Genomic DNA, 115,343 nt, shown 5'->3' on the forward strand with positions numbered 1-115,343 from the left:
GCAGCATGCGTAGTAGTGAATCACTATGGCCCAACGGAAACGACTATAGGAAAATTACTGCATATAGTAGAGACAGGTCGTTCTTATGAAGAGAACATCCCCATAGGCAAACCATTTTCTTCGGCACATATATACATACTCGACGCCGGCGGTAATCCTTGTCCGGTGGGTATTCCAGGAGAATTATACATAGGCGGTAAAGGCGTTGCGCAAGGTTATCTGAACAACGCGGCGCTGACAGCAGAGAAATTTATGCAGGATCCATTCAATGGCCAGGGGAAGTTGTACCGCACCGGTGATCGGGTGAAATACCAGGCCGATGGCAACGTCGTCTTCCTGGGACGTATAGACAACCAGGTGAAAATCCGTGGTTACCGTGTAGAGCCGGGAGAAATAGAAAACGTGATCATGCAGCATGCGGATATTCAACAGGCAGTGGTGCAGGTGCGCAAAGATAACAGCGGCAACAATCGGTTGGTAGGCTATGTGCAGGCGCACAGCCATGCAGATATCGCAAGCCTTGAAGCATATCTGAAAGAGCAATTGCCGGATTATATGGTACCCTCGTCATGGGTAGTGCTGGAGCAGTTCCCGCAGCTCCCGAACGGAAAGATAGACCGTCGTTCCCTGCCAGTGGAGGATTCAACCTTATTCATATCAGGTTATGTGGCGCCGGTAACAGGCATAGAGCGGGACCTGGCGGCTATCTGGTCAGATCTGCTTGAAGTGGAACAGGTAGGATTGTATGATGATTTTTTTGCGCTGGGAGGTCATTCCCTGCTGGCTATCCGGTTGATTTCCTCGATAAGGAAGAAGTTACAAACAGAAGTTACGATAGGAGACATTTTTGATTATCCAACCATCTCTTCATTGTCTGTCCAACTGCAATACCGTTCAGGAGCTGCGTTGGTACCGGTAATAGAGAGTGCTGCCCGGCCGGAGCATATCCCGCTTTCGTATAGCCAGGAACGTTTGTGGTTTATTGATCAGTTGGAAGGAAGCGTCCAGTATCACCGGCCGGCTGCCATCAGGTTGAAGGGAAACCTCGATGCCAGGGCGCTCAATGATGCACTCACGTCAATCGTGAACAGGCATGAAGCACTTAGAACAGTGATAAGACAGAAAGATGGAAAGCCTTACCAGTATATATTGGAGAAGGATAAGTGGCAGATGGATACAGTCAGGGATTTTTCATTGAAAGATGATCAGCAGGCATTGCAGGTATATCTGATGAAGTTAATTCATGCACCGTTCGATCTTTCGCAGGATCACATGATGCGTGCCCATCTGATCAGAATCGATGATGCACAGTATATTCTTGTTGTCAACCTGCACCACATCGCATCGGACGGATGGTCAATATCCGTTCTTGTAAATGAGCTGGTAGAGCTGTACAACGCTTATGCGGAGAAACGCACGCCCACGCTGGAGCCGTTGGCCATACAGTACGCTGATTATGCATTGTGGCAGCAGCAATACCTGGAAGGAGAACTTCTTGATCGCAAGATGGCATATTGGAAGAATAAACTGGATGGCGTACCGCTGCTAAAAATGCCCACTGATTATGAACGGCCTGCCGTACAAAGTAACAAAGGCGGCATCAGAGGAGCTGCCATAGACAAGGTGTTGACGGACCGGCTGCGGCTTCTCTCACAGCAGGAACGCACCACTTTGTTTATGACGCTGCTGGCAGCCTTTAAAGTATTATTGTACCGCTACAGCGATCAGGATGATATTTGCGTAGGAGCGGCTATTGCCGGCAGGTTACAAAAAGAAACCGAAGGGTTGATCGGTTTTTTTGTAAATACGCTGGTATTACGGGATGATCTGAAAGGAAATCCTTCATTCTCTGCACTATTACAGCGGGTAAAAGAAACAACGCTGGGAGCATTCGAAAACCAGGAAGTACCATTTGAACAAGTTGTAAAAGAAATTTCCGGAAACCGGGATGTCAGCAGGAATCCCTTGTTTCAGATCATGTTCGTGTTGCAGAATACTCCTGAAAGCAAAGATCTGAAGTTGGGAGATGTAACACTGTCGCAGGAAGAGTTTCAACACACTACCAGTACTTTTGATTTTGTATTCTCTATAGTCGAGAACCCACAAGGGCTATGGATACAGGCGGAGTACAATACAGACCTGTATAAAGAGGAAACCATCCTCCGCATGCTGGAGCACTATGAAAATATTCTGCGCGCTGTTGTCGCAATGCCTGGAAAAGAGATAGAGAGAATCGAGATGCTGAATATCATAGAAAAGAATCAGTTGTTAACCGACTTCAACAATACAGCCACAGGCAGCCTTGCAGATGCGTATCATACACTTGTTGAATTGTTTGAAGCGCAGGCAGATGCCTCACCGGATGCTGCTGCTCTGATATTTGAAGATGACGTAATGACCTACCGCATGTTGAATGATCGCGCTAATCAACTGGCGTGTCATTTAAGGAGTGAGGGGGTAGCGGAAGAAACATTGGTGCCTGTTTGTCTGGAACGGTCAGCTGAAATGATAATAAGTATTCTGGGAATCCTGAAAGCCGGTGGCGCCTATGTGCCGATAGACCCTGAGTATCCGCGTGAACGTATCGCATTTATCCTGGAAGATACAGGCGCTGAAATAATTGTCACCAGTGCCCTGAGCAGACCCGTATGGTTGTCGGATGAAAAGGTGAAGGTAATAGTAATAGATGAGCACGCGGAGCATATTGCAAATGAAGATACTACACCGGTAAATAACAGTTTACATGCAGACAACCTGGCTTATGTGATCTATACATCAGGTTCGACAGGCGAGCCCAAAGGCGTGCTGGTAGAGCATCATACAGTAGCTAATCTTATCCGTTACCAGAGCAGGGCTTATGGTATCAGGAATGATGACCGTATTTTATTGTTCTCTAATTACTGTTTTGATGCCTCCGTAGAGCAGATATTCTTTGCTCTCCTGAATGGCGCAGCCCTGGTACTAATGCCGAAAAGGCTGTTACTGGAAGCTCATTTGTTTGAACAGTTTTTAGATGAACAACAGATCAGCCACCTGGAAGCAACGCCGGGATTCCTCGCAAATATAACGCCTCGTCGCTACAGCGGACTTAAAAGAGTCATCGCCGGAGGTGAGTTATGCAAACGGGCATTGGCAGATAGCTGGAACGGACTGGTTGAATTTTACAATATATATGGTCCGACTGAAACAACCATTTCAGCGGTAGCCTATCATTATTCGCCGGAGAAGGAGCCATACAGCGATGCGTTGCCTATTGGCAAACCGCTGGCAAATGTGAAAGTCTATATAGCGGACCGCTTTGGAAACCCTGTACCTGTTGGCGCAATGGGTGAGTTGTATATTGGAGGGGCGGGAGTTACACGCGGTTACCTGAACCGTCCTGCACTTACAGCCGAAAAATTTATCGGCGACCACTTTAGTGAGATGCCGGGGGCCAGATTGTATAAAACAGGCGATAAGGCAAGATGGAGGCCTGATGGAAATATCGAATATGCGGGAAGAATAGATAACCAGGTAAAGATAAGAGGCTTCCGTATCGAGCTGGAAGAAATCGAACATATATTGAATGCAATGAACACCGTCACGGATAGCTGCGTTGCCATGAAGAAGGAGCCTGATGGTACAGACAGACTGATAGGATATTATGTGCCGGACCAGAAAGTCGTAAAGCAGCAGGAAGAGGATTTGTATAAGAAACGTGTGGAGAGCTGGAAAGAATTGTATGAAACAGAATATAGCAATGCAGTAGCAGAGGTGGTGGCGGACGAAGAATTTAATATTACAGGATGGAACGACAGCTTTACTGGCGGCCCTATCCCGGCAGAACAGATGAAAGAATGGTTGAACGACGTCGCTGCGGTTGTCCTGTCGGAGAAAACATCAGCTGTACTGGAGATAGGATGTGGCATAGGTCTGATATACTATGCGCTGGCGTCGCATATCGACAGGTATACAGGCACTGATTTTTCTGAAGTGTCCATCAATCAGATCAGAAAAAAAATAGACAAGGCAGAAAGGAATTATCCCAACACTACTTTGAAAGTTGGACCTGCGCATGAAATAGCGTTGCCGGAAGATGAGAGGGTGGATGTGGTATTGCTGAATTCTGTTATTCAGTATTTCCCGAGTGAGAGTTATCTATCCGATGTGCTGAAGAAAAGTCTCTCACTGCTAAACGGACATGGACGGATTATAATAGGTGATGTACGTGACAGCCGCCTCCTGTGGCTGTTTAAAAGCAGGTTGTCTTTAAACAGATTTCAGGGAAAAACAGGTATCAATGAATACCTCTGGAGAATAGACCAGGAAGTCTTAAAGGAGGAAGAGCTTTGTGTACCGCCTGCCTATTTTTATAACCTCAGAAAAAGTTTCCCGGAAATTACGCATGTGGAGATACAATGGAAACAGGGGAATTATGAAAATGAACTGACGTTGTATCGTTATACAGTGGTCCTGCATGTAGGGACCGCAAAAGAGCAGGTAGCACCGGAATGGCAATCCTGGAGCGATGTAGCAGCTAAAGAAAGTATTGTATCACAGTTGGATGCTAAAGAACCGGTGATATGTCTGACGGACGTTCCCAACCCTCGTTTGAGGAGGGAGGCACTGCTGACAAAAGGGTTAAACGATAAATATGTGACAACTGTCCGCGATCTGCAACATTACACAGAGAAAGCAGAAAACGAAAGTGTCGCATTCAATGAAATTATATCATTGGCTACTTCAGCAGGATACCAACCCCGCTTCCTGTTACATGAAGACCCACTGATGATTAACCTCGTATTGGAACAGACGGCGTTTTCCGGATTTATTACAGTACCACACAACAGTGATACAGCAAATCGTGCCCATCCAAACATTCCTTTGTTCGCAGATATCTGTGTTCTGCTGCAACAGGATATGCGGAAGCAGCTACAGGAGCGCTTGCCGGACTATATGGTACCTGCCGACTTCATTGCACTGCCGCGTCTTCCACTAACACGCAATGCTAAAGTAGACAGGAAATTTTTGGGAGAACTGGATAACAGACAATGGGAAAGCAGGAAGAACTCGCAGAAACCAGCTACCGAACTTGAACAGAAACTGGTCAACATCTGGCAACGATTACTGGGTGTAAATGAAATAGGTATCGCCGATAACTTCTTCGAGCTGGGGGGGCACTCCCTGCTGGCCACCAGGCTGGTTTCAGCTATTCGTAAAGAATTGCAGACAGAGCTGACAGTAAAAGACTTTTTTACACATGCAACGGTTTCGTTACTGGCCGGATATATTGAGCAGCAACATAAAAGCCTGTTGACGCCAGCCATCAGTTCAGGAGCGCGCCCCGCCTATATCCCTTTATCTTTCGGACAGGAAAGGTTATGGTTTATAGATCAGCTGGAGGGTAGCATCGCCTATCATATGCCGGTGGTGTTAAGGTTGAAGGGAGCGCTGGATGCAGACGCACTGGAATCTGGTTTGCGGAGCATTGTAGACCGTCATGAAGTACTCAGGACAGTGATTGTACAAGAGGGGGATCAACCATATCAACGTGTACTGGATGCCGGTCAATGGAAAATGGGAGTGCTGCAGCATCCTGCATATAAAGATCCGGCTGCATTGTTGCCTTTTGTGCGGTCAGTTATAGATCAGCCATTCGATCTCTCTGCGGATCATATGCTGAAAGCATGCCTGGTGTGGCTCAGCGAGGATGAAAGTGTGCTGGTGCTGACATTGCACCATATTGCTTCCGACGGTTGGTCAATTGGCATCATTGTACAGGAGCTGGCATCATTGTATAACGCCCGTGTCAGCGGACTCCCTGCTGTATTGCCTGCGCTCGATATACAATATGCTGATTACGCCATCTGGCAGCGGTCTTATCTGACCGGAGCGGTAATGGAAGGGAAACTGAACTACTGGAAAGAAAAACTGGAAGGAATCACACCGTTAAACCTGTCTGCGGATTATAAAAGACCCGCCGTGCAACGCATGGATGCGGGTCGTGCTTCTTTCCTGATAGAACAGTCGTTAATGCTGCAATTACAGCAGCTGGCGCTGAAGCAGGGCGTTACCATGTACATGTTGTTAATGTCTGCATTCAAAGTGTTATTGCACCGCTACAGCGGACAAACAGACATCTGTGTGGGCACTACTACTGCAGGGCGTCAGCACCTGGAGGTAGAAAGCCTGATTGGTTTCTTCATCAATACCCTCGCACTCCGCAGTGACCTGAGCAATAATCCTGATTTCATTTCTTTATTAAAACAGGTGAAGCAGGTTACACTGGATGCGTACGCTCACCAGGAAGTACCCTTTGAAAAAATAGTGGAAATGGTGGTGAAAGAACGGGATGTAAGCAGAAGTCCCCTGTTCCAGGTATTGTTCGGTTTGCAGAACATTCCTGATTCACCGGAACTTCAGCTGAATGGTTTGGAGTTGTCCGAAGAAGCTGTTGACCGCATTACTACCAAGTTTGATCTGACCGTTTTACTGGAAGAATCCCACGGAGGAATAAGAGGTAGTATCACCTATCGTACCGACCTGTTCAGCCAGGCAACCATCGAACGTATGGCCGTGCACTTCAGACAGTTGCTCACGTCGGTTGTCCGGCAGCCGGAAGGAAAAATAGGCAACTTATCTGTCCTGACAACTGAAGAGGAATACCAGTTACTGGTTACATTTAATGAAGTGCTGGTTGATTGTTCAGCGTCTGCTGTTAAAACCGTCGTGGATCTCTTCGTTGCACAGGCTGCCCTTACGCCGGATGCAATGGCGCTGGTATTTGAGGGCAATGTCTTAACCTATGGAGAGCTTGACCAGCACTCGAACCGTCTGGCAGGTTACCTGCGAAGTAAGGGAATAGGGGAAAATACGCTGGTGCCGCTTTGTATTGAGCGTTCACTGGAAATGATAGTAAGCATCTGGGGGATACTGAAGGCAGGCGGAGCATATGTGCCGCTTGATCCGGATCATCTGTCGCAGACGGACAGGGTCTTATATATGCTGGAGCAGACAGACGCAAAAATAATGATCAGCAGCAGCCAGTATGCACCCACCTTACAGACAATCAAAGCAGACATCGATATTATCGCGATCGATAGCGACAGCCATATTATCAACAGCTTCGATGCAGAACGGTCTGCGGTTCATAGGCTGCCGGAACAAGCAGCATATGTGATCTATACGTCAGGTAGTACAGGCACGCCGAAAGGTGTTGTGGTATCAGATGCCAACCTCGCTGATTATGTATCCGGCTTGTGTGCAACGCTTCCCATTACCAGTTGCCGCTCATTTGGGTTGCTATCCAGTATTGCAACTGATCTGGGAAACACCGTGTTGTTTGGCGCATTTGCTTCCGGTGGGTGCTTACACCTTTTCTCCAAAGCTGTCACTAATGACAAGGAACTGATGCTGGATTATTTTTCAGCGCATGAAATAGACTGTGTGAAAATTGTACCCGCTCACTGGAAGGCACTATCAGAGCCAGGACGGTTACTCCTTCCTGCGAAGTTGCTGATATTCGGAGGCGAAGCCCTGGATACGGAAGTCATTAATGCTATCAGGTTGTCCGGGAGTGCCTGCATGGTAGTTAACCATTACGGACCAACGGAAACGACTATAGGAAAACTGATGCATATTGTCAGAGATGATATGACGTATGATAGGACCATTCCTATCGGCAGGCCTTTTTCCGATACACATGTTTATGTGCTGGATGATTACATGAATCCTTGCCCGGTAGGGGTTCCCGGAGAATTATATATTGGTGGAAAGGGAGTAGCCACAGGTTATCTGAATAATGAGGCATTGACGGAAAGGCGGTTTATACAGGATCCGTTTTTGTCAGGCCATGGTAACACAGTTTACCATACCGGTGATGTTGTGAAATATTTGCCGGATGGAAATATTGTTTTTCTGAGACGTGCTGACGATCAGGTAAAAGTCCGCGGTTATCGTGTAGAGCTGGGAGAGGTGGAAAGCATACTGCTGAAGCACCCATCTGTAGCACAGGCAGTGGTAACAGCGCCTGTAGACAGCTCCGGTAACAGGAGGCTGGTGGCGTATATAATACCTGGCAGTGATCTGGACCAGGATGAGGTTCTTGCTTACCTTGCTACCCGTCTTCCGGATTATATGTTGCCATCCGCACTGGTAGTGCTGGATTATCTTCCTTTAATGCCCAATGGCAAAGTAGATAAAAAGAGATTACCGGATCCTGTTGTCAGCAGAAGCCCTGCCGGGCTGGATGGAGCGCCTTCTTCAGCAATGGAACAATGCCTGGTAGAGATATGGAGTGTGATACTGGAAGTAGACAAGGTAGGTGTACATGATGACTTTTTTACATTGGGTGGACATTCATTGCTGGCTATCCGCCTGATCTCAGCAATCAGGAAAGAACTAAGAATGCAGATATCGCTCGGTGATATATTTGATCATCCGACAATCGCTTCATTATGCCCTGTGCTGAGTTTGCGTGGACGGGTAAAGCCGGGCAACAGGGATATACTGCAGCTGAATAAAGGCGTACATCCATCACCGTTATTCATGCTTCCCGGATCTGAAGGTATCTGCGAAGGCTATAGTGATTTTGCAGCTGCCCTGGAGAACAAAGGAACTGTTTATGGTTTGCAGATGCAGGGTGTATTCGAAAATGAAGCGCCGTTGACCAGCATTAAAACGATTGTCAGTCGGAATTTAGCGTTGATCAGGGAAATACAGCCACATGGCCCGTATCGATTCCTGGCACATTCTTTTGGCGGCCTCGTTGCCTATGAAATGGTGAAACAGCTGGAGGAACAGGGTGAATTAGTGGAAAGTATATTTATGCTGGATGCTTATGCTGTGCAGGCGCGCGATTTGCCTGCGGGAGAACACCTGGTAGATCTGTTGCTCGATGAGCTGGCCGGTATTTTTGAAGAATATGGCAGCGTTCCTGAACTGGGGTCGGAGTGGAGGCTTACCTTGAAGTCAGCCATATCCCACCTTTCAAGGGAGGAGATGTTGTCTTTTATTGTTACCTGGGTAGCAGACAGGATAAGTCACAAAAGAGCGGATGTGTTAATGGGGATAAGGCTGCTTTGCCTAAAAATTACTAACATGTACATGCATTACACCGTTGAAGGGAAAATAAAAGTACCACTGTTAGTTGCTAAAGCAACTACTGACGCTGAAACAGGTACTACTGCCGACCTGGGCTGGACTTCACATACCACAGCCATTAATACATTCGCTGTACCGGGTGATCACTACTCAATGGTTAAGAACGAAAATGCAATCGTACTGGCTGGATATTATTTATGATCATCATCATTCAAATGCATAAAGTGGCCGTCTATCTGTCGGCGGCTGCTTTTGTAATAGCAGGCTAGTTCAACCGCAATGGGTATGGAAAAAGAAAGTAAAAAAACAGCTAGGATGAATTAGAGATAAAGGTGCTGTAAGTTTAATATTACGGACCATTTGGAGGGAGTGTCAAAACTACTCGGCAAATCGTTAGGTGGTGGTTCCGGATCAAGTTGAAAAGTTGGGGGATAGCCATAAATTTTAAGCATAGAGTTTGGTTAATCTGTAAAGAAAGAATTCTACATCCCGTACCCCTCTCAGCGCGTTTCTAAAGGACTTTATTTTTGCATTAAAAGATTCTGCAGCGGCATTTGATAATTGGTAGGATTTATGAATAAGAGGATAGTGATTAAATAAAAGTTCCGCTCTCTGTCGCTGTTCTCTTGTCCATAGTCCGGGATGTTTAAATAGTAAATATCGGCTTCTGGCCAGCAGTTGCTTGGCTGTGTCCCCATTGGGAAGTTTGATGGGCTCCCATTTTACCGCATTCCGTTTTGCTTGCTCATATTCCAGATTCTCTTGTTCCAGGGCTTCCCACCGATGTTTTATTCTTATTTCCTGCACCGCTTCAAAAGCCAGGTGTTGTACATGGAAGCGATCTATTACCCGATGAGCATTAGGAAAACAGGCTTTTACTGCCTTATTCAGACTGCCGGACATATCAACAGTAACTTCATGTACTTTCCCTCGAAGGCGCTTAGGAATTTTAAACAGTATTTCTTTCAGAAAATCGGACTGAGTACCCTTAATCATGGCCACTATTGAGCCTTTACGCCCTCTAGCCAGCTTATTAGTGACGATTGTATACAGCTCTCCACTGGAAAAAGCCGTTTCGTCTATACTTAAGCTGGAACTGATATTTTGTTCAAATAACATCCATTCGCAGGCATGCTCTTTTTGATTCCAGGTAGTGAAATCACTCAAATGATGCTTGTAGTGTTGACCGAGCTGCTTACCGTCTATCTGAAAGAAATGGCCTAATTGTACTGGGCTTACAGGGTATTTATCTAAGTAATCCTTTTAAAAAAGCACCGAATTCCGGGGTCATTCGTGTGCCTTTTTTTACTATCTCCCAATCTCTTGTTATTATCTCTCCATCATCCAAAACCTCCCACCGACGGCGCTTGGCGTGTAGTGTGACCTTTTGGCCACGTATAGGAAAATCTTGAATGGCAACTTCTGAGAAGAATCCTTTGGAGTGTGCTTTTTTATGCTGATGCTCTACCGGAATTTTATTCTTTTCTTCCAGGTATATATCAATACCCTCTTGGTTCTGACTCGAATCTATTAAGTCAAAATACTCTAAAACTCCTGCTGGTAACAGCATCTCTACTAGTTTGCGAAAATTCTGATCCACGTGCTTCTTTGGCTAATCTGATGCAAAGCAACTATTTTTTATACTATCCCCCAACTTTTCAACTTGATCCGTGGTTCCGTCATTGGTGGAACGTTATAAATCGGAATGTCCATAAAAGAAAAAAGCCCTACAGTTTTAACTGTAAGGCTTTTTCTTATTCGTCGGGACGACTAGATTCGAACTAGCGACCTCTTGCACCCCATGCAAGCGCGCTACCGGGCTGCGCTTAGCACTTGAATTTAACTTAAAGCCTTGTCCAGTAAAGGTATGAGTTGTCAAGAGTGTCATTTATTTATTCTTCTTAAGATTTTTTCTGGCCAAAACCTGACCACTTTTTAAAATATTTCAGTCAAACTGTCAGTTATTTTTAAATAGTTAATGGCATATTGCCAGCTTTTTACCTTCTCCAAGAGAAGGTATTTTTTTTATTTTTTATTTTTCACAAATATAGATTCTTATTAAATCTTAAATATGATCAAATGATGAGATCTGCTAAATTCCTTGTTGAATTAAATTTTTCAGATGAAATAACCGCGCCTGCAGATGACCTAATAATCCCAAATATAATCGATGGATTGGTAAATACCATCCACTATTCAGGTCTATTACCTGATAATTGCGCCGGAATTACAGAAATTATTTCTGTGAAAAATATCAGAACCGGAAGACAACTTGCTATTGATACATTAACAAAGGAAAGTATTTGAATCGATTGTATTTAAATCGGTTTTCTTTCCTTACTTTAGTTACAAGATAATTTACTCCTCTCCATTCGATATAAGAACACAAGTATTTTAAAAGTTTTCTAAAAACTTCGAACAAGAAGTATAACTTCTTGTAACTTACCAAGTTATGAAACTGTCCTTTTTTTCAATATTCTCTAAATTTTATTGGAAACTCACAAAATGATAGACTTTCTTTTACTTTTGTCGAAGACAGTAACCAAATGATATTTTGATATGGATAACTGCAATCCAAGCAGTTTAACTAACCAAATCTCAACTTTTGTTTAGCTGTCAACCATTACTTAGACACGATGGTCTACCATGTTTACCTATGGGCGTGGATAATGATCATAGTAACCCAGATTCGATCATTCTACAGCATGATCAGAATCTTTGATTTAAATCCAGCTGTAAAAAATCACTATTAGCAGAATTTCCAGTTGTATCTGATTTTAATAAATCGGCTTGGGCAACCTATGTCAATAATTTCTTTTGTCATGTATCAAGTACGACTTCATTTTTAGTATTCTATTGTATATAACGGCTATCGGGAAACCATAATATTTTAATTTAATCTCCTTATGAAAAAGTCCGAAATCTCTCAGCATTTCATGAAGTATCTGCCAGTTGAAGATGGTGAAATTGTAATTGGCGATCATTTTATGGTTACCCAGCCTTTTAGGAAGGATTACGAAGTAATATATAGATGTACTGGATATGATTGCGAGAATAGAATCTGTAAAAATGATGAACATACAGGTTTAAGTCATCAACTGATAGCCAAAGTGGATCTATTTAAGTGTACGAAGCTGGTCGGTATTGATGATCAGGTTATAGTTAACTACAATATTTATTTGCACGGCCTCGTAGTGAGGGTATATGAGCATGGTTTCATTACAGCAGATGCGGACAGGAAGTACTGGCTTATTGTAAATAATAATGGTCAGAAATGTATGGCCCCTAAGCAACATACTTTTAAAATTTCTGAAATAACAATCCAAAACAATGGGAACAGACGAGCTTTTAGTGGAGGTGTACGAACACCAGCACCATCATGAACTTGAATATTTAAAGCAATTGGAGGAAGATTGGCATTTTGAAGAAGAAGCCAAAAAAAATAAAAAAAAAGTATTTTGTCATGGAAAATATCCAAGAATTATCAGAAGAAAGCGCATCACCAACTATGGGAGATACAACCTTCCATTTTAAAATACCGGTTGAAGCTTTATCTATTATCCTGGATCAGAAAGCCGACCTCAACTCAGTATTTCTTCTTCATTTACTTGTCAATCAAATTCCATTTGATGAAAATAATATCCATCTGAGTTCATGGATACAGGGCCTTAAGAGAAAAGGATTATTAACAGAAGACCGAATAGTAACTCTCAAAGGAAAACAATTGCTCAATGCTGCTATGACGGCGCAATTCAATCCAACACAAATTCCGGACAAAAAAAATGATCCTTTCGAAAAATGGTGGAAAGATGCTTATCCTTCTACTGACTACTTCGAATTAAATGGAAGAGTATTTAACGGCACCCAACAAAAGAAAATAAATAAGGAAGGGTCCCGTAAGTTATTTTATGAAATTATTAATGAAGGGTTATATACCCAAGACGATATATTCGATGGTACAGTATTCTGTATTGAGAATGCGAAGGAACTTTCATTAAAATCCGGAAAAAGCGAAATTCAATATATATCCAATAGTGAAAAGTTCCTTAGGATAAGACAGTTTGCACCTTTTGTGGAGGCTGCCAGGAAAAAGAAAGCAGGAAAACATTTATCCACGACATCAGATTTCGATTTCAATATATAAACAAAGTTCTTTGAAAATATTGCCGCTTTATTGAATACGGGCAGCCCGGTTAATTCATGTATTAAAAGTAATTCATGAGCATTATAAACACGGGTACCCGAATTACCGGTGAACAAAGGCCGGAGTTCGAAAATTTCCTCAAAGTAGTTGACTACGGGCGTAGTGGCACAAATGAAGGTATCAGTTTTGGACTTCCAAAGCTTGATAACTATCTCTCCTTGAGAGGTGGGATGCTCTATGCGTTGGGAGGATTTACAGGAAGTGGAAAAACAAGCTATGCTGATGAAGTTTTCGTACTCCGACCCCTTTATCACCTGGCCAGAGAGGGTAATCTTGGTAAACTCCGGATTGTTTACTGGTCGATGGAAAGAAAGAAAGCGATTAAAATAGCCAGATGGGTTAGCAGGCATATCTTTCTTACTGAAGGGATTATTATTCCAATGAAGAAAATACTCGGATGGGTGAAGCGAACGGAGAGATTGACACATGATGAGCATGATCTGATTGTAGGTTGCACTAGCTACTTCAACGAACTTTTCGAGTACGTGACGATCATTGATGGAAGACAAAATCCTACCGGTATTCGAAAGTATACAGAACAGCTTGCCGGGAAACATGGTATAATCGAAGAGATTGACAAGTATAATAAGATATATATTCCTAATGATCCCAGCATTATTTGGCTTCATTTGTTTGATCATGTGGGAAAGCTGAAAAAAGAACAGAACAAAAATCTTAAAGAAGTAATAGATGATTTTTGCGATGATGTGTCGGACATAACCAGAGATTTTTACGGTCATTCAGCTCTTATTCTTTCTCAGCTCAATAGAGATATTACCAACCCTATGCGATTAAAAGCCGGGGATGTTGAGCCAAGACTTGAAGATTTTAAAAATACTGGAGATCTTACCGAAGATGCAGATTGTGTATTATCCTTATTTGACCCATATAGATATAAGGTGCCTGATCCCGCTGGGTATGATTTATCTAAGTTCAGGGATGTCGAAGGCGCCAAAAAATATCGGAATATAAAAATATTAAAAAATACATATGGTCCGGAAGATATTCGAATGGGACTTGGCTATCAACCTCAAACCGGTATATTTCGTGAACTTCCTAAAAAAGATGATATGACTGATGATGTGTATGATTCCGTAATTGATAATAGCTTTTTCCAGGACTAGCTGGTGTTAATTGAAAAAACTGTGACATATGGAAATTAGAATAGGAGAACCGATACAGGGATTACGCCGCAATAAATTCAAATTGCTTTTTACTGTCTGGTATCAGGACGGAACAAGCATTACCCGAACATATTTGATCGATAAATTAGATATGGAAAAGTATAAGGATTTTATTGAACTTATATTTTGGTATAGATCATCCAAGCCTTCACCTTCAAAAATAAGTGAAAGACTCTCCCAGATTGAAGATAAGCATAATTTTAATTTTGGAGCTTTGCATTGTATTGTCACAAACACTGGAAAAATACTGTTTCCTTTTATTGATCAAATCACATTCTTTGACAATTCCGGTATCGAAAGAACAGTGAAAATGGTCCCGGAAAATAATAACAAATCTGAGTATAAAACAAGTAGATCTCTCTCCAGTCAATAAATGATATCAGATAAATCTAAAAAACCAAGATATCATGGTCCCCATTCAAATACCTCTCTCCAAATATAGAGATGATCTAATAACAGAATGCGAACAGATGCTTATGCAAGGCGAAACAGATCTTGATAAAATACAGGATACGCTTACACTTGCAATACCTACTTGCTATCGCAGCAACTTTTCAAGATTACTCAAACTTATGTGTACCCAGGCAATTAACCTTGGTTCAATAAAAAAAACGATGGAATATCTTTCAACAATTGAAATTAATACCCATGAGAAAGAAAAAGATCAGATCAGGTTTAAAAAAGAAAGCTCGGGTTCCGTCACCTAAATTATTAAACGCTGGTCCTGGCTATTTTTTAAATACCCCAAGAAAGAAAGGCTCTTACAATCTTCTGTACATGCTTGATTCTCTTATCGACGTAACTTAATTTATACCTCAATATTAATTTTTTTCAGATAATCATTGTATTATCCACTATCATTATAATACACACACCTTTTCCAATACGAATTCCTCAAGCTTCTCCCTGACAATTACGGATAGTATGATATAAAAATTTTTGAATTTTATGTCAGAAGAAAGCACTGCGCCTTATAAAAAAATTCCTATCGACAATTCGGGTAGAATTAATCGGCAGCAGGTAAGAATAAAATCGCCATCATCTCTTATCATAATAAGTTTTCCCAAAATGGGCAAAACTGTTTCGATGATAAATGTCAAAGGGATTCTTATTGGCGATACACATTTTGAGGTAGATGATTATCCTCATTGCTATAATTACGCTAAGTTATGGGATTATGGTCCCCCAAAATTTTATATGACCAGTAATGGAGCATATATACCCTCTGGTATCTTCGAAACTGTAAGGGATTTGGATCGGGCAAATAGGATGACAGAATACAAAAATCTCAAAAGTAAACTCGATGATAATATTCCCTTTAGTGACAAATTAAAAGTTTATGAAGATTTGAAGGCTCATTTAAATAGCATGCCATTTCCCATTTTTGCTGTCGAAACAGTTACTCATCTTCAGGAACTTAACCTTCGTGCTGCTTTAAAGGATTATAATAGTCAAGTTGCTGCTGACAAGCAGCGAACGGATATCCGTAAGGTTGATAAGTACGGTGGCGCCAAATATATCAGAAACAACTTTGCCGGTATCAAAAGTTTCATAGAGAATAATGCTGCTCCATTCCTTATTTGGACCTCTCACATAAAGGAAAGGAAAAAGATTTATGAAAAAAGCTATGAAGATGTTGGAGCTGTTGATATGGCACTGGAAGGTATTATGTCAACAACCTTTACTGCTGCTGCTTCTGCAGTAGGCATACTATACAGGAAAAACGATGGAGTTTATCTTGATTTCAAAAAAAGAGATGAAACAGATCTAGGTTCTCGCTGCACTCATCTTGCTGAAAAAATTATACGTATTGCTGAACCGCAAATTGACTCGGAAACTCCTCCTGTCACCCACTGGGGGGAAATTTATCCGGAACTGTCATTCTAAATACAATTATTCACATTAAAATTAATTACAATGGCTATCTCAGGTAATAAAAGGACACCGCTGCCGGATTTTGTTAAACGTATGGTTGGCCTGGCAGTCTGCGAAGTAGTTTTAATTAATCCTTCAAAAGTAGAACTGGAAGAGCTTTTGGGAAAAGAACTTGAAAAGGATCCGGTTTACTTTAAAAAAGATGATGAGGGTAACCCTGCTTTAACACTTGAAATATGGATTAAGGAAATAAAAACATCTCAGTTATTTAAACTAAGGATGCGGACATTAACAGATAAAGTTCTCCAGATTCCAGATGGCAAAGTAAGATTTGTTGATTCAAAAGGTAACACCTCATATTTCCTGGATAATGAAACGAATCTGGTTGATTGGATGCAGGCAAATAGCCCGAGGAGAGCTCGTGAAGGTGAGGTTGAGTTATATAAATTCCTACGTGCACATCAGGGAGAACTCAAACCTAAAGAAATTGAGGATTTCACCATCGACTGGTCAAAGCTGATGTCAGGGGACGTAACGGAAATAAGGGAGATGAAAAACAGCGGTTTTGCATCAAACATTCTGGCTGTTCTATGCGTGCGTATTGATAAAAAGGATGGTAGCATCAAACAATACCAGAATGTTTTTAATCAAACATTCCTGCCCGGTGATTACATGCGGTATTTCCGTGTAGCCGGTAAGAATATGCCTCCACCAGCAACACATTTTATCAATGAGGTCACAAATCCCAAGCACGGGTGCCTCGATTTCTTCGGCATCGGAAGGAAACTGCGAGAGATGCACGAATACGTTCCATCAGAAAATCCGTTAGAATCAGATGATGCTGTACTACCGGCAGGTGACCAAACTACTCCAGTCGCAGAATTTGAAGATGCGGTCGAAATGAGTACCGATTATTAGTAAAATGAAAGTTAGTCCCGCTTATTTGGCGGGACCAGCTTTAAATCCTCTTCCGAGATGATTTCTGGCAGTAGAAGGCAGGAGCTGACTCTTGAAAATATTCTGGACAAAACGAGTGAATATGAAATTTATCGGCACTACCTATCTCATGATTTTAAGTTAGGAGAACCATTTCCTTCACCATTTCATGATGACAGAACGCCGAGTATGTCGATTATTCCGACGAAAACTGGAAGGCTTCATTTCACAGACTTCGGTGGAGATCATTATAGCGGGAAAGTGATAGATTTTGTGAGACACCTCTTTCCATGGAAAAACTATAATGAACTGCTTCAGATGATTGACAGTGATCTGATGCTGGGTATTACAAACAGGAAAATAGATTCTTCAATAAAGAAAACTAAAGAGCCCGTAATATATCAACAGCATGAACCTAAATTATTCCAGGTTAAGCCACGTTCATTCGATTCTTTAAGCCTGGCGTATTGGAATCAATACCATCTTGATATTGCTGATCTCAAAAAATGGGAGTGTTATGTTCCGGAGTCATTGTATATAGACAAGAAAAAAATACAGCTAAATAATAATGAATTGATTTTTGCTTATTTGTATGAAGGCAGATATTGGAAAATATACCGCCCTTATGCACCCAAAGCAAACAAATGGCTCTCGAATGTTCCGCATGATTTACTGAATGGAATTAAAAGTCTGAAACCAGGCTTACCGGCTATTCCTACGAAGGCTAGAAAGGATTTCATGATTCTTAAAAAATTATATCATAACATCTGTGAAACCCAGTACGAAGGAAATAATGTCATTAGTAATGATGATCTGAAATTTCTTCAGGAAAATTTCCCCGCAGTTTATATCAATTTCGACCCTGATCCAGCTGGAAAAGCTGCCATGCTTTACTATATCAGAAACCATGGATTCAGGCACCTAATGGTTGAGCAAAATGTGTATAAGCTTGGAATAAAAGATCTCGCTGAAAAAGCGCGTCATATGGGACTTGATTCTGTTGAAGATATTTTGAAACGCAAACGAATATTAATATCATGAAAATTTTCGCTATCAGACACAAAGGTACGGGTAAGTACATCAGAATCGGCAATGCAAAAAGATATACCTGGAATCAGTTTCCTACAAATGTAATAAGACAGAACATTCCTTTTGAGAGAAGATGCGAATATGAGGTTGATGAATTCAATCTACAGAAGATGGAACCCTTTAAAACTTTTACTATTGATAAAACTTTAATAGCTGATATATCATGGAATTTGAAAAAGTAAAAACCAAATTTGGCTCATGGGCTGATGTATTTCGCGATTTCATTGAATCAGCAGAGTTCGATGCTATTTTTGCTGAACTTATTGCTTTAAAAAGACGCAATAGAGTAAGCTGCCCTGCGAGCAACCAGACATTTAAAGCATTTGAGCTTACGCCATACGAAAAACTCAAAACGGTATTTATTATCGATGGCCCACCAGCCATAGTGAATAACTCAGTATACCTGGCCGATGGCATTGCACTCAGCTGCAGTAATACTGACAGGATAGATACGCCATTGTTTCAGTTCTACAGGTCGATGGAGAGTGACTTAAATTCTGGCCTTAACCTTGAAATGGTTGACTGCCCTGATTTATCTTATTTATGCCGGCAAGGAGTATTGTTATTATATTCAGCACTCACATGTGAACAAAATAAACCTGGTTCCCATCAGCAGCTGTGGAAACCTTTTTATCAATATCTTTTCAACGAGGTAATTAATAACTATGATGCCAATTTACCCATAGTATTTGCTGGACCATTGTCCAGGGCTTATAGTAACCTCGCAGTCCCATTTCATCATATTGTATTTGAACTCGATAAGCCTGGTGTTACACCAGGCACGGGTTCATGGGATAGTAAGAATGTTTTTAAAATAATAGATGAAATTTTATCCTCAAATGAACTTGAGAAAATAAAATGGTACAATGAACGCCAGGAAAATTAACAGGATTAAAAAGAAAATTGAGCTCCTGAATGATCCTGCAGTAAAAGAACTCCTGAAAGAAATAAACCAAGAACTCTCCTCTTTCTCCGGTAATACAAACCATCTACGTAATTCCTATCTACAAGAACTTACTCTTTTAACCGCTCATACTAACAGCTCTTCTTACAGGCAACTGGATTTGGAAGAAGCTATTAGTGCAGTCCTTGCGCAAAATGGTGCGGTTAATCATTAATTATTAACAAATTTTATTTTATGTCAAGGTTAGTAACTATTTATAACACCTTAGGATCAAATCGAATTCCAATTGAATCTGATGCCACAACTTGGGGCCAGTTAAAAGTCAATCTGGTAGACTATGCAGTGCCATATCTGGATATGAAGGCCATAGTCGGAGATACGCAGGTAACCCTGGAAAGCTCAGAGGCCTTACTTCCTCTCGGAGACTGCACTATTATGCTATTTCCTCAGAAAGTTAAAAGCGGCGTCGAAGAAGAAGGTATTGATGGCGATGGTAATGATAACGATGATGATGACATGCCTGGTGGGGATGAAGACGATAATAACGACGAATCTCCAGTTCAATTATCTGAACTTCCAGCCGATAATCCTTCAGCTTCATTATCGACATATGAAAATATGTTAAATGACATAAGCATTGTCGAAGGAAAACTTGCCAATATTAAAGCTGGGCTTAAGAACATGAAAGCTGAGTGGTCTGATCCTGAAACATATGCCCTGGAACAGCAGGCCAACGACATTCGGAAAAATCTTTGTTAGAATGTGCTAAATATTAATTGCAGGTGGGGGCTTTCTAGCCCCCATATATTTTATAAACAATACTTAAGGCAATGGCTACTAATATCGAAAACATTAGACTTGAACTAAAATGCTATGCTAAAAAAGCTCGATTGACCAACAGTACGGGGTCATTTCTACATGCAATTAAACGATGCCTAAACCTCGTCTATGGGCCTGAGAGAAACCATATCGTAAATATCGATGAAGAATACGCTTTGATCCAAACTCTTAATTCACTGCAGGTATCAATTGAGTCGATAAATGAAGGAGATGATGAACTTTATAGAAAGGTGTTGAAAGCGGCGAAAAAAATGCTCACCTATCAGGCAATCATTCATTTTCCATTAATTACGCTCACCAATAGTGGTAATATTTCTCATATTATTCGTGACCTGTACGTTCGGTTAAATTTTAGCATTGATGGAAAACTCAAAAATACTCCGGAAGGAGTTAGAGCAACAGGTACTGTTGCAGAAATCTTAACTGGTTATGTTCACTCACATCTTCGCCGGTTAGAATGGGATTATATGGCATTCCAGGAATTTTGCACAGGGTCGGGTCCTATTAATGCAACAATAATTGATTTGAAAGAAAATTTTGATCCGATTCAGTTGCAAATGCTATGCAATCACATCAATGAAATGGTATGCTGGGAGTCTATCGAAGGAGTTCCTTATGTATACATCTCAGAAGTTAAAGATAAAGAAGGTGTGCGGGCGGGTATTATACCAAGAGCAAATCCGGAAATAACTAACGGTTTTATTAATTCTTTTACAATCTTATCTGCTGAACAAGTCGCTGAGTTATTTCATTTCTCTTATGGTAACCGCCTTAATATTACCGCCAGCGAAAAACTGGAAGAAGATCTAGTAAGATTTCTTGAGCAAAGAAATGACTGCGTTCCCGCAGATATTGTGTTCAAGGATGATTCAGGGTACTATCGTATTTCCAGCCTGGATTCCTCCTCTAATTCCTCAGGGCCTTCGCTAGATACAAATCGAGTGATTTTTAAGTTTAAAAACATTTCCAAACGGATAAAAATTATAGAAAATGACGACGTATTCCAAAAAAGGAAATATCCCAACCCAGGATACACAAATGACATATGCATGCAATTCTCAAAAATGTTCCGAACCGCTCTGGGAAGAAAAAATAGAGATGAAGCAGAACGTACCCATAATTATTCCCGACAAAGTTTGGCAGCAGATACAGCACCTGCTACGTGAAATTCCTAAACAGGAATGGTCCGGTATTTTATTTTACCGTACAGAAGGTTCATTTGGAAAAGAGAGTTTCAAATGTGTCCTTGAGTATATTTTCCTGATGGACATTGGAGACGCTACATTTACAAACTATGATTATGACGTGAATGTAGCAAAGTTGATGATGGATAGGCCTGGGTTATTCGATTGTAAGATCGGTCATATTCATTCTCATCATAGTATGGATGTTTTCTTTTCTCCTACTGATCAGGATGAGCTAAAAGTAAACTCGGCTTATCATAATTTTTATCTCTCCGTAATCGTAAATAATCCAGGTGATGTTGTAGGGAAGATAGTCTTCCGTGCTACTGATGTAAAGGAATCATCCCATAAAATCTCCTTCAGAGATGAAAGAGGGCAGTGGTCTGAAACAGTTATAGACGAAGATGTAAGGTCAAAAGATATATTTTGTTTTCATGAATGTTGTATCATTGCTCCAGACAGAGAATTAGAACCTCTATTTAAAGAGAGACTTAATGAAATCCAAAAGAATTCACCTAATTACCGGGGAACAGGCCAGGAAGTATATCCCAAAGGGAACAAAACTATTGTTCCAAATGAAAATTTAATTCAGAATACCCTTTTTCCGAATTACGACCTTGCGGAAAGCCACTTCCATTTTACGGTAGAAGAATTCATTTCAACATTAATTTTGCAGGATCTCAATCCCAAAGTGGCTGTCTCTACCGCACTTGAAAAAGTAAAAACAACTTCCGATATTGAGTTGCTAGGCAATTATATTGTAGGTAATGCCATAGCGCATTATGAGCACTGTTTTCCCAATGACCCACAGCTTTTGGCATTTACTGCTACTATGAATGAATGTGTTGAAATATTATCAGAGTTATCTTCCTTTCATTTGGTGGCAGAAGTACTGATGCCATATTTTGATCTTGAACTTGTTAATTAATTTATATTATGGATAATTTAATTGAGCGGGAACAGATTGTTCCCGCTATATATGGGCGTTGTAAAGGCGCAGAATGGTTTGATACGATGTATAAGAAAGACGTTATTATAATTGGACAAGGGGGTATAGGCTCATGGCTTACTTTGATTATTTCCCGAATTGGTGTAAACCTTTTTACCTATGATTTTGATAGGTTTGAAAGTCACAATGGTGGGCAGTTTATGAATAAACATGACGTAGGGGAACTAAAGACAGAGGCTTTAAAAAAATCTATTGCCCTTTACAGTCCAGATTGTCAGATTCATACAAGTGGAGCCTACGGATGGGAATCGGAAACTGGTAATATAGTTTTGTGTGGTTTGGATAAGATGACACCCAGAAAGCAAGCTTTTAAAAACTGGCGAAGATACGTGAGCAGTTTGCCGGAAGAAATACGAAAAACCTGCTTTTTCCAGGATGGCAGATTACTCGCAGAACAGTTACAGATTTTCAGTATTGCCGGCAACCGGGAAGATAAAATGCAGGAGTATGAACAATACCATCTACATGATGATGAAGACGTTCCTGATGCAAGCTGCACTAATTCCCAAACCACCTATTGCGCATCTATGATCGCATCTCATATGGTAGAATTTCTTTGCAATTGGGCTGCAAATCTGGAGTCAAAATCTGCCTGCAGAGCTGTACCATTCATGTATGAATACCTGGCTCCTGTCCATGTGGCAACATCTGTGTATTGACCTTGAATAGATTAAAAATATAAATCAAATGATTAACCATGAATGGAATACCACCATACCTTACATGGGGCATCCATTTGCCCTTGACCTGGCTTCATTAAATCCAGATCCAGATTTTATTATACAAAAAACTGATAGAATACCATTTATCAACTGTTTTGTGCCCAGGGAAATGTTGGAGTTTAGAATGTGGTATAGGCAATTTAAGCGAATGGTAGGTGTATCAACTCTCATTGAAATATTTAAAAATGGTAGTGAAATTGTTTGGGTTCATACCCGGGGAAGATATTATTTCGCCGGCAAGGGAATAATCCTCGATGATACGAAGCAGATCATCGCCCTCGTGGTGGTTTCCAACGATTATTTTGAAAATTTTGACCGCTCTCTTTCTCCAACTGACGACGAGATCAAACGTCATTTCTCCCTCATACTTAATCTCGATCTTTTAAAAAAGGATGAACACAGACAACTATATAGTCAATTGCGCCATCTTTTTACCCAGTGTAACATGGATATAATCCAGACTTCCAACCCGGGTAAGGATTCCTTTGCACGACTTCGTATTCCCAGATTCAGATCTATTTCTGAACGACAAAACTTCCTACATGAACTACAAATCGGGATTATAAATACCATATTAACTTCAGAAGTTACCTAAAGTAATCTCCTGCTGGAGGCATGTTCTAATTTTATATGCTCTAAAAGCATATAGCATCCATGATTGTAACTCCTGAGGAGCTTCCTACTCCTATTAATAAAAAAAAGAGAATCAATTCAAAACAAAAAGGCAATAATTACGAAAGATATCTTGCTCAGTTTTTCAGAAAGGAACTAAATCACCCGCTTTGTAAAACATCCCGGATGGCGTCTAGGCTGATGGACGATTGTGGAATTGATCTGGTGATGATACCGTACCTGGTATCAGCAAAGAAAGGCTATATGAAAAACCGTCCAAAGCCAGACGAGATTTTTAGAAATATAAGGAAAAAATTGTTGGAGAGTTTCCCATCGGATGATTCCATTCACCGGATGCCAATGTTTTTGTTCCACATGATTGACGGTTATAGCAAAGAAAATCACATCGTATCTATGCCATTTGAGCATTTCGCCGAAATAATCAAGGTATATGAAAAGTATAGAGTTAAAGCGTAAGATGGTTCCGCTAAACCAACTCCCGATCGAAGTCAGGCAGGCAATTATTACCTCATCCTCAAATATTTCAATGGGACTTGATCTTATTAAGAGAGGAGTGTGGCAGCTGGACCGATTCCAGGAAAGTAAAGAGGATGTATTTGTATATCAGGGTAATTATTGGAAACATATTAAAAAGCGGCAAAGAGCAGATGATGGGGATGATTATATATGTGATCAGTACCTATGGCAGGTTTTTGCTAAACAAACTATAGTATATGAATAAGCCGAAAATACTTCTCTCCATAAGTAACGGTAATCTAATTGTTGAAGCAGCTTCAACCGATGTAGAAGTTTACGTCATTGATTTGTATGACTTGCCAATAGAAGCAAAGGAGGGTGAAAATGAAGAGATTTTCGATCAGGTTAATAAAGACATGAGAAATCCAATTGAAACGGTAAGAGGTGACTTCTCTACCTACATAAAAGATTTCATTGAAAACGAAAAGAATATTTAAAGGACCTATTAGATGATGACAGAAATAGAATACAGACAGCTTCACCGGCTTTCTTATAGCTGGATTAAAAAATTTATTGAGGACCGAATGAAGTACGTGGATGAATTTGAAAAACAATCGGTGCTGATTACCAGCACCGATACCACGGCTACGAAGTTCGGTACATTAACAGAGACCCTTTTATGGAATACGGATAATTACGATCTGTTATTTGAGGACGCAAGGTTTATCAAACCAACCGGACATATGGGATTATTTGTGGATAAACTCTATTCTCTTACGAAAGAAAACCTTGATGAACTTGGGCGGGTGACAAGAACCATGGAGTCTCTTATGGAAGAAGCATATAATTTTGTCAAGTTCGATGCAAATGGGAATAAAGTCGCATTCAAAAACCTCACATTAGATGCCGTTATTTCTAAGTTCCGGGGATCGGATGCAGAGAACTATTATCAACAGCAACGTTCTGCTACAGGGAAGCATCTTGTAGATGTAACAGAAAAGTCAATGGCCAGATCAGTATGTTCCAAGCTTAAAAATCATTGGATAACAAAGGATCTGGTTAACCGGGAAACAGATAGTAGGTATACCGTTTTCTATCAGCTGATAGTGCTTTTTGATTTATTTGGGCTAGAATTTAAGTCCATGTTGGATAAGGTAGTAGTTGACCATGAACTTAAACTGATTTCTCCAATCGATTTGAAAACAACCTATGATATTGAAGATTTCAACTACAATTACCGTAAATATATGTACTACCTGCAGGCGCTGATCTACTATTATGCTATCATTTCCTGGAAGAATAATAACGGTCTTGCAGACTATAGAGTTGAGCTCATGCAGTTTATTGCTGCTGATTCTTCAAATCAACTCGATCCCCTTATCTATCCGGTAAAAAGGCAGCATATGAAAGAAGCCCTTGAGGGATTTGAAGATCATAAAGGTATTTACTATATGGGGCTTAGAGAAGCCACTGATGCAATTAAATGGCACAGAGAAAACAATCTCTGGTCAATTAGTAGAAAGAATTTCGAAAATAAGGGTTATTGCAGCCTGCAAACTTATACAAAATATGAAACAGCAGTTTAATGACACATCGTTATTTCTGTTACCGTGCCTGCAAAAGGATGCTGATGATTTGGTAACCAGGTATGGATTTATAAATGGGTATCTTAAAGATGATGTGGCCACTCATGATTTTGAAAACTGTATCTACCTTTTATTTAAGCCGTCTTCTATGGAAATCATGCAGGCATATATAGACCAGGAGTATTTAAAAAAATGCGGGATTATCTCTGATTATGACCATTCAGGAGGATTTGTAGTCCTGGTATATAAAATTCCCGATTTGTTTAAAAAGGACCATGATAGATTCCTTAAGGGTAAGTACTCTAAATTCAGCGTTGCTTTTAAAAATCTGTTACCTGCTATTAGTTATGAAAAAGATGGTAGTTCAGGCGTTAATATTCCAGTAGCTTCCATTCAATACCTGGTAGTAAATAAAGTTGAGTCTATTAGAAAATACTGGCAGGAAAGACTTGAAATCGAGCTAGGGCCTGAAGATGAGTACTGGTCTAAGCCTAAAATGAGTAGAGAAACAATTACTTTAAAAAAGCTATCATCAATAATTGCATAAGACATGGAACTACACCTGGTAAATACTATAATTAAAAGTTATCCCAATGCCTGGTCGCATTTTCTATCCTGTTATGACATTATTTTTAACAAACCTGATCCGCAAACTCCTACTGGAAAAGAAACAATTGGTAAAAATGACCTGGAGAAGATAGCTAAAACCCTCCTTATTAAGACCAATCCCAGGTTTCTTTATGATTTCTTTGATGATTTGAAGCTTTTCCTGTTCATTTTACCAGAAGACAATACCTTTAAAATACTGGTTCATGGTATAACTGGCCTTGAAACAGGGGAGAGGTTTTTCAATCGGCAAACAGCAGAGCAACAGGGCTTCGTATATTGTTTTGAATTGTTAGAAGATCTGTTATTGAGCCAGGAAGGATAATCAAAGCATATGACAGAATCCGAACTTGTAGAAAGCTATATGGTAGATTTTTTGTCTAAAACCGGAAGATGCCTGAAAGTTCAAATCTGCAGCAGGTGGGAGACCTTATGCACTCTTCCAATGAAAATGGATTTACCAGTTGCAGTGCAGATAATACTGGATGCCACTAACTGGAAATTTAAGGAAGTTTTTAATAAAAAGCGCGACACAGATTCACTTTATAAACGTGGTTTGATTTACTTTATCCTTGTTACAAATAAATATTCTCTGTTAAAAATAGGTGCCTATACCCGAAAAGATCATTCTACCGTAATTAATTCCTATAACAGATTCTCCGATTTACTCTCGACAGAACCGCTTTCTTTATCCATCCTCCGGGAGGTGATAGAATACATAAATGCCAATTATACCTTCTATAAACATTCTTCTGAGTAATATTCACTCTCTCTCCTTTTACTCCACAGAAAGACTGTAAATGAGCTGATACGCCTTACAGATACGTTCACGGCCCTTATTGCGCCCAAAGGAAACCCTATGATTAATGAAAATGAACTGGTCATTGAAGAGTTGAAAGCCAGTCTAAACAAGCAATACGGAAAAGGAACCCTGATTACAGGAAATGAAAAACCCGAAAAAATACCTGTCGTTAGCACAGGAAGTCTGCTACTTGATATTGCCACGGGAATAGGAGGTTTCCCGCTGGGTAGAATTATTGAAATTATAGGCCCTGAATCGTGCGGAAAGACGACCATATGTTTACAAACTATTGCTGAAGCCCAGAAAAAGGGATTAAAGTCGGTATTCATTGATATGGAACATGCTCTGGATATGGGTTATGCCAAAAGTCTTGGTGTTGATACCGATAATATGCTGATTAGCCAGCCACCCTATGGGGAACAGGCATTAAATATAGCTAAAACACTTACTGAATCTGGAAAAGTAGGAGTAATCATTATTGATTCAGTAGCAGCTCTTATCCCTAAGAAGGAACTTGACGGTGAGGTAGGCGATGCCAATATTGGCAGACTTGCCTGGATGATGAGCCAGGCTCTTAGAATGCTTTGTCCGATTGCTGAAAAGAATAATACCCTTATAATCTTTACAAACCAAATCCGTATTAAGATAGGTGTTATGTACGGTTCTCCGGAGACTGGCGCCGGCGGTGAAGCGTTAAAGTTTTATTCATCTATGAGAATTGACGTGCGCAAAACAGTGGATAAAGAAAATGAAGGGAATAAAACGCGCATCAAAATCATCAAAAACAAGCTGGCATCTCCGTATCGGGAAGCCAATGTATTTATCGAATGGGGTAAAGGAATAAACCGTTTTGCTGAAGTAATAACACTTGCCAGTGAATTAAATATTGTTGATAAGGCAGGTAGTTGGTATAGCTATAATGCCACACGGCTCGGACAAGGAGTGGAAAGCGTTCAGAAAGTCCTTAGTGATAATGAAGGCTTATACCAGGAGATTGAATCCAAAGTCCTTCAGCGAGTAACATCACTACCCTAATAATTTATTTATAATATGGAAAGCAGATCATGTAAAAATATGACGCTTAAAAACCTGGAAACCTATAGAAATAAGCTTCTTTCAGAGCGGGCTATCCTGGTGATGAAACATGAATCATTAACCGAGGAACTTCGAACTAGTAAAAGAAAGATAGCTGATGTTGAAAAGCAGATCAGGCATTTCACTTCCATAGATATCATAGTAAGTGAACATGCTATTGTCCGTTATCTGGAAAGAGTTGAAAATATTAATATATCTGAGGTAAAGGAGAAAATACTTACTCCTAAGCTTATTGAAATGGTTACTACCCTTGGAAATGGGATCTTTCCTTTAGAGGGTTTTCGGGTCAAAGTTGTTAACAGAGTAGTGGTCACTGTTTTAATTTAGTTGAAATGATAAATCGTTTAAAAAGGTACAAACCTTTTAAAAAAATTAGTGATAAAAGACTGCTAAATAAAAATTCCCAATCTGATCTGAATAGATCGGATTGGGATTTCTATTTGGAAATTTGGGAGCTTAGAGGAAGCATTTGCCAGGTAACAGAAAGACCACTGGGAGAGCCACTGAGATCAATGTTCCATCATATTCTTCCTAAGTCAAAATATCCCCAGTATAGGTACTCACAATGGAATATAATTATCTTACATCCGGACGTTCATGCGACTGTAGAGCAGGATCTGGATAAGGTCCCTAAAGTAAAAATGATGTACGAGAAGCTTTTAAAGAAACATTTAAATGGCAATCTGCCTGAACAGGCAATAGCCTTTATTTCCGATAAATAGTTATAACCGGTATCTGCACGCTGATAGCTGGGACTATTTTTCCGCTTAAAGGATCCCAACCAAATGAAGGTCCAATTGTGATCATAGGTTTGGGAGAGGTGATCTTAAGTACATTTCCGGCTACTATTTTAGAGTATGGGTTTGCGTTGGTAAGATAGATTTGTGAATATGGTGTTCTAAAAATTGGGGTATGGCGATTTTCCACTCGAAATATGGTATCTGTTAACTTGAGTTCTATCCAATTTTTTTCGCTGGATGCAAATCCTGTAAGATCCAGATAATTATCCTTTTTGTGAAAGATGACAGTATCCTCAAACCTGGTAACTATCACACTATCTTTTATAATTGTATCTGTTCGAATGATGTATCTGTCTACTGCCTGGATGTTTCTGGTTTTTAACCTTAAAGCGCGAGCCAGGGAGTCTACCATTTTGTTTTGAGAGATAATCTGTAACTCCTGGGCGTTTATTACAGCTATTAGTTTTCCGTTTTTATCCGTTTCCTGCCTAAAGCTGGAATCCATATTTGTATCTGGAATAACACTTTGAGATTTTTGTGAGAGAAAAGAGATTGTTATGTAAATAACAAAAGCGGCAATAATTATTCGGATTAATACTTTAAACCATTTATTACCTGTTATTTGTGCCAATATGTCTACTATTTTTAATATCATCGGTTATATTTCTGGATTTTTCCTCAATGATTTCAAGGCGCCGGGTATTTATTTGTCTTAATTCAATTATGATGGAATCCTTTGAAAGAGTCTTATCGGGCAGCTGCTGCTGAAGTTTCTGGGAAGTATCTCCTCCTGGAGTGGAAAGACTTGTTACAATTAATAGGCAGGTAAGAATGATAGTTATAGCAAAAAGCTTCTTCATTGGGGGATAGTATTTTGTCTGTGAATAATTTCCCTTTTGACTTCTTCCAGCAGTATCTGGTCTAATTTCTCACCGCGAAGTCGTTCATATTCAATTGTGCGGTTTTTAAAATCATCGCATGCGCTACTTACTTTGATCATTTCCTTTATTAAATAAATGTTTGCTGTAACAGATGCACAAAGCAGCGCAAGTAAGAGTACCTGCATGTTTTTTGTCAGGAAAAGTAGAAATTTCTGAATAGCAGGTAATTTATCAATCATTAGCAACAGAGTTTATAGGGAACTATATACCAACTACCATCCTTTGGGTGATTTTTTCTAATTACCAGGGATCCTGGGATTGCATTGCCACTACCATCTATACGAATGTAACCACAAAGGCCATTATGTGAATTAGAAGTAACAGCACCATCACAGCATACATTAGCTTGAACCTGACTCCATCCGGATCCATCGGGCTTTTTGTATGCTTTTACTGCAGTCCCGGCAACCAAAATGCCTGTAGCATCATATCTGACAAAGATTTTAAGTTTTTTAGGCATAGTATTTATCCTTTATTTTTTGTATAATTTTTACATAGTTATAGCTACAGAATTCACTACTCAAATTTTGTGGAAGAACTTCAAAAGGCGTGGTGCCTGATAAATACAGGCTGTCTCTTTTATTGAATAGATATGGAGTTTGCGAACATGCACCCGCGTCATGGTAAATGCTAACCTTATCCCATTGGGTGATATCGTCTGTGGCCCAGGCAAAATCCATTTCAGGAGGAGTGATTGTTTTCAGATTTTTTTTCCAAAGATTCCAAAGCAGCGACCACATATCGGCGCACCAGCTCTGTATGCCTTTAGCTTCTGAAGGAAAAAATCTTGAGTTGATACCTCCTAGTTCATAGCTTAAGTATTTACGGATAGAGATACATCCATTTTCCACTTCTTGCCAAAAATTAGCATCAATGTTTTTGAGTAAATACTGAGCTCCTCCACAGCTTTTATTATTTTCCCTGCATACCTTCCCATTTATACCAACAAGCCTGCAGGCATGATCAATTACATCTTCTTCTTTATAAGCATCTTCAAGTCCAGGAGTTACATTTACAACAGCCCTGTCAAAATACTCGCTATCCATATAAGATCCTGTATAGGAGAGATAACATATTTCGTCATTTAAAAAGGGACCAAATTCCATTGGCCTGGTAAAAACAATATCGCTGTCATGGTAGAATATTGTCTTCTGGGTAAGCTCAGGATGTAGTTCGAAATGCTTTTTTAGTACTCTGGGTCTTAATAGCGGAATGTATCCAATTTCAGCAATTCCATTTTCTACCAGATTTTCGTAATCTGGATAATAGAAGAATGATACATTATCTTTTTTGTATCGATCGGCAAGCATCACAAATCGCTTATTTATCCCGTCTTTTATCCGGTCGAAGGGAATAAATACCAGGATATGTATTGGGAAAAGGATAGAATTTGACCGGCAGCTTTCGATAAATATTTCAATTTGCCAGCTAAATACCGTGTCATCCGGACAGGCGCTGACAAATACCAGATCTTTCATGGTAGTTGCAAAGTAATGCCGGCAGCATTGCGGCATGGGTTATTAAATAGTCTGGGAGATGTTAAATAGCAGGAAAGAGAGAGAGATAATTGATTAATTGATCAGTTTTTAAAGGATTAATTATCTGATCACCGTGGTCTTGGGAGTATTTCTGAAAATTTTGAAAGTTATCTGGGTTTAAAAAATCTCCGGAAGTTTTAAAGATCTGATCCTCTGATGACCAGTTATACATGAGTGTTGGCCGGCCATTTTCTTCTATTGAAATATCATGCTCCTGTACCAATGGCGAAACCCATTGAAGATGCTGATCGCCTGTGCTAAGAGCAAATTTCCATTTTCTTAAGTGCCTTGCTGTAACAAAGATGGAAGGCTCCAGCACATTTTTTGCAAGCTCTATTCCAGCGTCAGATCTGTAGTAGGAATATGCCGGCTTATAAGCGCTTTTCCCACCTCTTAGAAGACCGGAAATTCCGCTGGACAAATGTTCAGCATTGAACAGATCATCATCATCCCAAAAGGTAACAGCCGTATCTTCATTTTCGATATAGTCCAGACACGCATTGTATATCGCTCCTAGATTGGTAAAAGGAGCATTTGTTATTGGGTCAATATGGTTATTTACTAATATAATTTCAGGGCTATCCTTGAATAAACGCTGCTGGACTGGAGAGTTTTGATAGATAAGCAGCTTTTTATCCTGGTAATCCTGGTTAAGAAACAAACCTAATGATCTTTCCAGTTGGGTATGTCTTCCGTGGGTAGCACAAAATGCCAGTAATTTCATCTTATTTATTTCGCTAGTTCAAAAATAGTGATAATTATCAGCGATTGGCCATGTCTGAATTTGCAGCTTAACATCTGGTGTTAATGTAAAAAAAACTCCTTAGCACGCTTTATGGCTTTCAAATAGTCATGGAGACTAAATGCTGGGTCAATTTTTATTTCTTCGATATCATCAAGACGTTGGTATTTCCTTTTCTTAAAAGCTCTGCTGGACAGTTGATGATATAGAGTAGCTCCATTTTTCCTGAGACCGTGACCATCATTAAAGAGAAGTTGAGGATGAATGATATTATTAAAATGCTGCCAGGCATTCCACATCCAGGCTCTCATTTCACATATCCAAATGTTTGCATCAGTATTGCCTGTGGCCATTTTAAAGTAGAGCTCCTGGCTGTCTTTTTCTACCTGATACCAGAATTCAGGTGTAGCCCCTTTTCCATAGCAATGAAAACCAAAAGATCTTCCACTAACTACCGGCTTATCTAGCAAAATCTCAAATCTGCCGGTTTCAAGGTAATTTTCTGCATCACTCCAGTACCAGATTTCATTTTTAGGTAGATCTGGAATAGCATAGATAAGCATATCAGATTCAACAAAGAGATAATGCCGGTCTTTAATTTCCGGAAACCTCTCCCAATGTTTGGCAAACAGATAAGGTTTTGAGCTGGGGGGATAAAATCTTCCTTCAGTTCTTTCACGGTAATAATAAATACTGGCATATTTCTCCAAAGATCTGATTTCCGGGCTAGGTGGGTTGCCATTTTCAAGTAGTACCAGAAAATGAATATTTTGCCGGTTTACACCAAGATCAAGAAATGATGTGAGTAACGTCTGAAGTTGCCAAATGAAAAGGGGAGTATCTGGTTGGGCGCATATAAAATCCATCATTTAATACGAGTAAAGAGTATTCTAAAATCATTTTCATTGGCCTGATCAACATTCATATTTACGGTTTTTAAAAAATTAGTTCCCGGATCAACTATGGCGGAATAGGAGAGGTTCCCATCTTTCGATGCGATAAATTCAATTTTAATACCATAACTCTCTTTATTTGTTCCACTAATTTCTATAGCCATAGCCGTAGCATGAGCCGAATACCGAATTGTTGAAAAATCAGTAAAAGTGAAATCGTCATCATCCATATCTTCTGCTGGAAAAAACAATTCTGGGATAGTAACGGCGCCGCCTTCCTCAAGAGTCGTTCGTATCTTAAACACTGAATCAGAGAATTTGTCACCGCCAATGGCAATAATACCTATTCCAGGGTTTGGATTCGTATCAAAGCTGGACGATATTAAATAAAAAGAGATAGTTCCTGTAGGTAAGACCGCTGGTAGGTCGTCAAAAACATTTATTCCCGTTGAAGGTACAGGGATTGAACGGGCATATCTTGGAAAACCGTTAACAGCAATAATCAGATCAAGTCCTTTGGCATAATTATGTAGCTCTGCATTAACTTCAATTTTTGGATATATTGCCTGATATTCCAAAGCTCCACGAAATTCCTTTACTATAGACGATTCCGGTCCTTTACTCACCTCTGTTAGTAAATCGGTGTGCTGTGCGTCTTTATAAGCTCTTACCGTAAGGGTAGTATCTGGGCCAAACATGAAACTGTTAACTACATTGAATAGCTCTAACTTCATGCAGATGCAATTGCTACATCCCCCAGAAGGTGGTTTTGTAGTTGTAGTGGTCAAACTGCCTGTAGAGCAGACAAGCAAATTGATCAAATCCTCAATTCTGTACCATTGACCATAGAGTAATCCGCAGGCTGGATTTGCAGGCCCGGTATATTTTATACATTCATCTCCTTTTATATGCTGACAATCTTTGCAAATCTTCATCTGGTAAAGGTTTTATCTTTTGCGTGCGTTTGTAGTGATACTTATTCCATATTCTTTGGCAATTTCCTCATTGAAAATAGCGGTATACATCAAGAGCTCCTTTGATACCGGAAAAGTCTTGTACAGGTACTTGAGTACTTTATTATTCTCTGCTGCTTTTTCATCACCAATAGCAACGTAATAGCCTTCAAAGGACAGATTGCGCATGAGAACAACAATATCGGTAAGCACCTGTACAGAAGGAAATACGCTGCCGTTGGCGATCGCCGTGAAGCTTAGAGGGTTCATAAAAAAGGAAAGCTCATCAGTAAGCTTATCAATCATTCTCACCAGCCATTTAAAGAAACCTTTGGTTCTATCATCATCATCCGGCACTTCTGCCTTCGCAAACATCAGCGTACCTACCATTCCTAACATAATACCTACTTCTTTTAACTGTGTACGTATACCTTTAACGTACATATCGATAAAATCCGCTTCGCTCATATTAAAAACTTCTCCTGTAGCCATCACCTGCGCTTTTTTCTGCTGATATACCCTTCGTGCGATTTCAACAAGACCATCGTTACTTCCCACCAGTGTTTTCAATGATGCCGTTGCCCCGGTTAGTATGCCGTGTTTCAGTGCATTAAAGAGCATCGAAATTCTACCCCATTCATAGCTTTCTGTTCCATGCTGGTAGCGAAATTCGCCAAATCTGACATCAGCCATTCTTGGGATCCAATTTTTGAACATCATAAATGATTGTCCCAATAGTGTCATTCTGTACTGAGATATATCATCCTCACTCATGTTTCCCAGTGCATCTTTCGCGAACTGACCTATACGATTTCGTAAAGCAGCTACAGTAGCACTACTTCTGTCGATGCCCTCAATGGTAATCTTATCTGCTTGGATCTTTGCAATTTTTGGGAGTGAACGAGATTTTTTAAGATTATCTATTTCATCTTCTATGGCTGTTCTTAAAGCTTTTTGCTCAGTTACACCTAATTGATAAATATTGCTGTAACCTTTTTGGGCTTTTACATACTCGCGGATATTTACCAGTTTACCATTCTCTATCATAGTGTTATCAAAAAAAGAAATTGCAGCAGGATATTGAACCATTTTATCGGAAGTCCTCATAAGATAGAACAGGTGATCTGAAGAAAGGAATCGCACAGCTGCGGAAACAGATTGATCCCGAACAATTTCTCTGGTCCTATCTTCCGTCAAGGGCAAAAAGTAATTTAAAAGTCCGGCGTATACTTTTCCTTCTTCAGTGTGGAATTTAGATGCGGCCAGTTGCATGGAGGCTCTCGTGAAATCTGCTTTTGTAAAATGTTTGCCTGCAAGCATATAAGCATTGGTCTTTCCACCGAGATAGTTGGTAACTGCAGTTGCCAGATTTACTCCAAGCACTTTCATCTGAAAGAATCGGTTAACAGCAGAAATTGTTTTTTTTCCGGAAATAACAATTTCTTCTTCACTGGACGCTGGCATTATGTCAGCTTTGAAAAAGCCATTAACCTTTTGTGCGAGTTTATTATAATGGAGGGTAAAAGTAACATCCTGGCTTTCAGATAATTTCCTACCATAAAAGTAGAAGTCCATATAATTTTTGAAATAAGCTGAATTTTCCACATTGTCGATTAAAACAGGCTCACCATCAGCTCTGTAGGAAATTCCACCAGTTTTTTTAGACCTGGCAATTGCCTTACGGTTTTGCTCCGTGTAGTGGATCAACCTTACGATATCAACTACTTCTGATTTATGCTGATACTTTATCATTTCCGCATTCCATAGCGCCATCACTTTAAAGATGTCTGTACTTTTTTGGGAATAATCTGTTATATCATCGCCAGTACCGGTAGTAACCTTCTGGCCTAGATCATAAACATACCAGGCGCTGAGTTTATCTTGTGGATTGCCATTAATATCAGTGTAACCGTATACCTGGTCGTTGGCATCAACACGAATATCATTGAGGAAATTAAGGTTTGCGGTTTTGAAAGTGGCATCTCGGCTGCCGAAAACCATTTTATCAAGAAAATCTTTCCTTACGTTAGGGAAGAATGTTTTTTTCTCCCAGGCGCTAATAATGCCCAGGTTATAAGACTTCTCAAGCCTAGTCTCCCAATACCGGTACATTTTTAACACCGGTTCATTGCCCGACTTATTTAACTCTGTATAAGCCTCTGAGCTCCAGATTGCCAGATTCGGAAAACTGTTCAACCGCAAATTTGCCTGTGATATAGCCGAATCAGTGTGATTTTGGATATCAAACTGTTTTTCAAAAAGTTCAAGCCTTTTAGCCTTTATTTCTTTATCCTTATCATCATTTTCATTTAACCGGGATATAGCAAAGCTGTTAACCCTATCCATATAAGCCTGCTTGTACCATTCCATGTAGGCAGCAGTATCCACATTGATAGTAATCCAGTCCTTGTTCTTAGCAATTTTTGCTTTCTCAAGCTCAGCATAGTATTTCTGAGAGGTACGTGAAATCACCTTGCCATTCCAGTTTCCCTTGGAATCAATTCCCAGAAACATTCGCTGCAAATCTTTAATGGTCTTTCCATTTTTTTTCATCCATCCTTCTACATCTTTTTTCACTTCCTCAAGCCTTTCCATTTCATCTGAGAAATCGATTCGGTACCGGCTGTTTATATTATTTATAATACTTGATAGTATTTGCACAGCTTTGGTGGCTCCTTGAGATAATGAGCGGACCCATTTCTGGTACCAGGTAACGGCTTTTTCAGCCTGCAGTAAGTCCACTACATTGGCACCTAAGGCGATAGGGTTGGTTCTTAGTTTTCCAGCCAGTTCAAGTAATTTGTCCCTTACAATTTCAGCCCCATCGGATATATCCTCCGCCTCCCGGAGAAGGGGTTTATTGGCGTCCTGGAAAGGATCAAATATTTTACGATAAATTTTACCAAAATCCTTATAGAAGCTTAAAACATCTTCAGCATCGAGGATTTTCGCAGATAACCGGTTTAACTCGGCAGTAGATAAGTTTGAAAAAGAGGTTTCATCAAAAAGTTTGAGATTATCTTTTGAAAATTCGTTAAAGCTTTTTATATCTGCTTTCGCAAAGTCAAATAAATCCTTGGTAGACATTTTTAACTGAAGTCGTCTGATGGCAGTTACCAGATCGTTAAGCCTTTCTATTTTCTGATATTCTTTACCTGGTTCGCTTCGGGTATCATATATTTTATAAACCATGCTATTTAACGAGGTGAGCAAATTATCCAGTTGATTGTTGCCAGTACTTTCTGTTGAAGACGGTACAGGTAATAGAGTATCATCGTTGATTAAACGGGTGTTATTGTTGCCAATCTGAATGGACTTAAGTTTTAGTTTGTCGTTTGTACCTTGTGCGTAGGCATAAGTCGCTTTTATGGGAATCGCTCTTGTCTGTCCGAATCCTGATTTGCTTGCGCCATAATCAGGCGTAGAAAGAATTCTTCTATATTCCGATAATTGAATATTCCAGGCTTCCTTTTTATACCAGGGAATATCAGTAGCATCACTTTTAAGGGAGATGAACTTCCAGTCCAAAATATGGATCTTCCCGGAGGTGCCGTCAGTGTTATCCGGTTCAATAGCTAGAAAATCTATGGTGCCTGCTTCATCTTTGGCCCGATCATAAATCATCACCTCAGAAAAAAATCGGGTGCCGGCAGGAAAATCATGGAGTCGCTCCTTAAGGTTCTGTTCAAGAGTAAGGTAAAAGCTGTTGTCATCGCTGTCTAGCCTTGACGGTAGGCGCTGAGCAAGTGGGATATCACGTAAGTATCCATCATCATCCACCAGGTTATGAAAAATATCTTCCAGATCAGCATGTCCGTCAGTTCCTTTATCTCTCTTTTGCTCATTGAGAGCTTTCTGCAATTCAGTTTCAGACAACTGCTTATGCCTGAATTTCTCAGTGTAGAATTTATTGGTCAAATTTGTTACCCTGTACTCAATTTTTTTGCCTGCTATCTCATAGTGGCTTTCTGACGGATTGTTGGGGTTTGTTATTTTCGTAATCTGATTATGAAGGTTCAATATTTTATCCGATAGTAGATCCTGATTACCTCCCAGTTGATAATAGAATTCACCTAAATCCCTGTTTTCTTCAATTTTTAATTGATTCCAGGTATTGCCATGTTCGTCCGTAACCTGTTGAACGCTTTCTTTACCATATACTTTAACTAAAGTGTTTTTGATACGTTCCCCGTAAAATAAATCGACTGGATGAAGGCCTTCTTCGACTGGTATACCTTCGACTAAAAGTGCAGTTTTACCAGCAGGAAATCTTACTGTAGTAAATCCTTTAGCTGCAGAATCCTGGACAACTGCTTGGATAAAAAATTTGATCCAGTTTCCATTTTGATGGAATTGATTCAAAAAGTCATTTTGTCCTTCCTGAATTGGTGTTAACGATCCATTAACCAGCGGTGCGTTATTAGCCGTTCTCTGAAATAAATCTGATTGTAACTCAATAATACGTCTGGTTTTCTCATTTATCTGATCTGTTCGAAACCAACCTATTCCATTTACAGTCGAAAAAGCAGCATGTCCTTTTATGGCAGGTGTAATTTCAGGGGTTTTTATCTCATATTCCAAATAATTGCTCCCGCCTGGTACTGTAACATCTTTATAATACACAGATTCCCTGCGATACTCTTCCATTATTCGATCACCAAAATGACGAACAATTTCCTGCCTGGTTAATCCGCTTGCTCCGACATATTCATTATTGTCAGGATCTATTAAAATGACATCAAACAAACCATTTTCCAATGCAACAACGTGTTCTCGCGGTGGCCTCTGACCTACTTTGATCTGTACAGCATATGAAAGTTTTGATATTACAGCTGTAATCATATCGTCAATGTCCTCATGCGTATTGGTTAAAGCCCACTTTCTAAGCAAATTAACCTGTGCCTTAGAGGCTTCGCGTTGTAATTCCGAATAGAATTTCTCTGGATTGGTAGAATAAAACTTTCCATATAGTTTCCGAAATTTATCGGAAGATAACGCCAATGCAAGTTTCATACTTGCATTTACAGTATTTACACGTGAGGCAGCGTATGAAATAGAATTTGATTTGTTATGTAGTTCCGGTTTTTCTACAAATTCAGAGGCCAGTTGAAATGTATCAATTTTAGCTTTTGAAAACAAATGCTTCAACCAATCCAATATACTTTTCCACCAACTTTTGGTCTGAGCAAGTAGATGAGGTTTTTCGATATACCCTTCGTTATTTTTAATAATGGTTTCCACCAGAATTCTTGCCACTGCCTCTTTCTTTATTTTTCTTACATCTGGCCTGCCATCTTCTGTAGTATAGATATCCCTGTATTGACTAAAGATTTCTTTATATAAATCATAGCTTCCTACATCCTTTATCAGTCTGTTAAAGAGTTGAGGGTTTGTCTGTTCGATTAATTCAACAACAAAGTGCATAGCTTCCTCTGGAAGTGCAGTTTCAGTCTGACCATAAACAACCTGTATCAGCTTACCAGTAATATCTGCTACGGCATTAACATCCAGTTTTTTGCCGTTTACAACAACTTTTCCGACCTTTTTTACATCTACACCAATATTTTCCAAAAATCTCTCTATCTTTTTTATCGTTTTGGCGGAAGCTTTGGATGGCAGGAATTTCTCGTTGCTAATTGTCTGCCTAAATACCTGGGAGGAATCCCTGAAGGCGGAGATAACATCTTGGTCGCTAAATTCTGTTACTTTTAAATTCGTTTCTAAAATCGAAGGCTTAGGCAGCGCATGAAATTCCTGTATGCTCCCTGGCTTACCCCACGCATTGATCTGTTTATAAATTGTATAATAGGATCCCGGAATTCTTTGTTCCGGATCCATATATGTTAAAGGCGCCATTTTATTATCAGGACCTACTTCCAGTACCTTTTGAAAAAGCTTAAACCTATAAAAGGAGTAATCCCCGTTTTTGCGCATTTCCGTTTGCCTTTCTCTTGAAAATACCTCACCAGTTGTAGGGTCAATACCCACGAAGCGTATTTTAACCACTGGAAAATTTAATTCTCTGGCCTGATACCAGGAATGTAACTGGATAAAATCGGAAGATGAGCGGGAAGCAATTTTCAGATTTTCAAATAACATAGATGGTACCGCAAATAAAGGGTACCAGGATCCTTCCCGGCTTTCCAGAAGTTTAGGCTCAATGAGGGGGACGACGTTATCTTCGGACCAGTTGGTTCTCTGGAAAACATAATTGTCCTTAAAGTTGTGCAAGTCAGATTTATGTTCCAACTTTCCGAGGATATCTGAAAGCAGTGGCGCATAATCCTCAATTGGTAATATTTCGGTAAATGAGCCTTGAGCCCTGCGGGTTCCTGTCTGTAGAAGTGTGAGAGGCAAAAGGTTCTGATAAAGCGAGGCAGTATGAATATTATCACGCAGCTCTCTGAAAGCCTCTGTATATCTGTTATAGCTATAGCCGTCAAAGGGTTTTTCTTTAAAAACCAGGTTTTTGGGGCCATTGGGATTCACGGAATCAAATACAGGTGCTAAACTTTGCAATACTGCATTGTTAGCTAAATCACTACTTGCCGGAAGTGTTTTCTTTATGCCATTGAGCTGATCAGCAACTGCATTTGATCCATAAAAAAGGGAATGAATCTTTCCACCAATGCTCTCTTTCCCATAAATCTGAATGAGATAGTCTGTAAATGTTGCCTGTAGTCTGGAAGCAATAGAAATGTAATCCTTCTCGCTTAAATATATACCGGAAGATGCATAGTCTTTTAGTACAGATTCCAGTACAGCAGAAACATTTGGCTTATCATATACGAAAATATTACCCAGCGCTTCTTTCAGGGTGGTAAGACGATTAGCCATTGTGCCAATAAAGGAACCATTTAATATTTTATCGATACCCTGGAAGAGGTTATTCTCCCGGACATCGTTTGTTTGCTGAACTTTTCTGAAAATTAGGGCGGGATCAGAAAAATTGGCGGTGTCATAATTGGATCCTTGTGCGAGTTTAAATAGATGGTCAGCAAAAACACTGTACTTAAGGAATTCATCCAGGATAAGCTGTTGCTCCCGGTTTTGTTCGTTTGTTAATTTCTCGCCTGCGCTATACCTTTCAATATTGGATTTTAAGCCATCAATATTTATAGTGGTAAAATTACCGGTAGAAGTTGGGAAGGATCCTTTTACCTGGGCGATAATTTTCCCTGCTCTGGCAGATATCGGTGATGCAAAGCCGTTAATCTCAAGGGTAGTAAGATACTGCCTGATTATCGGCTGGTTCATGAAAAATATTACATTCCGGGTGGCTACACCTGCTTTTTCTAAAAAAAGGTACGTAGATGCGACATTTAAACTCGCGCCAAGTTCTACTATAAAAGCATCTTTAGCAACGTCTACGTAGCCATTTATATACGCGGATATCTTATCAGAAATGTATTTTCCTATGATATCGGTAATTGATGAAAGAGAAATAAACTTTTGTCCGGATATATTTACCGAATTATGGGGCAGCATTATTTCCATATCCTGAACATAGGGAAGCTGATCGGCAGATAGCTTTTTAATGAAGTCTCTGTGGTCAAGGACTACGCCGGTTAATTGGTTCAGTGCGTTATTAGTCTGCTGTAGTGCGGCGATACCAACACCATCTTTACCCGCAAGGAAGTTATGCCTTACCTCAGAAAGGTGCATTGGGTCCAGTAATTTGGCGAAATCGCCACTGGCAGTAACGCTTTCTTTATTTAACGCCTGATTTAACTCATCTCTGAGATCTTTTAAAACGTCTGCAGAATTGGGCTGAATCAATCTTTCGAAATTTGAAGGAAGGGAAATTAGTTCTTCCAGCGTTGAGATATAAGCATTTTCGAGTGCCGCCGGCTGATACCTGCCGTAAATATCAAAAATACTTTTGCCTCTGTTTAAGATCATGAAATCTTCCAGGTTGTCGGCGGGCTGCTCAGCTTCCAGCTCTGTGCCAAATAGCTGATTAATCAGCTTCGTAGCTGTCTGGTCGATACCATATTGCTGACTTGATACAGTAACCCCTCTGTTTAAATTGAAAATTTCAAAAAGGTCCGATAAACCCTGATCTGTAGAGGTGTCCTTAAAGACAATTTCGTAGCTCTGTGGAAATCCGTCCTTGCCAATAAAGAAATTTCTTAAGTAGGTGTTAAGCTTGTCAATATCAAAGTCAGAGCCCGCTTTTACCGTAATTTCTGATGGAACCATAATGGTGTTTCCCATTTCAGCCGGTAAAAAGCCTTTGACTATAAATCTTTCTACCGAACTAAGTGCCTGAGTAGGGATCCTGAAGCCAATGCCTGAAAGTAAGGGTGACTTTTTGCTCTTGAGATATTTTAGTATCTGTTCATCGGTTTTATTTGCGCCCAGCTTCGGTTTAAACCATGCAGGTAGCATGACCTCCATGAATGGACTATCCTTTGAATAGAATTTAAGATCACTCGAAGATAGCCTGACGGTAATTTTTTCAGCCTCGGAGAGGCTTTCATAACTTTTTACCTCTGTCCATGAAGCATTTTTATCTCCTTCTGGTTTGTAGACAGCCTTTCTGCCATTTTTTTCAAATATAGCAGAACTTACCTGTACCTTTGGACCACCATTTAGCTTGGGACTAAGGAGGTATTTATCTACTACAGAATATATAATTGACCTTAACGATCTATAGTTTGTAAGGGCCTCAAGAGGAACCTTTAATTCTCCAGTAGCAGTATCGGTATCCAACGCCTGTCGTAGATCGGAAGGAAGATCTCGTGATAATACCTGGTCTTTTAAAAGCTTAACTACTTTTGAGAAATCTTTAATATTAAAATCACCATTTTCTTCCTTAATATCAAGTGCAGATAGCACTTTCCTGTAACCCGCATCGGTGAGAGCATCAAGAATTTTTCTGTTTTTATTTACCAAAGCATAAACGGGAGACTTTTCAACCTTTTCATCATCAGAAAGGAAATGCCACTGGTCATAGGAATATGATTCTGCTACATCTATCGGCACGGAGTCTTGAAGCAGATCCATAGTGGCAATTTTTGTGAGCTGGGTACCACGCGGTTGTCCCTGGCTATGACTAGCTGTTTCCTGCTGGATACCGAAATATTTAAATGGTATGTTTATCCTGTTATTATATGGAGATTCATTTATTCGGCCCTTCTCATCGTATAGATCAAACTGGGATTCAGCTCCTACTTTTCTACCAGACTCCGTGATTATGTATCCGACATCAGATTTTTCTGCTTGTAAATAAATTTTTTCGGCTCCCATACTTTCTACCATCCGGTAAAATAGGGGAACAGTAGAAGTCTTATCCAGGAACATATCGGCGAACGTGGCGCCGTACTTAACACCAGAACCAATTGGCTTTATTATTTCAAATGTTGCGCTGGAGGGGTTACCGGCTCTAATTGTTAAAAGATCAGCTGCTTTTAATGATCTGTTCGTATACTTATAGGTACCCGACTTTTCCCTTTGTACTCGCTCATACGCCATTTCATACTGAAATTGTTTTTCCATCGCATCCGTCCATCTGCCACCAGCTTTATGTAAAAGCTCCCTATAGGTAGTAAGTCTCATCCAGCTTTGGGCATCGGCCTCATTAGTATTAGCGTATGCCTGCCGTATTTTAGGATCAATATTCTCATCCATGGCAAGCGATCCTATTACCATAATATCGCTGGTAGTGACTGAGGGCATATAATCCCTGAAATGATGATAACCTGGATCCGATGGCTGTAATGCAATATCCTTTATTTCGGTATGAACACTATTTAGATGTGAGTTTGCAAAAGTGTCAAACTCACGATCCGTATGATAGGTGATCTCACGTCCACTTAAGAATGATTTTATTCGTTTGGTAGGATCAGAATAAAGGGCTGGATCGCCGAAAAAGACTTTATGCAATTCAATATTGTGAATGGCATAATTGACCGTTCTGAACTTTATTATATCCAGCAGTTGCTCTCTCGATAAAATAGAGGGTATACCGTGTTTAGCTGTAAAGTCACTATCCAAGCCAGGGAAACGATATTTATCATTTTGATCATTTAAGACAAGCCTTCTGGACAGGAAATATTCAACTTGAGAGTTTGTAAGCTTATCGATCCAATAGTTAACTTCACTTAAGAATGCAGTCTGGTTAACACTGATCCATTTACCGGCAGTATTTTTCCCGGAAATTACCTCTCCTGCTGATTTTTGTAAGCTTTCAGATAATATTCCTTTGAAAAATCGTAGAGTTGAACTTTTTTTACCCACAGCCTTGATATGGCTTCTATCCGCTGCCGCCAGTGATATTTCTGTAGTAAGATAAGAGGTAAAGATCCTGGATATCTTTGCTGCCAGTGCATCTTTATTTGCGAAATCTCCAAAGCCAATGTAGTTATACCCACCGAGATTCAGTCCCCATTCTGTTCTTGAATCAGCTGGTACGAGGGTGTAATATATTCCACTTAAGTTCTGATTAAATTCTACCATTCTTCGGGCAGATAGTGACAAAGCAGTTACCGGCGTTGCTTTCCGCTGCGCAGAATCGGTTAACCCCTCAATAATAGATACTGAAATCGGGAATTCACGGCGATTACCAGTTTCATCAAAGAGAGGGCCTCCATTTTCCAGAAGTAATGAATCTTTGGAGAAAACGTCGGACAAATGTGGGAGTTTTTCCAGTAGTTCAACTTTTGACGCAGTATTATTCAGATCCCCTGTTATAATGGAAACATAGTTGTGTAGAATTAGGTTTTGAACCGTTTCTCCGGAGATATTCAAATGTTGGGGCTCCGTGGTGCTACCTGCCATGGCTACATAGGCCTCAGCGAGTTTATTCAGTGGCCCTGAAATCCCAAGCCACCGACCAGAAAGTGTTGCAATGTCTCCTGTCTTTTTAAGTTGGGAATATATGGCAGAAGCACCTTCATTGAATTTCTTTTTGTTTACCGCAGATAAATCATTGTAGCCAGCCTGGTTAAATTTTATGCCAAGAGATTCAAGAAATGAAATTTTATCTTCCAGTGTCCTTATCGGCATATTTTCAAGTATCTGGCTATTGATACTGTATTTATTATTTTGTACAGTAACCATCTTACTTAATCTCAAGGCACTGATCCATTCCCTTGCTACAAGTCTCGTTTGTCTGTTCTGATTGGCGCCTATAAAATAATTTTTCCCGGTTTCATCCCGTTGTCCTATCAAAAAGTCAGGTTGCTGTTTTGAGGTGGTGGCATAGAGCTTTAAAAGCAACTTCCAGTCATCAAGCCCAAGGTTTTCATATCCAGCCGGGAGTTTTAAACGGTTATATAACCTTACGTAGGTACCGTCTTTGCTGGCGATTGCTTTTATATTTTGAACCAACCCTTTCATCTGATGATTACCGGCTACCTGGTATAGTAGACGGTTAAAGTAGCTGGCATAGTTTACCAGTAGTGGAAGCTTTAAAGAAGAGAGTTTCCTTATCGGGGTAGAAAGAGTTGCCTGTGCAATAGGGTTATTACTATCCTGCTCTACAGCGGAAAGGGTAGCAAAAAGTAATTTTACTGCAGTGGAAGCATTTTTCCTGGCGCTGATCTTTAATATATCCCGCTCATACTCGCGGTTGTTTGAATCAGGGGTAATCTCGGATAATACATCCCCGGTTTCGATATCATCAGATTCAAATTCAATATTTAGCGTTCGCAGGAATTCTTTATTTAATGCCACCAGAGCTCTCCAGTTCTTTTTTAGAGGTATCCAGCTGTTATTTATAAATCCGGCATAGACTTGCTTTGCTTTTAAAGATTCCTCGTCAGATATTTTGTTTAACTGCAAATCATACAGAAGCTGCTCGGGTAAAGACTTCATAAAATAGGTCTGAAGTCTTTCAAATACTTTATCGTACAATGATTCCAGCGAGATTTTCTGTTCCTCCAGATTCACCAGACTGCCATTGGTTGTAAAAAGTTCTTCAATGACAATAGCAGTTATGCCCTGCATTGCCTGGTGTATAAAAGTACTGTTTAAACCGGTGACCGTGATGCTATAATAAGGTACTGAAGGAATTTGAGCGGGTACCGGAATGTTTGCATAATAGCCGGCTGAAATCTTTTTAAATAATGAGGAAATCGAATCAGGACTTATGCCAATAATCCTTTTTATATAATCCCATAAACGCTGAAAGAAGTTTTTGCGGATTCGAGCAACCGGTAGTGTACCTGACAGTACATATTGTCTGAACTCTTCGGCTATTTGTTCTTTGGCCTGATGGTCACTGGCATTCTCGTAGGACAAGTCACTACCGGTAGTATTATCATAGAATGAACCACTTGTATTTTTAAATTCACTGATAATGGCTTTTTGCTGCCTTTTATCCAGGAACATATTGTAAATGGCCTCAAATACTTCGTGATAGCCCGTTCCCAAGGCAGCATTTTCATATAAATAGATGGCTCCTTTTAAAAACATTCCCCATGCGTAACCCCCATCAGAAGTACGTATTAGATCTTTCAGGTAATGGCGGGGTATTTGCGGAAGTACTCTTTCAGCATATTTTTCAAATTCTTCAATATTTTCAATTTGCTCGCTTGCCTCCGAAACCTTTCTAAACTGACCACCGCTTATATCGCTCTGGTTACCGGGTTTTAGATTGGCAAAAATCTGATCTGCGGTCAGTTCCTCATTACTGGCGCCAGCAGGTTGTATGGGGGTACTTTCTACCTGAGGGGGAGGGGTAAATTCTGGCTGACTTGAAACACCAGTTGTTAACTGCTGCTGCCTTTTTGTAATTTCTTCTGTTAAGGCCTGCGCTATTTGAAATGTCGCAATTTCAAGGACGGCAGCCTTCTTGTCTGCTGAATGTTCTTTTTTACTTAAATGTTGATACTGCCCAAACATTATTTGTCTGCCATTGAAGGATGCTGCAACTTTTGCCAGTTTTTTACCTTCATATTCTATCGTGTTTAGTGTTGTTCCATCTAAGACAAAATCACCTGCCTGCGTAATTGAAAGGAGTGATTGGTCCATAGAGGTAGATGTACTTTCTCCAGGAGAGGGGGTAGCAGAGCTGCGATTATATAAATCATTTATGATAGTGTTGATATCAGCCGTTTTTGCGGCTAAAATCGCCTCTTCTCTGGGGGAAAGCTCTACTTTTTCTACTACTTTCAGGGCAATAGATGTTAGCAGGGTTTTACTGACCTGATTTTTATCAACAAATGAATTGTAGTCGGCATCGGAAATTACGTCCATAACATTGCTACTACTTGCAACATGAGGAAAGAGATCAAAATCATTCAAGATTGCATATCGCTGTTCAAAAGGGCTGCTGTATTTATCAGCATTTTCATCCGGGATTATAATGTCTGTGGTCAAAGGAATATTATCTACAGAGCGGCTTTTGCCGGAAAGATTGCTTGTGTCATCTGCAGTAGTAGTATAATTATTATCCAGTAAAAAATGCTGGTAACTTTTCCATTGAAGCAGCTTAACCTGTCCCTGGTCATCGATATCAGTTATTTCATTGAATGGCTCTGAACTGCGATGTGTTAACAGGTAATTATTCACGCTGATATAAGCCTGATCTAAAAAATCGCTTAATAGCGGCGATTCGTTTATCAATTCGGTAATCAGAGGTACGGCTCTGTCACGACTACCCAAATAGAGGTAACCACCTGAAGTCCAGATCTGATTTGATGATACTGTTGCATCAGCTGCAGGTTTTTTCCAGAAGAGTATGGACTGGAGATAGTTTACAGCATCACGGTCCCAGGTGCCTGTTTCCAGTTTTTGAGCAACCCGGGTTAAAACACCGGTAACAATCCGTTTTTCATTACCGGTTAGTTTTCTGTTATTTAAAGCAAGCAGCGTGGCGCCCTTTTGTAAAACGGGCCTACCAAGTGGCATAGAAATAGTTTCTTCGTTGTGGATAATATTACCATATCCACGACCATTAGTTTCACCTGTCTTTTGGGTAGGGATGTTGATAATATTAGAATTCAAGTCATCACTGGAGATTAAGGTACCGACAACAGTACTTGCTTTTGCCGGTTCAGAATAAGTTGGTATTCCTCTGGAGACAGAGAAAGGAAAACTATCATAGTTGTCAGTCTTTGATAGGAGAGTGGTACGTTTTATCCTCCAGGCCTGTTGGTAACTTTTTGCGGTTTGCTCTGTTGCGGCCCTTGGGCCAGAAGAAATATACCTTGTTTGCCCATTTCTCCAAAGCAAAGAGGTATTGGGAAGTGTTGAATATACGAGATTATCAAATGACACCGGAGTGCCTACTTTACCCAGGTTTTTGCCCGCGGAGTCAATAAAATGATCTCCAGTTTTATCGCTACGGATAAAGATAAGGCGGATTACACCTTCATCGATATTATCGGCGCTAATATCGGTGCCTGGAACATAGTCCCCAATTAGGCCATCAAGTCCGGCTGCCTTCTGGTTTTTACGGGTAATAGCAATTATTCTGATGTTTTCTCTATCTGGAAGCTGATCAATAATAGATAAGAACCTGTTTGCGCGCCGATGGAAATCATCATTTTCACCTGTCCCTCTGATATCTGTAGCTTCGCTTGTAGATGACCGAAATACTATCCCGATATGCTTCTTGGCACTCTCATCAACCGACCTTATAATCTCATTATCATATAAGGGGCTTTCAGTGGCATGCTGACCAGAGGATTTTTCAGATTCTGCAATGCCGGATTCTATTGTTTCAGATTTTTCTTTTTCAGCTATTTCATTAATTTTCCTTCGAATATTCTCAAAATCACCAATGGCCTTTTTTAACGCTGCTTCCATTTTATCGGTCAGCACAGCATTATCCGCTGAGTTAGATAATGCGATCTTTTCTTCAAATGACTCCGGAATACCAGTCTGGATCTGTTCAAGGCCTGACTGCTCCAATATTTTACCGGCAGCTTTGTTAAAAAGATCTGTGAGACTTACCTTTTCGGCATCTGTATAGGGGGACGTTAGATTATAGCGGTTAAGCACCATTGGATCAACAAAAGTTGTTTTACCAGTAGGGGTGGTAATTCTCAGTTCACCTAAAATATTTCTGTCGTGAATAGTAAGGGAAGAAAAGGGATGTAGTGTATTTTTATCCCGAATGATATTTTCTGCAAGCGGATAGGATACTTCTGGATCGACAGGCATGGAATAAAGGTTACCATTCTGGTCACGCTGGGAAATTTCCAAATTTTCCGGCGCCGTTGTATCAGGCTTACCGAACCTTTGAGTAATGTAGTCTTCTGGCCGGTTTTTTAACTGCTCATATTCTTTTAACATATGACGACGGCGACTGGTGAGTTCGGCCAGATCACTTACATTATTTTTAAGCTGATCTTTTTGATCTTCAAGGACATCAAGCTGTCTGATTTGTTCGAATACGGCATCAATCACCGCTTTACCGGGCTTATCAGACTTTACCATGCTGTCCAGCAATGGCTGGATATTAATGCCGGTAGACAGCACCAAAGAGCTAAGTGCAGGGATTCGGTTATCGTAGTCGGCAACCTTTCCAGCAGCGTAAACCATTTTGTCGATTATCTGTTCATCAAATACAGGCTTTCCTTCATCATTTTTCAGACCGGCATACCTGATATTTAACGATTGATAAAGCTGGCTTACATTGTCGGCATGCCGGCTAAAATTATCAAGACGAGAGATAAATTGTTCGGATGTGGTATCGGGGGCAATAATCCCCTGATCTTTAAGCTGCTGTAAACCTTGCTCCGTAAGCCCCAGAGTTCGGTATTGCTCTATATCATCTTTAACGAGATCGAACCTTCCATACTTAACCCTTGGCGCCAGATAATTATGGGTATAATCATACTCCAGGTCGCGGGATTCCAGAATTTCACCCCGACTGATAGCTTCAGCGCGTTCCTGGCCAATTACAGCTGCTCTTTTCTGACTCTGCAGACTATCCCAGACAAAACCTGAGAACAAATGGTTGTTAAATGCTTCTACAGCAGCATTTGAGTTTACACCTATTGTTCCGCCATTACCGGTTATACCATTAGCCTTGATTTTATTGCGTATCTCAAAGATTCCTCCAGAAAGCCCACCGATGAGCATACTTTCAAGTCCCTCTTTAGTTGTGAGTGTTTTATAATAGCCATGAGTCAAAGCATCATCAATAAAATCAGTATCCTGGCCCTTTCTGGCTTTATCATAATAGTTTTCGACTCCGAAATTAAAGCTGGTCTGACTTAACTCTTCAAACGCTTCGCTGGGAGAAAATGCCAGAGAACCGAAATGTCTTGCTCCAGCAGCAATCTTTCCAAGCCTGGTTTTGGGCAGATCTCTTACATAACGGCCAATACCACGATCAAGGAAGATACCTTCAGTTTCTCTTATCGCTTCAGTATATAAAGCGCGTTCAGCACGGAAAGAGGAGCCCAGAATTTTAGGCATCTGTACATAGTTGGTACCAGTGAGCAATACCGTATTTAAGCCAAAAAGCATATTACCGGCACGCTCAGTGATATCATTGATCTGCTCAAGATCATTGCCGGAAGGTTCATAGCCATGCGTGGTTACATATTCGGAGATAAGTTTTCCCCGATAACTGTTTACTTCCTGTAGTGCCTCAAATCCGGCTTCCCCGATTGTGCCAAGGCCACTGGCAATGAGCCTTTGGGTAGTATTGAGTGTACTAAAACCACTCAGGAATTCACTGGCTGCCTTTTTTATGCCAGAATTTACGGCGGCTGCTCTTTGCATATTAGGAACGGTTTCAATCGCGCTTTCAGTTAGTTCTGCTGTACGGGCAAGCCCACCAGCAGAAGCAATCTTTGAGAACAGGCCAATGGAACGTAATGCAGCAGAGTAGGTCATACCCGCACCAATAGCACCTATGGAGAAACCAAGGTTTTTAATAACCTTGTCGAAAAGAAAATTGGCTGTCAGGATGTTTTTCGGTGAATACCAGGATGCGTCTTTTTCACTTTCAGTGTAATAGTTTGGGAATTTATTTTCCATACTATCATTGAAGCTATCAAGAGCTCGCGAGAAGTCATTGTCATAAAAAGAAGAAAATTTTCCGGTGTCGATAGCGCTTCCTACTCCTGCGATAAGACCAATGGTTCCGTTTAAAAAGGTGGTTGAAGCAAGTCCTGCACTTTTGAGGATGCCATGGCCAGCCTTTGAATACCAGGACTGATAACCTGCATAAAGCTCTTCATTGGAAGAAACAAAGGGAGAATAATAGGGATACTTTTCGGCACTATCACCTGTTGGAACGGTAAATGCAGGTGTTACTCCTCCTGAAAAAGGAGATAACTGTTCTGCCTTTGAGCCAGTGGCTCCATATTTTTGCAATACTGACTGCGCATAGTTGCCTGAAGGGCCTCCATTAACAAATTCAGCCTGAGATCCGATTAATTTATCGCTAATAGAAGTATTCAGTTGTTCAGCCATGGTTTTTATATTACCTGCCACCGGAAGCGGCACTATTTATCAGAGGATTATTTGGGAATGGATTCGGGGAAGCAATTCCAGTAGGAGTAGCGGAAACACCTGTTAAAGAGAGTAGGAATTTTTCTGTTACATCTTGAAGCAAAAAATTGCTCAGCTCATTCCATCCAGAAAAAAGAGTAGTGTTAATAGGAACCTCCAAAGGTTTTTTTTCCGCCTTCGAAGTATTGGTGACATAAAGTTTTACTTTATATCGACCACCAAAGTTTTCCACTTCATGACGGACGGAAAATCTCCCGGTTTTTCCATTATTTGTAGGAATTGAATTTTCAAATGAATTGCCTGTTCTTATTCCTTCGCCAAGATCAAGTAGGGTCCTGGTGGTAGCCAGGTAATCGGGCATACCAATTTTGTTGATTTTTGCCGTTTGAGAATCCAAATCGATATATTCTGGCTGTCCTTTATTTACGTCCACGTTGGAAATGCGAATCCGCACTTTTCCATCTCGGGACTGAACATAGGAGTAAGCCGTATTTTTACCGTTTTCCTCGCCGATCATTTTACGGACAATTGGCCAGTCAGTATGCCCACCCATTTCGGTTTCACGGGCGTTAGCTGCAAGGGTCTGGACAAAATTTATGATAGGTCTTGATTCCTCCGGCTTTGAAGTTGGGACAGTAATAGCAACTTCATTGAAAATTCCTTTGTATTTAGTTACACTCTGATTAATATATTTCTGTTTCTCTTTTACTAAAGCATTAGTCTCCGCTGTGATCGAAACATTAGCTTTATAGAGATTTTCAAGGTGCTGCCTGGCAATTTTATCCCCGGGTAGACCGCTTCTTAGTAAATTGTATTTATCCCTATCAAGGCCGTAGGAGGCCAGTTCAAAGTCACTTAGTTCAGGCATGTATGCACCACCTGGACTGCCTACGCCGAGAGACGGCGTGCTGACTAGCTTTTCATCTATGAGCTGTCGATATTTACGCACTTGGTCAGGAGATATTTCAATACCACCGACATTTACGGAAGGTAGCGCGTTAAAGGCTTTGAGGGCCTGCTGGGATTTCTGATAGGAGGGTAGTGACGATATATGCCTGTCTGCTTCCTTTTCAACGCCGGAAATTACTTCTGCCAGTCTGTTAGTGACAAGTTTTTTTTCATCAATATCGGCAAGTGTTTGCCGGATGGTAATATCAAGATTGGGATCTCCTTTACGAAAAGAATCCCACCAGGAGCCAATCGTAAGAGCAGCTTCCTTTTCCATACCTGGCTTTAATACATATACTTGTTCCTGAATTCCATCGCCATTTAAATCTTTGATAGTTTTGGAAACAAACCTATCCCCGAAATTGCGATATAGTAGATCATTGGTTTGCTGTACCGTTGCTGAAGAAGCATCCAGTAATTGCCGCTTGAAATTATCCAGAGTAATATTTTGTCGCTCAATTTCAGGTTGAGCAAGCACGGTTCCTGTAAGCGGTGTAAACAATCCCTCATCCTCATCCTCACCCTTTTCAGATTTTTTGGATTTTGAGCTTTTTGAACTTTCATTAAGTGATTTCTGAAGACTTGCCCAAATCTTGTATTCCTCCAGTTGTACTTTATAGGCCGGATTATCGACGATTTTAGTAGATGTCTCCTGAAAGCCAATACGGCTACCAATGCTGTTTAGCCAGTTTTCATAGTATATTGAACTTTTGATTGCATCGGGATTTTCCCGGGCGCCGGATCTGTACTGCTTTTCACTATCAGAAAGATCTGAGAGTTTTTTTTCAACCACTTTTATTCGCTCCCGCGTAGCATCAATGGCCTTTGGGTTACTGGCAGTGGTAGTGAGATTCAACTGTTCCTGGGCAAGGATAGACTGGTAATATTTTTTGGTGTCTGAAAAATGATTACCAATAATTTTTGAAATGCCGGCTGTATCCTCCTCGTTACGGAAATGATATAAACCAGAAATTGCCAGCTGCTCTCTTTGAGCCGGAGTAAGGAGGTTATTGATCTCAGTAGCTATTTCATCGGGCCGAAGCTCTTTAACACTAGTTTCAATGAGTGTTTTACCGTCTTTTCCCTGTACCTGGTTATCTACTTTTTCAATAGCATAAAAATCTCCATTAGGTCTTTGTACCAGTGTGGAGTTAGGTTTAGCATCCTTCCATGCTTTAATAACGTCTGCAGTTACGTCCTGATAGGGTTTATAGCCACTGGTCGAATAAACAGCTCCCAGCTCGGGACTCCCCAGCCATGAACTCATCTGCTTTCTAAGTATCCATTCATTTTCCGGCGCCCATTTACCAGCTTTACCAGTTTTAGCATCGGCAATATCCTTTTCATCTTTTAGGTATTTCCTGCTACCACTAATAGCCTGCTGAATGTTTGCATCATTTTCAATGATACCAGCCATACTTCCTACCTGGTTAACAAGTGACTGTGAAGACCAATCAGCGGCGGCAGCATTATTTACCTTTGATCTGATATCGGTTATCCTGGTATTTAAATATTCCTTATCTACATCGCGCACCAACTCAGCTCCGAGGCCTGAGAGTTGCTGCAGATAGGAATTAACTTTTGTGATACCAGAATTGTAATCAAGCTGTTTTTGCAGACCAACGGAAGAATATATATCTATGGGAATTTGCTGAATATAAGGGTTGAATTGCCGTGGCTGCTCAAGGAAATTTGCCATTGTACAAAAATACAACGGCTATATTCCGGGTTATAGGTATTGTTAATTTGAGGAATTAAAGTGTTTTCAAAGCTAAATGGAATTCATTGTACTTTCATATTTGTTATAAAAATTCCTTATTGAAACCGCATATACATCATTTTCGTTAATAAATTTATCAACAAGCATTTTTAGAGAGGGTTCCAATTTCAAGTTAAAAAAGACCTGCATCTTTTGGTTTAATATGGTTTTTGCGTTTGTCTCCAAAGTAGAATCTGCAATTCTATTTGATATTATCTCGAATGATTTAATTAAATACAAAATATCATCTCCAGTTCCTTGATCTCTGAAATATCCATATGCATTATGTTTTTGAAATGCAACTTCTCTGCAAAACTTGATTACTGCGCCAGTAGATTTTTTTTCTTGAATATATATTACTTCACCATTTTTTTCCGGTTTTATGGTAATGGTAATATTATCAAAATCAACCATCATTTGCTGTATAAGTAGTAAAATTAAATCTTGTTCATTTTTGGCATATTGCTCATCATTTGTTTTTTTCTGTGCTTTGAATGTTTGCCAAACAAAAAATATAGTCACAGCATTTAATACAGGAGCTGTAAATCCGCTGATGGCCGTTGCTATTGATACAGACTTGGGATCTGTCAAATTCAAAATTGGTAAAAGGGCCGGCAACTGAAATAGAACTACAGCAATAACCGAAATAACACTTATAGCTGCTATTGTTATGGACAGATCCTTTAAATTCATAGTATGAAATAATATTATCTATGAATATACGATGGTTTTGCCAGCATTGCATTTTTTTTCTTCATCATTTGATTCCAAAGGTAGTAATCCATTTTTGCTTGTTCGGCGCCGGATGGAGTGTTTTCTACCATCTTCTTTAAATTTCCATTGCCATCATATTCCATCCGTTGACGCTGATAATAATCTATGTTTGCAGATTCATTATTACCGCCAAAGGAAAGATTGTTATCAGGTAGAAAATTAAGTGAGCCCCGATCATTAAATTCATACTGAGGATACAAACTGGAAACGGCATTGTAGCTTTTTGTTTCAAGACGGTTCTGACCAATTTTTGCTGCCAGGGAAGAAACGGCGTTGTAAATATTTTGGCGAGTATTAGCTACAGCCTGCGTTTGCCTTGTAAATTGGGTATCTGCCAGCTGGAGGTTTTTCAGCTGCGCATCATTAAGTAATGCGATGTTTTTATTGGTGATATCATTTGTTGTACCCTGATTGGTGCGAAACTGATCAGCTAACACACCGGAATCAGCCAGGTATTTTTGACCGGCAAGTACTGAAGCAGCAGCCGAATTATTATCGGCTGACATGGATGCCCGGTTAAAGGAAGCCTGGTTTTCATTGAGCCTATCCTGAAAACTTACCTGGTAAGGGCTGAATAAATCAGGCTCATATCGCTGTCCAGGCACAAAGTCAGGCCTGTCAATTAAGGCCAGGAGTTCGGGGCCTATCTGAGATATACCTAAAGGATTTCTTACTGGTGGTTTGCTTCCATTAGGGGGGTAAAGTTCAGGTAAGTCTGGTATAGGAACTGTCTTTTTCCCTGGTGGATTAATGCCAGGCCCTGGATCATTGGTGTATTTACCAGGAATTGTAGGTTGTCCCGCAACTGGCATCTGTGGAGGATGGATAGAAGCATCGATTACTGGATCTTTTGGCCTACCAGTAAATAGAAAGTCAAGATCATATAATTTGGAGTCTTCACCGGTCGTGATATGATTAATGAGATTTTTTAAATCCGCATCGTTTAACTCCCCAACTTTTCTACCTTTCAATGTGCCTGCATCCTGTTTATATCCTTCTGAGTTTGTCCACCGTTTAATTGCATCTTCTACAGTTCTGGATTTATACCCAGGGCCTTTTAACAGCGTTTTCATGGCTGTTAACCCGGTTTCCTTATTGGGGAAAACAGCAAAGTTCCCACCATCGGTTGCCCTATCACCTTGTTTAGCACCAAATTTTTTGGCAAGCCAGGGAGCATATTTAATATTTCCGGGATTGTTGTGCCGCTCTGCCATACTAGGTTTACGAACCTTTTTCCCATCCTGTGCTTTATCAGATTGATAATTGCCGGAAGAAAGCAGCTCCCTCTCCTGGAGAGCGGATAATCTATCTTTTAAGTAGGATAGCTGGGCTAAATCATTGCTGGCAGCTACTGACTGAAGATTTGCTGAGTTGTATTTTAGCATTTCAAATTTATCTTGTTGGTCATTGCTGCCCATGGCAATGGCCGATTTCTCAAGCTTTTTAATAGCACTAGCCTCATGTTTACCGATCAGTTTTGCAATCTGTTTAAATTTTTTTCCTGTACCAGGTACATTCAAATTACCGAAGATGTTGAGGTCACCTTGTTTGTCAATATATGCAGGCTCACCACCTTCTACTTCTACCCGGGTACCATCGTAACTAATGGGAATACCTCCCTCTTCATGGCTGGGGCCTTTGAATTCTACCATGGATGAGGGACCATTATTTGAAAGTGGCGTTACCCGTCCTCCATTTTTCATAATTGCCTGAGATCCGGTACCATGCATGTACGGGTTATATCCGGTTGTCTGGAGTTGTTTTCTTTTCAACCGGTTAAATTCATTTTGACCTGCCTGCCTGTCATAGAGGTTATTTATGGCGCCGGCAATTCCGGTAATAAGCGGTGCAGTATTTAAATTCAACTGTGGTATCTGAAAACCGGCTTTTACATGCGTTGCTTTAGAGCCATTATCAGGAAAAGATGGATCGGCGCTAATTTGACCGTTTTCGGTATTTAACAAGTACTGAGGATTTCCAGGTTCAGGTCCCTGCAGTGTTGCATTCGCCGGAATGTATTTTTTGTTTTCGGGATTATTAAAATATGCGCTTATCGCCGGATCAATTGTCTGATAAGGGCGAGAGGGTATATTCTCCAATTCAGAAGATATGTTTCTCTTCCTGCCAATTGGAATAATTTCACCGTACTGGGCTTTCCTGATTATTTTGCCACCGTTTTTAATTGCTGGTAAAATCTTACCGGTACTATCTGTTTTGATTGCAGATATTTTATTCTCCGGAAGGTATACCCCTGCAGGATATCCTTTTACTGGGCCATAATCTATCTTCTGATTGGTGACAGCGTTGTTCTTTAGCGTAAAATATGTTATCTGGTCAGGTGTTGCAGTTGCCGGACTATATCCCCATTTTGACTGGGAGAATATCGCTGATGTAGGTACTCCCCACTCCCGGGACAACTGTAAGATCCTACCGGCGCGGTTTTTCATAAATTCTTCTTTTCTCCGGGCTTCGACTATGGGATCGGGCATAACAATGGTTATTTATAGGATTGCTGAATTTCAGGTTTAACAAATTTTGAAATCAGTCGGTACTGATTGCCGGCATTATATATTAACCGGATTCGGGCTTCTTTTGCTCTGATTTTTGTCTTTTGGAAAGTATGACTGCCGTAATCCAGGCCAGTAAATATTTTGTCCAGGCTATTTTTATTACAAGGGCGGTGATAGAAAGGCTGACCCTTATCTTTTACGATATCAAAGAATGAATTAAATGAATACAGATGGTCAGACCTGCTATAAAGTATTTGCCTTGAAGTCAGGGTGTTTCTGGGATAAGATAGATATGCTTTCAAATTTCCTCTGGGCTTGGGAGTAAGCTCCAACAATCCCGAGCACTGGCTATCGGTATAAATAATTGCGTTGTTAAAGTAAATGTCTTCTACCGGTTCGGAAAACACGTCCCTCCCGGTATACTTTAAAACAGTAGTATAATCGGAAAAGGCGCCGATAATACCATCAAATGGATAGTTTAAAATCGGGTATTCCAGTATATAATCCTGCTGATGGCCATAAAAGTTTCCAAATCTGTAGGGGTGATTGTGGTCATAAAGACCGCTCATTATTCCTGACTGAAATAGGGTAGGGTGAGCCACATAATAATTTGGAGCATAACTATGAAATGACACCCAACCACGAACTTGAAAATTAAAAGAAATCGTCCAGGAAAGATTACAGAATTGTTCCGAGTCTTGTGTAGATACTTCAATCCCACCGTTTACGAAGCGTTTGCCATCAAATTTAATTTCGGCGTTTAAAGGCTTAAAGTCTGTTTTTGTGATGATAAGTCTTTGTAGGAAAGCATCATAAACTCCGCAGATTCCAATACCGGCAAAATTGTTATCTATATCCACACCAGGAAAATATCTGCTGATCTCAAATGGAAGGCTATTTTTAAACCACTGACTCATTCCATTATCGGTAAGTTCTGTCAGGCTATTACCTTTTAGCAACAATACCTGTCCGCGCATTGCATCTACCCATATATGGCCGGCAGGCGTACTTAGGAAAAAATTATGAGATGAACCGGCGAAACCTGTATCATTTTGCAAAAAATCCAGAGGAGGTTGGGAAAACATAGCAGGATTTCCGAGATATGCGGTGGTAGTTCCAGTATTTAGTGTAGCCATCACATTATACACCAGGCTTTTATTTGCAAACCTGGCCAGGATACGGGTATCTTCGATGCCGTTTATCCCACATAGTGGGCCAAAGCTTTTGGGTAGATCGAAATAATTAACCGGCCTGTAAATTAACCAGTTATTTTTTGTTTCCTCCAGATGCGCCTTCTCAGAGTAAATAATGCGGTTTTCAAATATATGCTGGCACTTTTTGAAAGGATCATAATCCTGTCTCAGGGATGCAAAAAAGGTTTCCTTATTCTGTTTTGAGTAACTACTATTATACACATACTGGTTGTCATTGGCGATCGATACGTTTGTTTCCTGAAGCCAGTGATCGGGAATAGAGGTAGATACACGAGGGAAATAATCACCTTCCCCGGAATTTGTAGCCTGCCTCATATCAACGTTGACTTCAGATTCGGTAAAAAAATACGGGATCCCGTAAGCAAAAAGATAAGCCCTACCGATTTCATTCATATTTTTTGTGCCTGGACAATCCAGGTTGACATTGGTAACGCCAAGCACCTGCAGGTAAGCCTGAAATAGTTTATTTAAAATGGTAAATCCTGCCCTCAACGGTTTGGTACCACCAGAAACAAGATTTCCAACGATGGTCCAAAAGCCCAAATCAGTCAACGTGTGGATTTCATCCTCCAAACCATTTAAATCCGCATCGATATCAACTGGTTTTGTAGAATACCAAAACATTGGGTATGCAACATTACCAAGATCATCCAAGTTAATATCTGTAGAATCAGCCTTCCCAACTGTTTCATCGATAAAAAAGGGGAATTTCCGTTTTAATCCGAACCTGTTAATAAAAATGTCTCCGCCAAAAATGGTTCCCAGGTCATCATGTTTTTTCCCATCAGGGGCATATAAATGGTGATAATATCCTGTATCAATGCTTTCATAGCTGTACATTCTGCCGTACTGGTCAGGCATCTCTTTTTTTATAGCCCCATAATAGGCGCAGATGTTTCTTTGTGTTAGGGCGCCCGGATTAGCGGTACATCCGCTTTCAGAAATTAAATACCGGGAGTTATCCTCAGGTATATCTGGCGCAACCTGGTGTGGAAAAGGAAATCTACCACCTGTTTTAAGATAAACAGAACTTTCTCGACGCAGGTTATTAATAGGGGCAGTATCGCCGATATTCTGTATACCAGCGGTCAGATAAGCGCCGGTAACAATAGATCGAATTTTATTCCCATCATCGCCAACAGGGTAGCTGTTACAATAATCACCTACTCCGTTTAATTGCCAACCGTAATTAATGGCTGGGGTAATGTTCCTGATAACTGAAAGTGTTGCCTCAAAAGAGGGGATGACTCCACCTAGTTCAAGTCCTGCTTGCGCCTGAAAGGCCTGGAGCCCAAAGCCACCGCCTACAGACAGGGTAATTACAGATGACATACCGGCAGAAAAAGCAAGGCGGGTTGCGTCTTTTGTAAGAAATTTATATTTAGCGTTGTCCTTTACCTGAACATAATGTGACAGAGATTTACCGAATTCTACCGTTTCCATCTTTACGTACCCCGAGTCTATACCAAACGGCTGGTAAAAATGGGTATCCGGTGAATGAAACGTAAACCTGGATTTGGAGTCAGACCCGGAAAAACCGTTAAGTTTTGAAGCGTGATTAAGTCCTGTTTTGGGTTTGGGCTTAGCCGACGACAAAAATGGATCAGGTCTTAAATCATTGAATGGATAATTTGGGTAAAAATAATCTGATCCTTCAAAGCTGTATTTACCCACGTTGAAAAATAGCCCTTTGGCAACAACGCTTTTGGAGTTTGCTCTGTTTGCCCGCAAGATCTTGAAGCCTACGATCTGACTTTTTTGGAAATCATTTAGGTCCGATTGCTCGATGGCCTTATATAAAGATTCAGCATCGATTCTTACGCCTTTAACAAATATTGAATGGGCGAAGTCAGCAGAATAATCTGTATTATTATCATGTATGGGGCAAATGGTGCTATCCGGAAACTTGTGATGACGAATATGTTTACCTGCGAGATCTCCCCAGATAAAAGTATTGTCCGGATAGGTTTCAAGAGACTGCCAGTAACCAAAATCACCATATTGATAAGGCCCCTTGTAGCAAAGGTCCTTCTCATGTCCGGCATACTGTTTACAATATCCAGTTATCTTCGCGGTATTATACCGCTGCCATCGCATTAACTGCCTGGGAGGCTTACATCCATCCAGGTCACCGGCTGCAGCATCGTCACCGGTAATGATCTCCAGGTCTGAAGGTAGTGGTTGCCTTCCGGGTATATGGCACTTTTCGGTAATTTTTCCATTCTTTAAAATAAAACACCCTTCAAAAGCATAGACCTCATCTCCCATATGGCCTCTGTAAAGTGCCGTATTGATGGCGTTAAAATACCCTTCACTTTTTATATAAGGGATTTTCCAGGTTTGAAATTGTAATTTAACCTTTGACCATATCTGCTGATAGTTAGTGGCTGCAGCGTTTTTTAACTTCGCCCACAATAAAACGTTATCACTCGTAGTCACATCACCTGCAATATCGTAATAGGGAAACCGCTCGAAGATCTCCTCCATGCTAATACGAATAGTGGTTTTTGTGGCGCCGGTAAAAGTCAGTTTATTCTCATTGCCATCTATATGATAGGTGCCAATAAGCTCGGCGCTGGTTATACCGTTAATCGTTTTGATAACTACAACATTGTAATAGTCGTACACTCCGCTGGTATCAAGCCCGGAAAATGTCAGATTTATTGCTGAAGTACTTTTGAGGTTAAAATCCTGACTGAATTTGTGCTCCCAGATATCAACCGGATTGGTGATGCCATAAAAAGATGTATAACCCTCACCCTTGAAATTGGAATATTGAATTGCAAACTGGTAGGCGCCCATGTTAAGGTCTCCTCCAACAGTAATTTCAGTAGGGGTAATCACCGGGATACTAAAATTTGGCTGGACAAGTAACTGATTACAGTCCAATGTGCCATTCTGTAATATTGGTGGGTTGTCAATATCTAGCCACCTTCTGGGATTTAGCCCATCAGTCCAGTAGATCTGACTGGAGCAGTTGGTCGTTTTAACTACTACTGAATGTATAGGATAACTTAGAGAAAACGCAAGACATTTATCATTTGCCACTGTATGATATATACCACTATCGTTTATTTTATAACCAATCTCAGAATCATTCGATAATGGGTTTACCAGGAAAAATACAGTTCTGTTTAATTCCGGAATGTTTTTTACACCTAAAACAATGTACCCTTCTTTAAACTGCAAGGACAACGAATTGGATCCTTCATTTTGATAGGTAAAGCTTTTGCCATCTGAACCTTCTATTACTGCATTTAGCGCATAGATTAGCTGACCGGCCTTAAGTTGAGAAAGGACCGAATCGGAATTGATTCCTGAATAGTAATTTTGAATATCTCCTTCTCTTTCAGCCATCACCTTATTATATAGGGATACAGTGCCCTACGTTGTCTGTTTATGGAGTTAATTTTCTGAAATATGGTTTGTTTCTTTATTTCTGCATCAGCCATGATATAAGCGTCCAGATACTCTTGCTTATAGTTTTGATACTTTCTTTCAATCTGATTGAAAGTTTCATCAGTGACTTCATTGTAGAGTTGTTCATAGATTTTAAATTTTATGAAGGCTTTGATGTATTCTGATATCCGGTAGTTATCAGGAATAAGCTGATACTGGTTTTCATCAGTATCTTTCACATAGTATTGCAAAAGAAGAAGTCCATCTGAAAACAGCGTATGTATGTGACATCCTTCTATATGGTAGCTGCCGGAATCATTTCTCCTTCCAGGAAATAGCTGTTGTGATAAAGTGAAGCTGTACATTAGGCTACCAGTAATTTTATGGTAACGATAATAAGTAGTTTCACATGTGGGTGAATTACAGTTATTGGGATTATCTGTATGGGTAACGGTGCAATGGTCTTCCATATAAGTTGCAGATGGTAACGAAATGTTGTAGATGACATTTGCACAGGCCCATACTCCTCGTTCACTAAAAAAATCATTTGGCAAGGTGCCCTGATAACCGGAAACTTCCACCACAGTTTCAACGATTTTATAGCCACTTCTCCCGAGCTTAGAAAGAGCCTTTTCAGTATAAAGTGGGAACATGGTGTCATCAACTACGCCGGTAGAGAAGTAACTTTTCATTTCCTCCTTTATTTCGGCGTAGAGTCCTTCTGCTGAAATAAAATCGTAGTTATAGTAGTAGGTTCCTGCTTTATTTATGGGGCCACTGCCTGATCTGCTCTGCATGCCTGGGTTGATTCTTTATAAGTTTAGCCAGCCTTCTTGACTGTTTTCTGGATGCACGAAAAGTAAATAGGGATGCCTGTTCAAGGCGTGAGGTATTTGAAAACCATTTCCATCTAAACCTATATCCATCTGTGTGTGCATTGAGATGATAAATCAGTTTTCCGTGGATTTTTGTCTGTACCCAGTTGACTGGCAGGTTAACAATAGTGCATCGCCGTCCTTCTTTAGTAACGATGTCTTTATATTTTCGTGGCCTGTATTTGGTAACCGTAATGTATCCAATACCAGATGGAAGTTTCACCTTCTCACCAGTAGTTATTAAGTGCTCCATAAGAAGATTTCCGAACTCATAGATAACTTTTCGAAATAAATCTTTAGAAATATCCACTTTCGGATACAACGTTCGGAACTCTTTGTAGGCATCGTTTCCGGCGGTTCGGTAATCTATCACGGGTCTCATCGGCTATCATCTTTTTCATCGCTTACACCGTCAACAGAACTGCTTTTGTAAATCCTTGCAAGTTTATCAAGTACCATCTGGGAGGCATTTTCGATTAAATAAGCAGGGCATCTGAATTCCAGGTCAAGCGGGTTTATACAGTTGGACTTTTCTGCTGCATTTGTGCAACTACAATTTTCCCCTTCCAGTTGCAAATCGCTTTCAAAGTAAGCCACCAGGTTTATTGCTTCAATATCAGGATCAGTTATATAGAGATAGCCATCCATAAACCAGAAGAAGCTTTTCTTATCCGGTATTTTTAGCCGCAAAATGTTTTCATACCGGGAAGGATTTGCTTCTTTGAATTTTTTGGTTCCATCAACGCTAAACACGCCCTGAATAGCCATTCCAAACGTTCCGAGGTCAGCAAGACCCTTAATTCTGCAACTGGATTTTCTGATGGTACATGCAGAGCTATAGCTGCAACATTCTGCCAGTGGTACTTCGCAGAGAGTGAGGCATTTTATCTGCTCAAAAATGGAGGCACTACTCCATAACCTTCTTAAGAGTAATTCCCTTCTGATAAGCAGAGCTGCGGCATTTTTAAGTTCAGAGGCGATGGTTCTATCATTAATAACAGAATCAGCACTCACCTGCTTTATTAGCTGGCGCAGGTTAGAAACAACCTGTCTTATTTTCATGACCTGGGGTTAACAATGGAGGTATTAATTAGAAAGAGAGATTGCAGAAGAGAGATAGTAAAGTTAAGAAAGGATATTTTCAAAAAGCTCCCCTTGAGCATCATACTTTAATGCCATGAGTTAAAAAAATATCATTTTGAAAATATAATATTTCTTATTATATTTCATTCTAAGTACACAATCAAATTCCTGATTCTTCCAATTTTAGCGGAAAACTTAAATGTTTACTGACCCAAACAATATTGGTGTGGAAGAAAATATAGATATCCAGCAGCTTCTAAAGCTTATAAATGCGAATGATGCCGAGTCCAAAGTACTTCTCTATGATAAATATTGTAATGCCTTATATGGAATGATCTGCAGAATGGTTACTTCTCAACAGATGAGAGAGCACCTTCTTGAGCAAGTATTTATAACTATATTCGGTAATCTTTATCAGTATAATCCAAAGGTTTGCAGCTTTTTTACCTGGATAAGCAATATTACGAGGAAGACATGCCTGGATTACAGGAACCAGTTCCCGGAGCAACAGAATTTTTCCAATGAAGAAATTTCAATTCCACCTGTCGGACTCACAAAGCTAATAGCAGGATTATCCTTTCCCTACAGAAACATTCTTGAACTGTCATATTTTGAAGGGATGAGTAAGGATCAGATTTCTGAAAGGCTTTCCATACCGGTTAATGAAGTTCCCGATCTTATGAATGAGGCGCTGGTTAGGTTAAGAAAGCTTTTAAAATAGTCTTAGCGGCTTCTCATACCGTAACTATTACCAGTATTGCATCAGAATAAATACCTCCTGAGCAGTTGGGGCAAATTTCTGTATACTCCACCTCCCAGGTTCCGGACGTGGGTACCTCAAAAGATAATGGTAGCTGGTCCGCACTTTTGACAGGCAGGTATGTAAAAGAGCCTGAAGAGCCAAGGGCTCTAAAACCAATACGAATATTGCTGGCAAATCCGATGGCAGTGCTGCCGGTCGAAATCTTAGGCATTGTAATTATTATTTAAAAATTGAGTTAACAGAAAGTAGTCGGGACACTCGTTATTTTACGGCATACATAATTTCCAGAGCCTCCAGATGTGTCGAGCACCCATCCATCAGGGCAGGTAGCGATATCAATAGTGCTGCCTTTGTAATCTCCGGTTCTAAAAATGATATCCAGATCACTATCGCTTGTTGCATTGGCAATCTGGGAGGCCGTATTGTTGTAGATCACTGCTGCTAATGCGTCATTAACGCTACCATCTCCTGTTGCACGGAAATTTATATAGTTAGGACCTGCACTTAAATCGACAGGGATAATATGCCAAATATTGAAGTTGACATTTGTAAAAGGTTGTCCGTTTGCCGCTGGAGCAGTGGCGCAAGGTGGGTTGCCAATACCAGTGGCGCCGGCTTCACACTGAACAAGAGTTTGGTTATTTACATCTATCCGAAACGTGTTATCGCCGCCAATGCCGATATGTACTCTCCTGGAGGAGGGGAGATTTAGAAGATATGTAAATTGTAATACGGAGCAGCGAGCAAGGGAATCTTTGACATTATTACAATCCGAATCTACCCAGACAGAATCCCTGTTCATAACACTTTCATCCGGATTTCGACCAGGCTTTGTTAAATCAGCGTAGCCTGCAGGATTTCCAGTCCAGTAAGCCGATCTGAGTGGGGTGAATGTATCTGAGGCCGGAAGATTGATCCCTACCGGATGGTTATATAGCTGCGCTCCCATCCAGCCATATGCACCATCCTCTTTACTCGAAGCAAGGCATATTCCGGAAGTAATTATTTCTGGCTGCATGGTCTCTTCCCTGTAACAGAAACTACGGTCAGGTGATAGAGTAAACCCTGGAGGGCAACAAGGAAGGGTTGTAGTGGTAGTAGTCGTGGTACTGGTAGTTGAGGTTGTGGTCGTGGTTGTACTGGAAGTCGTTGTAGTTGTAGTAGTTGTGGTAGGTGGTACGGCCACAGTAATTATTTTCCTTTTAGGACTGCAACTACTCCCTATGGAAGATATAGCAATATAGTAGGTCTTTCCGGGGGTGAAGGCCAGCGGGTACTCACTTAAAGTGGTAGGATTTGCTGGCGCCGATGGTGTTATCCAAATGGCAGATGACGCCTCCCGATATTCAATCAGAGAGCCGGTAGATCCTTGGGTAGGAGTAAATTTTATCAGAAAATCGCCATACATTATTTTAGAGAATTGGTATTGCCTGAACATTTGTTGGAGCTGAGCATGGAGATGGGCATTTTGTCAGGATTGAACACAACCTGTTTCGTAGCGTGACATCAGTTTCGAGCATTTCAAATATTGCTTCCAGGACTCCTTCTACATCTATCTGGGAGGAAACCTTCGCCTGCCCGTTATCTTCGGTAACAGTAACACTGCAAAGAGTGTTTGATGCACCTTTCATTTTTGAAAGCAGGTAACCGGCATTAGCGTCATTTCCATTGACTTTGACCTTGTAATCCTGGCCTTGAGCACTGGCGGAAGAAATTACCAGTTTGCCAGGTACTGTATCGGTGCTTATTGTGATTCCGGTGCCGGAAGCTATTTTTTCAGATAAAGTGCCAGGCGTAGTATCACTTGGACTTGCTGCTACATGGCGGTCGGTAAGGCTTCCATTAAGGGAAAGTACCTTACCAGAGCAGTTCTGAGTTGGGTCTACAGCCGAAATGGTAAACTGAGAGGTATTTACGGCAACAATAGCATTTCGCTTCAGTTCTGTTAAGACGGAAACCGTTTTACCCATTGCAAGCTCCAGAGTATCTGCCGGTGCGATACCAATACATCCGGCAACTAAATTAGCAGCATTAAATATGGGGCTTTGACATAACCGACTTTTAATTTTGGTAATGGTAGAGACAAGTGAATCGCTGCTACCCGGCGCAGGCAGGCAGCTACCAGTATTATCGAAAGTAACATCTGCATCTGGGTTGGTTGAAAGTAATGATTCTATAACACAAACCTTGTCCGCTATAGTTTTCAATCCCTGCTTAATATCGGCTGGAGGCTGACTAAAAATAAAGCAGTCAGGCCATTTTAAGGTGGAGATATCCAGATCCTCCTGCACTATAGTACAATAGGCACTGGATAATTTGGTCAGAATAGTTTTGATATTATCTCCTGTGGTGATCCCCAGCTTATTACAAGATGAGAGTTCCGGTTTGTTAAGCCTATCAATATTTTGATTTATAGCCGCTATGGCTGAAGGGAAAGTAGAATTCTTAAATAGCGTTAATTCGGTACTGAGCGTACAATACTTCTCCGATATCGCGGATACCCACTCATCGAAGTTGTCGAGAGGACTAAGGCAGAAAATATTTCCAAGCTCTATACCACCGGAAGAAATACAAAGCTGCTCATCAATTTTTTGAAAAATAACAGATAGCCTGTCCTCATCTTTTACCTGCAAGCAAGCAAGATCAGGTCCCTTATAATAAAGGCAGTCAGTGCTATGAAGGCCACTTGCGCATTCTTTGTTATCACAATTATTGCATGGCCCTGTTTCAGGGACCGGGAAAGAGACAACTGGGCCATTAGGTTTGCAATCTGTACACATACTCTGGACTATAAATTTTAGGGGAGGCGCACAATCCATCCTGTAATAGCAAGGGAAGGCTGTCTGTTTTCATGGACACCATTACCTCCGGCTTCAGCAATTGTAATGTCAGTGTAACTTCTTGAAGTCTGTTTTTCTGTGGCGCTGGTTTCCCGATCGCATTTGCTTCCGCAGGGTCTTCTTTCCTCATTATATCCCCGATATCCATGGCTATGACCAGGATCGTTTAAAGGATGAGAATGTGAAGGCATCTCACTGATAGTAAGCTGGTGAAAACTTTCACCAAACTTATCACCAGGATTATAGTTAGTACCAGCATTTCCAGGCTTAGAAGGATCGATACCCACATCAAGAGGCGCCCCTGGAACATTGTTTATTGCGCCTACCAGGGTTCTTCCTCTGGCATCGGGAAGTCCGTTAAGACCAGTTACCAGGAACCAGCCTTCATAAGGAGTTCCGACAAGACCTTTGCCAGCAGTATCGAAGTTTGTAACCGGCCCCAGGTATGGAATTGCTCCCAAGGGAGGTACAAATGCTTCCAGACTGTATTTAACTGTTTGGCCGGATCCGGATTTCTTTATTCCCCATCCTCCCGGAGAAGTGATCATCTGGGAAAGGAGGTCACCAAGAACATCACGGATAATGGTTTCAACACTGGGGACAATGGATGCAATGCGTCCTTCCAGTTCGCAGACCTTATTGATAATACCCTGAACATAAGCATCAGTATCTACTTTTCCGGTAAGCGGAACAGCAGTTATACATTTAGAGCTGAAGGGATAAGCCGGTTTTGAGATCTCATTATCTATTTTATTTTCTACCTGCCTGATAAGATCACGGAGTGTACAGCCGTTGGTCCATAGTATCTGGATAAGATTAGATAGACTCGGATCTTTTCCAGCCAGCAGGTCACGTAGTGCTGGGCAGGTAGCTATATTAAAATCAGCAAGTGTAGCTTCGCTATCTGCAATAAGCTTATTAATTTTCTCAATGATAGCCAATATGGTAAAAGTGATCGCGTCTCCTCGACAAATACCAAAAAGAGGTATAGGTTCCCCCTGCCAGATAACACAGTTACTGGAAAGAGAAGTTCCAGGGCAGAGATAATTTTCACTATTACATTCGCAGGCCATGGGGCTAAAACATTTTGATTTTTCCTATCAGCTCCTCAGCGCTAACTTCGGGCAGATAACCAGGGTTAACAATTTTTGCATTTAAAATTCTTCGGTAGATAATGGCTGCATTAAGTCTGGGTTTATCAGGCTGATTGCCGGCTTTAAATCTTGATCTACTTAGCATCAAAAGGGCCTGCTTTTCGATGAAACTGGTAAGTAAGGGTAGAAGTGACTTAAGCTCCAGGCACCCCGGACAACTTACCAGAACAGATGAAGAAAGCATTAGGTAGAAGGTTTTACAGTGGTGGTAGCCGTTTCAGTAGCGCAGGCATCGCATACTGTTTTGCAATCACAAATCTGGGTTCCGCAGTAGATACAATTTGCCATGGGGTTTGAATTTTATCAGATATTACAGTCAATATTTTTAAGCATTTTTTCTGCTCTTAAATAAAAAGAAAGCGCAAGCTTTTCATTACAATTCTCTGCTGCCGCAACCGCTCCCTGAATATATAATTGGATATCGCCCAGAAGCTTTCTAAGTTTTCCGTCGTTATCGCAAAAGCTGCATAACAAATCCAATTTTAGAAAGGCACGATCAAATTTTTCCTGTAGCAGAAAAATGCGCATAAATGTCCGCTCGGTATACCTTTCGTAATTTGGACGTACAGAATATTTTATGTGCCACAACCCATCTGGCAATGGACTATTACATACATCAGGTGCTGTAAGTCCCAGAGTCGCAGAGTTGTAAACGTTGATTTGCCTCGGTGCAAAAGAGAGGAATTTCCTTTCAAAGCCTGGAACAGTGATTTCCAGGGTAGCATTTTCAATTTTCATCCCGACTGGATAATCGCTTACGTCAGCCACGGAAAGAATGTGACTATTATAGTTTTCGATTATATCTATATCAAGGGTTACTTTCATATCCTGATAAAATGAGTACCAGGGATAAAATCACCGGCATTATACTTTTTAAGCATGGCTTTAAAATCCAAACTGAACGTTTTTTCCAGGTGGGGGTAATCTTTAAAAGATTTCCAGTCGCCACCCCACTCAAATCCTTTTGATTTAAAAGTAGTTGCAACCTTTTTCCAGTCGGCATCAACCTCCCATGAAATTTTTCCATTTTTAAATAGCACATAATCGAAAGCAAGGCCGTAGTTATGTATAGATTGGCCACCGCTGGCATTGGTGACCTTTGATCCTGGTTTGGTACGCCCCTGACTATAAAGTGTGTTTTGCTCTTCAAAGGTTCGAAATCCTTGTGTAATCCGTACTTCGGTTCCAGGGTTTAGAGGCAGTGAATTAAGTATGGATTCAACTTCTGTAGCAATAGCTGGGTGTAACCCGCGAATGCGGGAAAGGGTTATGGGATCCATTTACTATCGTTTTTAAAGTAGGCTGATCTTTATGGGATCAGTGTCGTTGTTGTTGTGGTAGTGGAACTGGTGCCAGTAGATGTTGTTGTGGAAGAAGTAGTAGATGAACTAACCGATGGTGATCTGTCGGCAGCAGAATAATCTTCAGGTGCTCCCAGATATACGGAAAGTAATGATTCAACGGGAGCGCTCTGACCTGTCGGAATAGCCAGTATCACTGCTTCATCCTGCTGCAAAGAATTATCCCAGGTATGATGCTCGTCAACAGACCCAAACTTGAGGTAGTAGAAATCATAAAACCTGCCCGGTACAATATAGCTTTCATAAGCACCGTTATAATCGCTTTTGTCTGAAAGCGTTTTTAAAATTGGGCTTTGGTTTGCGTAGTAATATTTTTCCAGGTGATACATTTCATCGGCACTGCCACGAGTAAACAGTGCTCTTGAATTTACCGTTATAGTTGCAACCTGGTCGCATCTATCATAAGTAATCGGATCCTGAGTAGTAGGAGCTCCTTTGGTAACGAAAACCTCATACCAAAGTCTGTCATACTCAAAGGGATTGGCACTCACGTCGCATAGTCTACCATCTCTGTCGAGGGGTTTTCCTTCAATCACCAGTTTGGTGGTATCCGCACTACCAGTTTTAAAAATGTTCAGATAGTGAGTGAGTACCCCACCCATAAATGGACCGGATACCCTGAACTTTGCAATCAGGTCATCGACCATCTTTTCAATATCGGCGGCATCCACCTGGGCGCAAGGATCGGCGCCACAGTTGCAACACGGTGCTTCAACCGTAACCGACTGGGTATAACCGTTGGCAAAACCAATATCGATATAGTTGCTATGCGCGCGGATTGTAACAGTTAACTGCTCTCCGCATTTTACCTGGAAACCGGATACTACCGTTGCCTGATTAACTACATCAGGTTCGGCAGTGACTTTATACCAGGAATAAATTCTGTTTTTGGATATTTTATTAGATCGTTTCGAACCTACATAAGGAGCATTTTCATATCTGCCTTGAGCCAGATAGATGTAGCGCTGGTTAACGATATTTGCAGCTGTTGCCGGCAGATAGTCGGCGGTAAATATTCCAAACTGCTTTGCTTCAAGATTTTCCGTGGATCCGGCAACAGGAAGCAGATTACCAACAGGTAAAACAAACATGGTAGTAAGAGAGTAATCCATCTATTACAATATTTTTATGGGGTTTGCTGATTTCGTGGGATAACATAACCGGCTGCCGGAGAATTTTCAGTGCTGACTGCCAGTTGCTCAACAGCCAGATTTACAACTTCATCTTTTAAATAATAGGGAAGTTCACAGTCCGAAGTTATACTGGGAGCACCATCAAAATCGATGAAGCCTTCTATATTGATTTTTCGGGGGTATCTTAAATATGAGAGAAAAGCACGGTCTACCTGAAACGTACCATCACTATAGCATTCAAGCGAGTTATTAGAAACAGTTACCGGCATTTCCTGATAAGAAAAACTGGGGCATGTATTAGCACCCGTTAGTATCACCTGAAGATCAGCATGCTTCACTCTAAAACCTTTAACATGGTGACCGCTGCAATACTGATTTGAACACAAAAAATAGCTGTCAATATAAAACAGGTAGTCTGTAAATGTTACGGTGATGGGAGCTACATACCTGTTTAGAAAAGATTTCGCATCTTTTTTTATGGCCAATTCTTTATGTGGTACAAATAGTAGCTGCAAATCTTCATATCTCTTTTTATAACTGTCAAGTCCATAGGCGCCAGGATGAAAGGAAACTACCTTACTTTTAATTAGAGCTATCTGAGCGTCATTTAAAGCAATGAGCTTATCTTCGATGGCTATTGCCTGATGTCCGAAGGTCGCCACCTTATTGAGCTTTAGATCAATATCATAAATAAGCTCTTCGACGCCGATCATAACATTACCGATTTCTTCGCTTTCAGTTTATCTTCCAAAAGCAGTAGATCGGATTGATTTTTTTCATCCAGTAATAAATCTGTCAGCTCTGCTTCTGTTTTAGCTACTTCCACCTGGCCCTCATAAATTTTCCCAAGCTTGTCCCTTCGATAAATTGAGTGGGTAATGGCCTGCTTCACCAGATCTTTTACGTGCAATACTTCATCTGTCATGGTAACAAAGCGCATGAATACGTCAACGCCTTCCATTCCTTCGAAGGCACCCGTTTTAATCATACCCTGTTTTATAAAGGTGTCCAGGATGTTATAAACAACTTCCTCTTTGTCGCCATCGGCAACAGCGAGTGCGCACTGGCGGGCAATCTTCTTTCGTTTCTCCAGTGATAATGCATCGAGGGTGAATATGGCTTTATTAACAGTGGATTTTCTGCGATAGGTAACTTCCTGTTCCATTTCATCGTCCTGTACAAAGAATCTTGCATCAGGAAACGCACCGCGCTGATAGGCTTCAAAGCTGCTGGCAATCTGGGGGTGAACACGAAGCCAGGCAAAAGTTACAGCTTGAAGCGGGTTTTCCAAATCGAAATAATTTTTTCCATCAGTAAGCTTCACTGGTTCAACCACCAGTTTTCCGGTGGTTGTTGGAGACCAACTGGAAATATTGTAGAAGTCAGCCCTTGAATCAAGATCAATTTTTAAGGCCTGTTCCAGCCGTTTTCTTTCTGCCCCGGCTTTTTCTTTTTCGTATTTTCGGGCAGAAGGATCAGAAATCTTGTTAATGTAGGCTGCATCAGGGTTTAGACCAGTACGATATTCATTGTTTTTCTCCTTATGAGGTAGAAACGTCCTACCTGTACCTGGCTGCCTGGTTAGTCCAGCTTTTGCAAGCGCACTTTCAAAAGTAGATCCACCTTCTGACAGTGGAATGCTTGATATAATGCCAATTTTTCCCATGTAATTAATTTGGAGTGTTGCCCCCACTGTAGTCACGAGCTAACCGCTTATCTTTTAATAAGGTGGGGAAATAATTCCCGGCGCCAGGAGTGATGCCAGGGTTACCTTAGGGTGTAAAGGGGATTCTATAATTAGTACTGAGGGATTTCTTCGATTAATACTGTTCTGGACAGATCTTCTATCATCAAGTCTGCTCTATCTTCCATCCACAGAACGTATCCGGGGTCCATGCTGGAAGAATCCATACCTTGTGAAGCCTGATGGCCCAGGTGGTGCTGACGCCCATTGATGTAGCCATAAGTCATGCTCGGCGCACCTGCCTGACGAACTTCACGGATTCGGTCAGTGAACGTCCCATCAGAAGACGGACTCACGTCAAAAACCATAAATACAGGAGTACTTTTGCGATTCTGGCCGAACTCGCGGTTGTGCTGCGGAAGATCAAGCTCTTTTAAATGCTTAAGTTCTACACGGCCTGTTTCTCTGGTCACCATTGAATCAAAACCGTAATTGACACTCATGTTCTGCCCAGAGCCACTGATAAACCTACCATCAGCGACAACTGTAAGACCCATATTAAACAGATCTTTTTTCAGCGCTTCGTTGAATACATCGTAGCCTGCTTCGTTCGTATACATTGTAACATGGCGCTGAGCCATATCAACTCTGCGGTAAAAAAGATCTCCGAAAACATTTCGGATAAGGCCAGGTGAAAACTCGCCACGATTGTAGGGAACATAGTTTCCGTACTCGCGCATTTTGTAGTGGACGCCACCACTTATTTTTTTGATCTCCTGTTTGGATCCACCAGATTTAACTGATCCTGGATGATTCCAGATCATTCTCTGGACTTTGGTTTCCAACATCTGTTTACGCAGCAAAAATTCAATTGTGGGTTCCCAACGGATATTACTTATGCTGGTTGGTAGCTCTCCACGCTCGCCCATTTTGGCGTAGTACAAAATATCCAAAGGTTTTCCGGTTACGCTGTCTCTGAGTACGCGCTGGTCGGCCCATTTGGTATTTTTATGTGCGAAACCGTAAGATGCACCAAGAGAATCAAAGAGCTTGATGGTGCGTCCCAGGCGAGGAAGGCCACCCAAATCCTGATCGTGTTCACCGATCACCACATCGATCAGTTGGCAGGTTGTTCCGGGAAGAATCCACTGTTTGTCGAGCGACTGAATTTTGGGGTTTGCAGCAACCAGTGTAAACTCATACAGGAAGCCGGCGCCATATACCTGTGGATCTTTTGTTACGTAAAGCCTTGGACCAAATAATTTGTGACCCAACACGATTACTGAGTTCTTCGCAAATTCATTGGTATCAAGAACCAGGTGAAACTCTTTACCATCGATTCCAATTTTATCCTGAGATAGTGTGGAACCAGGGATTTCAAGTACCTGAGGGAAAAGAAAAGGTGCACTATGTTCCCACTGCCAGCTATCAGTGTTCCCGTCAATGTAATAAGGCGTTGCCTTATTAATCATATTAAGGAAATCATTACTATACAGGTGGGACTCCGTATAGATATCTATGATCTTTTTATCATAATCTGCCGGGCGTTCTGATCTTAGGGTTGACAGGTGATTACTATCAGTAAATTTTCCGATAGCACGTCCGTCCATAGAAGCATATCTTCCGTATTTAAAGCCAACGTGGCCGGGAATCGAACTTAACATCTGAGTGGGGTTAACGTGTTAGATGCCCCACTGACTTAAATAAAGTGGGGAAGACAAACAATGGATGATATTTAATCGTCGAAAAAGTTTCTTTTGGTGGCAGTTGTTTTCTTTGCGACTTTACTATCTCTTTGCAGGAAAGAAAACATCTTGTTGGTTTCCTGAGTAACGGCTTTTTTCTGAAGACGGGAAAGTGTAGGATCAGTTTTTAACAGATGTAGTAGTAGGGCTACTTTTACCTGTAGTTCCGTGTTTTCAGGTCTTGAAAGATCCAGGATTTCTTTTTCAAAATCAGTTATCTGTTCAGACCCTAACTGCCATTTTTTCTCCAGCATATATGAGGAGAGCTGGCGCATGGTTTTTTCATCTGCCGGGATGCCATCAAATTCTCTGGCTTTTATTTTTTCAGTTATGATCTGCTGAATGCCAGCTGCATGCTGCTTTTCAGCTGCGGCTTTCTGCGCAATTTCTTCTTTTCGGCGGATTTCGGATTCTGTTAAAGATTTCTTCTCCTTGGACAGCAGAGAAGCATGAATATCTTTTGCTTCCTCTTCCAGGTCCTGGTAGTTTTCCAGCTTTTCAATCTTGGAGGCGATTTTGTTGTTATCCCAGCCTAATTCTTTATAGTGGCGGGTTAATACTGCTTTTTGATTTTCAATAACAGAGAGGTCTAGCCCTTCCAAAGAACTAATATTTTCAACCTGCCCGAAATAATCCCTGGGATTTACACCGGAAACATAAATGGCATAAAAGGCATCTTTGTAATCCTGGCCATAAGTGGATAGAATATTGTCAAGGATCTGTACTGCTCCCTTTTTCTTTTCCTCGCCGAGAACTTCAAGAAGTTGCTCGGGTGTATTTATATCCGGTTGTTGCTGCCCCTGGTCAGTAGTGAGAATACCAAGTTCATACAGTTCTTTTGAAAAGGCAGGTATGGATCCGGAAAGCTGTTGAGCATCGCTGGTTGCTTTATCATCTCCGGGAGATGGGGGTGTTGCCTTTCCTTCTTTACCAGGTGCGTCTTTTTTATCCTCAGTCTTATTTTGATCGAGACTGTCAATAAAATCTGATCCGTTTTCAATGAATCTGGAAACCGGTTTTGAAGGCTCAGGTGCGGGCTGTTCTATTTCAATACCTGCTTTGTCGCTTGTGGGTTCGCCTGCCGTCGCTTCTGATTCAATAGGGGAGACCTCATCAGGATCACTGTTGAACAAGCTTTCCAGGTAAGCATTATCCAGAGGAGCGATATTACTTATATTGAAGGTTTCATTCTTCGGTGGCGTCGAAGTCTGCGTATCCATATGGAGATTTAAGGGTAATCTTTAAAAAGTGCAGAGGATTATTTTTCTCAGTAGATCGGACTGTAGAAGGTTCCGGATCTGCCGTTAAGTAAAGGTAAAGTGAAAAATAATTCAAAATTCATCGTAAGCAGCTGTAAATCAAAAAATTACAACTCCATATAGCATTAAGTAATCTCTGATCAGATTTCTTTTTGAAAATAATTTGGCGTTTATCGAAATGCTGGAGAACAATATTTAAATTTGAGTTAAATGATATTATACCTTGAAAAAGAAAGTATTTTATTCCTGGTTATCGGACCTTCCAAATAATACAAACAGATCATTCCTCCAAAAGAATCTTGAAGATGCCATCAAAAACATATCTAATGAGCAATTGGACCTTGATCCCGTTTTAGATAGAGATACTGTTGGCATTGGAGGAACACCTGAAATAGTAAGCACAATTTTTAGTAAAATAGATAATTCACATGTTTTTGTTGCTGATATCAGTATTATCAACCAAGATGCGAAAGAGCGAAAAACACCCAATCCTAATGTACTAATAGAGTTAGGCTATGCTGCTCGTATTTTAGGATGGGATCACGTAATTACTATCTTTAATACTGATACGGGATGTGTAGAAGACTTACCTTTTGATGTAAGGTCCAGGCGACCAATTCAATATTCAGGTAAAAACAAAAAAGAAGGAAAGGGAGCTTTAAAGAATACGTTAGAAATTGCTTTGAGAGCTATTTTAAAGCTAGATACTCCAACTGAGGCCGTAAGGCAGCATTTAAAGCAGAAGATGGATGCGCTATATATGGAGGCGTATAATAATCTTTTCAGATTGTGCTTAGGATATGAGCATAAATACTACGCTCAATTGGAATGGGAAATGTTGGATTGGTCAACAAAGGAATTACAATATCACCTTCACCAGAAGAAAATTTTGGGTTTTTTCCTATTTAAAGATTATAGTTATATCGCAGGTCAACTGGAACAATTATTATATCTACCGGCTTTCGGAAACCTTTTTGATATTACAATTCAGCATCGGGTTATTACCTTAATACGTCGTTTACAGGATTTACACGCTATTCTGTCAATGCCTCAACTTACTGTTGGTCATTTTGGTGATTTCGATGGATGTCGAATTGTCGATGGAGCACGCTATTATCCTATTTCTAATAGGAATTCCTATATCTTGAAAGTTCAGAATCCGACTCAGGAAGGAGTATTAGTTGAAGTAGACCATGGAATAATGATCTCGACAATCAGTTCATCTTTTTTAAGGGGTCTTTTCGTTTTACCAAGTCAGGATTTTATGTTTATAATATCAAAAATAGAGGAATTGCTAAATGCTATGAAATCATACCACGATATTAGCGGAATCATAGTTGATCCTCTTACCTATAACTTTTATGGTTTGGATAAAGACGAAGAACTAGATTAAATCAAAAGAATATTATTCTTATTCCTTTCTGGTACTTTTTGTTATCAATGTGTGTACTGTGGATAAATCTTGTTAAACATCATTGATAAAAACTGTTAGTTGTGCTATATCGCTTATTAATTTTTTCGTCTACGCTAGTCTTTTCTCAAATTGTAAATGCTCAAAAAGTAAAGTCAATTCAAATAAAGCTGGTAAATAGAGATGTATCGAGGGAAAGTGCAGATCCAGTTAATTTTTACCTGGAAAACCCGACTACAGGAAAAACACTCGCATCAAAACTCCAGATCTTTTCATGGAAACAGGCATTTCCACCAAATATGGATATGGATCTTTTAACTCAGAATATCTCTCTGCAGCAGCTCGATAGCTGTATTATAAAAGCTACAATGAAGACTGGCAGAGAGATATACAGATTTGATTGTATTTTGAAAATATCTTTTGAAGAAGATAAGAAAACAGTTAAAAGAAGACTATCGGATATGACTTTTCAAAGTTCGGCAATACCAACCAACAGGCTGGATTCAATAAAACGGCCATTAATTTTGGAATAGGGTTAATAGCAAGCAGAAAGTTACTGGAAAACTAACCAACAGAATTACGTCAGTCAAATTTGTTTTTATTGATGTGGGCAATTCTTTCCCTGGATTTGATTTCTTCCTGTTTAATCTTGAGCTTTTGTTTCTCAATTTCCAGATTTTTGAGCTGAAGATCCCTATCCCTGGATAGCTTCATCCTTTCATTGTTTATCTTCTGCATTGCCAGATTATAATCTTTTGAAGCATGCTGCTGTTCGGCATTGAACCTGCTATATTCAAGTAGGTCCGGTGTTCCGTTATCATTCACATCTTTAAGGTTATCGCTTTGTCGATTAAAGGTAGCGATAATAGCAATTTCCTTTTTATTGATGCGGTCCAGTTCTGCCTGGTAGTTATCGTTTATCATCTGCTCACGGCTACGCTCATCAGCTGCCTGCTGGGAGGAAACAAACTGTTCCTGCTGCTGCGTAAGCTGCTGTTGCTGGATTGCCTGCTGATTCTTCAGATACTCTTCCTGTTTGTTTTTCAGACGCCGGAAGGTATCTTTCATTTTGCGCATTGAATCTGTCGTATACAGTTCGGCGATATCATACAATGAAGCACCATTCTGAAGTGCTGGTTGAGCAAGCTCCTGAAGTTTCTGAAATGCCATCTGATCCTTAGCTCTGGAGGTAACAAAGACTTTCAGATCTCGTAATTTAAGCTCTGAGCCATTTATCTGAATAAAGGAATTTTCCCCATCTCCGTTAATATAGCTTAAAGTGGAAACAGGCTTAGAGGACTCAATGTACATGGCAGCATCAAGCATTCCCTGGTAAAGCTCGTTAAGCACGTACTCATGTTGCGTGAAATAAGGTTCTGTCTGAGCATAGCTCTGACTTAATGAGGTATTCACGCCAGTGGCAGTTTGCGTCGCTGCGACGTTGCCCAATCTCTCACGGGTTAATCCCACGAGCTCCCAACATTCCATTTTCATTTGCAATGCCAGATTGTAACGGGACTGAATTTCCTGGGTACGGGATAAGTCCAGTGCGCTATACTGATTAAACGCACTGAGAGCACGGGCATTTTCAGGGCTGTCATCAATGAATATAGCGCCGCGCTCTTTTGCCTCCAGCTCCCACATATCAAGGGCATCTTGTCCGTCTCCATCCTTTGGTATCGGGATATGTCGCAAGGGGATGAGAATAACCTTACCTTTTTCTTTCTCTAGCAGCTTCCATAGCTGGTTTAGGCAAACATTGTAGATCATCTGATAGGGCTTCATCAGATCTATCAGGCTGGTTGGTCGGGAGTTCTTTAACTCGTGTGTAACTCCAATGATTGGAAGATATGGCAGTAATTTATAAGGAGCGACATGATATACATCGGCGCCGATTAAAAGCCCCCGGTACCAGCGGTTGGCATAACGCCATTCGAGCGATATTTCATTTGGGGTAGTGCCTTTACGATATGTCTCATCTACCAGAACCGACTGAATTTGGCCGGTAGTCTCATCCCGGTAAGTAACCTTTCCTACTTTTATTTTTGATTTCCAATAGGAAATGACAACAGTAAATTTGTTTCCCCAGGAATTAAGCCCAGGATAAAGCCTGTCAGTAGATTCATATTCGAAAAAACCTTGGGCGTCATTATATCCGGAAATTATCTGATCTTGAATTATAGCTGGGTTATAAGTATCATACTGTATTGTGTTAATACCCGTTTGTCTTTTTCCATATGTAGTTCGCCCATAGTCGCTTGAGTGATGACTTTCAGCGGTTTTTCGTAAGTGATCGATTTCTTCTTTAGTGATGTCAGAGAATCGGTCCATGATTTCCGATAACTCCATTACCTCAATTGTGCCACCGGCATACCAGTCACGACTATATTTTTTACCGGCAGTTGTAAGCTTCCAGACATTAACAGGGTTGAGGGTTTCAACTGAGTATCCCAGGGAATTTTCCTGAGTCTCGTATATATGATAAAATTCAGAAGATGTAATGAGAAGATCGCGGAAGGCATCCTCGGATTTTTCCTTAATGCAGAACTGAACTTTTGTTGCTTCAAGAACATGGGAACCCCATCTTTCAGCAAGAGTTGTATAGCTGGTAAGGTAATCTTCCACCTTTTCAAGTGTGAGCTCCTCAATTTGCTCAGGGGTTATCTGGTTTTCATTTTCTTGCAAGGAAAGTTTTTGCTGGATGCCTCTATAGGCTTTATCCAGGATCATCTGTTGCAGTAAATCTGTGCGGTACTGTAGTTGCTCGTTACGGCTATCCTGATCAAATGCCTTTACCCGAGAAGTATCCGGTCTTTTGGTAAGCTCACCTATCAGCGTGTTAAGTGGTGGATTTAAAATAGGATAGTGTTTGACATAGGCCGGTAGTTCCAATTGTTCAATCTCAAGGGAATCGATGAAGTTTTTAACCTCCGGCTGCTCGTAGAAGTCATCTTTTCGGATAATGCCTTTTACCAGCTCATAATTACGGGAGATTGTCTGGCGGTTTTTTCTATACTGGGTATGGGCAATTGTGGAAAAGTAATCCATATTGGATTTGATCCAATCATCAGACTTTTTTTCCTGCTCGCTTACATACTGATCAGGATATAGAGAGATGTTTTCATAACTGAGTTTGCCGCCCTTTGTCTGGGTAATAATGGCCATAGGTTAAACTTTGAGGTTTTTTCAGGAAGGCTGGCGCCTTACTTTTGATCTGGAGTAAAAAGCAGTGGAGGATTTACCGAGCAAAAGGGATGATGAGGATTTTTTGGAAGAAGAAAAATATGCCATCAGTCTAGGGTCATCTACTGAAGAGGCAACAATATGCCGGGCATCAAGGTGAACTGCAACTGCAATGGCTATACTGGCTGCCCTTATGCGGTCGAAGTTTCCGTCTGCATTGAATTTGATAATTTCTTCCAGCAGTATTGGATCCAGGATCCGGGTAATACCAAGGATCTCTTTTATAACGGCACCATTTTCATCTCGCTCCGTAGAAATAATCTGCTCCAGATAATTTTTCAAAAGTCCGTTAAGATGGGCTATCACCTTCGGTGTAGCTGGTAGGCCGTACTGTCTGCGTACAGATGTTGTAGGGGCAATGTCACGAAGCCACTCAGGTTGTTCCATTAAGTAGCCGGCGTCACCTTTGCCGATCATGTACTGGATGAAACCGTAATCATCGCTTTCACAAAGCGTATAGGCGTTATAGTATTTTATAAGATTGCGTACAGTTTCATTCCAGGTGTTAATTGATGAAGGCCTTCCTACGTACTGGGCTACGACCATATCCTGGTACTTTTCACCGGCCAGGTTGTGCATACGCTTATAGATATATATGGCGCCCAACGAGCTTGAGTATTTTGAGGTATCCTGCTTATAGGGGTCAACTCCTGCTACATAAGTACCAAAAGCTGCATCTTTAACGGGTGCTTCGTACATCACCATGCAACCATCCTTTGACTCGTTTACTTTTAAAGGAAATGAGCTAATAGGTGATCTGTCTGAAAACCGATGCAGCAGCTTTTCGCCATCGTGGTATATTTCAATGGGAACCCCGGTGAGGTTAAGAGAGGCAAGTTTTGTGCGTTGCCGCTTTGCAGCATCGACGTTAAACAGGTTGGAGGAAAGGGTGAGAAAACATTCCTGTACAGTGAGAGGATAGTACATTACCCGTTTTAGATACTCAGTCTGGTCGGGATCTTTTGCTTTTTGCTCTCGTTCTGCTTTGATTATCGCTATGGCCTTTTCCTTATCAGATATTTTAATGGGTATCTTTTCAAGTTCACCTGCTTCATTGATAACTAAACCTTTCTCTTGCCGAAGGTATGTAGCAAGGTTACTATCATATTTACAATCCTGACGATACGCTCCAGACATGAATTTACAGGTACGTTGGCCGGTGACTAGATCATCGAAACCCAAGAAATTATTGGCATCAGGATTATAAAAGAAACGTTCTGCGTCACTTCCTTTTTCAAAGGAGCCTCCAGTACCAACGAGGATAGGAATACAGCGCCAGCCATATTCGCTTAAGAAAGCTGGTTTAGCAGCTTCGAACACTTGAGCAAAAGGATATTTACCAACTTCATCAAATATCGCAGACTTTGCAGTGGTACCGGCGGGAGCTTCTGTATTATTACCGTCATCAGCATTGCGGATCATGATGTAGCTGAAGACTACGGCCTCATTGTCTTTACCTTTATATCCTAATCTTACGGTAGTTTTTCTCCAGTCTTTATCTATTTTTCCGATTCCCAGTCCGGACCAGATATTTTTCAGGCCAAAGTCTAGCTTTTCGGTTAGTAACTCCAGATCCGGTTTATTCCCACCAACAATAAGGTTTTGGGTATTTTCAAATAGCAATGCGCTCCATCCAGTAATCGATGCCTCCATCTCCGATTTTCCTCCTTGGCGGAGACCAATTTCCATATACCCAAGCTTGCGCAGCCGGCATAATTCAAGGGCTTCTGCTCGTTCCCATTCATTATCACGTAAATCTGGATGCTGGGTAGAACGTATAACGTTGCCATAAGAATCTAATCTGTCGGCGCGGATATACCAGTGATTTATATGGAAGTAAAGCCAGCCCGGAATATGGATACCATTAACACGTACTCCTCCCAGGCACTTTTCCAGCTCCCAGGATATTAGTTGGGAATAGTCTGTGCTGCCCGGGAGGGGAAGGGTTTTCATGTTGGCGAAAAATTCGCTGGATAGGATTTCCATTTGGGGTTAACATTCTCAATTTAGGTTACAGAGAAAGCCATACCATGTAAGTATACCAGGTATTGTAAAAAGTGAATAAGGAAAGGTAGGAGTAAGACCAAAGATGTTAGATAGGTAACTATAATTATTCGTTTATATAAAATTGTAATTTTAAAGATTCTGTCTCATCCTTTCAGGAACATTGCTATCTGCTCTTGCAACTTTTTTGGATTCCTCTCTTTCGCGAAGCCTATCTACGACTTCCAGTAGAGCCAGGAAATTTTTCATAGTTTCCTGAATAAATTTTCCCTGCTGTTCAATCGAAGCAACAACCATAGGAATTATGCCGCCACGGGCAGTCGGCTTGAATTCTATCCTATCCTTTAGTTGATGTAAAGGGTTAGCATCTACATAAGCCTTCCATGAAAGCAACTGTTCTTCAGCCCAATCCAGGTCTTCAGTGATAAACACATTCTTTTTTGCCATGTTTATTTCTTTTTCTGAGCCTCTCGGTGTGCAATTGTGAGTTCGTCCATGTCGGTTTTAACGATATCAAGGCAAGTGTGCATGATATCTGAGGCCAGCAATTTATTTTTTTCTTCCAATTTGTCGGAAGCACATATTGCGGCGGTAGTTTTTACCACCTCCAGGAGGGCGAGGATCGTTTGCATGGTGACTTTTTATTATTTAACAATTTGATCTATACCGGCAGCTTCCTGTTCAGTTACTTCGGCCTGCCATAAGCCTTTAGGACAGGAAGAAGATAGCTGGTGTGTTTTCCACTGAAGGTTACAGCCGCAGTGCATACAGTGTTCATCAGGCCTTATGGATGAAAAGCCAGTATTTTCAGTTACATTTTTAGAGTTGTATTCACAAGGCTTGCAAAAGGTATCATATCTGAACGCCGCAAGTCTTTTAATCCATTTTTTGCCTAGCTTGGAGTTGTACATTCCCTGTAGCAGGCCTTTCCAGTCTACTTTCATATTTGATAATTCGGTTTTCTAATCCATCAATAAGTGCCTGGCAGCTGTTTATTTTTATTGCAAGGGAAGAAGTTCGGGAAGGAGAACAATTTGGGAGTTTTGCCTGGTAACTGATCATTATTCGTTGGGCTCTTCGCAAAGCCAGTTTAAGCCGGTGATGGCTGCATTTAAAATGGCCAATTCCTGAGATCTCTACCGACATACTGGTTTTGATCTTTATTGCCACCGATTTCCATTGATGGCTGAGTATATCTTCAATTTGCTGCCTGCTGGCTCCAGTCGAAATGGCCACCTGGCGCGTCAGATTTTCAAAAAGGATATCACTCAAGGTGTACGTTTAAATTGATCTGCATTACAATAGTGCGGGAGAAGTCCAGGGCAAAGTCCGGAGTTACCCGGTACATTTCCCCACTTTTATAGAGAAGATTTTTTCTAAGCAGGCGCCCTTTAACATTCTCAATGGTGGCAGATGAGCTACCGAAGATTTTGATAAAGTCCCGCCTTGCTGAAGGTGGTGTAATAGTTCCGCGAACGGCGGTAAAAGCCAATAATTCGATTTCACGTCTTTGCAGGTTCATCTGATGCAGAGTAGAGAGAAGACTGTAGTAGGCGATGGCCTTGTCAAGGGTTTTTTCGAACTGTCTGGCGAGCTTCTGAACAACAATATCACTCATCGCTGTGGCCCGGGTTTTTCACTATGATAAAATTACCCTACAAAGTTAAGCCAGTATTATGTTCCAAGAAAGAGAGGTTCTTTTCACCGCATGAGAATTAATGCTATATAAAGCTGGTGAATTTATAATTGGAAATATTTGATCATTTTGAAAACGTTCTAATTTGATTAACAAAATTGACAGAATTTAATCGGATTTTGGATATGAATTTAAAATACCCCACTTTATGAATCTGGATCAAATCCGAAGCATTCAAATACAGCATTCAATTCTACGATCTTCATTATCATATCTTACGCATTTACCAGGAACCTTTAAAGAAAAGCTTTGTAAAGTCTGCAATTGGTCTCCCACTAGTTTTTATATCAAAATAGTACAACTGCCGAATTCTGTATCGATTGCCGATAACGCAATAGCGATACTCATTTTAGAAAAACATATCCATGATCTAATTAAAAGTGCGAGTATTTTCCATAAGGATATTCCCATACCTACCGATGAAACTACTAATATCAATTTAGAATTGGGATATCCCAAATGCCTTATCTATAATATCTACGATGGAATTATTACTATAAAAGAATATTTAATACACAGATTGAAAGAAGATTTACTTCTATCAGATAGTGAGTTTCTACATTTTCGACAAAAGTCTTTCGGAACGAGCAGTAAATATTTTCAAAAAGATCTTCCTATAAACTTTCATGGTATTTCTGAATCAATACTCAAAGAGATTATAACACAACTGTATTTCTTGAAAGAGCATGCCAGATCCTCTAAACGAAAAGCACAATTTGTTATAGAGGAGACCTGCCCCAATCCTACAATAATAAGAAAAGGAAAAGGAAGGGATGTTCCCAAAGTTTTCAAAAGAAAGAATAAAACTAATTATGTGAAAGCTTACGGTTGTTCAACCTCCAAATAATAGTCACCATAATTAAAAAATTGTTCCATGACCCCGCGTAAGAATCACTACCTCTAAGTAAAGAGTTACTACCTCTTTATGTTTTTTTCAATAAAATCAGTTTTAATTTGAAAAATGTTAATAAATTACAATCATAACAATACTCCTATTATCATTTAGATATACCTGAGATTAAATTTTTTGGGGTTAACAAACAATGGATGACAAGCCGGCTTCAGAGTCTTCTGGGATGCCGGCTATTTTTCTTCCTGAGAAAAATGGCTACATTTACTTGTTAACCGTGAACAGTGGACCAATGAAGACCTGAAATATTTTATAAACTTCAAACTAAGGTTCCTGGATTATGGATTTGGTAAATAGGCCTGGTGACACACCGGGCGAAAAAAGCACAGCAGTATTGAAAAGTTCTCTGGATCATCTTCCACCCGGAAAACAGAATATCATTAGACAGGCAATTGGAAACATTGTCGATAAGTTTAATCCTGAGATGGTTATTCTCTATGGTTCTTATGCGACTGGTAAGTGGGTTGAGGATAGCTATGTCGAGGATAATATTACATACGAATACGTTAGTGACTATGATTATCTGGTTGTTGTAGAGGATAAATCGGAGAACTATAAAGATCAAATAAACCACATACAGGATTTTTATCTAAGGAAATATAATGTAGAAATTAACATTATATGTTACGACATCGAATATTTAAATGGAAGGCTAGGAGAGGGCATGTTCTTTTTTTCCGATATTCAGAATGAAGGAATTTTGCTATATGACACCGGGAGGTTTACTCTGGCGATGCGAAAGCCACTCTCGTCGCCGGAAAAAAAGGTAATTGCGCAGGAACATTTTGATATCTGGTACCAACCAGCCCAAAATGCGTTGATGTTAGCGAAAGTTTGCATTAATAACAATGATCCTTACGACGCGGATTTTCTCCTACATCAATGTATGGAACGAGCATACAATGCTATTTTACCAATTTTTTGGGGAAACCGGCCCAAAACCCATAACCTTGACAAACTCCGTCAATTTGCAAAGCCTTATTCTATGGAGCTAATGAATGTATTCCCTAAGAGTAACGTGGACGAAGTACATCTTTTTGATCAACTTAAGAAAGGCTATGTAGATGCCAGATATAAACGAAAGACCTTTGTGGTTACAATTGGTGAAGTAACAGAAATAGCCAGGCGTATGAAAAGCTTCCTAGAAATCACTGAAAAGATTTGTTTGCGGAAAATATCAGACTACGATAATGATTAATTCTATTCATCACTGCCATCAACTTCAATTCTATCCATCTCAGTCATAGGATAAATAAATTCTTTCGCCTCAACCTTTAATACAGTTGCCCATTGATATATTTTCTTCAATGATGGTTGAAATTGATTTGTAACCCATCCAGAAACGGTGGTTTCTGATGTATCCATCATTTGAGCAAATTTTTTGTTTGAAATATCTTTCTCTGCTAAGATTACTCTTAACCGATTATATTTAGTTGCCATTGGAAGAATGCAAATGATTGTGTTTCGCTAAGATAAATATTTAAACATTAATGAATCGTAACTGCTGTGCCTTCAGAATTAAAAAAAATCTAAATTCCATAAAACTTGTGTATATATTTAAATTATTTGTGTAAATACAGTATATTTGCTTAACGTTATTCATTGGAAGAAGGAAGAATTCCAGTAATAATGATTGTGTTTACTGCTGCTGAACTTGGGAATTCGTTTGCAGGACTATTGAATCGACACAGAAATTTGCCAGCAAAATGCGTGGCCACCGCCGCAATATACATACTTTGCGCAGGTTCGGTTTTGATTACGATTTAGTCCGAGCGATCCCAAGGCTCCAGCAGCGTTAATTGAGATCGGCCTGCGTAAATTTTTAAAGCATACCCCAGGTTATCTCCCTCTTTGTTACATCAAATCTAATTACGACAAGAAAGGTATGTCTTGTCAATTCTATCAACCAGACTCAGCTTATCCGGGTTGCTAAACCTTCATGCAGGGCATGAAATAGATAAGGAATAACTCATTATGAAAACTTTTTAATCATGGATCCCGTAAATATCTATAGCATTAGGGATGTCCATGAATCTATTTGTCATCGAAAAAAAACGTCATGGAACATACTAAAATCACCCAAAATACAAACTCATCCTAATAACTAAGCTGCCCTTTTAATCCTGTTTCGAGCAATAGTGTACCAGAATTAATTCTTTTCCTAAAAAATGTGATTAAGAAATGATTAACATTTTTTGAATAATGAAACCATTAACTTTCTGTGAAGACATCTCTGATGCTACACTGAAAGGTCTTAGTTTTATTTAGGAAATTTTTTTAAAGATTGTCATGTGATCTACTTTCTGTAGGTCCCTTATTACACGGTTATTCGTCTTATTCCGATTAGCCAAAATCACAACACACGATAGATAATGAGTTACTAGGTCATACGCCCTAGAGGATACTCATTGTCTTAACAATTGCTCGACGGTAAAACAGGTGTACTTATTATCCTGTATAACTTTATATTAAGTTTGTTATGTTACGCATTCCGTGTGTCTGGGCATCGTATGCCTTGCTATTAACTGTAATTCTGTCACTTGATCATTTATTTGCGCAAAAGTATCAATCTGAAACAATTCTTACTGCGCCGCCATCTACCATTGAATTAAAAATAAATGATGTCATGCCTGATTATTACTTCTCTGAAGTATTAGGCATACCTGGCAACTCAATGAAGTTGTCAGATTTTAAAGGTAAGATGATCATATTCGACTTTTGGGCAACCAACTGCAGCGGATGTATCGCCTTGCTACCTGAGCTGTCTGAGCTCCAATCACGGTACAAGGACAGAATCCAGATTATTCCAATTACAAATGAAAAATCAGAAAAGGTAGCTTCGTTTTTAAAAAGAAATAAGAAATTGGCTGGTCTTGATCTCCCATTTGTTACCGGCGATACAATCCTTCAAAAGATATTTCCTCATAACATCATCTCTCATGAGGTTTGGCTGAATGTGAATCATGTAGTAAAGGCTATAACAATACCTCAGTATGTTTCTGCCAGTAACATTGAAGCATTTTTGCAAAACTCAAATGTAGATTGGCCCGTTAAGAATGATAATCTAAAATTTGATCCGTCTTTACCGTTGGTAAACCATGCTGGTTTAAAACTAAGTCTAAAGCCATCTCCATTATATTATTCCATAATATCAAAATATTATTCCGGAATTGGATCAGATGAAAAAGTCATTGCTGATAGTAGCAATGAGACCAAGCGCCTGACATTTTTCAATTATCCAATTAAAAATCTTTACTCCCGGGCAATGCAGAGCAATTTGCCAACTCTGACTAACAGGACAATTTATAATGTCCGGGAGGTAAATAGATATATCTACGACAAACGGGTTGATTATGCGGACAGTTGGAATGCCAAAAATACATTTTGTTATGAGGCAGTCTACCCGATAAAGGAAAAAGACAGCACTTTGTACATGAAGCTTAAGATCGATTTGGACAACTATTTCTCATTATCTACAAAAATTGAGAATAGACTTGTCGATTGCTTCGTGATCACAAAGGAAAAAGACATGCCCAGGCACAAAGGAAATACTGGCGAAGATACGGACATAAAAGTTGAAAGTGTTGACTCTCTCCGCTTTCAGGTAAGTTTAAAGAATGCAGCTTTTCAAAATTTGGTATTCAATCTTAATAAAATGATCGGAATGCCACCGGTACTGGATGAAAGCAAATACAGCGATTTAGTAAATATGAAATTTGAAATTAACCCAAACTCAAATTATCAGGAATTGAAGGACAGCCTAAAAAAACTGGGGCTAAAGCTCAACAGCCAAAAAAGGGAGCTTCCTATGTTCATCATCTCTGAAAATAACTAAAACCAGATTAGCCATGAAGTACGTCCATCTATATTTTTATTTGACATTTTTTTTAATTCTCTCCTTAACAACAACTACTAAGGGCCAGGAACCCAACACAGCCAGGAAAGTTACAGGTATAATTATCAACTCAGAAACAGAGCTACCAGTTATTGGCGCCTCGGTATTCCTGGAAAGAACCGATAACGGTACAAAGTCAGATTCTACCGGATTCTTTAAGATCTATGTTCCGGAAAATACACACCGGATCAATATAACCTGCATCGGATATAATCCTTCAAACGCTACTGTTTCAGGAGATAATACTGCTGTGTTGAAAGTCCGTTTGCAGCCAAAGATTAGTGGTTTGAAAGAAATTGTGGTAAACGTTAATACAGGTTACCAGAAAATTCCTCGGGAAAGAGCAACTGGTTCTTTCGGTTTTGTAAATAATGAAGATCTGAATGTCAAAACAGGTAGTGATGTAATTAGCAGGATAGAAGACATGACAACATCCGTGCTTTTTGACAAAAGAGGGGGCACAAATAATATTCAGATCAGAGGATTAAGTACCCTGGATAACAGTAGATCCAAACCCCTGATAGTAGTAGATAAATTTCCGTTTCAGGGCGAGATCTCTGATCTCAACCCTAATGATGTAGAAAGTATCACGGTATTAAAAGATGCAGCTGCTTCCTCTATTTGGGGCGTGGCCGCCGGCAATGCCGTAATTGTTATAACTACAAAAAAAGGGAAATTTAATCAGCCATTTAAATTATCCTTCAATTCTAATTTCACGACAGTCAATAAGCCAGATGTGTTTTATAAGAAGCAGATGAAAGCATCTGATTTTATTGACGTAGAAACCTGGCTGTTTAAACAGGGATATTATGATACTGATTTGCAAAATACCAATGACAGGCCTCCTGTAAGTCCCGTGGTGGAGCTTCTTAATAAAGTAAGGGATAACCTCATTTCTCAAAGTGATGCAGAAACAGCAATTAACAAATTTAAGAATGCAGATGTCAGAAATGACTACGAGAGGTATCTCTACAGGAAAGGTAATCTACAACAGTATTCGCTGGAGTTGACTGGGGGGGCCCAGCGGCTTAATTACTTAATTTCCCTGGGTTATGATAAAAGCAACGACCTGCTTGTTGGTAACCAGTATGAAAGGATTACCGCAAGAACATCCGCCTCTTTCAAGCCCATGAAGAATCTTGATATTGAAGCTAATATCATTTACACGCAGGATAATGCAAAAAATAACAGTATTGGCTCGGATTTAAATGTTGGCGGTGGAAAATCCATTTATCCTTATGCCCAGATTGCTGGTCCTGATGGTAGTGCATTGGCGATTCCAAAGTATTACAGAAAATCATACGTAGATACTGCCGGCGGAGGTAGGTTAGTTGATTGGAACTATCGTCCGCTGGATGAAATGAAGTTTGCTGACAACAAGAGTACAACCAGGCATTTGGTCTTTTCTTTAAGCGGGACCTACCATATTGTGAAAAATGTTTCTGCTGAAATTAGCTACCAGCATGAAAATCAGGATCTGAACGTTAACAATAATTTAGGTCTCAATACCTTTTATACAAGGGACCTTATTAATTTGTATACCTCGTTTGATAATGATTTAACTGTACATAATGTCCCAGTACAGGGTATCCTTGACAGAAACACAAATAATCTGGTTAATAACTCAATCCGTCTTCAATTTGGTTATAATAATAACTTTAAAAAATCTTCATCTTTAACAGCACTAGCAGGAGGGGAGATCCGGCAAACTGAAGTAAACATTAATTCAAGCAGGATTTATGGCTATAATGATAGGATACTTAGCTTTAGTGATGTTGACTATTCTACGCTTTTTCCGACTTATGACAATCTAAAAGGAAATTTGAAAATCCCTTCTGCTACTGGGATATCATCCCTTCTGAACCGGTTTATTTCATTATTTGGTAATGCGGCGTATACGTATAAAAACAGATACACCTTATCGGCAAGTGCAAGAAAGGACGCTTCGAATTTGTTTGGAGTAAACAGTAATCAGAAATGGGTACCATTATGGTCAGTAGGTGCCAGCTGGATAATCAATGAAGAGAAATTCGGATTTCTGAAATCCTTAAGTCTCCTTAGATTAAGGAGTAGCTACGGAACATCGGGTAATGTAGACAATACTATTTCAGCGTTGACTACGCTCAGTTATGGCTTGTTCCCGTCAACTATTACAAACCTTCCATATACAGTTGTGCAGAACCCTCCAAACCCAAGTCTGCGTTGGGAAAAGGTTAAAACCTTTAATATTGGCCTCGATGCAGCTTCTAGGAACAACCGGGTTTCGGGAACAATTGAACTTTTTAATAAGGCAGCCAGCGATCTGATTGATTTTGTACCAGCTGATTTTACCACCGGAGTAAGAGATTTGCGTATCAACTCCTCCAGTATTAATACTAAGGGACTTGACCTTACAGTAAATGCCAAAATAATAGATTCAAAGTTCAAATGGGGAACGACATTTCTGTTTTCATATGCCAGAAGCAAGGTTACTAAGGCGCTATACAATCAGAACAATCTTACGAGTTATGTTGGCTTTGGGACTAATATACTTCCTCTTGAGGGGTATGCCCCATATTCGATCGTAAGCTACCGTTTTGGTGGCTTGGATGCTCAGACAGGAGATCCAATAGGTTTCCTGGGCGGGAAAGAAAGTAAGGACTATGCAGAAATCACTCAAAAAGCTACCAAAGAGGATTTAGTATTCCATGGATCTGCTATACCATTGTATTTTGGAGCTTTCAGAAATGATTTTTCATATGCCAATTTTACGTTGCTTGTCAATATTTCCTATAAGTTCGACTACTGGTTCAGGCATCAAACAATCAATTATTCCTCTCTTTATTCTTCCTGGGATTCTCATGATGATTATACTAAAAGATGGCAGAAGCCAGGAGATGAAACAAAGACCACAGTACCATCGATGACCTATCCGGGAGACTACAATCGTGATAAATTTTATGCAAACAGTTCGGCTACAGTATTGAAAGGAAATAATATCAGAATAAAAGACATACGAATTCAGTATCAATTCCAGCATGCAGTGATAGGCAATAGCCCGATAAAAAGCCTGGTGGTATACAGTAATGTGTCAAATGTGGGTATTATCTGGAGAGCAAATGACCTGCGATTAGATCCGGATTACTTTTCAACACTCCCAACACCTGTTAGTTTTACCATTGGTTTAAGGGCATCCTTTTAACATTAAAACGTCTATTTATGAAAAGGTATAAATTATCCTTGTTTTTTCTACTGTATTCAATCTTAGCCTTAAATATATCCTGTAAAAAGTATCTGGAGGAAAAGCCAGACAAGAAACTTGTTGTACCGTCAACAATTGATGATCTTAGGAGCCTTTTAAACAACGATGATGTGATGAACTGGGCTGATCCTAGTTCGGGAGACATGGCTTGTGATAATTTATTCCTTTTGACTACAACATGGAATGCTCTGTATGATCTTACCGCCAAATACGACTATATCTGGGATGATAGGACTAATCATGAAAATGAATGGGCTGATATCTATTTAAGGGTATTCAATGCCAATGTAATTCTTGAGAATGCTGATAATGTAGGTGGTACTGCATCAGAAGTCAATGATGTTAAGGGTCGGGCTTTATTTTACAGAGGGTATACTTTTTATCAGATCGCCCAACATTACTGCGTTCCATACAACGAAGCGACTGCAGAAAGTGACTTGGGAATTCCGCTAAAGCTCAAATCCGATATCAATGATAAAACGATGAGGGCAACCGTAAAAGAATCTTACTTTCAGATGATTTCAGATCTTAAACAAGCCTCTTTATTACTTCCAGTTAAGGTAACATTCCCTACTCAGCCTGGTAAAGCAGCCTGCTACGGTGCATTGGCAAGGTGTTATTTGGCAATGGCAGATTATCAAAATGCTTTCCTGTATGCTGATTCTTGTCTTCAAATTAACAGTAAGCTTCTGGATTTAAATGACCTGAACCCAGATGATGCGGCTCCATATGCTCTTTTCAATAAAGAAGTAATCCTTCATTATAAAACAAGAGGTGGCTTAAGTTTGACGCAATCAAGAGGAAAAGTGGATTCAGCATTGTATGCGTCCTACAGCGATAATGATCTTAGGAAAACGCTGAACTATAAATCAAATGCTGATGGGTCTCATAGTTTTAAAGGAAACTATGATGCAACAACCGGATCATCTATGTTTAGTGGAATTGCCACCGATGAAATATTTCTGATAAGAGCTGAATGTTCTGCCAGACTTAATAGACCGGCAGAAGCGCTGACGGATTTAAATACACTCCTAAAGACCAGGTGGAAAACCGGCACATATGTGAATTACCAGCTTCATGACAATGCAACTGTTCTTAGAGTTATCCTCAAAGAAAGACGTATGGAGCTTGCATTTAGAGGAACAATCAGATGGGCAGACTTAAGAAGACTTAATAAAGATTCATTTTCTCAGCAAAAAATAGAAAGGAACTTAACTGGTCAGGTTTATTCACTTGCGCCCGGGGACCCAAAGTATACTTTCTTAATCCCACAAAACGTAATAAACGTTACAGGAATACAACAAAACAAACGATAGGGGAGGCCTTATTTAAAATGGGTCCGACTTGAACTTAACGTCAATATAGGCATTGGATGGATTCTGAATTTCATACTGCAGAAGTGGAGTGATTTTAGGGTATGAGTTGACAGGGGAATTGTCCTCAGCTACAATATAACAGACAATCCCAAGGTCAGTCTGACATAAGTACTGGGGATTTCCTAAAAATTTGATGTAGTTACTGGGGATTACCGGATTTAGGGAATCTGCCTTCAATACCCATACATAAGTGGTCTTTCCAATATCGTTTATAGCCTTGTTTGATTGAAGTAAGAATCCCAAAAGAATAAGTAATATAGAGTACTTTTTCATATTGAATTCTTTAAAAAGGGAAGGAAAGGGCATAAAACCCTTTCCTTCTTCCTTTAAATTAAGGTTTGAACTTAACGTCTGTGTAAGAATTAGACGGATTGGTGATGTGATTAAGCAAAGTTGCGCTCAGAATAGGCTGTGCACCACTAGCAGGAGCTACGATGTAGCAAACCCTGTCCAAAGCTGTGGAACAACCACTGCCAACACCTGCTTGATAATTAGCAGCTACAGTAGGATCCAGATCTGGGCTTTTCAGAACCCAGGTTTGATCAGCAAAAGATTGAGCAGCAAATGCACTAACAGCCAATAATACTGCAACGGCAGTTAAACGGATCTTTTTCATTTTGTGTGGTTTTAATGATTAAACAATGAAGTTTTATTTAACAAAGTTTATGATCTAATTTATGGGACTACTACTGTTATCTTCGAGAATGGATCATTATTTTCCTGCTTCTATATGTCATGACAGTGGCAACTGCAGTCACAAATACATAAATAATATTAACTACCAGGTGTTGTTTCCAGCTCAGATAGCTGATGATTCCCCCGCATGAGCATGGCATTTTTTTGTCAATATTAAAGAGTGCAGCTATGTAGATTGTAAATGATAGGAAAAGCATTAACGACACCATAAATCCCAGGTATTGCGTTTTCGGGAAAAGCAATAAAAGGCAAGCAACTATTTCCATCCATGGAATTACATAAGCAATCAATTTTGAATTTTGAGCGATTAGGTCCAGAGGCGAAGCATAAAGTTCTGCCTTAAATGCGGCCATGTGCCTAATCTTATCAAAACCGGTATATAAGAACATTGCTAAAATTAGTACTGCTATCACAAAAATCACAGTATCGGAATTTCTCTTTAAGAATTTCATAGTCTTTATTTCGTTGTGGTGCATACATACCCCTTCTGTAACTTATTCATTAGAATAGTCCAGGTGGCTAACATCAATAATAAAAAGAGATTATATTTTAAATCATGGTTTCTTTATTATGGAATGGCTAACTATCGTTTCCTTTCGGATTGTGGTAACTACTGATTTACGATACTCATAAGTGAATTACTCTGAATCAAATTTCGCTTTTCTTTTTAAATAATCGTTGTATAAATGCGGATAAAAACTTGTATAAATTCAACTAAAATGAACAATTTTACTTCAAATCCCCGCCAGAAGTATCTTTCCATTTTTTACGAAATTGGCTGGGCGTGATCAGAAATTTCGACTTGAAGTTTTTAGAGAAGTGAGCTGTGTCGAGATAGCCTACTCTATTAGCCACTTCATTGATTGGCAGGTTAGTTTCACTCAACAGAGACGTGGATATTTCCATTCTTTGATCCGTTATAAACTCCTGGACTGTTTTGCCTGTAGACTTCTTAAATGCTCGTTCTAACGTAATCAAATGAATATTATTTTCAGTTGCCAACTGGCTTACCAGTAGCTTCTGCCCGATATTTTGCTTTATATACTGTGCAACATCTTCAACAATCTTTGAGTGTCTTCCTAAAACTAACGTATCAGTACTTTCCATAGTTTGGAGATCCTGCAGATATTGAAGTAATATATCACTGATCCTGTTTTGAACATATATACGGTGCCCCGGACTTTCAGGATCTGAGGCACGTATTTTGGAGATCTGCTCACGGATATTCATATTGATGTTGCTTAGGTTCAGCTGCATTCCTTCGTCATCAGCCCTCAAAAATCGTTCATATACCTCCTGGAGGAGGGGGTGATCCTGTGCGAAATACCGTAAATATTCTTCCTCCATTTCAAAATCTATAGTTTCATAAATACCTTTACTGAAGTATGCAATGTTTCTAATTTGTGGAGGAATGTAATAAAGAGCGTACTTACCGGCAATAAGCGGTACCCTTCCCTTACCTTGCAATTTACAGAACAAGTCTCCTCTTAGCATGCAGTTTATAGCAACCGTCGCCTTTCGGACATTTGGATAGAGACAAACTTTGCTCGCAATCATGAAATGCTGTTGACTAATGGTATAATAGGCGGTATCATAATGTTGCCAAATGAAAAAACCAAACGGTCCTCTGGTAAATTCAGTTTCGGCGCCAGGTAACCTGTACTTTTCATACTTTTCAGGCAGTATATGTGTCACTTCAACCTGGGCTCTCATTTTGGACGAAACATCAAACTTCATTCATTAATTTTTAATGTGATCAATTACTTCCTGATCAAAGTTATCAGGTAGCATATTTTGTATCCTCTCGAAATCGCGTTTAAAGTGTATATATCTGGAATATCCTAGAATTTCAGCTGCCTCCAGCGGCGAATATCCAGCTCTAATCAGTACAATGGCTTGGCTGACACGTAAGTACCTTCGATGATTACGGAAAGTCCTGCCGAATACGTGCTTAAAACCATTATTGAGTTCTTTATAATCCATTCCTCTATGTCGGGCGTAAGAAATGTGCCTTTTAATTCCGCTGTTAAGGTGAAAAACAATGTGATTCTCAATTTTGTGTACAAGTGTAATCTCTGCTGCGGTCAACGGAGAACCTTTATTGTCATGGTTTTTCCGGAAGGCATTGTATTGTACCCTCAGAAATTTTAATGGATTTAAACTTCGAATAAGGCGTTTCCATTTCATAACCAAAACTGTAGCGGCCTTACCAGGGATAAAACCAGGTTACAAACATTAAGTTGTCATGCACAGAGATATAGTACAACTACATATGGTGTTATGTATCACATGAATTTACAAAAAACTTGTTATAAAGAGGTCTGAAAACGCCGTAATGCGCTGCTTTCGCAGTGTAATTTCTGCCTAGATAATTTGTTGGCACAACCATTGGGAATAGCTTAAAGGATAAACCACCCAGGATAAAAAATTATCAGGTGGTGTATTTGAAAACGGTTAATCCTATTTGTATTTTAATGCCACCCTGGATATAAAATTATCAGGTGGATCACCTATATGTCGCCCATTCTTAGACTTTTAAAAAATCGTAAAGATTGGAGTTGATTCGCTGCATTACTTCACTTTCAATCTTTCCGATTTTTGTTGAGATCAAATACCTGTCAAGGGTAATGATTTTTGATATTTGAACATAGCTCTGACCTTTAAGCCCATTTTCTGGTGTTGGTTCTACAGGTATGTAAATTGCCGGTGGATTGCTGTTTAGCAATGTTTTATTTATCCTTGATGTTATACAAGCCACAATGAGATCACTGGCTGATTCTGCCAGTATCACCGCTGGCCTTAGCTTACAATCGCTTAAGTCGGTAAATGGCACCAGGATAAAGACAATATCTCGTTTGGTTAGCTTTGTTTCATTCATTTTTGCTTTGTTTTACATGGTTGGACTTTACCGGTATTCCATATTTTAAAAGGAATACCTCAGCAAAATCACGCATCTTTTTTCGAATCTCTGGTCTGTCTTCCTGAGAACTTACCTTCCTGATGGTGCCGAGGTGCTTAGCATGGTAAATTTTTACAGGCCCACCTCTTTTCCGGTGCAGTGCAGCAACCATTCGGATGTTATGGAAATGCTGTTCAACTATTGTGAAGGTTCCCAGCCAGTTAATTTCATGGTCTGGTATTTTTTGCTCAATAAGTTTAGCAAGTTTATATAAGAAGTCGGGATCACTCAGTTTATAGTTTTTGATTAGGTGAACTATATGCTTTGATATATTTCCGGGTTGGACTGATTGATCGATACTATCAACTGGTATTTTGTAAATAATCATTTCGCCTCTGCAGATTTGAAACTCAGAGCCCTTATCCAGGATGATGATTTTTTTTGTCATGACAAATTTTTTTCGATTTTTTCGAGGTGAATGGCTTCAAGGTTTAGAATCTGCTCTTTTAAAGAAATGACCCCTTCACAAAGAGCAATCAATATTTGAACAAAGAAGAACCAATCAGCTCTTTGGAGTCGGTCGTGTTCATCAAACGATTCATGCTCCAATGCAATTGAATAAAGCATGAAAATTCTTTTCTCGTATTCCTTTTCGCTGGAATACAAATCCAGCAGTTTAGTGCAGGTATCTATAAAGTTGAATGATACTTCTAAGTTCATTTGCAAACATTTTAAATTTCAAACAATAGTTTCCCTGACCGTAGACTATAGTCTGCAGACAGATCTTTTGTAAAAATGAAATTGGAAGATTTAAGTGTTGTGATTACAGTTTTTCCATAAAGATTGCGAACTCTTTGATAGTTGCTTTTGCTGCATTATGAATTTGCCTTAATTCATATGCCTGAATTGCTGGATGGTGAATTTTTCCTTTGCTCAAGGCACGAAGCTTTTTTCTTCGATAGAATGTGGCCTTGCTCCACCCCAGATTAAACATGACATTGCTTCTGAAATATTCTCCGAGATTGTGCATTCGAATATCCAGATCATCAAGGGGGTTTGAAGAAAAAGGGTCGTTTGGAAAAAGCCGATCAGAATGTTGCCTTATGATGCTGAAAGCAGAATAGAGAACATCACGTTCTGTGAGGATACCCGTACAGGGGCGGGGTTCAATGATCACATCGTCAAACAAATTGCTCTGCGGCGTGTCATCGGGAAATTGCTGCATTAAAAATTGCGATTGTTCCATCTTGGTTGATTTGATTAACAATAGAGTGTCCAAATAAGAATTGCCTTATTTTAGGGTTATACTACTCGCACGTTATCGGGTTTTGGCTGCAATTTGAACAAGAGGAAGAGAATCAATTTGACGTAGCCGTTATCGTTATGATATTTCAAATATATAGCAAATATTAACTTGCCGGGTTAAAACCCGGCAATATTTTTTGATACAAATTTTATCACGTTAAAGAACTATTGGTTCTTATTATTTATTCGGAGATAATTTTGAAAAATTCTATTTCGATCGAGAACAAGTAAAATCCAATGGTAAGGGTTTCAATTTTTACCTTTTTATTTTCGGCATCAATGCCCTGGTAATGCTTATGAGCTATGCCGATAGTATAAGCATTGGTTTGAAAATTATTAATGGCTAAGTGAATTGTGTATCCTGTCGAATTTTTTAACCCTGAGTATACTGAAAAAATGATAAGGGTAAGCCATATCAAAATTGTGACTATCATAGACTATAAAATTGAGAAATCAGAGATGAATAATTGTTGGAGATAAAAAGAAATGAGTTATAGATGAGATTTAGAGGCTTTTATTATCCCTTCTCCCGGAGAGGATACCATATCCCTCCCTCCACCCTCAAAATTATTGTCTTTTTCGTATTTGAACAATGGCTAGTTCTTTTGTGTTATTAGCCAAATCGTTATATTTAGTTATTCCTATAAATTATCTTTTGTACCAATGCTTCCAATAGAAACAAAGATTTGGTCTCCATACTGGAGAGAGGTACTTGACATATCGCATCACTTTCGTCATCCTAAGGAACCTAAAAAATATTATGGTAACTGGGAGTTTGAGGCGTCAGTTAGTAAGGTTCGACAATCTCCTGGATACCCTATAATAACGTTTCGCAGTCTCATAGAGCAGGTTGCCTACGTTACCCTCAATAATACTCAATTTGAAATGTTCTACAGGGGACAATCTGGGGACTACAAGGATAAGAACGGCAAGACGGTTATTTATCCTTCTATCTGCCGCCCTGAAAAAAAATTCGATGGTAAGTTAAAAGCTTCGATTCGGCAATCTACTCTAACCTTAAGATACCAGGACTTGTGGGAATTAAAAGAGCTCGCCAGAAGAGAATTTCGAATGCATTACGGGATGGACGAGGCTTATTATTCATTATTTCAACATTATGATGTGACGCCGACTCCCCTTATTGATATCACACAATCGCTTAGAGTCGCTGCTTCATTTGCCCTTGAAAGAACACCTACCGGTTTTTTATATATGTTTGGGCTGCCATATCCACATGGAAGCATTTCTCATTATATTGATCATAATATTTTATTGATAAAGCTTCAGAATGTGTCACCGACCAATGCTTTTCGTCCCAGGTACCAGGAAGGCTATCTGGTTGGAAAGTTTCCTATTCGGTCCACCAAAGAAGGAGGCGATAATCTTGCCAGGAGGCTGGTTGCAAAATTCAAACTGGATAATACTACCGATAGTTTTTGGGATCCCGATTTTACCCCTATGCCTCCAGAAGTAATCTATCCAACAAAGGATGAAGCGAAAGAAAATTTTTTGAAATTAAAGGAGCGATTTACTGCAGGCAGAAAAGGCATTTAGTGTAGATCTTGTTCGGCCTGCCTTTTGATGGAGTTTTATTATGGCAGTACAGAATAAAACAATTGGGTTTAAAAAGCCAATGAAGGCCACATTGGTCAAGGGTTTTCCGTCCTCCAGTGATTGGTTATATGAGAAAAAATTTGACGGTTATCGTACCATCGCTGTCATCTCTAAAAGGAAAGCCATTCTTTACTCGATATCTGGGATCAATGTCAGCAATAACTATATTAAAGTTATGGAAGAGTGCGCTAAAATTGGCAATGCAGTTGTTTTGGACGGCGAGCTAATAGCATTAAAAGCCGGTAAAGAACATTTTTCCAGCCTACAGCTATTTAAATCTGAAACAGGGGCAAAGCTAGAATACTGTGTGTTTGACTTATTGCATCTGGACGGCCATGACCTTACAAAACTACCTTTAGTTCAAAGGAAAGAGCTACTTCAGTCTATTCTCAAGCCTTTGAAATCCCGTGTAGTCAAGTATGTAGTGCATAAATCGGATGGCCCAGCATTATTTGAAGAGGCTAAAGAGAAAAACTGGGAAGGTATTATCGGCAAAAGAAATGATAGTATTTACTTTCCCGGTAGAAGAACACCAGACTGGATTAAAATAAAGACCACCAAGCGCCAGGAGGTTGTGATCATTGGCTATACCGTCCCTGAAGGATCGCGTAAATTTTTCGGATCACTTTTGCTCGGATATTACGAGAAAACAAAGCTTGTATTTGCCGGCAAAGTTGGAACAGGCTTCTCCGATAAGACCTTAAAAGATGTCTTTGAAAAAATGCAGCTCCTCAAAGCGGTGAAATCTCCATTCTCCGAAAAACTGAATATTGCCACCAAGGCTTCAGATATCACCTGGATAAAACCCAAGCTGGTTGCCGAAATTAAGTTTATGGAATGGACTCCAGATGGGAAAATGCGTCATACAAGTTTTCAGGGACTTCGTACCGATAAGAATCCACTGGATATAATTAGAGAGATTCCAGCAGGGTAGTGGAAGTTAGTTCTCAAAAAAAGGGTACACAACAATTGCTGCGTACCCTTTTAAATTCTTCATTTATTTTCCTTTACTTCAAAGAATTGAGGTATTCCCAGTATATTGACATTATATTCCACATGTAGCGGATATGTGCTTTCAGCAACTTGCAGTTGAAAATTATATTCTTTTGTTTTACTTGAGAACTCAATCCATTGAAGCGACTGTTTACTGAATGCCACGATTCCTAAAAGGATTTTCACTTTGTTTCCTTCAAAAAGGGTTGAATCCATTATACCTTTTATATTCTCCTGGGAATTAATTTTAGTCTGCAGGTCTGGTGTCATGGTTTTCATCCCTTGAAAATATATTTCATAGGCAGTTAAATGCTGATCCAAAAGCGCTTCAGACAGGCATGTTGATACTGACTGCCCATTATATTCAAAAGGAATAAAAATCACCTCCTGCGGGATAGTGGTAGAATCCGGAGCAATGATAATTCCTTTCATTTCCTTTAAGAACGGATCATTTTCTCTTGCGAGCTGAATCAATGTGGTCATCGACAATAAACAGATTAATATTTTAGCTATCATGGACATGCGACGTATTGCACAACTGGAATAGGGTTAATTGAATTAAATGGCGGCGTAGCTGTCACTCTACCTTGTCCTCGCGTCAAGCCCATAAATATTGAATTAGCAGTGCTAAGCCAAAGGGACGAAAGCTGTGAGGACGTTAAATATATATCTGCTTTAAAGGCATCGTGCATGGCGTTTTCTCCATCATTAAACGCCTGAGCTGCATATAGCGTCGCCAGATAAGGTGTAAGTACCACAATACCGAAAGTATCCTTATACGGCCCTTGGAAATACATTTTCGGCACCTCAACATGTCTTTCTACATATTGCCTGGAGTCCCCGTCATAGAACTTAATATTGCAATGTGCAGTTGCAATACAGGCTGTTTGCCATAATTCATGAGTGGTGGTAATCACAAATACGAATTCCTGCGGACAAATATACTTAAAATCATTATAAGAGGGGTGTATCGGATCTACAACAGGGCCTCCGCCACCTCCACTTGTTCCACCTGGTGGGGGATAAACCGGAGGTAGCGGATCAATGGGATCATTGTTGCAAAACACCTGCCATCCATTACCTGTAACTGTCCATACGGCCGAAAGACACTGGCTTAAACTTGGAATTCCGCAATCAAGTATTTGTGAGGGGTGGCCTTGCCCTCTGGTATAAACAACGGTAAAAGTGCCGTCACAGGGACTTGTCCAGGTACATTCATGATAATAGAGACACCCATATTCTAATGCAGTTTGTGATGCATCTTGATGCGACTGTCTTGTGTTATAATTACCTTTAGCCAGCTCTCCTCGGTCATATGTGAAAATCGCTTTTCTATTATCTGCCAGACTATATACCAGCATATCTCCAGAAAATGAATTTCTTTTATCCTCCGGATCCTTAGGTATCACCGTTGTTTGATAAAACTCAAGCTTGTTACCCTTCTTTCTCCCAATAAGGTAACGTACAACTTTATCGAATGTCACATTTGCTGTTTCATTCTTCTTTTTCAATTTGATTTTTCCGGAAATCGGGAGGTAATAACAGAGATTGGAGTCGGTGTCATAAATTGTAAAACCCTCGTCCCAATTTGGGACCAGTGTCAGAGACATAGAATCATTGATTTCTGAAGTCAGCTTTGCTGATAAGCCTTGTCTGTTGAAATCAGTTTTTACGGAGTCAAAGGTTTTTACTGCCTGGGCATGTTTATCCGGTGGCAAGTCATTTTTTTTACAGCCAAAATAAAGGCAGCCCATTACAAGAAGTAAAATGGGGAATAGCCACAGTGGGGCATTTAGTGCTCGTTTCATTTTTAGGGTGATTAGGGGTGATTTTTGCTAATTAATTTTGGTTACGAACTGGTCGAATTGATCTTATTTTGGGTTAATGGGCACATAACAATTGAATATATGCAAATAATTTATTCATTCAAATTTTTCTATACATTTCAATCTTCCTCGTATGTCTACATTGCTTATTGACTTAATGAACCCTGGGAAGCCTTATGGCATTACAAATGTATTTTCTGCGAAATATCCATCAAAAAGAAAATGGTATATTGAATACGGGTGTGTAGGCGTATAATCTGCCATCTGCCCGTATGGAACGGCTTCAGCTACCTTGCTATTGAAGAGTTGTAAATGGTTGATGTAATTATTTTGAGGGAAATACTTCTTAATATCGACAGTCACCCTTTCGATTATCGGTTTGATATTATCAAAAGATAGGTGATTCGTAAGCGATACGGAATTAATTGGGTATATCTTTCTGCGTTGAGAAAGCGCTATTTGGGACGTGATACGATAAAAATCATGAATGAAATATGTATAGTAATCACATAAAAGCGAAATCGTAAAAACTATCTCAGTTCTTCGGTTCATATCTCCAGAAATTTCTTCCTCATGTAAAATGGACATTGTATAACAAGGAAATTGACGGGATGAGTAGTCCAGTACTTCATAATCCGCTGCCGAACTTTTGAATGAGTTGAAAAGAGCAGCCCCTGCGGTCTGTTCTTCATTTATCATTGATGTAATTTTTTTTTCAATTATCTCCATGATTTTTTTCTCCCCTGGATAACCAACAAGCGTTTTCATACCAACAGGATAGTATTCATGAATTTTTTCCAAAAGATTAAAGTTGGGATCCATTGTTATCTTGATTGTTGAAGCAAGTTATTAAACATTCCGGAAAAAATCTTTCGATTCATGTGAAGGCGGATTTAATTGAGATAAGATAATTTAAATAGGATTACTCAATCTAGGGGTATGTAATAAGGCTACTGATTTTGGCTCTTCTACTTTTAAATTTATCGAAAATAATTTGATGCGAACAAAATGCAGTGACTTTTCATTTTATCTGGAAAAGATTAGGGTTATCAAATGCAGTCCAAATTATCTTGTTGATTGTGAATTCTGTTTATTTTGATTTTCAAACAGTAACATATATCACTAATATAATTTTAATGCCAGAGCTATAAATGCTAAAATATTTGGCATAAAATTGCTATTATATTTAGCATTAAATAGATTTTTTATGAGAGCAAGTGCCAGCGTAAACATTGTGGACTTTTTGTGCCTGCCAGAAAACCTCTCAATCCTTATTCGTTTTATTGACGCATATATCCCTGCCGGCTTTCCATCACCAGGAGCTGACTTTGCAGAAGAAGAAATAGATCTTATCAGGGAGTTCGGGCTTGACCGACCATCCGTTTTTGTAATGCGCTTGAACGGGAATAGTATGGAAGGAAGCCGCAATGATATTTTTATTCCTGCCGGCAGCATTGTCACCGTAGACAGATCAAGGAAAGCCAAACCAGGAAACCTGGTTGTTGTGTCCTTAAATGGAAAATTCATCCTGAAAATTTTATCCAGAATTAGTGGGCGGTATATACTTACATCATCTAACCCCAGTTATCCAGCAATTGAAGTTGGGCAGGAAGACGAATTAATATTTTTTGGAGTTGTAGACCTGGTTATCTGGAAAGCAAATACAAAACCCTCATGATTTTCCTCATAGATTGCAATAACTTTTATGCAAGCACAGAACGTGTGTTCTGCCCAGCGATGCGGCACAGGCCCGTGGTAGTGTTAAGTAACAACGATGGTTGTGTAATAGCACGGTCCGAGGAAGCGAAAACCGCTGGTATAAAGATGGGGCAAGTCGCCCACCTCTCGGAGAGGGAGTTTTTAGAGAAAGGAATTGAGGTTTTCAGTAGCAACTACACCTTATATCACAGTATTTCCACGAGAGTGATGAAGATCATCTCCGAATTAGCTCCGGAGGTGGAATTCTATTCCATCGATGAAGCCTTTGCTGATTTTTCAGGAACCAAGTATCTAAATCTTTATCGGATTGCCAGGTGGCTACGTGCGCGAATACTACGAGAAGTCGGTATTCCTGTTACAATCGGCATTGGTAGAACACGAACTTTGGCTAAGATGGCCAACAGATTTGCAAAAAAAGAAAGAAGAGCCTTGGGAGTTTATTACCTTGATCATCCTGACAAGGAAGAAATGGTTCTGAAATATACAAAAGTTGAGGATGTTTGGGGAATCGGTCGGCAGTACAGCAACATGTTAAATCTTCATGGGGTAATGACCGCCTGGGACCTGACCACGATGCCGACTGATTGGGTGCAAACTAAAATGGCCGTGGTTGGGAAAAGATTGGTTACTGAACTTCTCGGAACACCGTGCGCCGATCTGGAGATAGTTGCGCCAGCTAAAAAAACTATCGGAATGGCCAAAAGCTTTGGTAAGCTGCTGACAGAGTATAGTGAAATCCAGGAAGCGCTGGCCAATTACGTAGCTGCAGTTGCAGTTAAACTACGCAAACAGGATGGTTGCGCACGATCCGTATATGTATTCGTGACAACCAATCCATTCAGAAATGAACCACAATATAGCAGATCAATAGAAATTCAATTACCAGTGGCCACGTCTTCAACTTTGGAGCTGCTGAAATATGCCACGAAAGGCCTCATTGCCATTTTTAGAAAAGGTTACAAGTACAAGAAAGTAGGCATTTTCCTAAATAACCTGATTGCCTCAAGTGCAATACAAGGATCTTTCTTTGATAAAGTAGACAGGACAAAGCAAGACCTGCTTATGGCGTCACTCGATAAAATTAATAAAAGCTTTCAGGGTAGGGAAGTAGTCAAATTTGCATCACAGGGAAATAAAAAAAGCTGGGGGCTCCGCCAGCAGAAGGTTAGTGCAAAATATACAACAAGACTAAATGAGGTTATAACGCTTACATAACCAGGGAAAGAAATGGGCAGCATACCAAACCTTTAGTTATTACGTTTTTAGCTAAAGTAATTTTAAGGCGCGCGTAAACGTTGTACCAGAGAGGCATGCGATGACATGAATAGCATAAAAAAAATAAGGGTCGAAATTAAAAAAGCTAATTTGGACAACAGCTGGTTTGATTTTTTAGCTTATTTTCCCAATGGCCAAATGTTAATACGCATTTCGTTAATAAGCAATTAACATTCTAAGTCTGTTTTATAACTAGCTTCAGAATAGTTTAGTTCTTATACTCAATGCCCTCAAAAAATCAGATAAGTTAATGATTATGAGCCCTACATCCACTGTTACTAAAGCATTAAGCCAAACCAAAAAACTCGCAATCTCCGTTCTGGCGGTAATTAGCAAAATTATTAATCTCGGGGCCGATAAGGTTAAACCGGAAGAACGGAATTCTGTTCGTATCATAAATAAGCTGGCACTTGAAACGGGGTTAATGGTTTATGGCATTGGATCGCTTTTTTATCACCTTGTTCATTCCAAACCACTGATCTACGGTGTAGCCTTTGAAGGAACCGCCCTGTTGGCACTTCTGTTAATTAATAAAGCAGGGAAGCCAAAAATTGCGGCTTTTTCGATGCTGAGTATACACTGCTTTTCAGCCATTTACTTTGGAGCTCTACTCGGCATGGCGATTAGTACTGAACTGGTAGTATTTTTCCTCGTCGTTTTTCTGGTGCTAGGTTCATTTTTTATATTCAGGGATTATAAGGTACTCGCATTCAATTTAGTGGTAACCGTGGCGCTGACTGTAGTCATTGAATACAATAATTATCACCGGATAATCGTACCTATTGAATTGAACCATTACAACCTTTTCATCTTTAGGTGGTTTTCGATTGGTGGTATGATGGTCTTGACATTAACCGTATCCTGGGATTTTGTGGATAAATTTAAAGAGTTGCTCAACCGGCTTGTTGAAAATGAAAGCAACCGACGTACTTACCTTGCTGAAACCTCCCATGAGTTAAAATCCCCACTGAATACAATTCTTACCCACGCTTCTTTTATCAAATCAGAAATTGAAAAGGCGGGAGCAAGCAAAGATCAAATGTTGGCTATCTCAAAATCAATTGATAGCATCATGGACTCCAGCACGCATGGTATTAAAGTAGTAAATAATGTCCAGGAGGTTTCAAAAATTGAATCGGGAAAGCCTTCAAACATAGTCTTAACTTCATTTAAAGTAGTTGACCTATTTAAGAAGCTGCAGCACACATATCAACTGACAGCTGAAAATAAATCCCAGAAAATCGTAATACTTTATACGAAAAACAGAGTTCCTCAAAGAATTACTACTGATGAAACCATGCTTCGTCAGATCCTTCTAAACCTGATATCGAACGCATTAAAGTATGGCCCCTTCGAATCGACGGTTACTGTTTCGATTGACTATACAGCTGGTAACTTCATTGTTAGAATACATAATGAGGGTGATCCGATTCCGGAAGCAACCAAAATGGAAATATTTGACTCGTATGTTTCCTCCGATTACACAATTGGAGGAGGTGCGGGTCTGGGCCTGAGAATATCAGCGAACCTGGCCAAACGCCTGGGCGGAGAAATAAAAGTATCTTGTGATGAACTTCCCCCAGGTATAACCTTTGTAGTACAGATTCCTGTCCAGATCAATGAAAGGCTCTCTCCATCTGAAAGTCAATTCATTACATTCAACGAAAAAATCTCGCTTTTTAAAAACAAAAAGGTATTAGCCATCGATGATGACACTGTAATGCGCACTGCTTTACAACTTTTATTCAGCGAGTCCGATTTCCATCACGCTTTAACTGGAATAGAAGGTTTGAAAATAGCAGAAGATTTACTGCCAGACTTAATTTTGCTTGACGCAGTGATGGCGGGGGAAATCGGGGGAAAAGAAACTCTGATCCGACTTAAATCAAATAATAATCTTAAACATATTCCGGTAATAATGGTGACGGGAAACTACTTTAAGGAAACGGAAAGTGAATACCTGGCTGCCGGCGCTGCCTATTTCCTAACAAAACCGATCGCTGCGAAAAGCCTGCAGGCTTTATGCGAAAAGGTTGAAAACAATAGCATATAGAATAGACCTACAAATCAATATGATATAACCCGATTTGTCCAAAACCGCCCTTGGCTGTTATGATCTTGCATTTTGTTTTCCTAAATTAGGAAACAACTTGCCAAGTCATGTCTATACTATGTCACCCTCTAAATGTCACCGGTGAACTCAGAATTATCTGGAAATTCATCAACAACGATATAAAGGACACTATTGCTCCGTCGCTAATCGCCTTTTTCACTTCCTGGTTTTTTTGCGATAATCGGCTAAGCCTACTTCCTTTTTGCCTGGTTAATTCTATCGTCTATGCGGTCCTGTACATTCTCACATTTTGCATGCTCAACCAGGTTAATTCTGTTGAGGAGGACACCATAAACAAACCTTATCGCCCGCTTCCCTCAGGCCTCATTACACGAAGGCAAACCTGGATAAGGATAATTATTTATAGTATGCTTTTTCTCTGTTTCGCTGCGTTCTTACACATTTTCTGGATATCAGTTGCTTGGCAGATCGTTACCTATTTTCTCAACGTCTTTGGAGGAAGTAATCACTGGATAACAAAAAATTTAGTTGGAATGACGGTAGGAACATTCCTGCTACTGGCTGCACAATGGGAGATTGCATCTCCAGGAGAAAGGGTGGATATGAGTACAGTACTATACTGGAGCTTTATAAGTCTTTGGGCTGGGTTTGCGCTTCCTATCCAGGATTTTCGAGATGTTAAAGGCGACAGGCAAATGGGAAGAAAAACCCTGCCACTAGCCATCGGCGACAAGAATGGACGAAATCTCATGGCAGTAGAATATATTTTATTTCTGCCATTGCTTTTCCTTGCGGCTATGCTTTCACAAAAGTCATTGTGGCTATTGATTACTGATCCAATTGACCTTTCTATTTTGATAATACAGTTTTTAACTCATTGGGTAATCGCATTTCGCCTTTGGTCATTCAGAAATCCAAAACAAGATGATCGGACATACCACCTGTATGTATATCTGTTCTGCGCCGGGGTACCAGTGATTTGTTATATCTAGGTCTTATCCTATCCTAAATGTATATAAAACGGACTATTACGACATCTTCATTAAACGGAAATTCGTATATTTATTCTGTGCTGCCTACCCAATGACTTATTATATTTAATATATTATTAATTGTAATATATGGTTTATAATCCATGTCATTTATTTCTGGAGGCTTTAATAGATGCACTTAAGTATAGCGGCTTCAAATTTTACGTACGCCAGTATTATTATAGAGGAAATAAAGACTCTGATAAAGGTTATCTCCTTTCTCACTACAGAACCAGAGAAGAGGCACAACGACATTTCGATACAATAGCCCATGACCCATCAAGGTATATTTATGATGTTGAGGTGGAAGAAGACCTGAAAAAATTGAAAATTGCAGCCTCTCAACCACCAGGATATAAAATTTTCACTTCCTTATTTGCTTTCGAAAAGTGGTCAGTGCCGGAAGAAATTCGGGATAAACTGGAATATTACATCAGACATAGGACCAGTTTCAAATCTGGAAGAAAGGAAATTCAAACAAAACCGATCATGCTATTGGGCGAAGTTTATCTGGAAATCAAACAAGGAAAAGAAATTATCAAAGTTTCTCTTTTTGAAATCGAAAATGTATAATCATGTGCTATAACCTAAGCTTTAATGAAAACGTCGAATCAATCTTTGAATATCTGCCTGGTTTAACAGCTGGTCAAATTGACCTGAATTTTGAGCCGGCGCCATATTTAAACGGTTTTTCCTATGCTTTGTACCCGGTAATAGTATGGGAGAATGGTCGAATGGTAATAAAAATGATGGAGTGGGGATACATGCCAGATTATGCAAAGGGATCTGTAATCGATAAAGAAACCAATAAACAGAGATTATTAAATACAAGATCGGAAAGAATAGTTGATGACACACGATCAGTATGGTTTAGAAACCGGGAAAAACGTGTATTGGTACCTGCAACCGGATACTTTGAACATCGGCATGTCACAGGAGTAAAAGGGCGAAAAACAGTACCTTACTATATCCACCTTAGAGAAAGAAAGAAGTTTTTACTGCCTGGCCTTTGGACTAAATCTAAAATACCAGACATTAACGGAAATTACCCTGATACGTTTTCAATTACAATCAGAGACGCCAATTCAATTATGCGTGGTATACATAATGGTGGAGATAATCCCAATAGAATGCCGCTAGTTGTTCCGCCGCCCATAGAAAGATCCTGGCTAAACCCAAATCTAAGCGATGCTGAAATGAAATTAATATTCGACTACGAAATTACCTCCGAGGAACTTGAATATTATAGCGTGAAAAGTTTGGCTAAAGCAGCCCGAAACGATAGGACTGTACTGGATCCGGTTAAATGGGAAGGGGAAGAGGCGTTGATAGCAGCATAAGTCCTTTCTCCTGCAGCATAAGCAGGAAAGGCTACCTTTTATAAAAAGGTAGCCTCCGATATTAATAGCATTATCGCCTTTTCTTAACATCTATCTGACTTGGCAAATAGATGATCAACTAAAGGAAATTATCTAACGAACGACTTGATAGGCTCTCAATCGTATAGGTAGCAATTGAAAAGATGGCATTTTCACTACATTCTTACCTATATCCTCTTTTAACATTTTCTTCATTCGACTATCAGGAATTGAGTCCGGGCAAGGTTTGATATAGTAGTAGTAATAAACGAAGGGTTGGTAAACCTCGAAATTGTGACTAGCGCTGGGAACTGCACGGGTCCAATTAGTTTCTCGGTAAAATGGAATAACCCTACTAAATTCATCCCTGAAGCCTTGTGGTAAATCTCTCGAATAATCAATACTATCCGACATCTTCCCATTCCGAATGTGAAATGTAATAGTTGAATAAACTGTGCATTGGGTATCCTCCGGCATTGGCGGAAATAAAACTTGCCCTAATTTTTCGAATAATATTTTAGTATGTGAGTTATCAATCAATTTTGTTTGAGAGAAAGCCTCACTGCTAAATAAAGCAATTAGCCCTATGATGAGGTATGTCTTCTTAATATTTGACTTCATATATACCTATTTTGTGATAAATGGCAGAGAATTGATATTCGTGGTTTACTGGCATTTTGTACCACTAATACCTAGCCTATAATAACTATTAGTCGCTTCCATTTTGTTTCGATCTGCTAATGGCATTGCCTGATATACGTCAGTTTTTTCAAGACCTCCCCAGCTTAGGGCAGTTGCTTCTTGATAATCCATATCTGGAAACATTTCGGTTAGAGCATCGGCAAGAATACAAACATAGTCATTAGCCATTTTTCTATGATCTCTAGTATCTCTGTCCTCCTTTGTAGGATCCCATTTCGCTAATGCAAAATAAGCGTGTAATATTTCGTGCATTATTGTAATTACTATATATTCCTGAGAGGCATTCTGAAGGTTTGTATTACTTAGTATTATTCTTGAGTAAGCATTGGGATAGACACCACCTGGCAAGTTCTTTGCATCAGCCGTGCCGGTATTTCCCGAGTAGAATTCCAAGGTGGATTTAGCCTTCACTCCGAAAAACTGATAAAGCATAATACTATATCTTCCAGCAAAAATTTGTCCTTTAAGATTACTCAATGCCTTTTTTTGACATTTATTCTTTAAACTGTCAACTACTTTTTTTATTTCATACAACTGTGTGATGGGGACAACGGCTGGAGGACCACTACTTGTTCCGCCGCCACCGCCACCGGCACCGCCTCCTCCAGTAGATGGAGGGTCTTGGCACACCATTGTTGTTGACCTATAATTGCAATCCCAATGCGCGCCGTCATCGAAGGTTCTACAATCGTACCAATCCGTAACAGTACAGATTGTTGGAGCAGTATTTTCAGTTGATGGAGATTTCTTGATAGAAGTAGAAAATGTAGCGGGCGAAATTTTGTTGTTTTTGTTAGTCCAAGCGCTTATAAAATTGCCTTTCCAGTCTTCTACCTTTGTGACGCCTTTAAAAGGTAGCTGCCCCAGTACATAATCTTTATCAGGTATCTGGGTTACCACTTCATAATGTTTAACCCCTTTGGGATTAGTGTAAATCTTTAAAAAGGTCATCTCAGAGGCAGAAAGGTGGCTACCGTCACTGATAGTAATGTATTTCGCTTTTGAAATAAAAACGGGGACAGTTACCATTGTTCCGGTGATGTCCTGAATTACCTTAGCGCCACTCCATATGGGAAATTTATCCGGACGCTTATTTTTGCTTTCATCTGGGATAACTTCAGCGTTAAAGTAATTGTAAGCTGCGTCAATGATTTCTGACTCAGATGCAGCATTCGTAGGCTGGCTAGTATCCTTTTTGTTACACGCGAAAATTATCGCACCGAGGAAAACTACAGCAAAAAATAGGACTCTTTTCATGAATTTTAATTTGGTTGAATATTAATTCATGCTTAAAACAGAAATTAACTAGGGTCGGGTTATTGCATAATTGGGGATTAAATTAATACTTGAGGAATATTAATTATTCTATCTGAAGATAAGTTATTATAATGATTAAAATCACAGTGGATTTGTTTCTTTTATGTCAAAAGGAACATACGTTTGACCTGTTGACTGTAAAGAATTGATTGAGGTTCATTGGGTAGATGTAAAAAAATGAAAGCCTCCGATAGCCCTTCCGATCTCCATTTTTCAATGCGATCGTGCCATTGAAGGAGCCTTGAATCATCTGTTGGTGTACCACCAAGACCAACATATCGAAGAAACAATTTCGGGACTGTAAGAGTTATGTGTTGCATTAAATCCCTTCTGCCTGGTGTGTCAGTAACCACAAGCCCAGTATTGAAGTGGGCTAATCCATTTGTAAGGTGATCGAACATTTTGCTGTCTGAGAACCACTGCGGATCACGAACTTCGACGAAAAACTGAAGGTCCTTTGGCAAAATGGCTATATAACCTAATAGATTTGCAAGTTTTTTGGGTGGAAAATTGTTAGCTACCTGCAGAAGGATTGGACCAAGGTTTTCTCCCAGGCCACGAATACCGTTGAGAAATGAAGATGTAGCATCTTCAACATCGAGAAGATTGCTGAAATGGCTTATGCGATTTGGGAATTTGGGACAAAATAAAAATAGATCATTGTTGACCATTTCTTTCAAAGCCCTGCACTGTTCTGATGTGTAGCTTCTATAATGAGTTCCATTAAATTCAATTGAATTGAAGACTTTGGCATACTCGCCAGGGAAATGGTCTTTCGTGATACCTTTAGGATAAATACTTCCTATCCAGGTCTTATCCCCCCAACTGGGAAACCCCAGATAGATGTGACCCAACCCTGTCCCACGTGACAAGACATGTAAATTCTTTGGAGAATCTACTGGGAGATCTGAATTGAAGGCATCATAGTTATTAAAATCTGATCCGAATTGCATAATCTACATGTAATAACTTTCAATTTTATCAGCAATAGCTATTAAAAGATCACTGTCAACTGTTGGATCGGGTTTTACGGGGCATAAGTCGCCATTTTCGTTTGCTGAAAAAATAACCTTAAGTCCCATTATCTTATAACTCATTATACCCTTCTTCTGGAGAGGGGAGACTATATACAAATGGTTATCGATAATGATTTCAAAATCAACCATGATATTAATATTAAATGTATAAATTAATACATCTATGCTTACGTTATTAAATTTACGTTATTTGGTGAAAATAACCCTTGTTTTGTGTCAATGAAGTAAATTACCAGAAGTCATTAAATTGGTCCTTATAATAATTTGAACATATAAATCCCAATAAACGAAATAATTGTCAGCCATGAATATTACTATTTTAAAACGTCCGGATCCACAGGCGCCCGATAAGCTAAAAGAAGAAATGGTAACAAAAATGTTAAATGAACAATTAAAAGAGAGACTGCAGAAGGCTTTCGAACCCCTTGAACCGGAATTTAGTAAGTTTCCTGACCATAAAATCATAATGACAAACGAAGACGAGCTTGCTATTCAGGGCCTACCTCCACAGATTTGCTATCAAATTGAATATATCTATAAGAATACAAAATGGTAAAGCCCTATGAAGAATAATTTAAAATATTTGACAATAGTTTCATTATATTTTTTGGGCTCTTGTGATATTCCCTCGAAAACGAAAACAAATCAAAATCAAGAGGCTGAATTAATGCCTAAAGAACAGACCGATTTTTATAATAACCTAAAAGCGGGCTACAATTTAATAACAGATCAGAGTTTTCATGGAGCTGAACGTGTAGACAGTATATTGAATGTGATGAATCGGTTTGCTGATTCATCAATAATACTAGGGTGGGTGGGTATCATTGATGAAGTAAGTACAGATTTTAATTATAGAACGTCCAATGGAGGTAATTATGTTGCATTGAAAGTTCATATAACACCTTTTCCTACCTCCTATATATCTACTATTTCATCTGATATTTATGTAGAAAAAGACAGTATTAAAACCAATTACATATACAATCAATTTAGTAAAGGGAATTTTAAAAAAGGAGATACTATTATATTTGATGGGTTGTTTAAATTATACTCAATAGATGAAAGAAAGTTAATCAATCATATAAACGAACCATATGGTAATGCAAAAGACCTTATTGTTCCATGGTTCAAAATTGATTTGACCAGTATAAAGCCTTATAAAACGCCTAATAACGATAAATTAATTGAACTAAAAAGATCGACTGACTCTATTTACAAGTATGCTAAGATTATTGCTAGTAGGGGACTTTATAATAGTGATGAGACCAAAGTATCTTTAAGAAAAGTTACTGCAAATATTGAAAAATTTGCAAAAGGTGATAATGCTGCAGAAGTTTATTATCTAATCGACAGACGTGTTATAAGAGAGATAAATCTAATTAAATAGTAATAAAGCAATAAATTCCATTCTGAAATATATAAATTCACTGAAGTACTATTTTCCATGACTGATAAAATCCTTCGTATAGTTCTCGCTATTATGATGCTAGCTGTTGTTGGCGGTTATTTTTATATGAAAAGTGAAGAAAAAAGAATACAGAACTCATGGCATCAGCCTCCAGAAAAGCCAAACAATCAATTAGAATCCCAACCTATCTATTCAGGAGATTGGAAATCCCCTGATGGAGCTATTTTAGTTGCGATTAGTAAGGCTTTAAGCAAAAATAAAGTTAGAGATTGTGGAGAGTATTATTACAAGCCTAAAAACGATGGTACAGCTAACTACCTGGTTGCTGGCACTCGAAATGGGAAGAGCTGGCACTACTACATCGTTAAAACAAATGAA

The 115,343-nt window shown here is 39.9% G+C and carries 96 protein-coding genes (1 of these 96 running past the window's edge); 46 read left to right on the forward strand and 50 right to left on the reverse strand.

Annotated elements, in window-relative coordinates; all coding sequences use genetic code 11:
• The first annotated feature begins 15 nt into the window (after positions 1-15).
• Entirely contained in the window at positions 16-9,282 is a 9,267-nt protein-coding gene (locus tag AC1DFM_RS10280) for an amino acid adenylation domain-containing protein (protein WP_477076632.1), read from the forward strand.
• A 243-nt stretch (positions 9,283-9,525) separates the two neighbouring features.
• Here AC1DFM_RS10280 and AC1DFM_RS10285 read toward each other — a convergent pair whose 3' ends face one another.
• Positions 9,526-10,287, reverse strand: coding sequence for an ISAon1 family transposase (locus AC1DFM_RS10285; RefSeq protein ID WP_477077079.1), 762 nt, complete (start codon positions 10,285-10,287; stop codon positions 9,526-9,528).
• Positions 10,288-10,327: 40 nt separating this feature from the next.
• A complete protein-coding gene (locus tag AC1DFM_RS10290) occupies positions 10,328-10,651 on the reverse strand; it encodes an ISAon1 family transposase N-terminal region protein (protein ID WP_477076633.1) in 324 nt (107 codons plus the stop codon).
• A gap of 509 nt (positions 10,652-11,160) precedes the next feature.
• On the opposite strand from AC1DFM_RS10290, the gene AC1DFM_RS10295 reads away from it, so the two are divergent.
• The 26 genes from AC1DFM_RS10295 to AC1DFM_RS10420 all read left to right on the forward strand — a co-directional run bounded on the left by AC1DFM_RS10295 (position 11,161) and on the right by AC1DFM_RS10420 (position 28,928).
• Entirely contained in the window at positions 11,161-11,388 is a 228-nt protein-coding gene (locus tag AC1DFM_RS10295) for a hypothetical protein (RefSeq protein WP_477076634.1), read from the forward strand.
• Between the two features lie 599 nt (positions 11,389-11,987).
• Entirely contained in the window at positions 11,988-12,464 is a 477-nt protein-coding gene (locus AC1DFM_RS10300; protein ID WP_477076635.1) for a hypothetical protein, read from the forward strand.
• Between the two features lie 80 nt (positions 12,465-12,544).
• Complete coding sequence (locus tag AC1DFM_RS10305) at positions 12,545-13,225, forward strand: hypothetical protein (protein ID WP_477076636.1); 681 nt, start codon at positions 12,545-12,547, stop codon at positions 13,223-13,225.
• 74 nt (positions 13,226-13,299) lie between these two features.
• Positions 13,300-14,409 (forward strand): DnaB-like helicase C-terminal domain-containing protein, encoded by a 1,110-nt coding sequence (locus AC1DFM_RS10310; protein ID WP_477076637.1) that lies wholly within the window; start codon positions 13,300-13,302, stop codon positions 14,407-14,409.
• 28 nt (positions 14,410-14,437) lie between these two features.
• Positions 14,438-14,842, forward strand: a complete 405-nt coding sequence (locus AC1DFM_RS10315) for a hypothetical protein (protein WP_477076638.1) — start codon at positions 14,438-14,440, stop codon at positions 14,840-14,842.
• Positions 14,843-14,876: 34 nt separating this feature from the next.
• A complete protein-coding gene (locus AC1DFM_RS10320) occupies positions 14,877-15,176 on the forward strand; it encodes a hypothetical protein (protein ID WP_477076639.1) in 300 nt (99 codons plus the stop codon).
• 241 nt (positions 15,177-15,417) lie between these two features.
• Positions 15,418-16,356, forward strand: coding sequence for a hypothetical protein (locus tag AC1DFM_RS10325; RefSeq protein ID WP_477076640.1), 939 nt, complete (start codon positions 15,418-15,420; stop codon positions 16,354-16,356).
• 30 nt (positions 16,357-16,386) lie between these two features.
• Positions 16,387-17,262 (forward strand): hypothetical protein, encoded by an 876-nt coding sequence (locus tag AC1DFM_RS10330; RefSeq protein ID WP_477076641.1) that lies wholly within the window; start codon positions 16,387-16,389, stop codon positions 17,260-17,262.
• A 57-nt stretch (positions 17,263-17,319) separates the two neighbouring features.
• Positions 17,320-18,321 carry a hypothetical protein gene (locus AC1DFM_RS10335; protein WP_477076642.1) on the forward strand — a complete coding sequence of 334 codons (1,002 nt, stop codon included), beginning with the start codon at positions 17,320-17,322 and terminating at the stop codon, positions 18,319-18,321.
• Between the two features lie 211 nt (positions 18,322-18,532).
• Positions 18,533-19,255 carry a uracil-DNA glycosylase family protein gene (locus AC1DFM_RS10340; RefSeq protein ID WP_477076643.1) on the forward strand — a complete coding sequence of 241 codons (723 nt, stop codon included), beginning with the start codon at positions 18,533-18,535 and terminating at the stop codon, positions 19,253-19,255.
• Positions 19,236-19,487 carry a hypothetical protein gene (locus tag AC1DFM_RS10345; RefSeq protein WP_477076644.1) on the forward strand — a complete coding sequence of 84 codons (252 nt, stop codon included), beginning with the start codon at positions 19,236-19,238 and terminating at the stop codon, positions 19,485-19,487. The genes AC1DFM_RS10340 and AC1DFM_RS10345 overlap by 20 nt, the downstream gene beginning before the upstream one ends.
• A 20-nt stretch (positions 19,488-19,507) precedes the next feature.
• The gene (locus tag AC1DFM_RS10350; protein ID WP_477076645.1) at positions 19,508-20,032 is read left to right on the forward strand and encodes a hypothetical protein; all 525 of its coding nucleotides are present in this window, start codon (positions 19,508-19,510) and stop codon (positions 20,030-20,032) included.
• Between the two features lie 71 nt (positions 20,033-20,103).
• Positions 20,104-21,279 (forward strand): hypothetical protein, encoded by a 1,176-nt coding sequence (locus AC1DFM_RS10355; RefSeq protein WP_477076646.1) that lies wholly within the window; start codon positions 20,104-20,106, stop codon positions 21,277-21,279.
• Complete coding sequence (locus AC1DFM_RS10360) at positions 21,212-22,225, forward strand: hypothetical protein (protein ID WP_477076647.1); 1,014 nt, start codon at positions 21,212-21,214, stop codon at positions 22,223-22,225. The genes AC1DFM_RS10355 and AC1DFM_RS10360 overlap by 68 nt, the downstream gene beginning before the upstream one ends.
• An 8-nt stretch (positions 22,226-22,233) precedes the next feature.
• Entirely contained in the window at positions 22,234-22,965 is a 732-nt protein-coding gene (locus AC1DFM_RS10365) for a ThiF family adenylyltransferase (protein ID WP_477076648.1), read from the forward strand.
• 28 nt (positions 22,966-22,993) lie between these two features.
• Positions 22,994-23,623 (forward strand): hypothetical protein, encoded by a 630-nt coding sequence (locus AC1DFM_RS10370; RefSeq protein WP_477076649.1) that lies wholly within the window; start codon positions 22,994-22,996, stop codon positions 23,621-23,623.
• Positions 23,624-23,682: 59 nt separating this feature from the next.
• Positions 23,683-24,117, forward strand: a complete 435-nt coding sequence (locus AC1DFM_RS10375) for a hypothetical protein (protein ID WP_477076650.1) — start codon at positions 23,683-23,685, stop codon at positions 24,115-24,117.
• Entirely contained in the window at positions 24,092-24,382 is a 291-nt protein-coding gene (locus tag AC1DFM_RS10380; RefSeq protein ID WP_477076651.1) for a hypothetical protein, read from the forward strand. Before AC1DFM_RS10375 ends, AC1DFM_RS10380 begins: the two co-directional genes overlap by 26 nt.
• Positions 24,375-24,614 carry a hypothetical protein gene (locus AC1DFM_RS10385; protein ID WP_477076652.1) on the forward strand — a complete coding sequence of 80 codons (240 nt, stop codon included), beginning with the start codon at positions 24,375-24,377 and terminating at the stop codon, positions 24,612-24,614. The genes AC1DFM_RS10380 and AC1DFM_RS10385 overlap by 8 nt, the downstream gene beginning before the upstream one ends.
• Before the next feature lie 12 nt (positions 24,615-24,626).
• Positions 24,627-25,703, forward strand: a complete 1,077-nt coding sequence (locus AC1DFM_RS10390) for a PD-(D/E)XK nuclease-like domain-containing protein (RefSeq protein ID WP_477076653.1) — start codon at positions 24,627-24,629, stop codon at positions 25,701-25,703.
• Positions 25,687-26,250 (forward strand): hypothetical protein, encoded by a 564-nt coding sequence (locus AC1DFM_RS10395; protein WP_477076654.1) that lies wholly within the window; start codon positions 25,687-25,689, stop codon positions 26,248-26,250. The genes AC1DFM_RS10390 and AC1DFM_RS10395 overlap by 17 nt, the downstream gene beginning before the upstream one ends.
• A gap of 3 nt (positions 26,251-26,253) precedes the next feature.
• Positions 26,254-26,634: a hypothetical protein gene (locus AC1DFM_RS10400; RefSeq protein WP_477076655.1), complete on the forward strand. Its 381-nt coding sequence runs from the start codon at positions 26,254-26,256 to the stop codon at positions 26,632-26,634.
• 9 nt (positions 26,635-26,643) lie between these two features.
• Positions 26,644-27,069 carry a hypothetical protein gene (locus tag AC1DFM_RS10405; RefSeq protein ID WP_477076656.1) on the forward strand — a complete coding sequence of 142 codons (426 nt, stop codon included), beginning with the start codon at positions 26,644-26,646 and terminating at the stop codon, positions 27,067-27,069.
• Between the two features lie 99 nt (positions 27,070-27,168).
• Positions 27,169-28,146 (forward strand): recombinase RecA, encoded by a 978-nt coding sequence (gene recA / locus AC1DFM_RS10410; protein WP_477076657.1) that lies wholly within the window; start codon positions 27,169-27,171, stop codon positions 28,144-28,146.
• 15 nt (positions 28,147-28,161) lie between these two features.
• On the forward strand, positions 28,162-28,533 hold the full coding sequence (locus tag AC1DFM_RS10415; RefSeq protein WP_477076658.1) for a hypothetical protein: 372 nt from the start codon (positions 28,162-28,164) through the stop codon (positions 28,531-28,533).
• A 5-nt stretch (positions 28,534-28,538) separates the two neighbouring features.
• On the forward strand, positions 28,539-28,928 hold the full coding sequence (locus AC1DFM_RS10420; RefSeq protein WP_477076659.1) for a hypothetical protein: 390 nt from the start codon (positions 28,539-28,541) through the stop codon (positions 28,926-28,928).
• Here AC1DFM_RS10420 and AC1DFM_RS10425 read toward each other — a convergent pair.
• From AC1DFM_RS10425 to AC1DFM_RS10490, 14 genes are all read right to left on the reverse strand, one after another.
• On the reverse strand, positions 28,912-29,577 hold the full coding sequence (locus tag AC1DFM_RS10425) for a DUF6549 family protein (RefSeq protein ID WP_477076660.1): 666 nt from the start codon (positions 29,575-29,577) through the stop codon (positions 28,912-28,914). The genes AC1DFM_RS10420 and AC1DFM_RS10425 overlap by 17 nt on opposite strands.
• Positions 29,558-29,806 (reverse strand): hypothetical protein, encoded by a 249-nt coding sequence (locus tag AC1DFM_RS10430; protein WP_477076661.1) that lies wholly within the window; start codon positions 29,804-29,806, stop codon positions 29,558-29,560. The genes AC1DFM_RS10425 and AC1DFM_RS10430 overlap by 20 nt, the downstream gene beginning before the upstream one ends.
• Positions 29,803-30,066: a hypothetical protein gene (locus AC1DFM_RS10435; protein ID WP_477076662.1), complete on the reverse strand. Its 264-nt coding sequence runs from the start codon at positions 30,064-30,066 to the stop codon at positions 29,803-29,805. The genes AC1DFM_RS10430 and AC1DFM_RS10435 overlap by 4 nt, the downstream gene beginning before the upstream one ends.
• 273 nt (positions 30,067-30,339) lie before the next feature.
• A complete protein-coding gene (locus tag AC1DFM_RS10440) occupies positions 30,340-31,365 on the reverse strand; it encodes a hypothetical protein (protein WP_477076663.1) in 1,026 nt (341 codons plus the stop codon).
• Positions 31,366-31,426: 61 nt separating this feature from the next.
• Positions 31,427-32,149, reverse strand: a complete 723-nt coding sequence (locus AC1DFM_RS10445; RefSeq protein WP_477076664.1) for a hypothetical protein — start codon at positions 32,147-32,149, stop codon at positions 31,427-31,429.
• Between the two features lie 80 nt (positions 32,150-32,229).
• Positions 32,230-33,036 carry a hypothetical protein gene (locus tag AC1DFM_RS10450; protein ID WP_477076665.1) on the reverse strand — a complete coding sequence of 269 codons (807 nt, stop codon included), beginning with the start codon at positions 33,034-33,036 and terminating at the stop codon, positions 32,230-32,232.
• A complete protein-coding gene (locus AC1DFM_RS10455; protein ID WP_477076666.1) occupies positions 33,033-33,995 on the reverse strand; it encodes a hypothetical protein in 963 nt (320 codons plus the stop codon). Before AC1DFM_RS10455 ends, AC1DFM_RS10450 begins: the two co-directional genes overlap by 4 nt.
• Positions 33,996-34,007: 12 nt before the next feature.
• Positions 34,008-51,395: a hypothetical protein gene (locus AC1DFM_RS10460; RefSeq protein WP_477076667.1), complete on the reverse strand. Its 17,388-nt coding sequence runs from the start codon at positions 51,393-51,395 to the stop codon at positions 34,008-34,010.
• A gap of 10 nt (positions 51,396-51,405) precedes the next feature.
• Positions 51,406-54,081: a hypothetical protein gene (locus AC1DFM_RS10465; protein ID WP_477076668.1), complete on the reverse strand. Its 2,676-nt coding sequence runs from the start codon at positions 54,079-54,081 to the stop codon at positions 51,406-51,408.
• 72 nt (positions 54,082-54,153) lie between these two features.
• Entirely contained in the window at positions 54,154-54,834 is a 681-nt protein-coding gene (locus AC1DFM_RS10470) for a hypothetical protein (protein ID WP_477076669.1), read from the reverse strand.
• Between the two features lie 14 nt (positions 54,835-54,848).
• Positions 54,849-57,404, reverse strand: a complete 2,556-nt coding sequence (locus AC1DFM_RS10475; protein ID WP_477076670.1) for a hypothetical protein — start codon at positions 57,402-57,404, stop codon at positions 54,849-54,851.
• A gap of 8 nt (positions 57,405-57,412) precedes the next feature.
• The gene (locus tag AC1DFM_RS10480) at positions 57,413-61,996 is read right to left on the reverse strand and encodes a hypothetical protein (protein WP_477076671.1); all 4,584 of its coding nucleotides are present in this window, start codon (positions 61,994-61,996) and stop codon (positions 57,413-57,415) included.
• Positions 61,996-62,835, reverse strand: coding sequence for a hypothetical protein (locus tag AC1DFM_RS10485; RefSeq protein ID WP_477076672.1), 840 nt, complete (start codon positions 62,833-62,835; stop codon positions 61,996-61,998). Before AC1DFM_RS10485 ends, AC1DFM_RS10480 begins: the two co-directional genes overlap by 1 nt.
• 456 nt (positions 62,836-63,291) lie before the next feature.
• On the reverse strand, positions 63,292-63,975 hold the full coding sequence (locus AC1DFM_RS10490; RefSeq protein WP_477076673.1) for a hypothetical protein: 684 nt from the start codon (positions 63,973-63,975) through the stop codon (positions 63,292-63,294).
• A gap of 247 nt (positions 63,976-64,222) precedes the next feature.
• On the opposite strand from AC1DFM_RS10490, the gene AC1DFM_RS10495 reads away from it, so the two are divergent.
• Positions 64,223-64,717: an RNA polymerase sigma factor gene (locus tag AC1DFM_RS10495; protein ID WP_477076674.1), complete on the forward strand. Its 495-nt coding sequence runs from the start codon at positions 64,223-64,225 to the stop codon at positions 64,715-64,717.
• A gap of 13 nt (positions 64,718-64,730) precedes the next feature.
• Here the strand turns inward: AC1DFM_RS10495 and AC1DFM_RS10500 are convergent, their stop codons facing one another.
• The 11 genes from AC1DFM_RS10500 to AC1DFM_RS10550 all read right to left on the reverse strand — a co-directional run bounded on the left by AC1DFM_RS10500 (position 64,731) and on the right by AC1DFM_RS10550 (position 75,896).
• Positions 64,731-64,970 (reverse strand): hypothetical protein, encoded by a 240-nt coding sequence (locus tag AC1DFM_RS10500; protein WP_477076675.1) that lies wholly within the window; start codon positions 64,968-64,970, stop codon positions 64,731-64,733.
• A 24-nt stretch (positions 64,971-64,994) separates the two neighbouring features.
• Positions 64,995-65,777: a hypothetical protein gene (locus AC1DFM_RS10505; protein WP_477076676.1), complete on the reverse strand. Its 783-nt coding sequence runs from the start codon at positions 65,775-65,777 to the stop codon at positions 64,995-64,997.
• 394 nt (positions 65,778-66,171) lie between these two features.
• Positions 66,172-67,539, reverse strand: coding sequence for a hypothetical protein (locus AC1DFM_RS10510; RefSeq protein WP_477076677.1), 1,368 nt, complete (start codon positions 67,537-67,539; stop codon positions 66,172-66,174).
• A gap of 17 nt (positions 67,540-67,556) precedes the next feature.
• Positions 67,557-68,672 (reverse strand): hypothetical protein, encoded by a 1,116-nt coding sequence (locus tag AC1DFM_RS10515; protein ID WP_477076678.1) that lies wholly within the window; start codon positions 68,670-68,672, stop codon positions 67,557-67,559.
• 384 nt (positions 68,673-69,056) lie between these two features.
• Positions 69,057-69,578, reverse strand: a complete 522-nt coding sequence (locus AC1DFM_RS10520) for a hypothetical protein (protein ID WP_477076679.1) — start codon at positions 69,576-69,578, stop codon at positions 69,057-69,059.
• Entirely contained in the window at positions 69,575-70,033 is a 459-nt protein-coding gene (locus tag AC1DFM_RS10525) for a M15 family metallopeptidase (protein ID WP_477076680.1), read from the reverse strand. Before AC1DFM_RS10525 ends, AC1DFM_RS10520 begins: the two co-directional genes overlap by 4 nt.
• A gap of 29 nt (positions 70,034-70,062) precedes the next feature.
• Positions 70,063-71,226 carry a hypothetical protein gene (locus AC1DFM_RS10530; protein WP_477076681.1) on the reverse strand — a complete coding sequence of 388 codons (1,164 nt, stop codon included), beginning with the start codon at positions 71,224-71,226 and terminating at the stop codon, positions 70,063-70,065.
• 14 nt (positions 71,227-71,240) lie between these two features.
• Positions 71,241-71,960: a hypothetical protein gene (locus AC1DFM_RS10535; RefSeq protein ID WP_477076682.1), complete on the reverse strand. Its 720-nt coding sequence runs from the start codon at positions 71,958-71,960 to the stop codon at positions 71,241-71,243.
• The gene (locus tag AC1DFM_RS10540) at positions 71,957-72,913 is read right to left on the reverse strand and encodes a hypothetical protein (RefSeq protein WP_477076683.1); all 957 of its coding nucleotides are present in this window, start codon (positions 72,911-72,913) and stop codon (positions 71,957-71,959) included. The genes AC1DFM_RS10535 and AC1DFM_RS10540 overlap by 4 nt, the downstream gene beginning before the upstream one ends.
• A gap of 131 nt (positions 72,914-73,044) precedes the next feature.
• Positions 73,045-74,595 (reverse strand): hypothetical protein, encoded by a 1,551-nt coding sequence (locus AC1DFM_RS10545; RefSeq protein WP_477076684.1) that lies wholly within the window; start codon positions 74,593-74,595, stop codon positions 73,045-73,047.
• 71 nt (positions 74,596-74,666) lie between these two features.
• Positions 74,667-75,896 (reverse strand): hypothetical protein, encoded by a 1,230-nt coding sequence (locus tag AC1DFM_RS10550; RefSeq protein WP_477076685.1) that lies wholly within the window; start codon positions 75,894-75,896, stop codon positions 74,667-74,669.
• A gap of 262 nt (positions 75,897-76,158) precedes the next feature.
• Between AC1DFM_RS10550 and AC1DFM_RS10555 the strand changes: the two genes are divergently transcribed.
• Both AC1DFM_RS10555 and AC1DFM_RS10560 read left to right on the forward strand, forming a co-directional pair.
• Complete coding sequence (locus AC1DFM_RS10555; RefSeq protein WP_477076686.1) at positions 76,159-77,328, forward strand: hypothetical protein; 1,170 nt, start codon at positions 76,159-76,161, stop codon at positions 77,326-77,328.
• Positions 77,329-77,429: 101 nt separating this feature from the next.
• On the forward strand, positions 77,430-77,879 hold the full coding sequence (locus AC1DFM_RS10560) for a hypothetical protein (RefSeq protein WP_477076687.1): 450 nt from the start codon (positions 77,430-77,432) through the stop codon (positions 77,877-77,879).
• Between the two features lie 49 nt (positions 77,880-77,928).
• Here AC1DFM_RS10560 and AC1DFM_RS10565 read toward each other — a convergent pair whose 3' ends face one another.
• The 6 genes from AC1DFM_RS10565 to AC1DFM_RS10590 form a co-directional block, all read right to left on the reverse strand.
• The gene (locus tag AC1DFM_RS10565) at positions 77,929-80,511 is read right to left on the reverse strand and encodes a hypothetical protein (protein ID WP_477076688.1); all 2,583 of its coding nucleotides are present in this window, start codon (positions 80,509-80,511) and stop codon (positions 77,929-77,931) included.
• A 21-nt stretch (positions 80,512-80,532) separates the two neighbouring features.
• Positions 80,533-82,542 carry a hypothetical protein gene (locus AC1DFM_RS10570; RefSeq protein ID WP_477076689.1) on the reverse strand — a complete coding sequence of 670 codons (2,010 nt, stop codon included), beginning with the start codon at positions 82,540-82,542 and terminating at the stop codon, positions 80,533-80,535.
• Positions 82,543-82,725: 183 nt separating this feature from the next.
• On the reverse strand, positions 82,726-83,040 hold the full coding sequence (locus AC1DFM_RS10575; protein ID WP_477076690.1) for a hypothetical protein: 315 nt from the start codon (positions 83,038-83,040) through the stop codon (positions 82,726-82,728).
• Positions 83,041-83,042: 2 nt separating this feature from the next.
• Positions 83,043-83,225, reverse strand: a complete 183-nt coding sequence (locus AC1DFM_RS10580) for a hypothetical protein (protein WP_477076691.1) — start codon at positions 83,223-83,225, stop codon at positions 83,043-83,045.
• Between the two features lie 244 nt (positions 83,226-83,469).
• Positions 83,470-83,865 carry a hypothetical protein gene (locus AC1DFM_RS10585; protein WP_477076692.1) on the reverse strand — a complete coding sequence of 132 codons (396 nt, stop codon included), beginning with the start codon at positions 83,863-83,865 and terminating at the stop codon, positions 83,470-83,472.
• Positions 83,858-84,211 (reverse strand): hypothetical protein, encoded by a 354-nt coding sequence (locus AC1DFM_RS10590; protein ID WP_477076693.1) that lies wholly within the window; start codon positions 84,209-84,211, stop codon positions 83,858-83,860. Before AC1DFM_RS10590 ends, AC1DFM_RS10585 begins: the two co-directional genes overlap by 8 nt.
• Before the next feature lie 226 nt (positions 84,212-84,437).
• On the opposite strand from AC1DFM_RS10590, the gene AC1DFM_RS10595 reads away from it, so the two are divergent.
• Both AC1DFM_RS10595 and AC1DFM_RS10600 read left to right on the forward strand, forming a co-directional pair.
• Positions 84,438-85,136 carry a hypothetical protein gene (locus tag AC1DFM_RS10595; protein WP_477076694.1) on the forward strand — a complete coding sequence of 233 codons (699 nt, stop codon included), beginning with the start codon at positions 84,438-84,440 and terminating at the stop codon, positions 85,134-85,136.
• A 343-nt stretch (positions 85,137-85,479) separates the two neighbouring features.
• Positions 85,480-86,397, forward strand: a complete 918-nt coding sequence (locus AC1DFM_RS10600; RefSeq protein ID WP_477076695.1) for a HEPN domain-containing protein — start codon at positions 85,480-85,482, stop codon at positions 86,395-86,397.
• 2 nt (positions 86,398-86,399) lie between these two features.
• On the opposite strand, the gene AC1DFM_RS10605 is transcribed toward AC1DFM_RS10600, so the two are convergent.
• Positions 86,400-86,639 carry a helix-turn-helix transcriptional regulator gene (locus tag AC1DFM_RS10605; protein WP_477076696.1) on the reverse strand — a complete coding sequence of 80 codons (240 nt, stop codon included), beginning with the start codon at positions 86,637-86,639 and terminating at the stop codon, positions 86,400-86,402.
• 1,186 nt (positions 86,640-87,825) lie between these two features.
• Here AC1DFM_RS10605 and AC1DFM_RS10610 point away from each other — a divergent pair.
• Genes AC1DFM_RS10610 through AC1DFM_RS10620 form a run of 3 tightly spaced genes read left to right on the forward strand, consistent with a single transcriptional unit; the run spans position 87,826 to position 93,651 of the window.
• On the forward strand, positions 87,826-89,034 hold the full coding sequence (locus tag AC1DFM_RS10610) for a TlpA family protein disulfide reductase (RefSeq protein ID WP_477076697.1): 1,209 nt from the start codon (positions 87,826-87,828) through the stop codon (positions 89,032-89,034).
• A gap of 13 nt (positions 89,035-89,047) precedes the next feature.
• A complete protein-coding gene (locus AC1DFM_RS10615; protein ID WP_477076698.1) occupies positions 89,048-92,275 on the forward strand; it encodes a SusC/RagA family TonB-linked outer membrane protein in 3,228 nt (1,075 codons plus the stop codon).
• A 17-nt stretch (positions 92,276-92,292) separates the two neighbouring features.
• Positions 92,293-93,651 (forward strand): RagB/SusD family nutrient uptake outer membrane protein, encoded by a 1,359-nt coding sequence (locus AC1DFM_RS10620; protein ID WP_477076699.1) that lies wholly within the window; start codon positions 92,293-92,295, stop codon positions 93,649-93,651.
• A 12-nt stretch (positions 93,652-93,663) separates the two neighbouring features.
• On the opposite strand, the gene AC1DFM_RS10625 is transcribed toward AC1DFM_RS10620, so the two are convergent.
• The 9 genes from AC1DFM_RS10625 to AC1DFM_RS10665 form a co-directional block, all read right to left on the reverse strand.
• Positions 93,664-93,984 (reverse strand): hypothetical protein, encoded by a 321-nt coding sequence (locus AC1DFM_RS10625; protein WP_477076700.1) that lies wholly within the window; start codon positions 93,982-93,984, stop codon positions 93,664-93,666.
• 58 nt (positions 93,985-94,042) lie between these two features.
• The gene (locus AC1DFM_RS10630) at positions 94,043-94,327 is read right to left on the reverse strand and encodes a hypothetical protein (RefSeq protein WP_477076701.1); all 285 of its coding nucleotides are present in this window, start codon (positions 94,325-94,327) and stop codon (positions 94,043-94,045) included.
• A gap of 76 nt (positions 94,328-94,403) precedes the next feature.
• The gene (locus tag AC1DFM_RS10635) at positions 94,404-94,859 is read right to left on the reverse strand and encodes a MauE/DoxX family redox-associated membrane protein (protein ID WP_477076702.1); all 456 of its coding nucleotides are present in this window, start codon (positions 94,857-94,859) and stop codon (positions 94,404-94,406) included.
• A 277-nt stretch (positions 94,860-95,136) separates the two neighbouring features.
• Positions 95,137-96,144: a helix-turn-helix domain-containing protein gene (locus tag AC1DFM_RS10640; RefSeq protein WP_477076703.1), complete on the reverse strand. Its 1,008-nt coding sequence runs from the start codon at positions 96,142-96,144 to the stop codon at positions 95,137-95,139.
• A gap of 3 nt (positions 96,145-96,147) precedes the next feature.
• Positions 96,148-96,594: a helix-turn-helix domain-containing protein gene (locus AC1DFM_RS10645; protein ID WP_477076704.1), complete on the reverse strand. Its 447-nt coding sequence runs from the start codon at positions 96,592-96,594 to the stop codon at positions 96,148-96,150.
• Positions 96,595-96,934: 340 nt separating this feature from the next.
• Positions 96,935-97,285, reverse strand: coding sequence for a type II toxin-antitoxin system PemK/MazF family toxin (locus tag AC1DFM_RS10650; protein ID WP_477076705.1), 351 nt, complete (start codon positions 97,283-97,285; stop codon positions 96,935-96,937).
• A complete protein-coding gene (locus AC1DFM_RS10655; RefSeq protein ID WP_477076706.1) occupies positions 97,278-97,754 on the reverse strand; it encodes a hypothetical protein in 477 nt (158 codons plus the stop codon). Before AC1DFM_RS10655 ends, AC1DFM_RS10650 begins: the two co-directional genes overlap by 8 nt.
• Complete coding sequence (locus tag AC1DFM_RS10660) at positions 97,751-98,026, reverse strand: hypothetical protein (protein WP_477076707.1); 276 nt, start codon at positions 98,024-98,026, stop codon at positions 97,751-97,753. The genes AC1DFM_RS10655 and AC1DFM_RS10660 overlap by 4 nt, the downstream gene beginning before the upstream one ends.
• Positions 98,027-98,129: 103 nt before the next feature.
• Entirely contained in the window at positions 98,130-98,552 is a 423-nt protein-coding gene (locus AC1DFM_RS10665) for a hypothetical protein (protein WP_477076708.1), read from the reverse strand.
• 722 nt (positions 98,553-99,274) lie between these two features.
• On the opposite strand from AC1DFM_RS10665, the gene AC1DFM_RS10670 reads away from it, so the two are divergent.
• Both AC1DFM_RS10670 and ligD read left to right on the forward strand, forming a co-directional pair.
• Complete coding sequence (locus tag AC1DFM_RS10670) at positions 99,275-100,165, forward strand: FRG domain-containing protein (protein WP_477076709.1); 891 nt, start codon at positions 99,275-99,277, stop codon at positions 100,163-100,165.
• A gap of 40 nt (positions 100,166-100,205) precedes the next feature.
• On the forward strand, positions 100,206-101,159 hold the full coding sequence (ligD, locus tag AC1DFM_RS10675) for a non-homologous end-joining DNA ligase (RefSeq protein WP_477076710.1): 954 nt from the start codon (positions 100,206-100,208) through the stop codon (positions 101,157-101,159).
• Positions 101,160-101,218: 59 nt separating this feature from the next.
• Here ligD and AC1DFM_RS10680 read toward each other — a convergent pair whose 3' ends face one another.
• The 3 genes from AC1DFM_RS10680 to AC1DFM_RS10690 all read right to left on the reverse strand — a co-directional run bounded on the left by AC1DFM_RS10680 (position 101,219) and on the right by AC1DFM_RS10690 (position 103,866).
• Positions 101,219-101,701 carry a hypothetical protein gene (locus tag AC1DFM_RS10680; RefSeq protein ID WP_477076711.1) on the reverse strand — a complete coding sequence of 161 codons (483 nt, stop codon included), beginning with the start codon at positions 101,699-101,701 and terminating at the stop codon, positions 101,219-101,221.
• Between the two features lie 29 nt (positions 101,702-101,730).
• Positions 101,731-103,026: a hypothetical protein gene (locus AC1DFM_RS10685; protein ID WP_477076712.1), complete on the reverse strand. Its 1,296-nt coding sequence runs from the start codon at positions 103,024-103,026 to the stop codon at positions 101,731-101,733.
• Positions 103,027-103,218: 192 nt separating this feature from the next.
• The gene (locus AC1DFM_RS10690) at positions 103,219-103,866 is read right to left on the reverse strand and encodes a hypothetical protein (protein ID WP_477076713.1); all 648 of its coding nucleotides are present in this window, start codon (positions 103,864-103,866) and stop codon (positions 103,219-103,221) included.
• 385 nt (positions 103,867-104,251) lie between these two features.
• On the opposite strand from AC1DFM_RS10690, the gene AC1DFM_RS10695 reads away from it, so the two are divergent.
• The 6 genes from AC1DFM_RS10695 (at position 104,252) to AC1DFM_RS10720 (ending at position 110,483) form a co-directional block, all read left to right on the forward strand.
• Positions 104,252-104,722, forward strand: coding sequence for a LexA family protein (locus tag AC1DFM_RS10695; protein ID WP_477076714.1), 471 nt, complete (start codon positions 104,252-104,254; stop codon positions 104,720-104,722).
• Positions 104,719-105,978, forward strand: a complete 1,260-nt coding sequence (locus AC1DFM_RS10700; protein WP_477076715.1) for a Y-family DNA polymerase — start codon at positions 104,719-104,721, stop codon at positions 105,976-105,978. Before AC1DFM_RS10695 ends, AC1DFM_RS10700 begins: the two co-directional genes overlap by 4 nt.
• A gap of 316 nt (positions 105,979-106,294) precedes the next feature.
• Positions 106,295-108,091: a hybrid sensor histidine kinase/response regulator gene (locus AC1DFM_RS10705; RefSeq protein WP_477076716.1), complete on the forward strand. Its 1,797-nt coding sequence runs from the start codon at positions 106,295-106,297 to the stop codon at positions 108,089-108,091.
• A gap of 107 nt (positions 108,092-108,198) precedes the next feature.
• Positions 108,199-109,104 carry a UbiA family prenyltransferase gene (locus tag AC1DFM_RS10710; RefSeq protein WP_477076717.1) on the forward strand — a complete coding sequence of 302 codons (906 nt, stop codon included), beginning with the start codon at positions 108,199-108,201 and terminating at the stop codon, positions 109,102-109,104.
• A 129-nt stretch (positions 109,105-109,233) separates the two neighbouring features.
• Positions 109,234-109,716, forward strand: a complete 483-nt coding sequence (locus AC1DFM_RS10715) for a hypothetical protein (protein WP_477076718.1) — start codon at positions 109,234-109,236, stop codon at positions 109,714-109,716.
• 2 nt (positions 109,717-109,718) lie between these two features.
• Positions 109,719-110,483 carry an SOS response-associated peptidase gene (locus tag AC1DFM_RS10720; protein ID WP_477076719.1) on the forward strand — a complete coding sequence of 255 codons (765 nt, stop codon included), beginning with the start codon at positions 109,719-109,721 and terminating at the stop codon, positions 110,481-110,483.
• A 132-nt stretch (positions 110,484-110,615) separates the two neighbouring features.
• Here the strand turns inward: AC1DFM_RS10720 and AC1DFM_RS10725 are convergent, their stop codons facing one another.
• The 4 genes from AC1DFM_RS10725 to AC1DFM_RS10740 all read right to left on the reverse strand — a co-directional run bounded on the left by AC1DFM_RS10725 (position 110,616) and on the right by AC1DFM_RS10740 (position 113,686).
• The gene (locus AC1DFM_RS10725; protein ID WP_477076720.1) at positions 110,616-111,122 is read right to left on the reverse strand and encodes a hypothetical protein; all 507 of its coding nucleotides are present in this window, start codon (positions 111,120-111,122) and stop codon (positions 110,616-110,618) included.
• Positions 111,123-111,167: 45 nt separating this feature from the next.
• Positions 111,168-112,460: a hypothetical protein gene (locus AC1DFM_RS10730; protein WP_477076721.1), complete on the reverse strand. Its 1,293-nt coding sequence runs from the start codon at positions 112,458-112,460 to the stop codon at positions 111,168-111,170.
• 161 nt (positions 112,461-112,621) lie between these two features.
• A complete protein-coding gene (locus AC1DFM_RS10735; protein WP_477076722.1) occupies positions 112,622-113,473 on the reverse strand; it encodes a DUF72 domain-containing protein in 852 nt (283 codons plus the stop codon).
• Positions 113,474-113,476: 3 nt separating this feature from the next.
• Positions 113,477-113,686 (reverse strand): hypothetical protein, encoded by a 210-nt coding sequence (locus AC1DFM_RS10740; protein WP_477076723.1) that lies wholly within the window; start codon positions 113,684-113,686, stop codon positions 113,477-113,479.
• Between the two features lie 175 nt (positions 113,687-113,861).
• On the opposite strand from AC1DFM_RS10740, the gene AC1DFM_RS10745 reads away from it, so the two are divergent.
• The 3 genes in view from AC1DFM_RS10745 to AC1DFM_RS10755 are tightly spaced (at most 57 nt apart) and all read left to right on the forward strand, a layout consistent with a single transcriptional unit that may run on beyond the window.
• Positions 113,862-114,113, forward strand: coding sequence for a hypothetical protein (locus AC1DFM_RS10745; RefSeq protein WP_477076724.1), 252 nt, complete (start codon positions 113,862-113,864; stop codon positions 114,111-114,113).
• 6 nt (positions 114,114-114,119) lie between these two features.
• Positions 114,120-114,944 (forward strand): hypothetical protein, encoded by an 825-nt coding sequence (locus AC1DFM_RS10750; RefSeq protein ID WP_477076725.1) that lies wholly within the window; start codon positions 114,120-114,122, stop codon positions 114,942-114,944.
• Positions 114,945-115,001: 57 nt separating this feature from the next.
• On the forward strand, positions 115,002-115,343 hold the 5' portion of the coding sequence (locus tag AC1DFM_RS10755; RefSeq protein ID WP_477076726.1) for a hypothetical protein. The gene runs 48 nt beyond the window's last position; the window shows 342 of its 390 coding nt (coding positions 1-342); the start codon lies at positions 115,002-115,004; its stop codon lies off the right edge, out of view.

It is taken from the genome of Chitinophaga sp. 05T412 (assembly GCF_056396465.1).

Excerpts from the sequence above, each read along its gene's own strand:
- AC1DFM_RS10290 (WP_477076633.1), bottom strand. The coding sequence starts at position 10,651 with ATGCTGTTACCAGCAGGAGTTTTAGAGTATTTTGACTTAATAGATTCG.
- AC1DFM_RS10295 (WP_477076634.1), top strand. The coding sequence starts at position 11,161 with ATGATGAGATCTGCTAAATTCCTTGTTGAATTAAATTTTTCAGATGAA.
- AC1DFM_RS10300 (WP_477076635.1), top strand. The coding sequence starts at position 11,988 with ATGAAAAAGTCCGAAATCTCTCAGCATTTCATGAAGTATCTGCCAGTT.
- AC1DFM_RS10305 (WP_477076636.1), top strand. The coding sequence starts at position 12,545 with ATGGAAAATATCCAAGAATTATCAGAAGAAAGCGCATCACCAACTATG.
- AC1DFM_RS10310 (WP_477076637.1), top strand. The coding sequence starts at position 13,300 with ATGAGCATTATAAACACGGGTACCCGAATTACCGGTGAACAAAGGCCG.
- AC1DFM_RS10315 (WP_477076638.1), top strand. The coding sequence starts at position 14,438 with ATGGAAATTAGAATAGGAGAACCGATACAGGGATTACGCCGCAATAAA.
- AC1DFM_RS10320 (WP_477076639.1), top strand. The coding sequence starts at position 14,877 with ATGGTCCCCATTCAAATACCTCTCTCCAAATATAGAGATGATCTAATA.
- AC1DFM_RS10325 (WP_477076640.1), top strand. The coding sequence starts at position 15,418 with ATGTCAGAAGAAAGCACTGCGCCTTATAAAAAAATTCCTATCGACAAT.
- AC1DFM_RS10330 (WP_477076641.1), top strand. The coding sequence starts at position 16,387 with ATGGCTATCTCAGGTAATAAAAGGACACCGCTGCCGGATTTTGTTAAA.
- AC1DFM_RS10335 (WP_477076642.1), top strand. The coding sequence starts at position 17,320 with ATGATTTCTGGCAGTAGAAGGCAGGAGCTGACTCTTGAAAATATTCTG.
- AC1DFM_RS10340 (WP_477076643.1), top strand. The coding sequence starts at position 18,533 with ATGGAATTTGAAAAAGTAAAAACCAAATTTGGCTCATGGGCTGATGTA.
- AC1DFM_RS10345 (WP_477076644.1), top strand. The coding sequence starts at position 19,236 with ATGAACGCCAGGAAAATTAACAGGATTAAAAAGAAAATTGAGCTCCTG.
- AC1DFM_RS10350 (WP_477076645.1), top strand. The coding sequence starts at position 19,508 with ATGTCAAGGTTAGTAACTATTTATAACACCTTAGGATCAAATCGAATT.
- AC1DFM_RS10355 (WP_477076646.1), top strand. The coding sequence starts at position 20,104 with ATGGCTACTAATATCGAAAACATTAGACTTGAACTAAAATGCTATGCT.
- AC1DFM_RS10360 (WP_477076647.1), top strand. The coding sequence starts at position 21,212 with ATGAAGCAGAACGTACCCATAATTATTCCCGACAAAGTTTGGCAGCAG.
- AC1DFM_RS10365 (WP_477076648.1), top strand. The coding sequence starts at position 22,234 with ATGGATAATTTAATTGAGCGGGAACAGATTGTTCCCGCTATATATGGG.
- AC1DFM_RS10370 (WP_477076649.1), top strand. The coding sequence starts at position 22,994 with ATGATTAACCATGAATGGAATACCACCATACCTTACATGGGGCATCCA.
- AC1DFM_RS10375 (WP_477076650.1), top strand. The coding sequence starts at position 23,683 with ATGATTGTAACTCCTGAGGAGCTTCCTACTCCTATTAATAAAAAAAAG.
- AC1DFM_RS10380 (WP_477076651.1), top strand. The coding sequence starts at position 24,092 with ATGAAAAGTATAGAGTTAAAGCGTAAGATGGTTCCGCTAAACCAACTC.
- AC1DFM_RS10385 (WP_477076652.1), top strand. The coding sequence starts at position 24,375 with ATGAATAAGCCGAAAATACTTCTCTCCATAAGTAACGGTAATCTAATT.
- AC1DFM_RS10390 (WP_477076653.1), top strand. The coding sequence starts at position 24,627 with ATGATGACAGAAATAGAATACAGACAGCTTCACCGGCTTTCTTATAGC.
- AC1DFM_RS10395 (WP_477076654.1), top strand. The coding sequence starts at position 25,687 with ATGAAACAGCAGTTTAATGACACATCGTTATTTCTGTTACCGTGCCTG.
- AC1DFM_RS10400 (WP_477076655.1), top strand. The coding sequence starts at position 26,254 with ATGGAACTACACCTGGTAAATACTATAATTAAAAGTTATCCCAATGCC.
- AC1DFM_RS10405 (WP_477076656.1), top strand. The coding sequence starts at position 26,644 with ATGACAGAATCCGAACTTGTAGAAAGCTATATGGTAGATTTTTTGTCT.
- recA (WP_477076657.1), top strand. The coding sequence starts at position 27,169 with ATGATTAATGAAAATGAACTGGTCATTGAAGAGTTGAAAGCCAGTCTA.
- AC1DFM_RS10415 (WP_477076658.1), top strand. The coding sequence starts at position 28,162 with ATGGAAAGCAGATCATGTAAAAATATGACGCTTAAAAACCTGGAAACC.
- AC1DFM_RS10420 (WP_477076659.1), top strand. The coding sequence starts at position 28,539 with ATGATAAATCGTTTAAAAAGGTACAAACCTTTTAAAAAAATTAGTGAT.
- AC1DFM_RS10430 (WP_477076661.1), bottom strand. The coding sequence starts at position 29,806 with ATGAAGAAGCTTTTTGCTATAACTATCATTCTTACCTGCCTATTAATT.
- AC1DFM_RS10435 (WP_477076662.1), bottom strand. The coding sequence starts at position 30,066 with ATGATTGATAAATTACCTGCTATTCAGAAATTTCTACTTTTCCTGACA.
- AC1DFM_RS10440 (WP_477076663.1), bottom strand. The coding sequence starts at position 31,365 with ATGAAAGATCTGGTATTTGTCAGCGCCTGTCCGGATGACACGGTATTT.
- AC1DFM_RS10445 (WP_477076664.1), bottom strand. The coding sequence starts at position 32,149 with ATGAAATTACTGGCATTTTGTGCTACCCACGGAAGACATACCCAACTG.
- AC1DFM_RS10450 (WP_477076665.1), bottom strand. The coding sequence starts at position 33,036 with ATGATGGATTTTATATGCGCCCAACCAGATACTCCCCTTTTCATTTGG.
- AC1DFM_RS10455 (WP_477076666.1), bottom strand. The coding sequence starts at position 33,995 with ATGAAGATTTGCAAAGATTGTCAGCATATAAAAGGAGATGAATGTATA.
- AC1DFM_RS10460 (WP_477076667.1), bottom strand. The coding sequence starts at position 51,395 with ATGGCTGAACAACTGAATACTTCTATTAGCGATAAATTAATCGGATCT.
- AC1DFM_RS10465 (WP_477076668.1), bottom strand. The coding sequence starts at position 54,081 with ATGGCAAATTTCCTTGAGCAGCCACGGCAATTCAACCCTTATATTCAG.
- AC1DFM_RS10470 (WP_477076669.1), bottom strand. The coding sequence starts at position 54,834 with ATGAATTTAAAGGATCTGTCCATAACAATAGCAGCTATAAGTGTTATT.
- AC1DFM_RS10475 (WP_477076670.1), bottom strand. The coding sequence starts at position 57,404 with ATGCCCGATCCCATAGTCGAAGCCCGGAGAAAAGAAGAATTTATGAAA.
- AC1DFM_RS10480 (WP_477076671.1), bottom strand. The coding sequence starts at position 61,996 with ATGGCTGAAAGAGAAGGAGATATTCAAAATTACTATTCAGGAATCAAT.
- AC1DFM_RS10485 (WP_477076672.1), bottom strand. The coding sequence starts at position 62,835 with ATGCAGAGCAGATCAGGCAGTGGCCCCATAAATAAAGCAGGAACCTAC.
- AC1DFM_RS10490 (WP_477076673.1), bottom strand. The coding sequence starts at position 63,975 with ATGAAAATAAGACAGGTTGTTTCTAACCTGCGCCAGCTAATAAAGCAG.
- AC1DFM_RS10500 (WP_477076675.1), bottom strand. The coding sequence starts at position 64,970 with ATGCCTAAGATTTCGACCGGCAGCACTGCCATCGGATTTGCCAGCAAT.
- AC1DFM_RS10505 (WP_477076676.1), bottom strand. The coding sequence starts at position 65,777 with ATGCAGCCAGAAATAATTACTTCCGGAATATGCCTTGCTTCGAGTAAA.
- AC1DFM_RS10510 (WP_477076677.1), bottom strand. The coding sequence starts at position 67,539 with ATGTGTACAGATTGCAAACCTAATGGCCCAGTTGTCTCTTTCCCGGTC.
- AC1DFM_RS10515 (WP_477076678.1), bottom strand. The coding sequence starts at position 68,672 with ATGGCCTGCGAATGTAATAGTGAAAATTATCTCTGCCCTGGAACTTCT.
- AC1DFM_RS10520 (WP_477076679.1), bottom strand. The coding sequence starts at position 69,578 with ATGAAAGTAACCCTTGATATAGATATAATCGAAAACTATAATAGTCAC.
- AC1DFM_RS10525 (WP_477076680.1), bottom strand. The coding sequence starts at position 70,033 with ATGGATCCCATAACCCTTTCCCGCATTCGCGGGTTACACCCAGCTATT.
- AC1DFM_RS10530 (WP_477076681.1), bottom strand. The coding sequence starts at position 71,226 with ATGGATTACTCTCTTACTACCATGTTTGTTTTACCTGTTGGTAATCTG.
- AC1DFM_RS10535 (WP_477076682.1), bottom strand. The coding sequence starts at position 71,960 with ATGATCGGCGTCGAAGAGCTTATTTATGATATTGATCTAAAGCTCAAT.
- AC1DFM_RS10540 (WP_477076683.1), bottom strand. The coding sequence starts at position 72,913 with ATGGGAAAAATTGGCATTATATCAAGCATTCCACTGTCAGAAGGTGGA.
- AC1DFM_RS10545 (WP_477076684.1), bottom strand. The coding sequence starts at position 74,595 with ATGTTAAGTTCGATTCCCGGCCACGTTGGCTTTAAATACGGAAGATAT.
- AC1DFM_RS10550 (WP_477076685.1), bottom strand. The coding sequence starts at position 75,896 with ATGGATACGCAGACTTCGACGCCACCGAAGAATGAAACCTTCAATATA.
- AC1DFM_RS10565 (WP_477076688.1), bottom strand. The coding sequence starts at position 80,511 with ATGGCCATTATTACCCAGACAAAGGGCGGCAAACTCAGTTATGAAAAC.
- AC1DFM_RS10570 (WP_477076689.1), bottom strand. The coding sequence starts at position 82,542 with ATGAAAACCCTTCCCCTCCCGGGCAGCACAGACTATTCCCAACTAATA.
- AC1DFM_RS10575 (WP_477076690.1), bottom strand. The coding sequence starts at position 83,040 with ATGGCAAAAAAGAATGTGTTTATCACTGAAGACCTGGATTGGGCTGAA.
- AC1DFM_RS10580 (WP_477076691.1), bottom strand. The coding sequence starts at position 83,225 with ATGCAAACGATCCTCGCCCTCCTGGAGGTGGTAAAAACTACCGCCGCA.
- AC1DFM_RS10590 (WP_477076693.1), bottom strand. The coding sequence starts at position 84,211 with ATGAGTGATATTGTTGTTCAGAAGCTCGCCAGACAGTTCGAAAAAACC.
- AC1DFM_RS10595 (WP_477076694.1), top strand. The coding sequence starts at position 84,438 with ATGAATCTGGATCAAATCCGAAGCATTCAAATACAGCATTCAATTCTA.
- AC1DFM_RS10600 (WP_477076695.1), top strand. The coding sequence starts at position 85,480 with ATGGATTTGGTAAATAGGCCTGGTGACACACCGGGCGAAAAAAGCACA.
- AC1DFM_RS10605 (WP_477076696.1), bottom strand. The coding sequence starts at position 86,639 with ATGGCAACTAAATATAATCGGTTAAGAGTAATCTTAGCAGAGAAAGAT.
- AC1DFM_RS10610 (WP_477076697.1), top strand. The coding sequence starts at position 87,826 with ATGCCTGATTATTACTTCTCTGAAGTATTAGGCATACCTGGCAACTCA.
- AC1DFM_RS10615 (WP_477076698.1), top strand. The coding sequence starts at position 89,048 with ATGAAGTACGTCCATCTATATTTTTATTTGACATTTTTTTTAATTCTC.
- AC1DFM_RS10620 (WP_477076699.1), top strand. The coding sequence starts at position 92,293 with ATGAAAAGGTATAAATTATCCTTGTTTTTTCTACTGTATTCAATCTTA.
- AC1DFM_RS10625 (WP_477076700.1), bottom strand. The coding sequence starts at position 93,984 with ATGAAAAAGTACTCTATATTACTTATTCTTTTGGGATTCTTACTTCAA.
- AC1DFM_RS10630 (WP_477076701.1), bottom strand. The coding sequence starts at position 94,327 with ATGAAAAAGATCCGTTTAACTGCCGTTGCAGTATTATTGGCTGTTAGT.
- AC1DFM_RS10635 (WP_477076702.1), bottom strand. The coding sequence starts at position 94,859 with ATGAAATTCTTAAAGAGAAATTCCGATACTGTGATTTTTGTGATAGCA.
- AC1DFM_RS10640 (WP_477076703.1), bottom strand. The coding sequence starts at position 96,144 with ATGAAGTTTGATGTTTCGTCCAAAATGAGAGCCCAGGTTGAAGTGACA.
- AC1DFM_RS10645 (WP_477076704.1), bottom strand. The coding sequence starts at position 96,594 with ATGAAATGGAAACGCCTTATTCGAAGTTTAAATCCATTAAAATTTCTG.
- AC1DFM_RS10650 (WP_477076705.1), bottom strand. The coding sequence starts at position 97,285 with ATGAATGAAACAAAGCTAACCAAACGAGATATTGTCTTTATCCTGGTG.
- AC1DFM_RS10655 (WP_477076706.1), bottom strand. The coding sequence starts at position 97,754 with ATGACAAAAAAAATCATCATCCTGGATAAGGGCTCTGAGTTTCAAATC.
- AC1DFM_RS10660 (WP_477076707.1), bottom strand. The coding sequence starts at position 98,026 with ATGAACTTAGAAGTATCATTCAACTTTATAGATACCTGCACTAAACTG.
- AC1DFM_RS10665 (WP_477076708.1), bottom strand. The coding sequence starts at position 98,552 with ATGGAACAATCGCAATTTTTAATGCAGCAATTTCCCGATGACACGCCG.
- AC1DFM_RS10670 (WP_477076709.1), top strand. The coding sequence starts at position 99,275 with ATGCTTCCAATAGAAACAAAGATTTGGTCTCCATACTGGAGAGAGGTA.
- ligD (WP_477076710.1), top strand. The coding sequence starts at position 100,206 with ATGGCAGTACAGAATAAAACAATTGGGTTTAAAAAGCCAATGAAGGCC.
- AC1DFM_RS10680 (WP_477076711.1), bottom strand. The coding sequence starts at position 101,701 with ATGACCACATTGATTCAGCTCGCAAGAGAAAATGATCCGTTCTTAAAG.
- AC1DFM_RS10685 (WP_477076712.1), bottom strand. The coding sequence starts at position 103,026 with ATGAAACGAGCACTAAATGCCCCACTGTGGCTATTCCCCATTTTACTT.
- AC1DFM_RS10690 (WP_477076713.1), bottom strand. The coding sequence starts at position 103,866 with ATGGATCCCAACTTTAATCTTTTGGAAAAAATTCATGAATACTATCCT.
- AC1DFM_RS10695 (WP_477076714.1), top strand. The coding sequence starts at position 104,252 with ATGAGAGCAAGTGCCAGCGTAAACATTGTGGACTTTTTGTGCCTGCCA.
- AC1DFM_RS10700 (WP_477076715.1), top strand. The coding sequence starts at position 104,719 with ATGATTTTCCTCATAGATTGCAATAACTTTTATGCAAGCACAGAACGT.
- AC1DFM_RS10705 (WP_477076716.1), top strand. The coding sequence starts at position 106,295 with ATGAGCCCTACATCCACTGTTACTAAAGCATTAAGCCAAACCAAAAAA.
- AC1DFM_RS10710 (WP_477076717.1), top strand. The coding sequence starts at position 108,199 with ATGTCTATACTATGTCACCCTCTAAATGTCACCGGTGAACTCAGAATT.
- AC1DFM_RS10715 (WP_477076718.1), top strand. The coding sequence starts at position 109,234 with ATGGTTTATAATCCATGTCATTTATTTCTGGAGGCTTTAATAGATGCA.
- AC1DFM_RS10720 (WP_477076719.1), top strand. The coding sequence starts at position 109,719 with ATGTGCTATAACCTAAGCTTTAATGAAAACGTCGAATCAATCTTTGAA.
- AC1DFM_RS10725 (WP_477076720.1), bottom strand. The coding sequence starts at position 111,122 with ATGAAGTCAAATATTAAGAAGACATACCTCATCATAGGGCTAATTGCT.
- AC1DFM_RS10730 (WP_477076721.1), bottom strand. The coding sequence starts at position 112,460 with ATGAAAAGAGTCCTATTTTTTGCTGTAGTTTTCCTCGGTGCGATAATT.
- AC1DFM_RS10735 (WP_477076722.1), bottom strand. The coding sequence starts at position 113,473 with ATGCAATTCGGATCAGATTTTAATAACTATGATGCCTTCAATTCAGAT.
- AC1DFM_RS10740 (WP_477076723.1), bottom strand. The coding sequence starts at position 113,686 with ATGGTTGATTTTGAAATCATTATCGATAACCATTTGTATATAGTCTCC.
- AC1DFM_RS10745 (WP_477076724.1), top strand. The coding sequence starts at position 113,862 with ATGAATATTACTATTTTAAAACGTCCGGATCCACAGGCGCCCGATAAG.
- AC1DFM_RS10750 (WP_477076725.1), top strand. The coding sequence starts at position 114,120 with ATGAAGAATAATTTAAAATATTTGACAATAGTTTCATTATATTTTTTG.